The sequence below is a fragment of the Saccharopolyspora antibiotica genome (genome assembly GCF_047200635.1).
Taxonomy (GTDB): Bacteria; Actinomycetota; Actinomycetes; order Mycobacteriales; family Pseudonocardiaceae; genus Saccharopolyspora_C.
On sequence record NZ_JBJZOI010000003.1, the window covers coordinates 1 to 115,343 of the forward strand.

General features: G+C 72.1%; 87 protein-coding genes, 1 tRNA gene and 1 CRISPR repeat array (1 of these 89 running past the window's edge). Of the genes, 42 read left to right on the forward strand and 46 right to left on the reverse strand.

Annotation, left to right across the window (positions count from 1 at the left end; translation table 11 throughout):
* Nucleotides 1-48 precede the first annotated feature (48 nt).
* Entirely contained in the window at nucleotides 49-549 is a 501-nt protein-coding gene (locus tag ACL03H_RS02265) for an SRPBCC family protein (protein WP_412809347.1), read from the reverse strand.
* Between the two features lie 84 nt (nucleotides 550-633).
* Nucleotides 634-1,185: a hypothetical protein gene (locus ACL03H_RS02270; RefSeq protein WP_412809348.1), complete on the reverse strand. Its 552-nt coding sequence runs from the start codon at nucleotides 1,183-1,185 to the stop codon at nucleotides 634-636.
* A 127-nt stretch (nucleotides 1,186-1,312) separates the two neighbouring features.
* Between ACL03H_RS02270 and ACL03H_RS02275 the strand changes: the two genes are divergently transcribed.
* Complete coding sequence (locus ACL03H_RS02275; protein ID WP_412809349.1) at nucleotides 1,313-1,867, forward strand: peptidylprolyl isomerase; 555 nt, start codon at nucleotides 1,313-1,315, stop codon at nucleotides 1,865-1,867.
* A gap of 1 nt (nucleotide 1,868) precedes the next feature.
* A complete protein-coding gene (locus ACL03H_RS02280; RefSeq protein ID WP_412809350.1) occupies nucleotides 1,869-2,780 on the forward strand; it encodes a rhomboid family intramembrane serine protease in 912 nt (303 codons plus the stop codon).
* Nucleotides 2,781-2,785: 5 nt separating this feature from the next.
* Here the strand turns inward: ACL03H_RS02280 and ACL03H_RS02285 are convergent, their stop codons facing one another.
* A complete protein-coding gene (locus ACL03H_RS02285) occupies nucleotides 2,786-3,190 on the reverse strand; it encodes a PH domain-containing protein (protein WP_412809351.1) in 405 nt (134 codons plus the stop codon).
* Between the two features lie 155 nt (nucleotides 3,191-3,345).
* Entirely contained in the window at nucleotides 3,346-3,615 is a 270-nt protein-coding gene (crgA, locus tag ACL03H_RS02290; RefSeq protein ID WP_412809352.1) for a cell division protein CrgA, read from the reverse strand.
* A 238-nt stretch (nucleotides 3,616-3,853) separates the two neighbouring features.
* Here crgA and ACL03H_RS02295 point away from each other — a divergent pair, with 238 nt between their 5' ends.
* Genes ACL03H_RS02295 through ACL03H_RS02305 form a run of 3 tightly spaced genes read left to right on the forward strand, consistent with a single transcriptional unit; the run spans nucleotide 3,854 to nucleotide 5,501 of the window.
* Nucleotides 3,854-4,681, forward strand: coding sequence for a class E sortase (locus ACL03H_RS02295; RefSeq protein WP_412809353.1), 828 nt, complete (start codon nucleotides 3,854-3,856; stop codon nucleotides 4,679-4,681).
* On the forward strand, nucleotides 4,681-4,836 hold the full coding sequence (locus tag ACL03H_RS02300; RefSeq protein ID WP_412809354.1) for a hypothetical protein: 156 nt from the start codon (nucleotides 4,681-4,683) through the stop codon (nucleotides 4,834-4,836). Before ACL03H_RS02295 ends, ACL03H_RS02300 begins: the two co-directional genes overlap by 1 nt.
* Nucleotides 4,837-4,859: 23 nt before the next feature.
* Nucleotides 4,860-5,501, forward strand: a complete 642-nt coding sequence (locus tag ACL03H_RS02305) for an aminodeoxychorismate/anthranilate synthase component II (protein ID WP_412809355.1) — start codon at nucleotides 4,860-4,862, stop codon at nucleotides 5,499-5,501.
* 112 nt (nucleotides 5,502-5,613) lie between these two features.
* Here ACL03H_RS02305 and pknB read toward each other — a convergent pair whose 3' ends face one another.
* The 7 genes from pknB to ACL03H_RS02340 are packed head-to-tail and all read right to left on the reverse strand — an operon-like array spanning nucleotide 5,614 to nucleotide 15,351.
* The gene (gene pknB, locus ACL03H_RS02310; protein ID WP_412809356.1) at nucleotides 5,614-7,596 is read right to left on the reverse strand and encodes a Stk1 family PASTA domain-containing Ser/Thr kinase; all 1,983 of its coding nucleotides are present in this window, start codon (nucleotides 7,594-7,596) and stop codon (nucleotides 5,614-5,616) included.
* Nucleotides 7,593-9,275, reverse strand: a complete 1,683-nt coding sequence (locus ACL03H_RS02315; RefSeq protein WP_412809357.1) for a serine/threonine-protein kinase — start codon at nucleotides 9,273-9,275, stop codon at nucleotides 7,593-7,595. The genes pknB and ACL03H_RS02315 overlap by 4 nt, the downstream gene beginning before the upstream one ends.
* 3 nt (nucleotides 9,276-9,278) lie before the next feature.
* Nucleotides 9,279-10,730 (reverse strand): peptidoglycan D,D-transpeptidase FtsI family protein, encoded by a 1,452-nt coding sequence (locus ACL03H_RS02320; RefSeq protein ID WP_412809358.1) that lies wholly within the window; start codon nucleotides 10,728-10,730, stop codon nucleotides 9,279-9,281.
* Entirely contained in the window at nucleotides 10,727-12,136 is a 1,410-nt protein-coding gene (locus ACL03H_RS02325) for an FtsW/RodA/SpoVE family cell cycle protein (RefSeq protein ID WP_412809359.1), read from the reverse strand. The genes ACL03H_RS02320 and ACL03H_RS02325 overlap by 4 nt, the downstream gene beginning before the upstream one ends.
* On the reverse strand, nucleotides 12,136-13,554 hold the full coding sequence (locus ACL03H_RS02330) for a PP2C family protein-serine/threonine phosphatase (RefSeq protein WP_412809360.1): 1,419 nt from the start codon (nucleotides 13,552-13,554) through the stop codon (nucleotides 12,136-12,138). Before ACL03H_RS02330 ends, ACL03H_RS02325 begins: the two co-directional genes overlap by 1 nt.
* Nucleotides 13,551-14,015, reverse strand: coding sequence for an FHA domain-containing protein FhaB/FipA (locus tag ACL03H_RS02335; protein WP_412809361.1), 465 nt, complete (start codon nucleotides 14,013-14,015; stop codon nucleotides 13,551-13,553). Before ACL03H_RS02335 ends, ACL03H_RS02330 begins: the two co-directional genes overlap by 4 nt.
* Before the next feature lie 40 nt (nucleotides 14,016-14,055).
* Complete coding sequence (locus tag ACL03H_RS02340; RefSeq protein WP_412809578.1) at nucleotides 14,056-15,351, reverse strand: FhaA domain-containing protein; 1,296 nt, start codon at nucleotides 15,349-15,351, stop codon at nucleotides 14,056-14,058.
* Nucleotides 15,352-15,574: 223 nt separating this feature from the next.
* Between ACL03H_RS02340 and ACL03H_RS02345 the strand changes: the two genes are divergently transcribed.
* Together ACL03H_RS02345 and ACL03H_RS02350 are read left to right on the forward strand one after the other, a co-directional pair.
* A tRNA-Leu gene (locus ACL03H_RS02345) sits at nucleotides 15,575-15,657 on the forward strand.
* A gap of 207 nt (nucleotides 15,658-15,864) precedes the next feature.
* On the forward strand, nucleotides 15,865-16,308 hold the full coding sequence (locus tag ACL03H_RS02350; protein ID WP_412809362.1) for an HD domain-containing protein: 444 nt from the start codon (nucleotides 15,865-15,867) through the stop codon (nucleotides 16,306-16,308).
* A 144-nt stretch (nucleotides 16,309-16,452) separates the two neighbouring features.
* Here the strand turns inward: ACL03H_RS02350 and ACL03H_RS02355 are convergent, their stop codons facing one another.
* The gene (locus ACL03H_RS02355) at nucleotides 16,453-16,686 is read right to left on the reverse strand and encodes a hypothetical protein (RefSeq protein ID WP_412809363.1); all 234 of its coding nucleotides are present in this window, start codon (nucleotides 16,684-16,686) and stop codon (nucleotides 16,453-16,455) included.
* Nucleotides 16,687-16,844: 158 nt separating this feature from the next.
* On the opposite strand from ACL03H_RS02355, the gene pcaD reads away from it, so the two are divergent.
* The 4 genes from pcaD (at nucleotide 16,845) to ACL03H_RS02375 (ending at nucleotide 20,207) form a co-directional block, all read left to right on the forward strand.
* A complete protein-coding gene (gene pcaD, locus ACL03H_RS02360; protein ID WP_412809364.1) occupies nucleotides 16,845-17,627 on the forward strand; it encodes a 3-oxoadipate enol-lactonase in 783 nt (260 codons plus the stop codon).
* A gap of 219 nt (nucleotides 17,628-17,846) precedes the next feature.
* A complete protein-coding gene (locus tag ACL03H_RS02365; protein ID WP_412809365.1) occupies nucleotides 17,847-18,629 on the forward strand; it encodes an IclR family transcriptional regulator in 783 nt (260 codons plus the stop codon).
* 355 nt (nucleotides 18,630-18,984) lie between these two features.
* Nucleotides 18,985-19,515 (forward strand): hypothetical protein, encoded by a 531-nt coding sequence (locus ACL03H_RS02370; protein WP_412809366.1) that lies wholly within the window; start codon nucleotides 18,985-18,987, stop codon nucleotides 19,513-19,515.
* A 35-nt stretch (nucleotides 19,516-19,550) separates the two neighbouring features.
* Nucleotides 19,551-20,207, forward strand: coding sequence for an SDR family oxidoreductase (locus ACL03H_RS02375; protein WP_412809367.1), 657 nt, complete (start codon nucleotides 19,551-19,553; stop codon nucleotides 20,205-20,207).
* Between the two features lie 47 nt (nucleotides 20,208-20,254).
* Here ACL03H_RS02375 and ACL03H_RS02380 read toward each other — a convergent pair whose 3' ends face one another.
* Nucleotides 20,255-21,559 (reverse strand): D-arabinono-1,4-lactone oxidase, encoded by a 1,305-nt coding sequence (locus ACL03H_RS02380; RefSeq protein WP_412809368.1) that lies wholly within the window; start codon nucleotides 21,557-21,559, stop codon nucleotides 20,255-20,257.
* A 246-nt stretch (nucleotides 21,560-21,805) separates the two neighbouring features.
* Between ACL03H_RS02380 and ACL03H_RS02385 the strand changes: the two genes are divergently transcribed.
* Nucleotides 21,806-22,984: an amino acid deaminase/aldolase gene (locus ACL03H_RS02385; RefSeq protein ID WP_412809579.1), complete on the forward strand. Its 1,179-nt coding sequence runs from the start codon at nucleotides 21,806-21,808 to the stop codon at nucleotides 22,982-22,984.
* Here ACL03H_RS02385 and ACL03H_RS02390 read toward each other — a convergent pair.
* On the reverse strand, nucleotides 22,954-23,601 hold the full coding sequence (locus ACL03H_RS02390; protein ID WP_412809369.1) for a TetR family transcriptional regulator: 648 nt from the start codon (nucleotides 23,599-23,601) through the stop codon (nucleotides 22,954-22,956). The two genes, ACL03H_RS02385 and ACL03H_RS02390, sit on opposite strands and share 31 nt — an antisense overlap.
* Before the next feature lie 723 nt (nucleotides 23,602-24,324).
* Between ACL03H_RS02390 and ACL03H_RS02395 the strand changes: the two genes are divergently transcribed.
* Nucleotides 24,325-27,435 (forward strand): L-tyrosine/L-tryptophan isonitrile synthase family protein, encoded by a 3,111-nt coding sequence (locus ACL03H_RS02395; protein WP_412809370.1) that lies wholly within the window; start codon nucleotides 24,325-24,327, stop codon nucleotides 27,433-27,435.
* A 389-nt stretch (nucleotides 27,436-27,824) separates the two neighbouring features.
* On the opposite strand, the gene ACL03H_RS02400 is transcribed toward ACL03H_RS02395, so the two are convergent.
* Together ACL03H_RS02400 and ACL03H_RS02405 are read right to left on the reverse strand one after the other, a co-directional pair.
* On the reverse strand, nucleotides 27,825-28,163 hold the full coding sequence (locus ACL03H_RS02400) for a hypothetical protein (RefSeq protein WP_412809371.1): 339 nt from the start codon (nucleotides 28,161-28,163) through the stop codon (nucleotides 27,825-27,827).
* Between the two features lie 13 nt (nucleotides 28,164-28,176).
* Nucleotides 28,177-28,464, reverse strand: coding sequence for a hypothetical protein (locus ACL03H_RS02405; protein WP_412809372.1), 288 nt, complete (start codon nucleotides 28,462-28,464; stop codon nucleotides 28,177-28,179).
* 221 nt (nucleotides 28,465-28,685) lie between these two features.
* Between ACL03H_RS02405 and ACL03H_RS02410 the strand changes: the two genes are divergently transcribed.
* From ACL03H_RS02410 to ACL03H_RS02420, 3 genes are all read left to right on the forward strand, one after another.
* A complete protein-coding gene (locus ACL03H_RS02410; RefSeq protein WP_412809373.1) occupies nucleotides 28,686-30,056 on the forward strand; it encodes a helix-turn-helix domain-containing protein in 1,371 nt (456 codons plus the stop codon).
* Between the two features lie 67 nt (nucleotides 30,057-30,123).
* Complete coding sequence (locus ACL03H_RS02415; RefSeq protein ID WP_412809374.1) at nucleotides 30,124-31,032, forward strand: phosphotransferase enzyme family protein; 909 nt, start codon at nucleotides 30,124-30,126, stop codon at nucleotides 31,030-31,032.
* A 132-nt stretch (nucleotides 31,033-31,164) separates the two neighbouring features.
* Complete coding sequence (locus tag ACL03H_RS02420) at nucleotides 31,165-31,470, forward strand: hypothetical protein (protein WP_412809375.1); 306 nt, start codon at nucleotides 31,165-31,167, stop codon at nucleotides 31,468-31,470.
* Between the two features lie 185 nt (nucleotides 31,471-31,655).
* Here ACL03H_RS02420 and ACL03H_RS02425 read toward each other — a convergent pair whose 3' ends face one another.
* Together ACL03H_RS02425 and ACL03H_RS02430 are read right to left on the reverse strand one after the other, a co-directional pair.
* Nucleotides 31,656-32,177, reverse strand: coding sequence for a copper resistance CopC family protein (locus ACL03H_RS02425; protein ID WP_412809376.1), 522 nt, complete (start codon nucleotides 32,175-32,177; stop codon nucleotides 31,656-31,658).
* On the reverse strand, nucleotides 32,174-32,923 hold the full coding sequence (locus ACL03H_RS02430; RefSeq protein WP_412809377.1) for a YcnI family copper-binding membrane protein: 750 nt from the start codon (nucleotides 32,921-32,923) through the stop codon (nucleotides 32,174-32,176). Before ACL03H_RS02430 ends, ACL03H_RS02425 begins: the two co-directional genes overlap by 4 nt.
* A gap of 1,017 nt (nucleotides 32,924-33,940) precedes the next feature.
* Between ACL03H_RS02430 and ACL03H_RS02435 the strand changes: the two genes are divergently transcribed.
* From ACL03H_RS02435 to ACL03H_RS02455, 5 genes are read left to right on the forward strand one after another with little or no spacing between them, the layout of a single operon-like run.
* Nucleotides 33,941-35,551, forward strand: coding sequence for a BCCT family transporter (locus ACL03H_RS02435; protein WP_412809580.1), 1,611 nt, complete (start codon nucleotides 33,941-33,943; stop codon nucleotides 35,549-35,551).
* Entirely contained in the window at nucleotides 35,548-36,195 is a 648-nt protein-coding gene (locus tag ACL03H_RS02440) for an ABC transporter permease (protein WP_412809378.1), read from the forward strand. Before ACL03H_RS02435 ends, ACL03H_RS02440 begins: the two co-directional genes overlap by 4 nt.
* Entirely contained in the window at nucleotides 36,188-37,399 is a 1,212-nt protein-coding gene (locus ACL03H_RS02445; protein WP_412809379.1) for an ABC transporter ATP-binding protein, read from the forward strand. Before ACL03H_RS02440 ends, ACL03H_RS02445 begins: the two co-directional genes overlap by 8 nt.
* Nucleotides 37,396-38,163 (forward strand): ABC transporter permease, encoded by a 768-nt coding sequence (locus ACL03H_RS02450; protein ID WP_412809380.1) that lies wholly within the window; start codon nucleotides 37,396-37,398, stop codon nucleotides 38,161-38,163. The genes ACL03H_RS02445 and ACL03H_RS02450 overlap by 4 nt, the downstream gene beginning before the upstream one ends.
* The gene (locus tag ACL03H_RS02455) at nucleotides 38,160-39,167 is read left to right on the forward strand and encodes a glycine betaine ABC transporter substrate-binding protein (RefSeq protein WP_412809381.1); all 1,008 of its coding nucleotides are present in this window, start codon (nucleotides 38,160-38,162) and stop codon (nucleotides 39,165-39,167) included. The genes ACL03H_RS02450 and ACL03H_RS02455 overlap by 4 nt, the downstream gene beginning before the upstream one ends.
* Before the next feature lie 64 nt (nucleotides 39,168-39,231).
* Here the strand turns inward: ACL03H_RS02455 and ACL03H_RS02460 are convergent, their stop codons facing one another.
* Nucleotides 39,232-39,960, reverse strand: coding sequence for a DUF6474 family protein (locus ACL03H_RS02460; protein ID WP_412809382.1), 729 nt, complete (start codon nucleotides 39,958-39,960; stop codon nucleotides 39,232-39,234).
* A 185-nt stretch (nucleotides 39,961-40,145) separates the two neighbouring features.
* Here ACL03H_RS02460 and ACL03H_RS02465 point away from each other — a divergent pair, with 185 nt between their 5' ends.
* Complete coding sequence (locus tag ACL03H_RS02465; RefSeq protein WP_412809383.1) at nucleotides 40,146-41,783, forward strand: TM0106 family RecB-like putative nuclease; 1,638 nt, start codon at nucleotides 40,146-40,148, stop codon at nucleotides 41,781-41,783.
* 182 nt (nucleotides 41,784-41,965) lie between these two features.
* Here the strand turns inward: ACL03H_RS02465 and ACL03H_RS02470 are convergent, their stop codons facing one another.
* On the reverse strand, nucleotides 41,966-42,724 hold the full coding sequence (locus tag ACL03H_RS02470) for an SDR family NAD(P)-dependent oxidoreductase (RefSeq protein WP_412809384.1): 759 nt from the start codon (nucleotides 42,722-42,724) through the stop codon (nucleotides 41,966-41,968).
* A 244-nt stretch (nucleotides 42,725-42,968) separates the two neighbouring features.
* Here ACL03H_RS02470 and ACL03H_RS02475 point away from each other — a divergent pair, with 244 nt between their 5' ends.
* On the forward strand, nucleotides 42,969-44,279 hold the full coding sequence (locus ACL03H_RS02475) for a UDP-glucose dehydrogenase family protein (RefSeq protein ID WP_412809385.1): 1,311 nt from the start codon (nucleotides 42,969-42,971) through the stop codon (nucleotides 44,277-44,279).
* 461 nt (nucleotides 44,280-44,740) lie between these two features.
* Here the strand turns inward: ACL03H_RS02475 and ACL03H_RS02480 are convergent, their stop codons facing one another.
* A complete protein-coding gene (locus ACL03H_RS02480; RefSeq protein ID WP_412809386.1) occupies nucleotides 44,741-45,610 on the reverse strand; it encodes a helix-turn-helix transcriptional regulator in 870 nt (289 codons plus the stop codon).
* A 152-nt stretch (nucleotides 45,611-45,762) separates the two neighbouring features.
* On the opposite strand from ACL03H_RS02480, the gene ACL03H_RS02485 reads away from it, so the two are divergent.
* On the forward strand, nucleotides 45,763-46,728 hold the full coding sequence (locus tag ACL03H_RS02485) for an SDR family oxidoreductase (protein ID WP_412809387.1): 966 nt from the start codon (nucleotides 45,763-45,765) through the stop codon (nucleotides 46,726-46,728).
* On the opposite strand, the gene ACL03H_RS02490 is transcribed toward ACL03H_RS02485, so the two are convergent.
* The 3 genes from ACL03H_RS02490 to ACL03H_RS02500 are packed head-to-tail and all read right to left on the reverse strand — an operon-like array spanning nucleotide 46,725 to nucleotide 49,037.
* On the reverse strand, nucleotides 46,725-47,387 hold the full coding sequence (locus ACL03H_RS02490; protein WP_412809388.1) for a response regulator transcription factor: 663 nt from the start codon (nucleotides 47,385-47,387) through the stop codon (nucleotides 46,725-46,727). The genes ACL03H_RS02485 and ACL03H_RS02490 overlap by 4 nt on opposite strands.
* Nucleotides 47,384-48,826, reverse strand: coding sequence for a sensor histidine kinase (locus ACL03H_RS02495; protein ID WP_412809389.1), 1,443 nt, complete (start codon nucleotides 48,824-48,826; stop codon nucleotides 47,384-47,386). Before ACL03H_RS02495 ends, ACL03H_RS02490 begins: the two co-directional genes overlap by 4 nt.
* On the reverse strand, nucleotides 48,816-49,037 hold the full coding sequence (locus ACL03H_RS02500; RefSeq protein ID WP_412809390.1) for a hypothetical protein: 222 nt from the start codon (nucleotides 49,035-49,037) through the stop codon (nucleotides 48,816-48,818). Before ACL03H_RS02500 ends, ACL03H_RS02495 begins: the two co-directional genes overlap by 11 nt.
* Nucleotides 49,038-49,254: 217 nt before the next feature.
* Here ACL03H_RS02500 and ACL03H_RS02505 point away from each other — a divergent pair, with 217 nt between their 5' ends.
* Nucleotides 49,255-52,500: a glycosyltransferase gene (locus ACL03H_RS02505; RefSeq protein WP_412809391.1), complete on the forward strand. Its 3,246-nt coding sequence runs from the start codon at nucleotides 49,255-49,257 to the stop codon at nucleotides 52,498-52,500.
* A 285-nt stretch (nucleotides 52,501-52,785) separates the two neighbouring features.
* On the opposite strand, the gene ACL03H_RS02510 is transcribed toward ACL03H_RS02505, so the two are convergent.
* A complete protein-coding gene (locus ACL03H_RS02510) occupies nucleotides 52,786-54,030 on the reverse strand; it encodes a flagellar basal body-associated FliL family protein (protein WP_412809392.1) in 1,245 nt (414 codons plus the stop codon).
* A gap of 224 nt (nucleotides 54,031-54,254) precedes the next feature.
* Here ACL03H_RS02510 and ACL03H_RS02515 point away from each other — a divergent pair, with 224 nt between their 5' ends.
* Both ACL03H_RS02515 and msrA read left to right on the forward strand, forming a co-directional pair.
* Nucleotides 54,255-55,949 carry an acyltransferase family protein gene (locus tag ACL03H_RS02515; protein ID WP_412809393.1) on the forward strand — a complete coding sequence of 565 codons (1,695 nt, stop codon included), beginning with the start codon at nucleotides 54,255-54,257 and terminating at the stop codon, nucleotides 55,947-55,949.
* Between the two features lie 21 nt (nucleotides 55,950-55,970).
* Nucleotides 55,971-56,630 carry a peptide-methionine (S)-S-oxide reductase MsrA gene (gene msrA, locus ACL03H_RS02520; RefSeq protein ID WP_412809394.1) on the forward strand — a complete coding sequence of 220 codons (660 nt, stop codon included), beginning with the start codon at nucleotides 55,971-55,973 and terminating at the stop codon, nucleotides 56,628-56,630.
* A 103-nt stretch (nucleotides 56,631-56,733) separates the two neighbouring features.
* Here the strand turns inward: msrA and ACL03H_RS02525 are convergent, their stop codons facing one another.
* Nucleotides 56,734-57,837 (reverse strand): phosphopantetheine-binding protein, encoded by a 1,104-nt coding sequence (locus tag ACL03H_RS02525; protein ID WP_412809395.1) that lies wholly within the window; start codon nucleotides 57,835-57,837, stop codon nucleotides 56,734-56,736.
* Nucleotides 57,838-57,955: 118 nt separating this feature from the next.
* On the opposite strand from ACL03H_RS02525, the gene ACL03H_RS02530 reads away from it, so the two are divergent.
* The 7 genes from ACL03H_RS02530 (at nucleotide 57,956) to ACL03H_RS02560 (ending at nucleotide 75,973) form a co-directional block, all read left to right on the forward strand.
* The gene (locus ACL03H_RS02530; protein ID WP_412809396.1) at nucleotides 57,956-61,963 is read left to right on the forward strand and encodes an amino acid adenylation domain-containing protein; all 4,008 of its coding nucleotides are present in this window, start codon (nucleotides 57,956-57,958) and stop codon (nucleotides 61,961-61,963) included.
* Nucleotides 61,960-68,187 (forward strand): SDR family NAD(P)-dependent oxidoreductase, encoded by a 6,228-nt coding sequence (locus tag ACL03H_RS02535; RefSeq protein WP_412809397.1) that lies wholly within the window; start codon nucleotides 61,960-61,962, stop codon nucleotides 68,185-68,187. The genes ACL03H_RS02530 and ACL03H_RS02535 overlap by 4 nt, the downstream gene beginning before the upstream one ends.
* Nucleotides 68,184-69,674: an ABC transporter substrate-binding protein gene (locus ACL03H_RS02540; protein ID WP_412809398.1), complete on the forward strand. Its 1,491-nt coding sequence runs from the start codon at nucleotides 68,184-68,186 to the stop codon at nucleotides 69,672-69,674. The genes ACL03H_RS02535 and ACL03H_RS02540 overlap by 4 nt, the downstream gene beginning before the upstream one ends.
* Nucleotides 69,674-70,597 (forward strand): ABC transporter permease, encoded by a 924-nt coding sequence (locus ACL03H_RS02545; RefSeq protein WP_412809399.1) that lies wholly within the window; start codon nucleotides 69,674-69,676, stop codon nucleotides 70,595-70,597. The genes ACL03H_RS02540 and ACL03H_RS02545 overlap by 1 nt, the downstream gene beginning before the upstream one ends.
* Complete coding sequence (locus tag ACL03H_RS02550; RefSeq protein ID WP_412809400.1) at nucleotides 70,594-72,774, forward strand: ATP-binding cassette domain-containing protein; 2,181 nt, start codon at nucleotides 70,594-70,596, stop codon at nucleotides 72,772-72,774. The genes ACL03H_RS02545 and ACL03H_RS02550 overlap by 4 nt, the downstream gene beginning before the upstream one ends.
* On the forward strand, nucleotides 72,747-74,990 hold the full coding sequence (locus tag ACL03H_RS02555) for a methyltransferase (RefSeq protein WP_412809401.1): 2,244 nt from the start codon (nucleotides 72,747-72,749) through the stop codon (nucleotides 74,988-74,990). The genes ACL03H_RS02550 and ACL03H_RS02555 overlap by 28 nt, the downstream gene beginning before the upstream one ends.
* Before the next feature lie 71 nt (nucleotides 74,991-75,061).
* The gene (locus ACL03H_RS02560) at nucleotides 75,062-75,973 is read left to right on the forward strand and encodes an NAD(P)/FAD-dependent oxidoreductase (RefSeq protein ID WP_412809402.1); all 912 of its coding nucleotides are present in this window, start codon (nucleotides 75,062-75,064) and stop codon (nucleotides 75,971-75,973) included.
* Nucleotides 75,974-76,223: 250 nt separating this feature from the next.
* Here ACL03H_RS02560 and ACL03H_RS02565 read toward each other — a convergent pair whose 3' ends face one another.
* The 15 genes from ACL03H_RS02565 to ACL03H_RS02635 form a co-directional block, all read right to left on the reverse strand.
* A complete protein-coding gene (locus ACL03H_RS02565; protein ID WP_412809581.1) occupies nucleotides 76,224-76,883 on the reverse strand; it encodes a response regulator in 660 nt (219 codons plus the stop codon).
* A 56-nt stretch (nucleotides 76,884-76,939) separates the two neighbouring features.
* A complete protein-coding gene (locus tag ACL03H_RS02570; protein WP_412809403.1) occupies nucleotides 76,940-78,115 on the reverse strand; it encodes a sensor histidine kinase in 1,176 nt (391 codons plus the stop codon).
* A gap of 341 nt (nucleotides 78,116-78,456) precedes the next feature.
* On the reverse strand, nucleotides 78,457-80,085 hold the full coding sequence (locus ACL03H_RS02575; RefSeq protein ID WP_412809404.1) for an alpha/beta hydrolase: 1,629 nt from the start codon (nucleotides 80,083-80,085) through the stop codon (nucleotides 78,457-78,459).
* Nucleotides 80,086-80,421: 336 nt separating this feature from the next.
* On the reverse strand, nucleotides 80,422-81,186 hold the full coding sequence (locus ACL03H_RS02580; RefSeq protein ID WP_412809405.1) for a glycosyltransferase family 2 protein: 765 nt from the start codon (nucleotides 81,184-81,186) through the stop codon (nucleotides 80,422-80,424).
* Nucleotides 81,183-82,379 carry a PIG-L family deacetylase gene (locus ACL03H_RS02585; protein ID WP_412809406.1) on the reverse strand — a complete coding sequence of 399 codons (1,197 nt, stop codon included), beginning with the start codon at nucleotides 82,377-82,379 and terminating at the stop codon, nucleotides 81,183-81,185. Before ACL03H_RS02585 ends, ACL03H_RS02580 begins: the two co-directional genes overlap by 4 nt.
* A gap of 83 nt (nucleotides 82,380-82,462) precedes the next feature.
* A complete protein-coding gene (locus ACL03H_RS02590) occupies nucleotides 82,463-83,473 on the reverse strand; it encodes an acyl-CoA dehydrogenase family protein (protein ID WP_412809407.1) in 1,011 nt (336 codons plus the stop codon).
* A gap of 374 nt (nucleotides 83,474-83,847) precedes the next feature.
* Complete coding sequence (locus tag ACL03H_RS02595; RefSeq protein WP_412809408.1) at nucleotides 83,848-84,318, reverse strand: STAS domain-containing protein; 471 nt, start codon at nucleotides 84,316-84,318, stop codon at nucleotides 83,848-83,850.
* Between the two features lie 872 nt (nucleotides 84,319-85,190).
* On the reverse strand, nucleotides 85,191-85,592 hold the full coding sequence (locus ACL03H_RS02600) for a DoxX family protein (protein WP_412809409.1): 402 nt from the start codon (nucleotides 85,590-85,592) through the stop codon (nucleotides 85,191-85,193).
* A gap of 50 nt (nucleotides 85,593-85,642) precedes the next feature.
* Nucleotides 85,643-86,080, reverse strand: a complete 438-nt coding sequence (locus ACL03H_RS02605) for an HIT family protein (RefSeq protein ID WP_412809410.1) — start codon at nucleotides 86,078-86,080, stop codon at nucleotides 85,643-85,645.
* A gap of 687 nt (nucleotides 86,081-86,767) precedes the next feature.
* Nucleotides 86,768-87,528: a CRISPR direct-repeat array (repeat unit 29 nt; unit sequence GTGCTCTCCACGCACGTGGAGGTGTTCCG).
* Between the two features lie 58 nt (nucleotides 87,529-87,586).
* On the reverse strand, nucleotides 87,587-88,726 hold the full coding sequence (locus ACL03H_RS02610; RefSeq protein WP_412809411.1) for a M20 family metallopeptidase: 1,140 nt from the start codon (nucleotides 88,724-88,726) through the stop codon (nucleotides 87,587-87,589).
* On the reverse strand, nucleotides 88,723-89,748 hold the full coding sequence (locus ACL03H_RS02615; RefSeq protein ID WP_412809412.1) for a ketopantoate reductase family protein: 1,026 nt from the start codon (nucleotides 89,746-89,748) through the stop codon (nucleotides 88,723-88,725). The genes ACL03H_RS02610 and ACL03H_RS02615 overlap by 4 nt, the downstream gene beginning before the upstream one ends.
* Nucleotides 89,745-90,515, reverse strand: coding sequence for an SDR family NAD(P)-dependent oxidoreductase (locus ACL03H_RS02620; protein ID WP_412809413.1), 771 nt, complete (start codon nucleotides 90,513-90,515; stop codon nucleotides 89,745-89,747). The genes ACL03H_RS02615 and ACL03H_RS02620 overlap by 4 nt, the downstream gene beginning before the upstream one ends.
* Entirely contained in the window at nucleotides 90,512-91,804 is a 1,293-nt protein-coding gene (locus ACL03H_RS02625) for an MFS transporter (protein WP_412809414.1), read from the reverse strand. Before ACL03H_RS02625 ends, ACL03H_RS02620 begins: the two co-directional genes overlap by 4 nt.
* Nucleotides 91,801-92,727, reverse strand: a complete 927-nt coding sequence (locus tag ACL03H_RS02630) for a polysaccharide deacetylase family protein (RefSeq protein ID WP_412809415.1) — start codon at nucleotides 92,725-92,727, stop codon at nucleotides 91,801-91,803. The genes ACL03H_RS02625 and ACL03H_RS02630 overlap by 4 nt, the downstream gene beginning before the upstream one ends.
* 10 nt (nucleotides 92,728-92,737) lie before the next feature.
* A complete protein-coding gene (locus ACL03H_RS02635; protein WP_412809416.1) occupies nucleotides 92,738-93,754 on the reverse strand; it encodes an Lrp/AsnC family transcriptional regulator in 1,017 nt (338 codons plus the stop codon).
* Between the two features lie 554 nt (nucleotides 93,755-94,308).
* Here ACL03H_RS02635 and ACL03H_RS02640 point away from each other — a divergent pair.
* Nucleotides 94,309-95,322, forward strand: coding sequence for a hypothetical protein (locus ACL03H_RS02640; protein WP_412809417.1), 1,014 nt, complete (start codon nucleotides 94,309-94,311; stop codon nucleotides 95,320-95,322).
* 192 nt (nucleotides 95,323-95,514) lie between these two features.
* Here the strand turns inward: ACL03H_RS02640 and ACL03H_RS02645 are convergent, their stop codons facing one another.
* Both ACL03H_RS02645 and ACL03H_RS02650 read right to left on the reverse strand, forming a co-directional pair.
* On the reverse strand, nucleotides 95,515-95,841 hold the full coding sequence (locus tag ACL03H_RS02645) for a hypothetical protein (protein WP_412809418.1): 327 nt from the start codon (nucleotides 95,839-95,841) through the stop codon (nucleotides 95,515-95,517).
* A 584-nt stretch (nucleotides 95,842-96,425) separates the two neighbouring features.
* Nucleotides 96,426-97,805 carry a hypothetical protein gene (locus tag ACL03H_RS02650; protein ID WP_412809582.1) on the reverse strand — a complete coding sequence of 460 codons (1,380 nt, stop codon included), beginning with the start codon at nucleotides 97,803-97,805 and terminating at the stop codon, nucleotides 96,426-96,428.
* 1,300 nt (nucleotides 97,806-99,105) lie between these two features.
* Here ACL03H_RS02650 and ACL03H_RS02655 point away from each other — a divergent pair.
* The 4 genes from ACL03H_RS02655 to ACL03H_RS02670 all read left to right on the forward strand — a co-directional run bounded on the left by ACL03H_RS02655 (nucleotide 99,106) and on the right by ACL03H_RS02670 (nucleotide 107,114).
* Nucleotides 99,106-100,638 (forward strand): TIGR02677 family protein, encoded by a 1,533-nt coding sequence (locus ACL03H_RS02655; protein WP_412809419.1) that lies wholly within the window; start codon nucleotides 99,106-99,108, stop codon nucleotides 100,636-100,638.
* Nucleotides 100,635-101,819, forward strand: coding sequence for a TIGR02678 family protein (locus ACL03H_RS02660; RefSeq protein ID WP_412809420.1), 1,185 nt, complete (start codon nucleotides 100,635-100,637; stop codon nucleotides 101,817-101,819). The genes ACL03H_RS02655 and ACL03H_RS02660 overlap by 4 nt, the downstream gene beginning before the upstream one ends.
* Nucleotides 101,816-105,907, forward strand: a complete 4,092-nt coding sequence (locus ACL03H_RS02665) for a TIGR02680 family protein (RefSeq protein WP_412809421.1) — start codon at nucleotides 101,816-101,818, stop codon at nucleotides 105,905-105,907. Before ACL03H_RS02660 ends, ACL03H_RS02665 begins: the two co-directional genes overlap by 4 nt.
* 64 nt (nucleotides 105,908-105,971) lie before the next feature.
* Nucleotides 105,972-107,114, forward strand: coding sequence for a TIGR02679 family protein (locus tag ACL03H_RS02670; protein WP_412809422.1), 1,143 nt, complete (start codon nucleotides 105,972-105,974; stop codon nucleotides 107,112-107,114).
* Between the two features lie 2,011 nt (nucleotides 107,115-109,125).
* On the opposite strand, the gene ACL03H_RS02675 is transcribed toward ACL03H_RS02670, so the two are convergent.
* Entirely contained in the window at nucleotides 109,126-111,276 is a 2,151-nt protein-coding gene (locus ACL03H_RS02675) for a hypothetical protein (protein ID WP_412809423.1), read from the reverse strand.
* A gap of 449 nt (nucleotides 111,277-111,725) precedes the next feature.
* Between ACL03H_RS02675 and ACL03H_RS02680 the strand changes: the two genes are divergently transcribed.
* Nucleotides 111,726-112,199, forward strand: a complete 474-nt coding sequence (locus tag ACL03H_RS02680; RefSeq protein ID WP_412809424.1) for a very short patch repair endonuclease — start codon at nucleotides 111,726-111,728, stop codon at nucleotides 112,197-112,199.
* On the opposite strand, the gene ACL03H_RS02685 is transcribed toward ACL03H_RS02680, so the two are convergent.
* The gene (locus ACL03H_RS02685; RefSeq protein WP_412809425.1) at nucleotides 112,177-112,449 is read right to left on the reverse strand and encodes a hypothetical protein; all 273 of its coding nucleotides are present in this window, start codon (nucleotides 112,447-112,449) and stop codon (nucleotides 112,177-112,179) included. The two genes, ACL03H_RS02680 and ACL03H_RS02685, sit on opposite strands and share 23 nt — an antisense overlap.
* A 443-nt stretch (nucleotides 112,450-112,892) precedes the next feature.
* Here ACL03H_RS02685 and ACL03H_RS02690 point away from each other — a divergent pair, with 443 nt between their 5' ends.
* Entirely contained in the window at nucleotides 112,893-113,171 is a 279-nt protein-coding gene (locus ACL03H_RS02690) for a hypothetical protein (protein WP_412809426.1), read from the forward strand.
* Here ACL03H_RS02690 and ACL03H_RS02695 read toward each other — a convergent pair.
* On the reverse strand, nucleotides 113,165-113,443 hold the full coding sequence (locus tag ACL03H_RS02695; RefSeq protein WP_412809427.1) for a MazG-like family protein: 279 nt from the start codon (nucleotides 113,441-113,443) through the stop codon (nucleotides 113,165-113,167). The two genes, ACL03H_RS02690 and ACL03H_RS02695, sit on opposite strands and share 7 nt — an antisense overlap.
* An 821-nt stretch (nucleotides 113,444-114,264) precedes the next feature.
* Here ACL03H_RS02695 and ACL03H_RS02700 point away from each other — a divergent pair.
* Nucleotides 114,265-115,343, forward strand: the 5' portion of a protein-coding gene (locus tag ACL03H_RS02700; RefSeq protein ID WP_412809428.1) for an AIPR family protein. The gene runs 697 nt beyond the window's last position; only the first 1,079 of its 1,776 coding nucleotides appear in the window; it begins with the start codon at nucleotides 114,265-114,267; the stop codon falls past the right edge of the window.

Here is a 115,343-nt window from a genome sequence, read left to right on the forward strand (position 1 = left end):
GCTGGACTGGGGGGGGGGCCCCCCCCCCCCCCCCCGCCACCGGGCGGATCAGCCCTGCTCGGCGGTCTTCTTGATGCCCTCGACGGTCTGGCGCAGCGCGTCTTCCAGCATCGCGGTGCGCGCCGCGATGAACTGCGCCCCGCCGTCCTCCTGCTGCGCGAGGTATTCCTTGATCGGGTTGGTCATCTCCCGCAGCACGTAGCGCTGCGTGAGCCGCGAACCGGTGCCCTCCGGCTCGACCTCGAAGGACCACACGGAGTTGTCGACGGTCTCCGAACCGCTCACCACGCCGAAGGCGAAGCGTCGGCCCGGCTCGGCGGCGACCACCTCGCACTCGCTCGACCAGGTGCGTTCGCCGTTGCTGTTGTCCCCGCGGAACCGGGAACCCACCTCGCCCGGTGTTCCCTCGAGCCACTCGCCGCCGGTGTTCTCCGGGCTCCACTCGCCGTAGCGCGTGATGTCGCTGGCCAACTGGTAGACCCGCTCGGGCGGGGCCTCGACGAAGGTCGAGCGGTCCATGCTCACCTTGGGTGCGTCATCCTGTGTCACTAGATCGACAGTACCCCCGGCCGGGCCCGCGCGGTCGCGCCGACGGGACGGCGCCCCGGAGGGCACCGCCACGTCGGCGGACGCTCAGCGGTCCCCGTCGGGACGCGCGTCCGAGTTGCGGGACAGGCCGTCCTCGTGGGTCGGGAAGTCCTCGGCCTCGGCGATCGGCAGCTCCTCCGGGCGGCGCGACAGCGCCACCACGGCCACCCCGCCCAGCGCCGCGAGCACCAGCAGCACCCACGGCCACTTGCGCCGCGGCTTCGGCGCCGGGTCGATCCTGGCCGCGAGCTCCTTGCGGGCCAGCTCCGCGTTCTTGGCCAGCCGCTTGCGCGACTTCGCCGTCTTCTTGTCCCAGTCCTTGCGGGTCTTCTCCCACTGCTTGCGGGCCTTCCGGCCCCGCTCGGCGAGGTCGTCGCGGGAGAGCCCGGTGGCCTTCTGAGCGAGCAGTTCCGGCAGGTGCTCCGGGGACAGGCCCCGTTCGGTGAGCTCCTGCTCCGCGCGGGCGATGGCCTGCTTGGTCGCCGTGCGACCTGCCTTGCCAGCGCGAACGGCACCTTCGCGAGCGCTGCGCACGCCCGTGCCGACCGCCCTGCCCACGTTCTCACCAGTTCGGGCCATCGCCTCCACCTCGTCCATCGTGTGCCTCCTTGGCCGGCTTCGCACCGGTCGTCTTGCGGTGCCGGACGGCGCCCGGCACGCGACGATCACCCTCAATACTGCACCCAGGCACGTGGTTCGCGCTTTCCGATGGCAGGATGGGAGTGTGGCTGAAGACAACGGATCGCTCGTCGGGAAGACCGTGACCGCGACCCTGCACACCTCGCAGGGCGACATCCGGGTCAACCTCTTCCCGAACCAGGCGCCGAAGACGGTGGGCAACTTCGTGGGGCTCGCCGAAGGAACCAAGGAGTACACGACCCCGAACGCTCGTGGGGAGCGTTCCGGTCCGTTCTACGACGGTGTGATCTTCCACCGGGTCATCGACGGTTTCATGATCCAGACCGGCGACCCGACCGGTACCGGTCGCGGTGGCCCCGGTTACGAGTTCGTCGACGAGTTCCACCCCGAGCTCCAGTTCGACAAGCCCTACGTGCTGGGCATGGCGAACCCGGGCCGCCCGAACATGAACGGCTCGCAGTTCTTCATCACGGTGGCGCGCACGCCGCACCTGAACTACAAGCACACCATCTTCGGTGAGGTCGCGGACCAGGAGTCCCGCGAGGTCGTGGACGCCATCGCGCACACCGCGACGGGTGCGCAGGACCGTCCGCTGACCGACGTCGTCATCGAGAAGGTCTCCGTCGAGCTCGGCGAATGACATGAGCATTCCCCCCGGTCAACCGGCCGGTCCGGACCAGGCCTCGCCGCAACCCGCGTGCGCTCGGCACCCGGACCGGCCGACCGGTCTGCGCTGCACCCGCTGCGACCGCCCGGCGTGCCCGGACTGCCTCCGCGAGGCCTCCGTCGGCTATCACTGCGTGGACTGCCTGGCGCAGAGCGGCCGGGCGGGACGAGAAGCGGTGACCGTCGCGGGCGCCCGCCTCGGCGGCAAGCCGATCGTGGTGCCAGTGCTCATCGCGCTGAACGTGCTGGCCTACGCCGCGACGGCGATCCAGGCCGGCAGCTTCCTGGACAACGCGCGCTCCGCGCTGTTCGCCCAGTTCTCGCTGTTCCCGGTGGGGGTCGCGGGCGGGCAGTGGATCCGCCTGCTCAGCTCGGGGTTCCTGCACATCGGGATGATCCACCTGCTGATGAACATGGTGGCCCTGTGGGTCATCGGCCGGGACCTGGAGCTGGTGCTGGGGCGGCTGCGGTTCATCGCCGTCTACCTGCTGGCGCTGCTCGGCGGCAGCGCCTCGGTCTTCCTGTTCGGCGCGCTGGACACCCCGGTCGCCGGTGCCTCGGGCGCGGTGTACGGGCTGATGGGCGGCATCGCCGTCGCCGCGCTGCGGCTGAAGGTCAGCCTGCGGCCGGTGCTGGTCGTGATCGCGCTGAACATCGTGCTGAGCGTGTCCATCCCGGGCATCTCGCTGCTCGGGCACCTCGGCGGTCTCGTGTTCGGGGCCGCGGCCACGGCCGCGCTGGTGTACGCGCCGCGCGAGCGCAGGAACCTGGTGCAGGGGTCGGCGCTGGCCGGGTTGCTGGTGCTCCTGCTGGTCGCCCTGGTGGTCCGCGACGTGCAGCTCGGCCCCATCACCTGCATCGGCGGCTCCTGCTACTACCTGGGCTGAGGCCCTCAGGGCCGGAGTTCGTCCAGGGCGTCCGCGACGTCCTCCGGGTCCTCGCCCAGATCGAGCCTGCCCAGCACGACCAGCTCACCGGAGTCGAGCTCCAGCTCCAGGGTCGACGAGCTGAGCCCGAGCCGCTGCCGGGTGCGCACCCGCACCTCGACTCCCCGCCACGAGTGGCGCCGGGTTCCCGTGAAACCGCGCAGCGCGATGCCCGAGGTGTCCGCGCGCAGCCGCGGCCGCAGCAGGCTCCCAGCCCCGGCGGCGACGGCCAGCACCACCGCCAGCACGGCGACGAACAGCCGGTCGGCGGCCGAGTCGGTCAGCCACCACCAGACGGCGCTGCACCCGGCGAGCGCCCAACCGCAGCTGACCAGGCCGAGCGGAGGAGACCACTCGCGGACCGCGTTCACCGGCACCTCCGCACCCCCTCGCACCTGCACGGGACGGAGTTGTCCACAGGAGTTGTCCACAGTGGGGATGAGTTACACGAGTGTGTTTCGATGACCCAGGGTCGAGGCGCGCCGGAGACCGCGCCGCTCGGACGGGCGATGAGCACCGGAACGGGTCAACGCCACCGCATCGTCATGAGCAGGCCGACGATGATGAACGCGAAGCCGACCGCGAAGTTCCAGGGGCCGAGCTCCGCCATGAACGGGATCTGCTCACCGGCCAGGTAGTTCACCACCAGCCACAGCAGCCCGATCAGCATCACACCGAGCATCACGACCACGTAGATCGGGTGCGACGGACCGACGGACTTCGCCTTCACCGGCGTGCGGCGGTCCGCGACCGGGGTGGAGGAGGAGTCCTTCTTGCGGACCTTTGACTTCGGCATGATGTCCTCGCCAGGTGGTGCGGGCCGGCAGCGCCGAGCCTGCTCGGTTCGGTGGGGCGCGCGCCGAGGACGGTCGCTCGACGGCCATCCGGTTCGCCGCTCCGGGACGGCCCGGCCGACGTACCGGAGCGGACCTGGCCGCAGCGGAACCGATCACGACGCGTCTCGTTGTCCACTTACACGTTAACGTAATCGGGCCTCCGACCGAACACCCCTTCGCCGGTGCCGACCGGTCGTGATGAGAGGGAGACCGTTGGACACGTCCAGGGAAGCGACGGCTCCACCTCCGGACCACCGGGGCGAGCGGCTGCGCGGGGCCGTGCGCGTGACCGGCGAGGTGCTGATCACCGCCGGGCTGGTGCTGCTGCTGTTCGTGTTCTACGCCGTCTACGTCACCGACTGGTCCAGCGCCCGCCGCCAGGCCGAGGCCGGGGACCGGCTCCGCGCCCGCTGGGAGCAGCCCGCACCCGCGCCGGCCGCCGAGGGGGAGGGGTTCGCGGAGCTCTACATCCCGCGGCTCGGCGGTGACTACCGGTTCACCGTGCTGGAGGGGACCGACGCCCGCACCCTGGCCGCCGGCCCCGGGCACTACCTGGGCACCGCGCTGCCGGGGGAGCAGGGCAACCTGGCGATCGCGGGCCACCGCATCGGCAAGGGCGCCCCCTTCGGCGACCTCGATCAGCTGGAGGCCTGCGACGCGCTGGTCGTGGAGACCGCCTCGGAGTGGTTCGTGTACCGGGTGCTGCCGATGCGGGAACAGGTCGCGGGCTGGAACCCCGGGACCGATCCGCGCTGCGCGGGCGTGGCGCCGATCGGCGGTCCCTACCGGGACGTGGCCGGGCGGCAGATCGTGCGCCCGGAGCAGGGCGAGGTGATCTACCCGGTCCCCGGCCTCCCGCGCGAGGCGCTGCCGCGCGAGCAGCAGACCCGGTTGATCACGCTCACCACCTGCCATCCGAGGTTCTCCGCGGAGCAGCGGCTCATCGTGCACGGCGTGCTGGTCAAGCAGTACCCGAAGGACGCCGCGCACCGCGAGCTGCGCCCGCCCGAGCTGGAGGAGTCCTGATGTACGCCTGGATCTGGCGGCGGCTGCCCGGCTCGACCCCGGTGAAGGCGGTGCAGGCCGTGCTGCTGGTGGTCGCCGCGGTGGCGCTGCTGCTGTTCGCCGTGTTCCCGTGGCTGGAGCCGATGTTGCCGTTCAACGACGTCACCACGGTGTGAGCGGCCGCCGGTAGGCTGGCGGTGTGCGCGTACTCGTCGTCGACAACTACGACAGCTTCGTCTACAACCTCGTGCAGTACCTCGCCCAGCTCGGCGCGGACTGCGTGGTGCGGCGCAACGACGCCGTCACCGACGAGGACGTGGCCGCCTCCGACGGGATCCTGCTGAGCCCAGGACCGGGCACGCCGGACCGGGCGGGGCGGTCGATGGAGCTCGTCGAGACCTGCGCCCGCGACCGGCGCCCCCTGTTCGGCGTGTGCCTGGGGCACCAGGCGATCGGCGCCGCCTGGGGCGGGGTGGTCGAGCGCGCGCCGGAGCTGCTGCACGGCAAGACCTCGTTGATCGAGCATTCCGGCGCGGGCGTGTTCGCCGGGCTGCCGCGGCCGTTCGTCGCCACCCGCTACCACTCGCTGATCGTGCGGGAGGTGAGCGTGCCCGCCGAGTTCGAGATCACCGCGCGCACCGGCGGCATCGTGATGGGGATGCGGCACCGCGAGCTGCCGATCGAGGGCGTGCAGTTCCACCCCGAATCGGTGCTCACCGACGGCGGGCACCGGATGCTGGCGAACTGGATGACCACCGCGGGGCACCCGCCGCGCCCGGACCTGGTCGACGAGCTGGAGGGCGGGATGCGCGCCCTGGCCGCCACCGCGCAACTCCCTTGATCTTTCATGAGGCGCTGACCGGCTGAAACGCCGGTTCCACGTGAAACCATCCGGACGAGACGATGCCCGGAGGCCCACCTGGGCCTCCGGGCATCGTCGTCAGGTCGAACGCTCAGCCGAACGGCGGGAAGAAGCTGTCGTCCGAAGTGGGCGGGCTCGAGCTCGGGTTCGAGTCGTACTTGCCGACTTGGAGGGTGATCGTCTGGTTCTTGCCGATCTTCTGCCCGGCTGAGGGGGAGCTGCCGACGATCTTGTCGTCCTTGTCGCGGTCGCCGGTCTCGACCTCTTCCTCCTGAATGCTGCCGTTCCAGCCCATCTTCTTGAGCTCCTGCTCGGCCTCGCTCTTGGACTTGCCGTTGAGCGAGGGCATGGTGAGCTGAGCGCCGTTGGAGACCACCAGGGTGATCTCGGAGCCCTTCCGCACGCTCGTGCCCGAGCCGGGGTTCTGGTCCAGCACCGTCCCCGCGTCCTGGTCGGAGTCGCGCTCCTCGCGCTGCACCTTGAAGCCGGCGGACTCCAGCGTGGCCTTGGCCTGGTCGTAGCTGAGCGTGCGGACGTCGGGAACCTGCGTCTTCGGGATCTCCTTGCCCACGGTCACGTTGATCGTGGTGCCCCGAGGAGCCGAGCCGTCCTTGTTGTCCCAGTCGACGATCTTGCCCACGAGGCTGGAGTCCTCGACCTCGACCTCCTGGTCGTCCAGGCCGAGCACCAGGCCCTGCTCGCGCAGCAGCGTGGAGGCCTCGCTCTTCTCCTTGCCGTACAGGTCGGGCACGTTGACGATCGCGGGCCCGCCGCCCTCGCAGAGCATGAGCCGCTGGTTCGCCTTGACCACGCGGGTGCCCGCGGCCGGGGTGACCTTGACGACGGTGCCGACCTGCTCGGCGGTGGACTCGCACGGGGTGGGGCTGACGTCGAAGAGCCAGTTCGCGGCGTTGAGCTCGGTGCGCGCCGCGCTCATCGTCTTGCCCTCCAGCGGCGGGACGGCGACCTGCTCCGGCTGGTCCGGCTCGGCGAAGAACGCCGTCGCCAGCCAGGCGACCAGGATGAAGACGCCGACGCAGGCCAGCGTCACTAAGGCGATCAGCCAGTTCCGGCGGCTCTTGCCGTCCTCGGCGTACCCGGCCACCGCCGCGGTGGTGCCGGTCGGGCGGTCGGGGGAGCGGTGCCTGCCGGGGCTGAACACCTCGGTCGCCGCGGGCGGCGCCATCATCGAGGTGCGGTCCTCCTCCGACATGATCATCGGAGCCTTCGGCCGCTGTCCGGACAGCACGCGCACCAGGTCGGCGCGCATCTCCGCCGCCGACTGGTAGCGGTTCGCCGGGTTCTTGCTCAGCGCCTTGAGCACCACCGCGTCCAGCGAGGCGGGCACGCCGGAGTTCACGTCGGAGGGCTTGCGCGGGTCTTCCCGCACGTGCTGGTAGGCGACCGCCACCGGCGAGTCACCGGTGAACGGCGGCTCGGAGGTCAGCAGCTCGAACAGCACGCAGCCGGCGGCGTACACGTCGGAGCGGGCGTCCACGGACTCGCCGCGCGCCTGCTCCGGGGAGAGGTACTGGGCGGTGCCGATCACCGCGGCGGTCTGGGTGACGGCGGCCTGGCCGTCGGCGAGGGCGCGGGCGATGCCGAAGTCCATCACCTTCACCGCGCCGGAGCGGGTGATCATGATGTTGGCGGGCTTCACGTCGCGGTGCACGATGCCGTGCCGATGGCTGAAGTCCAGCGCCGCCGAGGCGTCCGCCATGACCTCCATCGCGCGGCGAGGCGGCAGCGGGCCCTCGGACTTGACGATGTCCCGCAGGGTCCGGCCGTCCACGTACTCCATGACGATGTACGGGAGCTGGTCGTCCTCGGTGTCCGTCTCACCGGTGTCGTAGACGGCGACGATCGCCGGGTGGTTCAGCGCGGCCGCGTTCTGCGCTTCGCGGCGGAACCGGAGCTGGAACGTGGGGTCCCGGGCCAGGTCGGCACGCAGTACCTTGACAGCCACGTCCCGCCCCAGCCGGATGTCCCGGCCGCGGTGGACCTCCGACATACCGCCGTAACCGAGCGTGTCCCCGATCTCGTAGCGGTTGTTGAGAAGTCGCGGTGAGCTCATCGATGCGTCGTCCCGATCCTAGTCAATGATCGTCCCATCATGCCGACCCGCAGTGCGTTGCCGAAGGCCGCCGTTCGGTGGCGACGAGCTGCGTGGTGTTCGTCCGACCCCGGTGCACCGGAACCGCCGAACGCGGTCCCGGCACGCGCTTCGGCGGCGATCCACCCACCACCGGACCGCGCCCGGTGATGCGTGGGCCGACGCCGTCCCGGCCGCCGGAACGCGGCGCACCCGCGGCGCGCTCGACCCCGGCCGGATTGTCGTAGCGCAGTCTCTCGGATCTGTTCCGAAGAATCCAGGCGCGTCCGGCTCCCGGCGGACCGCCGGGAGGTCGCACGCGTCAGCCCTATGGTCGCAGAGCCCGTCGCGGCCCCGTCCGGTACTCCCCGCCCCGCGTCGTCCGCTCGTCGCGCGCGCAGCGGTGCGCCGATCCAGAGCGCGGCGACCGCGGTGGCACCGGCCATCCGGCCTCCCGGCAGGTCGTCGTCCGGCATCCCGGAGTCCGGCAACACCCACCACAGCACCACGCCGAGCAGCACCAGCAGCACGATGCCGACCACCGCGAGCGCGATCCACCAGCCCGCTCGCCCCCGCTTCACCGGCTCCTGGGCGTACCGCGGGCCGGGAACGTTCGAGGTGTGCGGACCGGACTGGTGCGGGATCCGCGGCATCCGGCCCTGCGGCGGGATCACGCCCGGCGGGTAGGTGTTGCTCATCGGGCCCGGGTGCGGTGGCTGCGGCGGCTGTCCGACGTGCGACGGGGGCACGCCGCCCGCGGGTGCCCCCACGTTCCTCGGTGCCTGCTGCTGGTGAACCAGCATCGCGGCGGGAGTCGGCAGCGGTAATCCGGCGCGGACCGCGGCGACCGCCTTGGCGAACTCACCACCGGCGCCGTAGCGCCGGCGCGGATCCTTCACCAGGGTCGCCTCGATCAGCGCGCGGGCGCCCGGCGGCACGTCCGGCGGGAGCGGCGGCGCCATCTCGCGGATGTGCATCATCGCGACGGTGACCGCGTTGTCCGACAGGAACGGGCGGTGGCCCTTGAGGCATTCGTAGCCCACCACGGCCAGCGAGTACACGTCGCTGGACGGGCTCGCCTCGCTGCCCAGCGCCTGCTCCGGCGCGATGTAGTGCGCGGTGCCCATCACCATCCCGGATCGGGTCACCGGCGCCGCGTCGGCGGCCTTGGCGATGCCGAAGTCGGTGAGCTTCACCGTCCCGGTCGGGGTGATCAGGATGTTGCCGGGCTTGACGTCGCGGTGCACCAGGCCGCGCTCGTGCGCCGCCTGCAACGCGTTGCCCGCCTGCTCCAGCATGTCGAGGGTGTGCTCGACGGCGATCCGGCCCTCGCGGGCCAGCACCGCGGCCAGCGGTTCGCCCTCGACCAGTTCCATCACCAGGTAAGCGGTGTCCTCCGGGCCGTCCGGCACGGCAGCGGTCTCGCCGTAGTCGTGCACGGCCGCGATCCCGGGGTGGTTCAGCGAGGCGGTGGTGCGGGCCTCGGTGCGGAAGCGGTGCAGGAACTCCGCGTCGCCGCACAGCTCCGGCTTGAGCACCTTCACCGCGACCGTCCGGTCCAGCCGGACGTCGACGGCCTCCCACACCTCGCCCATTCCGCCCACGGCGATGCGCCGACCAAGCCGGTACCGGTCGGCGAGCAACTGGCCGGAGGTCAGCACGGGTCAGCCACCTCCCTGGAGACCCGCCCGGATCACCTCGCGGCCGATGGGTGCGGCGATGGAGCCGCCCGTGGCCTCCGCGCCCTCGTCGCCGCCGTTCTCGACGAGCACCGCGACCGCGATCTTGGGGTCCTCGGCGGGGGCGAACGCCACGTACCAGCCGTGCGGCTTGTCCGCGACGTCGCCGTGCTGGGCGGTACCGGTCTTGGAGGCGATGTCGATCCCGGAGATCTTGCCGGAGCCCTTGGTGTTCTGCTCCGACTTCAGCATCATCTCGCTGATCTGGTTGGCCGCGTTCGCCGAGACGGCCTGGCTCATCTCCTCCGGCTTGAGCTCGTCGATGACCTCCATGTCGCGGGCCCGGGTGCTCTTGACCAGCTGGGGGCGCATGAGCTTGCCGTCGTTGGCGATGGCGGCGGCCATCATCGCGTTCTGCATCGGGGTGACGCGGACGTCGCGCTGGCCGATGCCGCTCTGGTACAGCGCGGCTCCGTCCGACATCGGGCCCAGGTCGGACTTGGCGACGGTCATCGGGATCTGCAGGTCCGCGCCGAAGCCGAACTTCGCGGCGGTGTCGCGCAGCTTGTCCGCACCGACCTCGCCCGCGATCTCCGCGAACGCGGTGTTGCAGGAGTGCGCCAGCGCCTCGGTGAGCGTGTTGCCCTTGCACGTCTTCCCGCCGTAGTTCGGCAGCGGGGTGCTGGAGTTCGGCAGCGTGATCGAGGCCGCGTCGTTGACCCGGCTGTTCGGCTGGTAGCCGCTGTCCAGCGCGGCCGCCGTGGTGATCAGCTTGAAGGTCGACCCGGGCGGGTAGATCTCGGACACCGAGCGGTTGCTCATCGGCGAGCCGTCGGCGTCCTCCATCGCCTGCCAGTGCTCGGCGGCGACGTTGTTGTCGTGCGAGGCCAGCGGGTTCGGGTCGTACGAAGGAGCGTTCACCATGCTCAGGATCTCGCCGGTCTTCGGGTTCAGCGCGACCACCGAGCCCTGGAACCCCTTGCTGGTGAGCTCGTCGTAGGCGACCTTCTGCATCGCCGGGTTGATCGTCAGCTCCACGTCGCCACCGGCCGGGGCCCGGCCGGTGATCATGTCGGAGAGCCGGTTGAACGCCAGGCTGTCGTCGGAACCGTTCAGGATGGTGTTCATCGCCCGCTCGACCCCGTTGGACCCGTAGGTCGGCGAGTCGAACCCGGTGACCGGCGCGTACAGCGGACCGTCCGGGTAGTTCCGCTGGAACTTGAGCACGTCCCCGGTTTCCACCGAGTTCGCCAGCGACTGCCCGCCGGCGATGATCTGACCGCGCTGCTTGGCGTACTCGGCGCGCTGCGTCCGGTTGTTCCCGGGACCCTCCCGCAGCTCGTCGGCCTGGATGACCTGCACGTAGGTCACGTTGCCCATGAGCAGCAGCACCATGGCCATCATGGCCAGGGCGACTCGGCGTAGCGGCTTGTTCATCGGGGACGTTCCACCAATTCGGTGTGGGCTTCGGCGATCGGGGCCTGCTGCGGCTTCGGCTTGGCCGGGGCCTGCGGCCGCCGGGCCGCGTCGGAGATCCGCAGCAGCATCGCGATCAGGATGTAGTTCGCCAGCAGCGACGAACCACCGTAGGCGAGGAACGGAGCGGTGAGGCCGGTCAGCGGGATCAGCCCGGTCACCCCGCCCGCCACCACGAACAGCTGCAGCGCGATCGTGAACGACAGGCCACCGCCGAACAGCTTGCCGAAGGAGTCCCGCACCGCCAGGGCGCTGCGCAGGCCGCGCATCATGAGCAGCAGGTACAGCATGAAGATGGCGATCAGGCCGATCAGCCCGAGCTCTTCGCCCATCGAGGTGATGATGAAGTCGCTGTTGGCGAACGGGACCGTGTCCGGGCTGCCGTTGCCCAGGCCGGAACCGCCGATGCCGCCGCTGCCGAGCCCGTACAGCGCCTGCTTGAGCTGGTAGCCGTCCTCGTGGTGCAGCGGGTCGAGCCACACGTTCACCCGGGACTGCACGCGCGTGACGGTCTGCCACGCGATGTAGGCGCCGACGGCGAACAGCGTCAGGCCGATCGCCACCCAGATCGCGCGCTCGGTGGCGATGTAGAGCATCACCAGCACGATGCCGAAGAACAGCAGCGAGGTGCCGAGGTCCTTCTCCAGCACGCCGATGCCGATCGCGGCGACCCAGGCCACCAGCATCGGCATCAGGTCCCGCGGTCGCGGCAGCTCCACGTTGAGGAACTTGCGGCCCGCCGTGGTGAACAGCTCGCGCTTGGACACCAGGAAGGACGCGAAGAAGATCATCAAGAGGATCTTGGCGAACTCGCTGGGCTGGACCTGCCCCAGCGGGCCGAACTTGATCCACAGCTTCGCGCCGTTGACCTCGGAGATCGCCGAGGGCAGCAGACCGGGCAGCGCCAGCAGCACCAGCCCGGCGAAGCCGCAGGTGAAGCTGTACTTCGCCAGGATCCGGTGGTCCTTGACGAAGGCCAGCACCAGCACGAACAGCACCAGGCTCAGCGTCAGCCAGGCGATCTGGCGGACCGCGTAACCGGTGTCCTCGGCGATGTCGATCCGGTGGATCATCACCAGCCCGAGCCCGTTCAGCAGCGCCACCAGCGGCAGCATCAGCGGGTCCGCGTACGGCGCCCACTTGCGCACCGCGAAGTGCGCCCCGCCGAACAGGGCGAGGTAGGCGGCGCCGTAGTAGAACAGCTGGCGCGTGATCGTGTTCTCCTGGCTGATCTCCACCAGCATGATCGCGAACGTCACGATCACGGCGGAGCCGACCAGCAGGATCAGCTCGGTGCCCCGGCGGGTGTTCACCTGCGGGGCCGAGCTCGTTCCGGTGCTGTCAGCGGACGTACCCGGCTGTGACATCAGCTCACCGTCCGGCAGGTGACCCCGGGGGTCTGCTCCGCCGACGCGAGCGGAGTGTCGGTCGGCGAGGGCGGCGGGTTCGGCGCGGGGGGCGCGCCGGGCGTGCTGGTCTGGCCCGGGGGCTGTCCCGGCGGCGGGTTCTGGTCCTGCGGCGTGTCGTTCACCGGCGGAGTCGGCTCCGGCTCCTCGCACCGCGGCAGCAGCGCCGTCATCCGCAACCTGCGCATCGCGTCGCGGGCCGAGTCCAGCCCGTCCACGTCGGTGATCCCGGAGCGCACGTCGGTGCGCCGGGCCTCCTGCAGATCGTTGATGCCGATCGGCTGGCAGTCCGGCGCGGAGCCCTGCGGGCAGGAGTCCTCCACCTGCCAGCGCAGCGAGACGCCGAGCACGCTGCCCTGGAGCCCCTGGAAGATGACGACGTCGTCGGCCTCGTTCACGCCGATGTAGTACTGCTGGAGCAGCCACCACCGGCCGACGAGGCCCGCTCCCACGAGCACGACGAGGACGGCGGCTACGACGAAGAGTGCACGCAGCCAGCCTCGCCGGTGCGTGCCCTGGTCAGGAGGGGGCGCTGTGTCGTACCGCTGCTGTTGGGGCTTCGGCATGGTGGCCGCGCTCGCGCGAGCCGCCGAGGAGTCCGGCTGCGGGTCCTCCTCTCCGTTTCCCGCGGCGCCCCCGACGATCGGGGCGTCCTCGCCGAATTCGACGTCCACGACGTCCGCGATGATCACGGTGACGTTGTCCGGCCCACCGCCGCGCAGCGCCATCTCGATCATGCGGTCGGCGCAGGCCTGCGGATCGGGGATCCGCAGCGCGTCGGCCATCGTCTCCTCGCTGACCGGACCGGTGAGGCCGTCGGAGCAGAGCAGGTAGCGGTCGCCCGCCCGGGCCTCGCGCACGGCGAGGCTGGGCTCGACCTCGTGGCCGGTCAACGCCTTCAGCAGCAGCGAGCGCTGCGGATGGTTGGCGGCCTCCTCCTCGGTGATCCGACCCTCGTCGATCAGCGACTGGACGAAGGTGTCGTCGTGGGTTATCTGGGAGAGCTCGCCATCGCGCACCATGTAGGCGCGGGAATCGCCGATGTGCACCAGCCCCAGCTTGCTTCCCGCGAACAGCACCGCGGTCAGCGTGGTCCCCATGCCGTCGAGGTCGGGGTCCTGGGACACGAGTTCGGAGATGGCCCCGTTCCCGGACAGCACCGCTTGACGCAGGTGTCCGAGCAGGTCGTCACCGGGCTCGTCGTCGTCGAGCGGCGCTAGGGCCGCGATGACGACCTTGCTGGCTACCTCACCGGCGGCATGGCCACCCATGCCGTCCGCGAGGGCGAGAAGTCGTGGGCCGGCGTAGACCGAGTCCTGGTTGTTCGAGCGCACCAGGCCGCGGTCGCTGCGGGCAGCGTAGTGAAGGACGAGGGTCATGAGCGCAGCTCGATCACCGTCTTGCCGATTTTGATCGGAACGCCGAGCGGGACCTTGGTGGCTCCCGTGACCTTCGCCCGATCGAGGTATGTGCCGTTAGTGGAGCCTAGATCCTCCACGTACCAGTCGTTGCCGCGGAGCGACAACCGAGCGTGCCGGGTCGACGCGAAGTCGTCGTCCAGCACCAGGGTGGAGTCATCGGCCCGGCCGATCATGATCGGCCGGCCTTCGAGCGAGATGCGGGTACCCGCGAGCGGACCGTGCGTCACGACCATCTGCCGCGGCGCCTTGATCTTCCCGCGGGCCTGCTTGCCCGACGTCCTGCCCGCCCCCGGCATCGACACCCTCATGCCGGAGGCGGAGTACAGATCGGAACGAACCACGCGAAGCGCGGCCAGCACGAACAACCAGAGCAGGGCGAGGAACCCTGCTCTGGTCAGCTGAATCACCAGCTCTGGCACTTGTTGTGAACGCTCCTACTCCGTCTTGTGAGCCGGGGGGTCAGCCCTGGCTGCGGAACACCAACGACGAATGACCGACGCGGATCACGTCCCCGTCCGCCAGCTGCCAAGTCTGCACCGGAGTGCCGTTGACCGTGGTGCCGTTCGTCGAACCGAGATCCGCCAGCATCGCCGACACCCCGTCCCAGGTGATCTCGATGTGCTTGCGGGACACACCGGTGTCGGGGAGCCGGAACTGACCCTCCTGGCCGCGACCGATCACGTTCGAACCGTGCTGCAGCGTGTACGAGCGGTTGGAGCCGTCGTCGAGCTGCAGCATCGCCGTCTGCTGGCGCGCTTCCGGATATCCGCCCGGAGCGCTCGGCGGGTAGGCCCCGCCGGGCTGTCCGAAGCCTTGATCGAAACCCGGCTGCGGCGGCTGAGCATAGCCCTGGTCGTAACCGGGCTGCGGCTGGCCGTATCCCTGGTCGTAGCCGGGCTGCTGGCCGTACCCGGGGTCGTAGCCCTGCGGCTGGCCGTAGCCCTGCGGCTGGTCGTACCCGGGCTGCTGCGGGAAACCGCCCGGAGTGCTCGGCGGGTAGCCACCACCGGGCTGCGGCTGGCCGTAACCCGGCTGCTGGCCGTAACCCTGGTCGTAGCCCTGCGGCTGGCCGTATCCCTGGTCGTAGCCGGGCTGCTGGCCGTACGCCGGCTGCTGCTGCCCGTAGCCCTGGTCGTAACCCGGCTGCGGTGGCGGCGGCTGCTGCCCGTAGCCCGGCTGCTGCTGCCCGTAGCCCTGGTCGTAACCGGGCTGCTGGCCGTAGCCGTAGTTGGGGTCCTGCCCGTACTGACCTTGGCCGTAGCCCTGGTCGTAGCCGTACTGCCCCTGCTGCTGGCCGTACGGATCTCCCTGGGGGTAGTGGCCGGGTGGCTGGCTCATGGGTCGGTCTCCTGCGGTACGAGGTGTTGCCGTCTGCCGGTTGATGTCGGGGTCGACGGACGACTTGATCCGAAACTGTCCCGTGTGCAGCGTCTCAGAGCGCTCCAGGGAGACTACGACGTCACCATATGTGTCCCACCCCTGCTCGGTGAGGTGCTCCTGAACGCAGTCGGTGAGGAGGTCGGTCACCCGGGCCTCATCACCGGAGAGCCGTTCGTGGTCGGACGGGCTCAGGAGCACAACGTAGTGGTTGCACGCCAGCAGGCGGCCCCCCGCGAGTTCGCGCAGCTGGACCTCAGCTTCTCGCTGCAGGTCCTGCGCGACCTCTTGCGGAACCACCTTCCCGCCGAAAACGCGCGCGAAGCCATTGCCGACCATGCCTTCGAGCTTGCGCTCGAAGCGCTGCACGAGGCCCACGACAATCCCCTCCACGCGTACGACTCCGGTGCCACATCGTATCTGGGGCAACGTCGCGGTACACCGACCAGTTCCCAACTCGTCCCACCCCCCGCCGCGGCGGCCTCCGGACGGGTGCTAATCTTTGCCAGCCAGCACGACGGGGGCCGAAACACCAGCCAGGTGGAACGGGACCCGGGTGCTACCGGCCGAAGCGGGCAAGATAGACTTCGACCGAAGCCACGGGCGAGTGGCGGAATGGCAGACGCGCACGGTTCAGGTCCGTGTGTCCGTAAGGACGTGAGGGTTCAACTCCCTCCTCGCCCACTCCCGAAGGGCCCCACCGGAATCCGGTGGGGCCCTTCGCTCGTTCATGGGCGCTCCCGCGTCGTGGCCGGGCGGGTTCGCCCAGAGCGAAGTCCGTCGGCCCGGGCGCGCCGCGCGGACGTGAGCGGGGACTCGGGGCGAGTTCGGCCGAACGGCGGCGCACGGCTGCGCCGAACACCGGTTCGCGCCGGGGACGGGGGAGGTGTGGTGTTGCTGACAGCGGCCGAGGTGGAGGCCTTCGCGCGGCAGGCGCACGCCGGTCAGGTGGACAAAGCGGGCAGGCCCTACGCCGAGCACCTGGCGGCGGTCGCGGCCGGGGTGGCCGCGCGCGGCGGGGACGAGGACCAGGTCGTCGCGGCCTGGTTGCACGACGCGGTCGAGGACGAGGCCGTCCCGGCGGGCTGGCTGGACACCGCGGCGATCTCCGAGCGCAGCAGGCTGATCGTGCTGGCGCTGACCAAGCGCGCGGGGGAGACCGCGGAGGACTACGCGGCCCGGGTGCTGGCGACCCCGGGCGCCAGGCTGGTCAAGGAGGCGGACCTGGCGCACAATGCGGATCCCGCCCGGCTCGCGGAGCTCGACGAGCCCACCGCGCGCCGCCTCACCGCCAAGTACGCCGCGATGCGCGAGCTCCTGGGCCTCGACCGCTGACCGCCCGTCCGGGCACCGGTCCTCGCCGGGACCGCGGCGGGCCGCCGGCGGCCCCCTCGCCGCCGGATCTCCGCTCAGCGGCGGCGCCGCTGACAACGCGGATCACGCGCGGGAGAACGGATTCCCGGACCGGCCCGTGCGCCCTCACGCGTTCCAGGTGACTTCGCAGGGCTGGTGGGGGCGGACCGACTCGGCGCAGTCGAGGCAGCGGTCGCTGATCGCGTTCACGGCCGCGTCCCGGCCGGCGAAGGGCACCTTGATCCAGCGGCGGCACACGGTGGGCAGCAGCTGCCCGCCCGGGAAGGTGCCCGGCGCGAACTCCACCGCGTGCCGCACCTTGGCCCCCGGCCCGACCAGCCAGTACACCGTCTCCCGCATGTTGACTCCCCCGATCGGCGGTGCGAGAACGCTATCCGCGATCAGGTGCGGACCAGTAGATATCGGTGGAGTGAACCGGCCGGTCTCGGATAGTGACCGCCCGCGTGAGCCGATGCCCGCCGGGGAACCCGAGCCGTGCGACGACGAAGGGAGCGCCCGTGTCCGGCTGGGAGGAACTGGGGCTGAACTGGACCGAGGACGGCGACCCGGCGGCACCGGTGCTGGTGCTGTCCAACGCCCTCGGCGGGAACTTGGAGATGTGGGCGCCGCAGCTGCCGGTGCTCGTCGAGCGGTGCCGGGTGCTGCGCTACGACCAGCGCGGGCACGGCGGCTCCCCGGTGCTCCCGGGCCCGTACCTGCTGGAGGACCTGGCCGGCGACGTGCTGGCGCTGCTGGACCACCTGGAGGTGAGCTCGGCCTCGTTCGCCGGTGCCTCGCTGGGCGGGCTGATCGGCCTGTGGCTCGGTGCGCACGTGCCGGAGCGGATCGACTCCCTGGTGGTGTGCGGTTCCTCGGCTCGCCTGGACGACCGGGAGGAGGAGCTGGCCAGGGCGGCCGCGGCCCGGTCGGGCGGGACCAGCGAGCTGGTCGCCTCGACGGTGGAGCGCTGGTTCACGCCGCACTTCCGGGAGCACCGCGCCGAGGAGGTCGCGGACTACGGCGCGATGATCGCGGGCACCGACGACGAGGCCTACGCGCGCTGCTGCGAGGTGCTGGCGCACGCGGACCTGCTCGGGGAGCTGCCCGCGATCACCGCGCCGACGCTGGTGATCTCCGGTGCGGAGGATCCGGTGACCCCGCCGGAGCACGGCGCCCTGATCGCCGAGGGCATCGCCGGCCGCGCCGACTTCGAGGTCGTCGAACGCGCCGCGCACCTGGTCGGCGTGGAGCGGGCGGACGTCGTCAACGACCTCCTCGCCGGCCACCTCCCCGCGGGCTGATCGACGCGCCGCCGGCCCGGGCCCGGGGCTCGCCGGACGAAGGGGGCGCGTTCCGGCCGCTCGCCGGGCACCGGGCGCGGGGTGATCCCGGCCGGTCCGGCCGGGGCCGTCGATCACCCGACGATCACGGGCCTTGGCCGGGCGGCGGGACTGTGCTGGGCTGGGCGTGCGCGGCGGGCGGCGCGGGGCCGTCGGACGGGCAGCTGCCGGGAGGACACGATGGCGGGCAACAGCCGGGACACCGGGCGTTCGGTGACGGGCAGGGCGTTGAGCGTGCTCACCGCGTTCGACGGCGAGCACACCAGGCTCACGCTGACGTCGATCGCCCGGCGCTCCGCGATCCCGCTCGCGACCGCGCACCGGCTGGTGGGGGAGCTGGAGGCGTGGGGGGCGCTGGAGCGCGACGACGACGGCCGCTACGCGATCGGGCTGCGGTTGTGGGAGATCGGGATGCTCACCCCGGTGCGCGCGGTGCTGCGCGAGGCGGCGTTGCCGCACATGCAGGAGCTGTGCGAGAGCACCCGGGAGAACGTGCACCTCGCGGTCCGCGACCGGTGGGAGGCGGTGTTCGTGGAGAAGTTGTCCCTCCCCCGATCGGTCTCGATCGTTTCCCGGACGGGTGGGCGATTACCGCTGCACCCCACCGGCGTGGGCCGGGTGCTGCTCGCGCACGCCCCCACGCGGGTCGTGCGGGAGTACTGCGAGCGCGGGCTGGCCAGGTACACCCCCTACACGATCACCGAACCCGGCCGCCTGGCGCGCGAGCTGCGGGCGGTGCGCAGCCGGGGGTTCGCGCGAACGTCCGAAGAGATGACACTGGGTAACTGCTCGGTGGCCGTGCCGGTGCGGGACGGGACCGGATCGGTCGTCGCCGCGCTGGGAGTCGTCGCGCGCAGCGTTCGGGTCGAGCACTCGAAGCTGGTCAAGCCGCTCCTCCCCGCGGCCGAAGCGATCGGCAGGCGACTCGCCGAACACGATCTGGCCAGGTCGGACGCGGGATGAGCCGCGTTCGCCGAACGCGGAACCATCCCCTTCTGAGCGTCACCTGATTGGCCGCACCGCCGGGCTGAAGTCGTCCAACCGCTCACCGACCGGTCACCGACCGCTCGCCGCCGCCGGTCGCAGGACCACCGCGTCACCGCAGAGGAATCCGCGCGGACCTGTTTTAGTCGGACTGCCTGGGAAGAACGAATGCCGGGCGAGTGATCGCTTGTTGTTGCAGCCAGTGCATCGAGGGAGGCGGGGAGCCGTGACCGGAATGCCGGGACGTGCCACGGTCGACGACGAGGTCCGGAAGAGCTCTGCCCACGCACGATCTCCGGTCGGTTTACCGGCCTCCGTCGGCAGGCTCACCGCGTTGGCGGCCGATGCCCTCGCCTGGTCGGGAACGGTGCTGCCACCCGTGAAGATGCTCGGCAGGCACGTGGTGCCCGTCGCCGAGCTCGTCCCGGACGCGCACGCGGAGCGGCTGTGCTTCGGCAGCGAGCCGGTGCTCGACCGCGCGGAGATATCCACCTGGGTCTGGCCCGAGATGGACGGCCGGGTGCCGCCGCCGAGCGCCCACCTCGTCGGGATGCTCGCGCCCGCGCGGCACTGGCGGACCGCGCTCACCGCGGCCGTGCCGTTCGCCCGCTTCACCAGCACCGCGATCATCGTGCCGAAGAGCGTCACCGACGCGAAGGACTTCATGTCCACCTGCCTGATCCGGGCGCGCCAGTTCGGCGTCGCGGTGCTCAGCGCGGAGGCCGACGACGTCGAGGTGGAGCTGCCCGGGCGGTCCTTCGCGGACGCCCCGCCGATCGAGCACACCGAGGTCTCCCGCTGGGTGAACGAGGTCGTGTACCAGCAGCTGCTGGCCGCCGAGGCGCCTGCGCCCTCCCGGAGCTGAGCCGAGGAGCGGGCACCGCGCCTAGGGTGGGGCTCATGCGAGTCGTGGTAGCCGGAGGACATGGGAAGATCGCGCGCCACTTCGGGCGGTTGCTGGCCGAGCGCGGGGACGTCGCGGCGGGGCTGGTCCGCGATCCCGGCCACGCCGAGGACCTGCGCGCGGATGGCGCCGAGCCGGTGGTGCTGGACCTGGAATCGGCGGACGTCGACGCGGTGGCCGCCGCGCTGTCCGGCGCCGATGCCGCGGTCTTCGCCGCGGGCGCCGGGCCGGGCAGCGGGGTGGCGCGCAAGGACAGCGTGGACCGCGCCGGTTCCGTGCTGCTGGCGCGGGCCGCGCAGCAGGCGGGCGTGCGGCGGTTCCTCCAGGTCAGCTCGATGGGCCTGGACGCGCCGAACCCGCCGGAGGTGGGCGAGGTGTTCGGCGCGTACCTGGACGCCAAGCGCGCCGCCGAGGAGGACCTCCGGGGCCGGGACCTGGACTGGACGATCCTCCGCCCGGGCGTCCTCACCGACGAGGCGCCCACCGGCCGGGTCGAGCTGGCCGAGCGGACCCGGCGGGACGAGGTCACCCGCGCTGACGTGGCGGCGGTGCTGGTGGCGCTGCTCGACGAGCCGCGCTCCGCGCACCGCACCCTCACCCTGATCAACGGCCCGACGCCGGTCGCCGAGGCCGTCCGCGCGGCCGTCGCCTGAGGATCGCCGCCCGGTCCCGGCGCGGGCGGGTTCGCGACGCGGGGGCGTCATCCCAGGACCCTGGCCAGGTAGGGGTTGTCGAACAGCCCCTCCGGGTCCAGTTCCGCCCGCAGGGCGCGGAAGTCGTCGAACCGCGGGTAGCGCTCGCGGAGCCGGTCGGCGGTGAGCCGGTGCATCTTGCCCCAGTGCGGACGGCCGCCGACCGCGTCCGCGATCGAGGAGAAGGCGTCGAACCAGGACCGGTGCGGCATCCCGGTGAACTGGTGCACCGCGATGTAGGCGGTTCGCCGCCGGTGCGCGGTGGACAGCCAGATGTCGTCGGCCGCCGCGACCCGCACCTCCACCGGGAACATCACCGGGTGGTCCAGCGTCGCGGCGGCCGCGCGCAGCTCGCCCAGCGCGGCGGGCAGCTCGGCGAGCGGGATCGCGTACTCGGACTCCAGGAACCGGACCCGCCGCCGGGTGACGAAAACCCGGTGCGCCCGGTCGCTGTAGTGCCGGGAGGACCAGGTCGCCGCGCAGAACCGGTTGAGCGGCCGCACCATCCGGGGGCTGGCCCGGCCGAGGCGGCAGAGCGCGCCGAAGGCCCGGTTCTCCACCACCTCGTACTCGAAGAACTCCCGCGCCCGGCTCAACGGGTGCGGGGCCTCGCCGGCGGGCAGCCGGTTGTTGCGCTTGACCAGGGTCCGGGCGCTGTGCGGGAACCAGTAGAACTCGAAGTGGTGGTTGGCCGCGGCGAGCTCCTCGAACCGGTCCAGCACCTCGTCGAGGGGTTCCGGGCGTTCGTCGGCGACCAGGTGGAACTCGGGCACGCAGCGCAGCGTGACGCGGGTCAGCACCCCCAGCGCGCCCAGGCCGATCCGGGCGGCGTCGAACAGCATCCGGTCCTCGGTCTCCGAGCAGCGGCGGGTGCTGCCGTCGGCGAGCAGCAGCTCCAGGGCGGTGACCTGGGTGGCGAGCCCGCCGAGTTCGGCGCCGGTGCCGTGGGTTCCGGTCGAGATCGCGCCCGCGATCGTCTGCTGGTCGATGTCGCCGAGGTTGGGCAGCGCGAGCCCGAACTCGGCCAGCTCCCGGTTCAGCCGGTGCAGCGGGGTGCCCGCCCGCACCGTGACCAGCGGACCGTCGACCCGCTCGATGCCGGTCCAGCGCGCCAGGTCCAGCGCCAGGGCGCCGTCGTCGGGGGCGCCGACGGCGGTGAACGAGTGCCCGCTGCCGAGCGGCCGGACGGTGCGCCCGCTCCGGGCGGCGGCGCGCAGCAGGGCGGCGGCTTCGGGAACGTCGCGGGGGTGCGCGGTGCTGCCGGGGGAACGGGTGACGGTGCCCGCCCAGTTGGTCCACTCCGGTCGAGGCATGATCACGAACCTCCTGGTCGTGCGCGCCGGCGTCCGGCGGGCGAGCACGGTGGGTGATCGGGTGCTGCTCTCGGTGCGCACGAAAGTAAGTGAATGAGATTCACATAACAACCCCCGGCGGCCTACCGTGGTGGGGTGCCGCACACCCCCGACGCCCCCGACAGCTCCGACGCCGAGCCGACGCCGCAGGCGGGCCCGGCACCGCAGGCAGGCGCGGAGCCCGATCCCGCCGCCGAGCAGGAGCGCCTGGACCGCGCGACCGCGGACCTGGACCCGCCGTTCGCCGTGGTCGACCTCGCCGCCTTCCGGCGCAACGCCGACGACCTGCTCCGCCGCGCCGCGGGCACCCCGATCCGGGTGGCCTCCAAGTCGGTGCGCTGCCGGGATCTGCTCGGCCGGGTGCTGGACGCGCCCGGTTTCCGGGGCGTGATGGCCTACAGCCTCCCCGAGGCGTTGTGGCTGCACCGGGAAGGGCTGGCCGAGGACGTCCTCGTCGCATACCCGACCGTCGACCGGCGGGCGCTGCGCGAGCTCGCCGCCGATCCGGCCGCCGCCGCCGCGATCTCGATCCTGGTCGACTCGGTGGCGCACCTCGACCACGTCGACGCCGTCCTCGGTGCGCAGCGGGCCGCCCCGCTGCGGGTCTGCCTGGAGGTCGACGCCGCCTGGCACCCGCTGCCCGGCGGGATCGCGCACGTCGGACCGCGGCGGTCCCCGGTGCACACCCCGTCCCAGGCCCGCAGGCTCGCCGAGCGCATCGCGGACCGGGACGGGTTCCGGCTGGTCGGAATCATGGCCTACGAGGGGCAGATCGCCGGTCTCGGGGACCAACCGCCCGGCAAGCCGTTGCTGGGCGCGGTGCTGCGCTGGATGCAGCGCCGCTCCGCCGCCGAGCTCGCCGAGCGCCGCGCCGCGGCGGTCGAGCAGGTGCGCGCGGTCGCCGACCTGGAGTTCGTCAACGGCGGCGGCACCGGCAGCATCGAGACCACCGGCGCGGAGGGCGGCGTCACGGAGATCGCCGCCGGGTCCGGGCTCATCGGCCCCACCCTGTTCGACGCCTACCGGGCGTTCCGCCCGCGCCCGGCGGTGCTCTACGCGCTGCCCGTCGTGCGCAGGCCCGGCGGTTCCTTCGCCACCCTGTTCACCGGCGGCTACATCGCCTCCGGCCCGACCGGCCCGAGCCGGGCTCCCGGCCTGCACCTGCCGCGCGGGCTGAAGCTGACCGCCGCCGAGGGCGCGGGCGAGGTGCAGACCCCGGTGACGGGATCGGCCGCGCGGAACCTGCGGCTCGGCGACCGGGTGTGGCTGCGGCACGCCAAGGCGGGCGAGCTCGCCGAGCGGTTCAGCCACTACCACCTGGTCGAGGGCGACCGGGTGGTCGGCACCGTGCCGACCTACCGGGGCGAGGGCGCGTCGTTCGGCTGATCCTCGGGCATCCGGTTGGCCAGGTAGCCCCGGACGAGTTCCTTGGTCTCGGCCACCAGCTGCTCGTCCCCGGCCGCATCGCGCCGGAACGCGAGGTTGAGCACCGCGTCGGCGGCCTCCACCGCCACCGACAGCGGCAGCGCCAGGTCCTCGTCGTCCAGCGGGAACCGCTCGCCGAGCAGCTCGATGAGCTTGTCGGCGATGACGGCGTTGTTGTCCTTGCTCTCGTCCAGCAGCCGCAGGTCCACCACGTCGCCGAAGTGCAGCCTGCTGAACGCGGGGACGTCCCGGTGCATGGTGATGTAGACGTCGATCACCGTGTCCACGGCGTCCCACCAGTGCGCGAGCTCGGCGGTGGCGAAGCGCTCGCCGATGGCGGTCACGAAGCGGTGCAGGTTCCGGCGGGTGAGCTCCTGGACGACGGCCCGCTTGTCGGGGAAGAACTGGTAGAGCGAGCCGACCGCGACGCCCGCGCGCTCGGCGATCAGCGTCGTGGTGACGCCCTCGTAGCCGAGTTCGTCGATGAGCTGGGCGCAGGACTCCAGCATCTTCTCGACGCGCTGGGTGCTGCGCTGCTGGACCGGCTTGCGGCGGAGGGGGGCTGCTTCGGCGGGCAAGACGACTCCTCGATCACTCGTGCGGACCGCCGCGGGCGGAGCGTTGCAGCGGGGTCCTCCTGCGCCCGCCGGGGGACGGTTCCGAATTCCCGGGCCGACCCCGCCGCGCGATGACCCCAGGTCGTTGCACCTGAGATCATCTCGACAGGCGAGATCACTTCCGTCGGTGCCCGGCGTGCGAATCGACGAACCGGTTCCGGGACCGGTGCCGCCGGACCGAACGCCGGACGGGCGCCGCGCCGTTCGGGTGGCGACCCGACGACGGTACGGCGCCTGGGGTCGACCGGCTCCAGTGTCCCGCTCGGCGCGTTCGCGCAGGCAGCGGACATGCCGGGGCCGACGTCCACCGAAGGGGTGCCGCGCGGCACCGGCGTCCCGCTCGGTGGAAGAGGTGGCTTGCTAATCCGGAGAACCACCATAGTGTCCCAGATCACGGACCCGGGGGTGGAGTTACAGCACGAGTGTATGCATTCGGTCACGTTGCCGACGCGGTTAGTCACTATCTAGCGTGAGGCGGATCAATTCGAGTTGTGACGGAAAGGTGATCGTGAGCTACTGCGTCGTCGCGCCTCGTACCCATCGCGTCCGCGATTCCCGCGACCTCGCCCCGAGGCGCGCCACCGAGCCGGACCGGCCGCCGGCCCCCTCCGGCGGGCTCCCGGTTCCCCCCGCTCCGCCCGGCCACCGGGCGAGCCCGGTCCCGGCAGCGCACCTGAACGCCCGGTGACCGCCCGCACGCCGGTGACCCGGCCGACCTCCGCGACCGTCGAACCGCCCGACCGACCCCGGCAGCCCCGACCCTCGCCGGACCTGCGCGGGCCGCTCCCGCTCCAGCAGGCCGACCGGTTCCTCCGCGACGGCGGCTACGAGCTGCGGGTGCGCCGCGACGCCGACGGCTGCCGCCTCGTCGGCGAGGGCGCCGGCCGCGGGGTGCCGCTGGGATCCGAGCCCACCTGGGCCGAGCTGTACCGGGTGCTGGTCCGGCTGCGCCGCAGGCGCCGCCGCCACGATCCGGAGTGGCTGCGCCGGTTCGCGACCTCGCTCGGCGCGGTGCCGCCGCGCGCGGGCGCGGGCGAGCCGCCGCCGGTGGACGACCCGCAGCTGCGGATGCACTGCGCCGCCCTGGAGCCCGCCCGAGGTCAGCACCTCGGCGATGTCGAGCCCGCCCCCAAGCACCCGGAGCACCCCGGTGGCACCGTCGCGGTCCGGCCGGAGGTGCTGCTGGCCCCGGGCCCGGACGGCAGGCCCGACCTGCTGCGGCTGGTGGTCGACAACCGCTTCGAGCACCGGGAGCACGAGCTCGCCCACTTCGCGGAGCACTTCGTGCGCCCGCCGGTGCGCGCGTTCCGGCACGCACTGGAGCAGCGGCGCACCGCGCTGTTCACCGGCAGCGCCCCGCTGCTCGCCTTCGAGCTGTCCACCGAGCTGGAGGCCACCGGCCGGGTCGTCACCACCGGCGCCGTCCGGGATCCCGACGAGCACGAGGTCCGCGCCGCGGCGCGGACCCTGCTCGCGGTGCTCGGCGAGCTCGCCGACGGGTTCCGGCGGATCGGTTATCCGCTGCCGCGCGGTGAAACGGTGCGGGGCGCGCTGGAGCGGGTGCTCGGCCAGGAGCTGCGCCACCTCGACCGGCCCACCGCGCGCCTGCTCGGCCGCACCGAGCTGCGCCCGCACGTGCACTCGGTGCACCCCGACCAGCACGAGATCCTGCGGCACGTGCTCGACACCGTGCAGACGCGGACCCGCCTCCGCCGCTGGGACCCGGAGCTGCCGCCGCCCACCGTGGTGATCGATCTCGACCTGTGCGGGATCGTCCCGCTGCGCCGCACCGTCGAGGCCGCCCGCGCCGTCTCCGGCCCCCGGCCCGGCGCCCCGCACGGCATCCCGGAGCTCGCCGACCCCGACGCGCTGCCGGTGCTGCCGACCTACTCCGAGACGACCTGGCCCGCGTTCCTCGACCGCTGCGGACTGCGCGAGAAGTACCCCGAGGTGGACTGGCAGGAGGTGCACGCCGAGTTCTTCCGCGCGTTCGCCCGGCCCTGGAACCGGTTGCGCACCGACGAGGTCAACGCGGGGCTCGCCCGCTTCGTCTGGGACGTGCGGGACGCGGGTGGGCAGGTCGTGTTCTGCACCGGTCGCCGGGAGCGGGTGCGCGAGCACACCGCCGCCGCGCTCCGGGCGGGTGGCGTGCCGGACGCCCCGCTGCTGTGCACGCCCGACGAGCGCACCCGGCCCATCCCGGAGCACAAGGTGGCGCGGCTGCGGGAGTTCGGCGAGCTCGACGTGGTCGCCGTCTTCGACGACATGCACGCCAACCGGATCGCGCTCACCGCGGCGTACCCCGGCGCGCTGGCGATCGCGGTGGAGGTGCCGGGCCTCGTCGCGGAGCGCGGCCCGGGGGAGCCGGTGCCGGACCGGGCCCCGGCGATCGCGACCTTCGAGACCGAGCCGCGGTTCCGCTCCGGCTCCCGGCAGGGCCTGCTCTCGCACACGCACTCCCTGGAGGAGTTGCAGATCGGCGCGCTGCGGGCGAACCGCTCGGCGCGGCGCTGGGCCGTGCGGCTGAGCCGGGACGCCGCGCTGGAGCTCGTCGAGTCGGTGCTCGCCGACGCCGACCGTGCCGCCGACAGGGCGGCCCGCGCCGCGCGGCAGCGCTTCCGCCTGGACGAGGCGGTGGCCGGGCCCGAACGGCTGGACCGGGTGGTGCACGCGCTGCACCACGTGCTCAGCCGCAAGCAGTTCCTCAAGGGGGCGCGGTCGAACTACCAGGTGGAGCACCTGCGCCGGGACGTGGAGCCGTTCCTGCGCGCGGGCCGACCGATCGACGTCGTGCTGCTCGGTTTCCCGATCAAGCAGTGCCTGAACGGGCTCAAGGCGGACGGACCGCTGCCGGACCTCGCCGAGTTCGGCGGTGTGGCCCGGTTGCGGGAGATGCAGCGCGCGGCCAGCGCGGTGCACCCGCCGGGACTGCGGTTCCGGATCCTCACCGACGGCAGGCACTTCCGCCCCCGGCCGCTGTCGATCACCGGCGCGTACAGCGCGGTGCTGCGGCAGTACGCCGAACTCGCGGGGCTCGGGGAATCGGCCGTCATCGAGGAGGTGGACGCGGTCGCGGCCCGGCGGCTCGACGTGGACCTGCCCGCCGAGCGGGCCGCGCGCGGCGCCCGGCACCGGCGGTTGCTCACCGAGGCGCTGCGCGGGCTCGACGTCGCCGCGGATCCGTTGCGCGCCCTCGACGAGGTGGACCGGCGGGCGGCGGTCGCCGACGAGGCGGTCGCGCCCTCGGTCGGGATGTTCCGCGAGATGCTGATGTCGGTCGTGTACTCCGTCCCGCTCTCCGTGCCGGAGGGCGTGGCCCGCTCCACCTGGTCGCGGGTGGTGTACGCCGACGTCTACGACGTGACCGGCGCGGGGGTTCCGGAGGCGGTGCGCCGCTCCCGGGTCGAGGTGCTGCGTCGCGCCTGGCACACCGTCGTCCGCTACCTGGCGACGATGCGGGTGGACGAGGAGCTGGGCTACGAGGAGCTGCTGTTCCCGAACAAGGTGCGGCTGACGGTGAGCGCCGCCCGGCCGGGCCGCTGCGGGTTCACCTACCTCGGCGGCTCCGGGCTGCTGCCGTGGCAGGGCACCGGCGCGCTGGACCGGCGCGGGCAGCTCGGCGCGGACTTCGCGGTTTCCCTGCAGGACAGGGGATTCGTGCCGGTGTACTCGCCGCTGCTCGGGCCGCGGCAGCCGTGGTTCATGGTTCCCGCCGAGCACACCCGGCCGGGCGCGGACGGCGGGATGCGGCTGGACCCGGACTTCGCGGCCAGCGCCCGGCTGCGCCGGAAGTGACGTCGCGGCGCGGAACGGGAAACCGGACCGGATCGCGGCGGACACGAGAAAGATCCCGGCGCTCATCCGGGGAAACGAGCGCCGGGATCCCTCGTCCACCCCGGCCCCCCTTCGGGGAGAAGGGGACCGGAGTCGTTGGAATCCGCGAACCGGTACCGGTCGGGGGAGGGGAGATCTGCAGCACCGGCCCGCGGAAGTCTGCGCGCGGCGGCGGTCTTCGGGGACTCGCCGCCAGCGCGGCCGCTGTGGAGTTGTGAGGTATGCGGTGGCCGGCGACCACTGCCGTGGTCGGGGGTGCACGGCGATGGTTCGCCGGCCACCGGGGCGGTGTCCCGGTCCGTCCGGTTCGGGGAGGGAGTTGCTGACCCGGAAGGACCGAGGCCGCCGGTCTACGGCACCGGCGCGGCCGGGCGCAGCTCGTGCGCCGGGCGCTGGTGCCGAGCGGGGCGGGGGGCGAGGGCGCCCGCGACCAGGTGCTCGTAGGCGGATCGCCACACGGAGCACGGCGCGCTCTTGGGTCGCCATCGGGAGGAGCACTCGACGCAGTTGCCCCTGTCGTCGGTGTCGTGCGCGGCCAGCAGCGTCCGCCACCCCTCGGTGAGCCGGGGAAGCTCGGAACGCGCCACGGACAGCAGGGACGGGGCGTCCGCGCGGTTCGCCAGCTCGCTCAGCACCTCGAGCCGCTCCCACACCGCGTTGCGCAGCACCTGACCCAGGATCTCGTCCACCGCAACCTCACCGTCACTCTCTCGCCTGCTCAGCGGCCCGCCGCAGTGCCTTGCTCAACTCGCCGACTCCATCGGTCGACAGCACCACGGTGCGGCCGGGCGGTCCGACGAGAACCACCCTGTCCCGGTTGACCAGCACGGTGAGGTAGCGGCGGATGTGCTGCACGTCCAGGCACAGCACGCGCCACCAACGGCGGGGGCCGGTCGACTCCGCCGTCGCCGGTCCGGTCTGGTCGGGCACCGCGACTCGCGCGATGGCCTCCCCGCCGGTCCGGGTTCCGGACTCCTCGATGCCGTCCACTGCCGATCGGGTTCCTCTCCGTGCTCGGTTGCTACCGATGACTAGATTGGAGCCCGTTGATCGCGGGCGGTAGCCGGTAGGCGATGACCGGCTCAACGGCGACGACGAACGGTCGGCGGACTTCACCCCCGCCGATCACCTCTGCCGATACGCACTTCACCGGCTCGTCGAAGTGCCCTTACTCTGCGACCGACGCCCGTGCAGAGTGTGAGGGGGTCCAAATGAACACCATCGGTTCGAACGGTTCACCCGTTACACGCGACGTGTGGGACCGCCCGGAGATGCGGGACGCGCTCGCTGAGCGGAACGTCAGCGAGATCTACAAGCAGCTGCGCCGGTTCGGCGTCTCGCAGCGCCAGATCGCCGCGTCCACGGGGCAGTCGCAGTCCGAGGTGTCGGAGATCCTGAAGGGGCGGCAGGTCATGGCCTATGACGTGCTGGCCCGAATCGCCGACGGTCTCGGGATTCCGAGGGGGTACATGGGCCTCGCCTACGACGGGGCGACGGCAATGAGGGTCGCGAAGACGAACAGCGGCCCCCAGGCTGAGGAGGACGAGTCGGTGAAGCGTCGGAAGTTCCTGTCCCACGCGGCGGCGGTGACCATGGGTGCCGCGGTCTTCGGGACGGAGGAGAGCACTTGGGTGCCGAGCAACGTGCAGACGCCTGCTCCGATGCGCATCGGCATGACCGACGTGCAGCAGATCCAGGCGGCCACGAAGGCCCTGCGCGACCTGGACTACCGCTACGGCGGCGGCACCTGCCGCGACGCCGTGGTCGCCCAGTTGTCCTGGGCCCAGCAGCTGCTCGACGCCAACGCGTCCGACCAGGTCAAGCGCAAGCTGTACGTCTCGTTGGCGGACATGCACAGCCTCGCGGGCTGGACCTCCTTCGACACGGGCCTGCTGGATCCGGCGCGCGGCCACTTCGGCAAGGCGCTGGAGTTCGCCAAGCAGGCCGAGGACGACAGCCTCGTGGCCAGCGTGCTGTACCGCATGGGGCGGGTCTACCTGCACTACCAGGAGCCGAACGAGGCGCTGAAGCTGTTCCAGCTGGGGCAGATCGCCGCGCAGGAGTCCGGTTCCTCGCTGACGGTCGCGGTGCTGTGCGCGAACGAGGCCTGGGCCTACGGGATGCTCAACAAGCCCGACCAGGTGCAGAAGATGGTGGGGCGCACCAAGGACGAGTTCGCCCGGGCGAACGTCGCGGAGGCGCCGGACTGGGTGCGGTTCTTCAACGAGAACGACCTGCACGGCATGATCGGCTCCGCGCACGACGCGCTCGCCGTGTTCGACCCGGACCGCTACGCGCCGCTGGCCGTCGCCGAGACGATCAAGTGCAACGAGGCCTACGGGGCGGACATGCAGCGCACCCACGTCTTCGGGCTGAGCCTGCAGGCCACCAACCACATCCGGGCCGGTGATCTGCAGGAGGGCATCAAGGTGGGGCGCTCGGCGCTCCAGATCGGCGAGAAGGTCAAGTCGGCGCGCGTCTCCGACCGGCTCAAGCCGCTGGAGATCGAGGCCGGGCGGCACCGGATGAACTCCGACGCGCGGGACCTGTCCGAAGAGATCCGACGCTTCCGCGAGGCATGAGCCGCGTGCGCGAGCAGCGTCCCCGTCGTTCCGGTGCGGTGCACCGGCGCGACCGGGCAGGCCCCCGATGACCTCGCGGACCCGCTCCGCGGAGGGCCGCTACACGCGGCCGAAGCTGGCTCTGGCGCTGGCCGAGGTGTGCGCCGCCGCGGGACTGGACTCGCGCGGTGCCCGGCTGGTGCGGTTCGTCAACAACGGGGTCTTCCTGCTGCGGGAGCACCCGGTGATCGTCCGGATCGTGCTGGCGCCCTCGTTCGCGTACCGAGCGGAGAACGTGGTGGAGGCGGGGCGGCTGCTTGCCGAGCACGACGTGCCCGCGGTCCGGCTGCTGCCGGGCGTCCCGCAGCCGGTGCGCACCGGCGGGCACCTGGCGACCTTGTGGGAGGCGGTCCCGGAGGTCGGACCGCCCCCGGACGGCGCTGACCTCGGCCGGTTGTTGCGCCGGGTGCACGAGCTGCCGGTGACCTCGGCGCTGCCGACCTGGCAGCCCATGTCCGACGTGCGCAGGCGGCTGGCCGACGCTGAGGAGCTGGACGCGGGGGACCGCGCGTTCCTGGAGCGGCGCTGCGACGACGTGGAAGGTCGGCTCGCGGCGCTGGACCACCCGCTGCCGCCCTCGGTGGTGCACGGGGACGCGCACCTCGGGAACCTGATCTCCGGGCCGGCCGGGCCGCTGCTGTGCGACCTGGACTCGCTGTGCGTGGGGCCGCCGGAGTGGGACCTGACGCCGATGGCGGTGGGGATGCTCCGGCTGGGCGCGCCGGAGGAGCGGTACCGGCGACTGGCCGAGGTCTACGGCTTCGACGTCACGCGGTGGCCGGGTTTCCAGGTGCTGCGCGACCTGCGGGAGTTGAAGATCACGGTGAGCGTGCTGCCGATCCTGCGCAGCAACCCCGGGGTCCGCGACCAGCTGCGGAGCCGGTTGCGCTCGATGCGCGAGGGTGACGGAACGGCTCAATGGGAGCCGTACAAGTGACCGGTTTATGCGTACGATCGGGCGAAGTCCATCGACGTGCGGGGGCGGCGTCGGTGATTCTTGGTGACGAGCGAGCCCTGTAGTAGTTCCTAAGTGTGAGAGTCTGCGGCACGGGGGGCCCGGATGGACGTGATGACCAGGAACGTCGCGCGGATGCGGCGCAAGCTCACCCGGCGCGGGCGGAAGGCCCTGCACTCGGCGCACGTGCTCGACGAGGTCGTCGACAGCGAGGTCCGGCTCGTCCCGGGACTCGCGGGCGACGCCCGCCGCCGCGCCGTGGACCACCTCGCGGAACTGGTGCTGCTGAGCCAGGCCTACCGGCACTACTCCTACGGCTGGATCAGCCGACGCGAGCTGGAGCGCCGGGGCAAGGGCGCGCTGGGCCGGCTGGAGTCGTTGTCCGCTTCCGGGCTGGAGCAGCTCACCGAGCGCGAGTGACCGCTCGGCGACAGGTCCTCGATTCCGCTCAGCGGAAGATCGCGCCCGGAGCTCGTCCCGGCTGAGCAGGAGCGCGGCATCGCCCGACTCCGATTCGCGGCCCGGCCCGCGCCGCACCGCCGAACGAGGCACGCCCGGGGCGGACCGTCCGGGGACGACCCGCCCGAGGGCGTTGCCCGGGGCGGCTACCCGGCCGACCTGCCGAGCCGGAGCGCCAGCAGCAGGCCGAGCCCGACCAGCACCACCGCACCCGCGATCCACGGCCACACCGGCATCCCGCCGCCGGTCCCCGCCTCGTCCCGATCCGCCGCGGGCGGGGGTGCCGGGGTGCCGGTGCCCGGTGCGGTCAGCTCGAACGTGACCTTGCCGGGCACCGGGTGCCCGTCGTCGGACAGCACTCGGTAACCCACGGTGTAGGTCCCGGCGGGCCCGAGCGGGCGCACCGGCGCGACCACCGAGGTGCCTTCCACCCGGACCTGCCCGTCGGTCCAGTAGCTGCCGTCCGGGCCGACCACGGTGACGGTGTTGTAGCCCTCGCCCGCGCGGACCGGCTGGTCGAAGGTGAGCCGCACCTCCGCCGGTCCCGTCGCGAGCCGGGCGCCCTCGGCGGGATCGCTGCCGACGAGCGTGTTGTGCGCGAGCGCGGGCCCGGCACCGCCGAGCAGCGCGGCCGCGGTGAGCGCGGCGATCGCGAGCAGCCGCTTCACGCCTTCCCCCTCCCGCCGCGGCGGGCCAGCACCAGCGCGCCGGCGCCGATCCCGAGGCCGAGGGCGCCCACGGCCAGCCCGGCGCCGCCGAGCAGCCGGGCGGTGTCGTCCGGTCCCGCTGCCGCCTCCGCGGCGTGCTCCCCGGCCTCGCCGGAGTGGTGGCCGCCCGCGCCGGTGGTGCCGTGGCCGTGGCCGCCTTCGCCGGGGACCAGGGCCAGCACCGGGGCGGGGTGCTCCGGCTCGGACCCGTCCGGCGCCGGGGCCTGGTCCCAGCGCACCACCTCGCCGCTGTCGTAGGACTGCTCGGTCGGCAGCACCAGCTGTTCGGCGTCCGAGGGCAGGGTGCCGAGGGTGGCCTCGAACTCCTGGTACTGGTCCGGCCCGATGGCGGTGCCGGGCCGGGCGGTCCAGGTGATGCTCGTGGCCGCCTCGGTGACCTGCGCGCCCGCGACGTCCACGGGCCGCTCCAGCCGCACCTTCTCGACCTGGGCGGTCCAGCCGGGCAGCGGCCTGGTGCGCACCGAGCTCAGCGGGTGCTCCAGCGGGAGGGTGACGCGCACCCGGACGGTGCTCGCGTCGGGTCGCTCGTTCGGCACCCGGAAGGCGATCCGGGCGTGGCCGCCCTGCTCGGCCTGCTCGGGCTCGGCGCTGACGTGCGCGGCCGCGGTGCCGGTTCCGGCGAGCAGGCCGAATGCGAGCGCGGCGGTGCAGCAGACGGCACCGCGGACTGATCGAGTTGTCGACATGGAGATCAATGGCTTCCTGATCTGCGCGACCGCGAACATCATTTCGCACAGAATTGCGAAATGATGTGCAGCACTGTCGCGGATACGGATGAACAACGATCCGGGTGTCAATTCGGTGTCACCCGGGTGATCGCCCGGGCGGGTCGGGGGGCCGCGCAGCCCGTGGATCCGGCGCTGGATCAGCTGTTCGATCAGGAGCGGGCATTCGGCGGGCAGGCAGACTGGGCCGCTCGTGGTCACTGGCTGTGACGGCTCTGGGGTCTTCCTGCCGAGCGTCAGCCGTAGGGTTGAAACGATTACAAAGAGTGCACCATCGGCTCGATGCAGCAGGAGTGCTATGAGCAGCCCGGCCAGCGCGTGACCCGCGGTCATCCACACCGGGTCCACGGGCAACCCCTGCTGCCCCTCCGTTCCAGAGTGTGAGGCAGCTAGCTGCAGAAACAGGTGAAGGGACACCTGGCCCGCGGCGACTGCCCCTACAATGCTCCACAACCCTCGCCTGCGATCGGCGAGTGCTACCCCGGCTCCTGACAGCAAAGCGGTGATCAAAATGGTGGTTCCGAGTTCAGGTGTGGAACCACCAGTGGCCGCATGTGCTGCTACGGAAAGTGACGACGAGGTGGCGGTCAGGACCAGGCCGCGCCACGCGCGACCGGTACCTCCTGCCAGAGCCGAACGGTTCGCCACGGAGGTCCAGTCTAGATGTCGGTTCGGCCACGCTGAGCGCAGGCGAGCTTGCCTTGATCCGCCGAATGGGTCACGGTTTATGGGGTTGCAGACGGTTGGAAATACCCCCTGCGCTCGCAGATGGTGACAGGTGAATAGGTGTTCCAACCGTCGTGACGTGAAGGTACGGAGAGGAGGGGGCGTCGCGAGTTGTGGGCGCCGTAACCTGTGTCGACTGAAGCAGATCAACGAAAAGAAGGCTCACCGAGCCACGGTGAACTAGCGGGACAACCCGAGTTCATCGGCAAGCCCCGGACCGACTGGGTCGTGTTCGGGGTCACCGCCGCGATCATGTTCCTCCTGGTGGCTTGGGGCACCCTGAGCACCGAGACGCTGAGCGGTTTCGCCAGCGACGCGCTGGACTGGCTGGTCACCAACACCGGCTGGGGCTTCGTGCTCGCCGCCACCGGGTTCGTCGTCTTCGCGCTGTTCCTGGCGTTCAGCCGGTACGGCCGCATCCCGCTCGGCGAGGACGGTGAGGAGCCGGAGTTCAGGACGGTCTCCTGGATCGCCATGATGTTCAGCGCCGGCATGGGCATCGGGCTGATGTTCTACGGCGTCAGCGAGCCGATGTCCCACTTCACCTCGCCCCCGCCGGGCACCGTGGAGGCCGGGTCGGAGGCCGCGGTGGGCACCGCGATGGCGACCTCGCTGTTCCACTGGACCCTGCACCCGTGGGCGATCTACGCGGTGGTCGGTCTCGCGATCGCGTACAGCAGCTTCCGGCGCGGCCGCAAGCAGCTGATCAGCGCCGTGTTCCTGCCGCTGATCGGCAAGCGCAACGCCGAGGGGCCGATCGGCAAGCTGATCGACATCCTGGCGCTGTTCGCCACCCTGTTCGGGTCCGCCGCCTCCCTGGGCGTCGGCACCCTGCAGATCCAGTCGGGCATGCAGGCCGCGGGCTGGATCGGCCAGACCAGCACCGTGGTGCTGGTCGCGATCATCGTCGTGCTCACCGTGTGCTTCATCGCCTCGGCGGTCTCGGGCGTGTCCAAGGGCATCCAGTGGCTGTCGAACATCAACATGGTGCTCGCGGCCCTCCTGGCGGTCTTCGTGTTCGTGGCGGGGCCGACGATCCTGATCCTGAACCTGCTGCCGACCTCGCTGGGCGCCTACATGAGCGACTTCGGCGAGATGGCCTCCCGCTCGGGTGCCACCGGTGGCGACGAGATGCACAGCTGGCTGTCCAGCTGGACGGTCTTCTACTGGGCCTGGTGGATCTCCTGGACGCCCTTCGTGGGCATGTTCATCGCGCGGATCAGCCGCGGCCGCACGATCCGCCAGTTCATCGGCGGCGTGCTGCTGGTGCCCAGCGTGGTGAGCCTCGTCTGGTTCGCCATCTTCGGCGGTGCCGCGATCGACACCGCCAAGGCCGACCCCAGCGTCGTCGACGGTGGCGCCGAGGCGCAGACCTTCGCCGTGCTGGAGCACCTGCCGCTGGCGCTGATCACCTCCGTGCTGGTGATGATCCTGGTCGCGATCTTCTTCGTGTCCGGCGCCGACGCTGCCTCCGTGGTCATGGGCACCCTCTCGCAGGGCGGCTCCATCGAGCCGAGCCGCTGGGTGGTCATCTTCTGGGGTGCCGCCACCGGTGCGGTCGCCGCGATCATGTTGGTGATCGGGGGCGGGGAGGACGATGCCCTGTCCGGCATCCAGAACCTCACGTTCATCGGCGCACTGCCGTTCGCGATCGTGATGGTGCTGCTGTGCGTGGCCCTCACCAAGGACCTGCGCAGCGACCCCATGACCCTTCGCGACGAGAAGGGCGCGGAGGTCCTGGAGCAGGCCGTCATCGCCGGTACCGAGGAGCACGACGGCGAGTTCCAGCTCGTCACGACTCCCGCCGAGGCCGATGAAGACGGCGAGAGCACGACCGCGACTCCGGGAGCGACTTCTTCGTGAGCTTCCTGGATTACGTCGCCTCCCGGTGGCAGCAACTGCTGGTGGACTCCTACCAGCACGCCAGCATGGTGGTGCAGTGCATCGTGCTGGCGACCATCGTCGGCGTCCTCGTCGGGGTTGCGGTCTACCGCAGCCCCGCCGGGGCGGCGGTGGCCACCGCCCTGTCCAGCGCGGTGCTGACCATCCCCTCGTTCGCCCTGTTCGGCCTGCTCATCCCCTTCCTGGGGCTGGGCGTGGCGCCGTCGGTGCTGACGCTGGTGCTGTACGCGCTGCTGCCGATCGTCCGCAACACCATCGTCGGGTTGTCCACGGTGGACCAGCCGATCCTGGACGCCGCCCGCGGCATCGGGATGAACCGGTTCCGCGTGCTGACCAAGATCGAACTCGCCCTCGCGTGGCCCGGCATCCTCGCCGGGATGCGGGTGAGCACCCAGATGCTGATGGGCATCGCGGCCATCGCCGCGTACGCCAAGGGACCCGGACTGGGAAACCTGATCTTCAGCGGCCTGTCCGGCCTCGGCAGCGCCAACGCGCTGAACATGGCGCTCGCCGGCACCGTCGGCGTGATCGTCCTGGCGTTGCTGCTGGACGCGGTGTTCGTGCTGCTCGGGCGCCTGACGACTTCGAGAGGTATTCGTGGCTGAGAACAACGCCCCCGACACCGCCGACCGCGCAGGCGGGCACGGTGTCGAAATCCGCCTGGAGGAGGTCTCCAAGCGGTACCCCGGTCAGAAGCTGGCCGCGGTCGAGTCGGTCAGCATGACGATCCCCGCCGGGGAGACCGTCGTGCTGGTCGGCCCGTCCGGCAGCGGCAAGACGACCACCATGCGCATGATCAACCGGTTAATCGAGCCCACCTCGGGTCAGATCACCATCGGCGGCCAGGACGTGCTGAGCCTGGACCCGGACAAGCTGCGCCGCGAGATCGGCTACTCGATCCAGCAGGCCGGGCTGTTCCCCCACATGACGGTGGGCGAGAACGTGGGCATGGTGCCCGGCCTGGTCGGCTGGACCAAGCAGCGGACCGTGGAGCGGGTCGACGAGATGCTCGACCTCGTCGGCCTGGACCCCGCCGAGTACCGCGGCCGCTACCCGCGCCAGCTCTCCGGCGGGCAGCAGCAGCGGGTGGGCGTGGCCCGGGCGCTGGCCGCCGACCCGCCGGTGCTGCTCATGGACGAGCCGTTCGGCGCGGTGGACCCGATCACCCGCGGCGTGCTGCAGGACGAGCTGATGCGCCTGCAGGCCGACCTCGGCAAGACGATCGTGTTCGTCACGCACGACTTCGACGAGGCCGTCAAGCTCGGCGACCGGATCGCGGTGCTCGGCGAGCGCTCGGTGATCCTGCAGTACGACACGCCCGAGGCGATCCTGGCGAACCCGGCCGACGACACCGTGGCCGGCTTCGTCGGCGCCGGTGCCGCGCTCAAGCAGCTCACGCTGCGCCGGGTCCGCGAGATCGAACTCGGCCAGGTCCCCACCGCCGGGGTGGACGAGCAGCCGAGCGCGCTGCAGGAGCGGCTCGGCACCCGCCGGGGCGCGATCGGACTGGTGCTCGACGGCCGCAAGCGGCCGCTGCGCTGGACCACCGCCCGGGAGGCCGGGGCCGTGTCCTCGCTGTCCCGCGCGGGCCGCGCGGTGGAGGACAGCGTCTCGCCCGCCTCCACCCTGCAGGACGCGCTGGAAGCGATCCTCACCGACGACGACGGCGTCGCCGTGGTCACCGGCTCGCGCGGCGAGTACATCGGGGTCGTCGACATCGACACCGTCATGACGACGATCAAGGACCTGCGCGAGGAGCACGCCGACGACCACGCGGTCGAGCCGGTGGTCTCCGGTGATCCGTCATGAGCGGTTCCTACAGCGCCGCATCGGGTTCCCGTACCGCCGAGCGGCTGCGCCTGTTCGCGCAGCCGCTGGTAGCGCTGGCGCTGGTCGTGATCGTGCTCGGGGTCGCCTTCACGCGCGGTGACGACGTGGTCGTGAGCCGCAACGTCACCCCGTCGACGCTGCTCACGCTCACCTGGCAGCACGTGCTGATGAGCGTGGCCGTGGCGCTGATCGTGGTGCTGGTCGCGGTGCCGCTGGGCATGTTGCTGAGCCGGTCCTGGGCGCGGCGGGTGAGCCCGCTGGTCATCGGACTGGCCAACATGGGCCAGGCGGCGCCCTCGGTCGGGTTGCTGGTGCTGTTCTTCCTGCTCACCAACGGCACCACCGGCTTCTGGATCGCCACGTTGCCGATCGCGGTGTACGCGCTGCTCCCGGTGCTGCGCAACACGCTGGTGGGGCTGCAGCAGGTCGACCCCGCGCTGATCGACGCGGGACGCGGCATCGGCATGTCCGGATTCGCGGTGCTGCTGCGGATCGAACTGCCGCTGGCGGTCCCGTTCATCCTGGCCGGGCTGCGGACCGCGCTCGTGCTGGCGGTCGGCACCGCCACGCTCGCCTGGTTCGTCGGCGCGGGAGGGCTCGGTGAGCTGATCGACACCGGCTACAAGCTGAGCAACTGGACGGTGCTGTCCGTCGGCGCGGTGCTGGCGATGGCGCTCGCGCTGCTCGTCGACTGGGCCGGTGGACTGGCCGAGCGCTACCTGTCGCCGAGGGGGCTTCGATGATGCGAGGAACACCGCTGTCCCGGCGCGGGGCGCTCAAGCTGTTCTCGGCCGCCGCCGCCGGGGCCGCGCTCACCAGCTGCGGGCTCAGCTCGGGCTCGTCGGTCCCGCTGCGGGTGTCGCCGGGCTCGATCCAGCCCGTCCCGGAGCTGGAGGGCGTGCCGCTCACGGTCGGGTCGAAGGACTTCACCGAGCAGATCGTGCTGGCCTACATCGCGGAGTTCGCGCTCTCCGCGGCGGGGGCGGACGTGCGGGACCTGAGCAACATCACCGGTTCCGCCAGCGCCCGCAACGCGCTGAAGAGCGAGCAGATCGACGTGGTGTGGGAGTACACCGGCTCGTCCTGGATCAGCTACAACGGCAAGACCGACCCGATCCCGGACGCGCTCGCCCAGTACGAGGCGGTGCGCGAGCTCGACCTCGAGAAGAACGGGATCACCTGGTTCGCGCTGTCGCTGAACTCGGACAACACCTACGCGCTCGCGCTGAACCGGGAGAACGCGGACCGGCTCGGCGTGAACACGCTGTCCGACCTCAAGCGGCTCGGGCAGGAGAAGCCGGAAGAGCTGACCTTCTGCCTGGAGAGCGAGTTCGTCAGCCGCAACGACGGGATGCCCGGCGTCGCGGAGACCTACGGGTTCCAGGTCGATCCGGGCCGGGTGGAGACGCTGAACACGGGCACCATCTACACGGCCACCTCCACCGGCAGGGCGTGCAACTTCGGCGAGGTGTTCACCACCGACGGCCGGATCCGCGCGCTGGACCTGAAGGTGCTGGAGGACGACAAGAAGTTCTTCCCGCGCTACAACCTGGGCGTCACGGTGCGCACCGAGACGATGGAGCGCTACCCGCAGCTGGAGGGCGTGTTCAAGCCGATCTCGGACCGGCTGAACAACGAGCACCTGCTGGCGCTCAACGCCGGGGTGGACGTCGACGGCCGCGACCCGGCCGACGTCGCCCGGGACTGGATGGTGGAGCAGGGCTTCGTCACCGCGCCCGAGGTCTGATCGGGTACCGCACGAGGACGGGCCGGGTTCCCCGAGGGGGCCCGGCCCGTTGCGCTGTCCGAGGTCAGTCGGTGATGCGCCGCAGCAGGTCCTCCTCGATGCGGTCGAGCTCGCCGGCCACGGAGCGGTGGGCGGCTCGGCGGCGCGGGGTGGGCATCCGCTCGGCGGCGCGGACCACGCTGCCGAGCTGGGCGAGCCGCTGCTCGGACTGCTCGGCGAACTTCTCCAGCACCGAGACCTCGACCGCGCCGCGCCCCGACGTGCGGGTGCGCAGCTCCCGCAGCGCCTCGGCGTCGCCCGCGATGCGCGCGTGCAGCGCGGCGCCCCGGCCGGTGAAGCGGCCCAGGTCGTCCACCGCCACCCCGAGCCTGCGGGCGCGGACCCGGTCGCGGCCCTCCCGGGCGGCGGTGAAGGCCTGCCAGACGTAGGGGGCCAGCGCCGGGCCGAGGATTCCGGCGATGCCGACGACCTTGCGGGCCCCACCTGGGGTGAACCGGCCGTGCTCGCCCTTCGCCCGCTCCTTCGCCTCCCGCTTGGCGGCCCGCTCGGCGGCCTTGGCCTCCTGCTTGACCTTCTCGGTGTCGGCCTTGCTCTCCCGCTTGACGGCCTTGGTGCGCTCCCGGGCGATCCTGGTCTGCTCGTGGGCGGCCTTCGCCTCCAGCTTCGCCGCCTTCTTGATCTGCTTGGCCGCCGCGCGCACGTCCTCGTCGTGTCGGCGGATGCCGAGCGGCTCGCCCTCCCGGACCTCGCCGGTCTGCGCTGCGGTGGCCGGTCGGCCGCTGCGTCGCGTCATCGCCGCCTCCTGCGGTTGCCTGCGGCCCCGGCGATCCGCGTCCGGGGCGTTCACCCCGGATCACTGTAAGGAGTTCCGCCAGCGGGTGCCGGTCGACCGGAAGTGCTAGCGGGGTCACCGTCCGCTCTGCTCCGTCACCGGGGTGATGGGCGCGATCGTCAGGGGGACGGCTTACGCTGCGGGGCGTGGAGAACGAGGTGCTGCTGGACGCGGGTGTGGTGACGCGCTGCCGCAGGAGGGTGCACCTCGAACACGATCCGGGGGCCGGCGAGCTGCCGAAGGCGCCGCTGGACCCGGGCATCGAGCAGCGCATCGCCGACGCCGCCGACCACCGGCACGCCGTGGCCGACCGGTTCGAGGAGCTGCTGGGCGAGTCCTGGACGCGCATCCCCCGGGACGCGACCCGGCGCCGCCGCGAGCAGGCCACCCTGGAGGCGATGCGGGAGGGCGTGCGGTTCATCTCCGGCGCGCAGCTCCCCGCCGACCCCGAGGCCGGGCGCGTCGGCGGCATCGACCTGCTGGTGCGCGAGGAGACCGGCTACACCCCGGTGCTCGTGGTGCGGCACAAGACCACCGATCCCGGCAGCGGGGCCCGAACCTCGCCGCTGGAGAGCCCGCTGCCCGGCTCGGCCAAGGCCGACCCCCGCCGCAAGGTCCGCGCCCAGCCCCGCGACCAGCTTCGGCTGGCGCACCTGGTGCGGCTGCTGGCGGCCTGCGGCATGGCCGCCCCCGGCCGCCCCGTCGGCGGGGTGGTCGGCGTCGACGCGGAGACCGTGGTCTGGCACGACCTGCTGGCGCCGAACTGGCCCGGCGGCCGCACCGCGCTGGCCGAGTACGACGCGCGGTTCGCGGACCGGGTCGCCGTCGCCGGTGCCGCCGCGGCGGGGGCGGAGCCGCTCGCCGAGGCATCCCGGATCACCGAGTGCAAGGGCTGCCCCTGGTGGCCGACCTGCTCGGCGGAGCTGCGGGAGGCCCGCGACGTGAGCCTGGTGGTGCGCGGTGAGGACGCGACGGCGCTGCGCGCGATCGGGGTGCGCACCGTGGACGACCTGGCCGCGCTGGCTCCGGAGCGCGGCGCGGAGACGCCCCTGAGCTCCGCGCGCACCGCCGAGGCCGTGCTGCTGGCGAAGGCCTGGCTGCGCGACCTGCCGCTGGTCCGCCGCGTCCGCGAGCTGCGGGTGCCGCGCGGGGACGTCGAGATCGACGTGGACATGGAGAGCTACGCCGACTCCGGGGCCTACATGTGGGGCTGCTGGCTCTCCGGCGCGGACGTCGACGAGGAGCAGGGCTACCGGGCGTTCGTCACCTGGGACCCGCTGCCCTCCGACGACGAGGCGCGCTCCTTCGCCGAGTTCTGGTGCTGGTTCACCGAGATCCGCCGCCGGACCCGCGAGCGCGGGCTCACCTTCCGCGCCTACTGCTACAACGAGCTCGCCGAGAACCGCTGGATGCTGTCCTCGGCCGAGCGGTTCGCGGGCAAGCCCGGCATCCCCCCGGTGTCCGAGGTGCGCGCGTTCATCTCCTCCGGCGAGTGGGTGGACCTGTTCGCCGCCGTCCGCGACCAGTTCCTGTGCCCGCACGGCAAGGGGCTGAAGGTGATCGCGCCCAGCGCGGGGTTCGCGTGGCGGGACCCGGAGGCCAGCGGGGAGAACTCGATGCGCTGGTACCGGGACGCGGTGGGCCTGGACGGGCAGCGGCCGGAGCCCTCGCAGCGGCGCCGACTGCTGCGGTACAACGAGGACGACGTCCGGGCCACCTGGACCATCAGGCGCTGGATGAACTCCCCGGAGGCCGGGCGCATTCCCCTCACCGACGATCTTTGATCGCGGCCCGCGCGGAGGTGCCGGTGGCGGTACCTCAGCGGCCTCCTCGCCGCGGGACCCGTTTCCGACGCGGGCCCCGCCCGGAGAGGTGGCTGTCGCGAGGAAGCCGCTGAGAACCCGCCGCGGTGCCGGGCGATCGAGCTGCCGGCTTCGCCGCTGAGCGGATCAGAAGAGGGCGCTGGTCACTTCGGGGCCATGCGGAGGGCGCCGTCCATGCGGATGACCTCGCCGTTGAGGTAGTCGTGCTCGACGATGCTCACCGCCAGGCGGGCGTAGTCGCCGGGCACGCCCAGCCGCTTCGGGAAGGGCACGCCCGCGGCGAGCCCGGCGCGGTACTCCTCGCTGACGGTCGCCAGCATCGGGGTGTCCACGATGCCGGGGGCGATGGTCATCACCCGGATCCCGGCGGAGGACAGATCGCGGGCCGCGGGCAGCGTCAGGCTCGCCACCCCGCCCTTGGAGGCGGCGTAGGCGGCCTGGCCGATCTGGCCGTCGAAGGCCGCGACCGAGGCCGTGTTGATCACGACGCCGCGCTGGCCCTCCTGGTCCGGCTCGGTCTCCCGGATCGCGGGCGCGGCCAGCCGGAGCACGTTGAAGGTGCCCAGCAGGTTGATCTCCAGGACCTTGCGGAACAGGTCGAGGTCGTGCGGGCCCTGCTTGCCGCTGATCCGCGCGGACGGGCCGATGCCGGCGCAGTTGACGACGATCCGCAGCGGGACTCCCGCTCCCGCCGCCTGCTCGACGGCGGTGCGCACCTGGTCCTGGTCGGTCACGTCCGCGCCGCAGTAGGTCACGCCGTCGACCGGGGGCGCGTCGCGAACCGCGTCCGGCAGGTCGAGGCCGAACACGTGCGCGCCGCGCTCGACGAGGGCCTTCGCGGTGGCCGCGCCGAGCCCGGAGGCCGCTCCGGTGACGATGGCCGCGGTGCCGGTGATCTGCATGGGGCTCCTTCTCTGCGGATCTGGTTCTCCCGTAGTCAACCAGGGCCGGGCTCCGCTGTGCAGTGCTGATCGGCACGTGGCCGGAATCCGCTGAACGCGGCTCCACCGCCGCGCCACCGATCGAGCAGCGGCGCGTGAACACTTCCCGAAGCTCCGCTCGCGGCGGTGCTGGTGTGCCACGATTCAGCAGGTCAGCTTCCCGGGTGCTGCCGGGGCCGCGCGCTGGGTCGGAGGTCGGTGCACCGTGTTCGCTCGTCGGATCGTGGTCGTCGGGACGGGGTACGTCGGGTTGACGACGGGCGCCTGCCTCGCCTCGCTCGGGCACCGGGTGGTGTGCAGCGACGTGGACGCGGCGAAGGTGGCGCGGTTGTCCCGGGGCGAGGTGGGCATCCTCGAAGCCGGCCTCTCCGAGCTGGTCGCGGAGGGCATCGCGGCGGGACGCCTGGAGTTCGTGGTCGGTTCGGCCGGGGCGGTCGCCGACGCCGAGGTGGTCTTCCTGTGCGTGCCGACGCCGATGGGCTCCGGTGGGGCCGCCGACCTGGTCGCGGTGGAGTCGGTGGTCGCCGAGGTCGCGGCCGCGCTGCCGTCCGGCTGCGTGCTGGTGTGCAAGTCCACGGTGCCGGTGGGCACCTCGGCGCGGGTCGCGGAGCTGGTCGGGCGCGCCGACGTGCCGGTGGTGTCGAACCCGGAGTTCCTGCGCGAGGGCTCCGCGGTGCACGACTTCCTCAACCCGGACCGGATCGTGGTGGGCTCCACCTCGCAGGACGCCGCCGAGCGGGTCGCGGCGCTGTACGCGCGGCTGGGCGCGCCGACCGTGCTCACCGACGCGCCGAGCGCGGAGATGGTGAAGTACGCGGCCAACTGCTTCCTCGCCACGAAGCTGTCCTACGTGAACGCGGTGGCCGAGCTGTGCGAGCGGCTGGGGGCGAACATCTCCGACGTCACCGAGGGCATGGGCTACGACCGCCGGATCGGGCAGTCGTTCCTGCGGCCCGGCCCGGGCTGGGGCGGTTCCTGCCTGCCGAAGGACACCGCGGCGCTGCTCCAGGTGGCGCGGTCGGTGGGCTTCGACTTCGAGCTGCTGGGCGCCGCGATCGACTCGAACGCGCGGCAGCGCGAGCAGATGGTGGCCAAGGTCGCCGACGCCTGCGGCGCAGGGGTGCGCAGCTCGCTGGAGGGCGTGCGGCTCGGGTTGCTGGGGCTGACGTTCAAGGCGGGCACCGACGACCTGCGGGACTCCCCGGGGCTGGCGGTGGCGGAGCTGCTGGCCGCGCGGGGTGCGGATCTGGTGGCCTGCGATCCGGGGCTGCGCGGGGACGAGGCGCCGCTGCGGGGCGTGGTGACGCTGGTGGACGACCCGTACGAGGCGGCGAAGGGCGCGGCCGGGCTGGTGGTGCTCACCGAGTGGCAGCAGTTCCGGGCGCTGGACTGGCCCCGGGTGGCGGGCCTGCTGGCCGGGCCGGTCGTGGTGGACACCCGCAACCACCTGGACCCCGACGTGCTGCGCCGGGCCGGCATCTCCTGGCGCGGAGTCGGCCGCCTGCCCGTGGACTGAACGGGGAAACGCTTCCCGCACCGGCGGTCACCGCGGGGCGGGGGAGCGGGCTCGATCGGATGAGGCGCGGGCGGGGCCGGGAGCGCGCTCCCGGGCGGGCGCGGCCTGTGGACCGCGGGGGAGCGGGGTGGTCGTCCGAGGGCGGCCGGGTGCGGCCGGGGTGAGCGCCGGGTGGCGCTCCCCGCGCCGGGTGGCACGCGATCCCGGGCCGAACCGCTCGCGGGGCGGCCTGCGCAAACGGTTCTTCCACAGCCTGTGGACAACTCCGTTCGTCAAGGTGCGGGGAGGGTGCGGCGACCACTCGCGGGCGAGTTGTGCACAGGTGTGGACGGAGTTGTCCACAGGTGTGCACAACTTCCGTCCCGCGCCGGTGAGCCGGGCGCGTCGGCCGGTCGCGTCCGCGACCCGGGGTGACGGCGGACCACCGCATCCGGGACTGGCGCGACCACCCGCCGACGGACTCACGCCTCCGGGCCGGTGCCTCGCGGAGCCCCGGCGAGCCCTTGGGCACCGAGGACCGCGAGCAGCTGGAGCTTCTCGTAGCTCTCGCTGCCGGGGACGGCGGTGTAGACGAACAGGGAGTGCGACTGCCGCGGATCGAGCAGCGTCTGGCAGTTCAGCTCCAGCAGGCCCAGTTCCGGGTGGACCAGGCGCTTGACGTCGTGCGGGCGGACACCGATCTCGTGCCGATCCCACAGCCGACGGAACTCCGCGCACCGCTCCAGCAGCAGCTCCGCGAGGTGCGCCGCCCGCGAACCGGGCCCGCGCAGCGCGACCAGCTCGCGCAGCCCCGAGGCGTACATCCGGGACAGGAACTCGTGCTCCTCGGGCGGATGCGACCGCCGCGCGGCCGGATCGGTGAACCACCGGTAGCCGCGGCTGCGCGCCGGACCGGTGTACCCGGTCGCATCCCCGGTCAGGGCCACGCCCAGCGGGCTCTGCCGCAGCGTCTCGCCGAGCTCGGTGACGATCTCCGCCGGGGTGTCGGCGAGCCGGTCGAGCACGCGCAGCATCCCGGGGCTGATGTGCTCGCTGGTCGTCCCGCGCGCGGGCGGGTGGTGTCCGGCCAGCCGGAACAGGTGATCGCGTTCGTCGAGCGAGAGGTGCAGCCCCTGCGCGATCGACGCGAGCATCTGCTCGGAGGGCTGCGGCCCCCGCTCCCGCTCCAGCCGGGCGTAGTAGTCGGCGGACATGTGGCACAGGGCCGCGACCTCCTCGCGCCGCAGCCCGGCGGTGCGTCGCCGCTGCCCGCGCGGGACCCCGACGTCTTCCGGTTGCAGCGATTCCCGCCGACGGCGGAGGAACGCCGCCAGCCCCGCCCGGTCGATCATCCAGCACCGCCCTCCCGCAGATGTCCCATCTTCCTACCCCGGGGTGGCGCGGCGGAGCCACGGATCGTGAAGTCGTGGCTGGCACCCCGCGAGCGCGCCATCGTCGACGGCAGCACCCCGCGACCGGGGAACGCCCCGACCAGGAGGACGCCGTGGCACGCACGATCGACATCACCCTTCCCGACCTCACCGGCGAGCGCGCCGTCGTCACCGGCGCCAGCGACGGGGTCGGTCTCCGGATCGCCCGGCGGCTCGCCGCCGCGGGCGCGGAGGTGCTGCTGCCCGTCCGCAACCCGGCCAAGGGGGAGGCGGCGCTCGCCGAGATCCGCCGGGAGGTCCCCGGCGCCGCGGTGTCGCTGCGCGAGCTCGACCTGTCCTCCCTGCGGTCCGTGGCCGCGCTCGGTGCGGAGCTGCGCGCCGAGGGCGAACCGATCCACCTGCTCATCAACAACGCCGGGGTGATGACCCCGCCGGACCGCCGGGCCACGGCCGATGGCTTCGAGCTCCAGTTCGGCACCAACCACCTCGGACACTTCGCCCTGGTCGCCCACCTGCTCCCGCTGCTGCGCGCGGGCCGGGCGCGGGTGATCTCGCAGCTCAGCGTCGCGGCGGCGCGCGGCTCGATCAACTGGGACGACCCGAACTGGGAGAACTCCTACGACGCCCGGGCCGCCTACGGGCAGTCGAAGATCGCCAAGGGACTCTTCGGCCTGGAGCTCGACCGGCGCAGCCGGGCCGAGGGATGGGGCATCACGAGCACCCTGTCCCACCCCGGCATCGCCCCCACCAACCTGCTGGAGGCCCAGCCCCACCTCGGCCGCACCGAGCGGACCCCGGGACGGAAGGTGATCGGCTTCCTTGCCGCGCGCGGCCTGCTGGTCGGGACCCCGGAGAGCGCGGGCCTGCCCGCCCTGTTCGCGGCGACGTCCCCCGCGGCCGAGGGCGGCCGGTGCTACGGGCCGAGCGGCTTCGGCCACCTCGGGGGCCCGCCCGCCGAGCAACGGCTCTACGCGCCGCTGCGCGCCGGAGCCGAGGCGGCTCAGCGGATCTGGCTCCTCTCCGAGCAGCTGACCGGGCTGACCCTGCGCGACCCGGGGCCGCGCGCCGCGCGGAGCTAGGCGCCGAGGCGGTACCCCATGCCGCGAACCGTGCGGATGCGCTCGCTGCCGATCTTGCGGCGCAGCGCCCGCACGTACACGTCCACCACGTTCGAGCCGGGGTCGAAGTCGTAGCCCCACACGTGCGACAGGATCTGCTCCCGGGACAGCACCTGCCCGGCGTGGCGCAGGAACAGCTCCAGCATGGCGAACTCCCGGGCGGTGAGGTCCACCGCCGAGCCCGGCAGCTGCGCCCGCCTGCTCCGCAGGTCCAGCGAGAGGTCGCCCTCCCGCAGCACCGAGACCTCCGGTGTCCGGTCCGCGGAGCGCAGCCGCAGCCGGACCCGCGCCAGCAGTTCCTCGAACCGGAACGGTTTGGTCATGTAGTCGTCGGCGCCGCCCTCCAGCCCGGCGACGGTGTCGTGCACCGAGTCCCGCGCGGTCAGGATGATCACCGGCAGCCCGACCCGCTGGGCCCGCACCGCCTGCAGCACCGCGAAGCCGTCCTTGCCGGGCAACCCCAGGTCCAGCACGGCGAGGTCGTAGTCGCCGCCGAGCAGCAGCTCCTGGGCGGTGGCGCCGTCCCCGGCCACGGCGGTGCCGAAACCGTTGGCGCGCAATCCCTTCTCCAGGAACGCCGCGATGCGGGTCTCGTCCTCCACGATCAGGATCTTGCTCACGTCGACGCCTCCTCGGTGTGCGCGGTGGTGGCGGGCAGGTCCAGCGCGAAGGTGGCGCCCGCCCCGAGCTCGGAGAGCACGCGCACCCGCCCGTGGTGCGCCTCGGCGATCGCCGCGACGATCGCCAGCCCGAGCCCGGCGCCCCCGCGCCCGGGGCCGCTGCCGTGGGCGAACCGGGCGAAGATCTGCTCCACCTCGGCCGGATCCACGCCGGGCCCGCGGTCGGTGACCCACAGCGTCACCCGGCCCGCGCCCAGCGCCGAGCCGATGCGGATCTCCGCGCCGTCCTCGGTGTGCTGCACCGCGTTCTGCGCCAGCTGCACGACGGCCTGGGTGAGCCGCTGCGCGTCCACCACCACCTCGCCCTCGCCGATGCTCTCCAGCACCCAGCGCCGGTCCGCGATCGAGCGCACCTTCGCGTCGATGTCGCTGGTCAGCTCGGCCAGCGAGACCTCCGCCGGGTGCACGAAGTCCGGCCGGTCGGCCTTCGCGAGCATGAGCAGGTCCTCGACGATGCGGGTCATCCGGTCCAGCTCGTCGGTGCACAACCGCACGACCTCGTCGCGCTCCCGCGGATCGTCCCCGAGCAGTTCCAGGTTCCCGCGCACGATGGTGATCGGGGTGCGCAGCTCGTGGCTGGCGTCGTCGACGAACTGGCGCTGCGTGCGGAACGCCGCCTCCAGCCGGTTCAGCATCGCGTTGAACTGGTAGGCCAGCGCGGCGATGTCGTCCCGGCCGCGCACCGGGATGCGCCGGGTCAGGTCGTGCTCGCTGATCTCGGCGGCGGCCTGCCGCACGGTGCGCACCGGAGCCAGGATCGCCCCCGCCACCACCCAGGACGAGGCCGCCGCGAGCAGCACCGCGCACGCGCTGACCAGCGCCAGCACCCGCACCACCTCGTGCACCTCGGCGACGTCGGCGGCGGTGAAGTGGCCGGTGATGAACCAGGCGCGCGCGCCGTCGGCGGTGTGCGCCTGCACCTTCACCCAGCGCAGCGGGCCCGCGCTGGTCTCCGCCGTGCCGTACCGCTGCGGGTCGGCGGCGATCGCGGTCAGCAGTCCCGGGGTGTGCACCGCTTCGCGGGCGCCGTCGTCCTGCGCCTGCAGGTGCCACTTCAACCCGGCCGGCGTTTCCCAGGCGCCGATCATGGCCTCCCAGGCGTCCGGGTACTGCTGGCTCAGGTAGGTGTCGAACAGCGCGCCCGGTTCGACGATCAGCTTGCCGGTCGCGGGATCCCGGCCCACGTGGGCGAAGTTGACGAACTCGCGGCCCTCCTGCTCCAGCGAGGCCGTGACCTTGTTCATCGCGTCGTCGTGCAGGAACCGCCACACCAGCAGCACGATCCCGGCCAGCGCCACGACCAGGACCAGCAGCAGCCACCCCATGATCTGCGCGCGGGCCGGGACGCGGGTCCCGCGGTGCGGCGACTCAGCCCGCATCGCCGGTCGCGTCCTCGGGTTCGGGCGGCGGCAGCTCGGCGGGCGGCGAGGTGCGCAGGATCGGACCGGGGCCCGGCATGTCGCCGACGTGCACCTCCACCGGCACCTCCGGGTTCCGGGGTTCGTTCGTCGCGGCGTAGCCGATCAGCACCGCGGCGACGGGCAGCAGGAGCGCGGCGATGAGCAGCGGTAATCTGGGCACCGATCTCATGCACCACATCCTGTCGGCCGCGTCCGGCCCGGGGATGAAAGCGGCATGAGAACTTTCTCATGCGGATTCGCCGGGGTTGCGCGCATCCCGCGGCTCGGCGCGTCCGCCACGGGCTAGCCTGCACGCGGGTGGTCGCGGTACCGGCGCCCGGGGTTCCGCCCGGCCGCGCGTGCGCCGCTCACGAGTACTGGGAACACGTCTGGGGTCGAGGACAGCGATGGATGACGACGGCGACCGGCTGATCGACTGGACCGGGGAGCGCTGCGTGCCCTGGGCCGACGACGTGCAGGTGATCTACGAGCACTACCACCGCTACGCGCTGGCGGCCCGGTTCGCCCGCGGCAAGCGGGTGCTGGACCTCGCCTGCGGCGAGGGCTACGGCGCCGCGCTGCTGGCCGCCGAGGGCGCCGAGGTCGTCGGCCTCGACATCGACCCGGCGACCGTGGAGCACGCGACCCGCGCCTACGGCGGCCGCGACGTCTCCTTCCGCGTCGGCTCGATCACCGATCCCGAGGCGCTGGCCGACGAGAAGCCCTTCGACCTCGTCGTCTGCTTCGAGGCCATCGAGCACGTCACCGAGCACGACGCCGTGCTCGCGCTGATCCGCTCCCGGCTCGAACCGGGCGGGCTGCTGCTGATGAGCACTCCGGACACGGACGTCTACCAGCACGAGCACGGCAACGACAACCCGTTCCACGTCAAGGAGCTCACCGGCCCGCAGTTCGAGTCGATGCTGGAGGGCGCCTTCCGGCACGTGGCGGTGTACCACCAGAACGCGGCCGCCGGTTCGGTGCTCACCCCGTCCGACCCGGGCGACCCGGACACCGCGATCGAGGGCGTCCGGTTGCAGACCCTGCACCGCGAGGAGTCCGGTGCGTGGTCGGTGCGCCAGGGCCTGCCGCACACCTACCTGCTGGGCGTCGCCTCGGACCGGCGGCTGCCGAAGCTGCCCGCCACCGCGGTGCTGCTCGACGACGAGCTCACCCTGGGGCGCTGGGCCGGGCAGCAGGACCTCCGCCCGATCATCGAGCAGCGCGACGAGGCCGTGGCCGACGTGGCGAAGCTCCACGAGCACTACCAGCGCGGCCGCGCCGAGGCCGAGGAGCTCAAGGCGGCGTTGGGCCGGGTGGAGGAGCTGCGCGTCGCCGAGGAGCGGCGAGCGGACGAGCACGCGCGCGAAGCGGAGCGGCTGCGGGACGCGCTCGCCGAGCTCGGGTCCGAAGTGGACGAAGCGCGGCTGGCCGCCGAGCGGGACGCCGCGCGCATCGACTGGCTCCGCGACTCGGTCGGGCGCCTGGAGCAGCGGACCGCCGAGGCCGAGCAGCGCTCCGGCGAGCTGGCCGAGCGCAACGCCGAGCTCGCCGCGCAGAACTCGGCCCTGGTGCAGCGCGCCGTCCGCAAGTACCGCACCGTCGTCGAGCGGGTCGCGCCGCGCGGCACCGCCCGCCGCGACGTCTACGAGCTCGCCCTCGGCAGGCAGCCCGGCGCGGTGGCGGCCGAGGCGCCCCAGGAGACCGGACCGCTGGCGGTGCCGCGCAGCGCCGACCCCGTCGTCAGCGTCATCGTGCCGGTGCACGGCAAGTGGCCCTACACCCGGCAGTGCCTGCGATTCCTCGCCGGGCACCTGGTGTCCGTGCCGTTCGAGGTGATCGTCGTCGACGACGCCTCCCCGGACGACAGCGCGGTGCGACTCGCGGCCTGCGAAGGAGTCCGGCTGGTGCGCGCCGAGCGCAACCTCGGCTTCATCGGCGCCTGCAACCTCGGCGCCGAGCACGCGCGCGGGCGGCACCTGTTCTTCCTCAACAACGACGCCGAGGTCACCGAGTCCTGGCTGGACGTGCTCATGTCCACGATGGACTCCGATCCGAGGATCGGGCTGGTCGGCGCGAAGCTCGTCTACCCCGACGGCCGGCTGCAGGAGTGCGGCGGCATCGTCTGGGCCGACGGCACCGGCTGGAACCTGGGCCGCGACGGGGAACCGAACGCCGCCGAGCACACCGTGCTGCGCGACGTCGACTACTGCTCCGGGGCCGCGATCCTGGTGCGCGCCGAGGTGTTCCGCCAGGTCGGCGGCTTCGACACCCGCTTCGCGCCCGCCTACTACGAGGACACCGACCTGGCCTTCGCGGTCCGCGCCGCCGGGTACCGCACCGTGGTGCAGCCGAAGGCCGTCGTCGTGCACCACGAGGGCGTTTCCAACGGCACCGACCTGTCCACCGGCGTCAAGCGGCACCAGGAGCTCAACCGCCAGGTGTTCGTGGACAAGTGGCGCGACGCCCTCGCCGACCACCTGCCCGAGGCCTCCCCGCGCAACCTCTGGCTGGCCCGCCAGCGCGGCCAGCGCGGGCACCACGGCCCGATCGTGCTGGTCAAGGACCACCAGGTCCCCCGGCCCGACTTCGACTCCGGCTCGGTGCGGATCCGGCGCGTGCTGGAGCAGTTCGTCGAGCTCGGCGCGCGCGTGGTGTTCTTCCCCGGCAACCACGCCCGGCTGGAGCCCTACACCACCGAACTCCAGCAGGCCGGGGTGACCGTGCTGCCGGAACCGCAGCTCCAGCAGGCGTTCCTCGCCGAGGCGGGCACCGAGATCTCGCTCGCCGTGCTGTCCCGGCCGCAGGTCGCCTGGAGCCTCGTCGAGGAGCTGCGCACCTGCGCGCCGCAGGCCGTGATCGCCTACGACACGGTGGACGTGCACTTCCTGCGGCTCCAGCGGCAGGCCGCGCTCGTCGGCGAGCAGGGCGAACCGGAGGCGGAGCGGTCGCTGAGCCGCAAGGCCTTCGCCTCCCGGCAGATGGAGCTCGGCCTCGTGCGGTCCTGCGACGTCACCCTGGTCGTCTCGGAGGCCGAGCAGGAGCTGCTCGGCGAGCTGGTGCCGGAGGCCGACGTCCGCGTGCTGTCCAACGTGCACGACGTGCGGCCCGGCACCGCCGAACCGGCCGGGCGCGCCGACGTGCTCTTCGTCGGCAGCTTCGACCACCCGCCGAACCGGGACGCCGCGCTGTGGGCGGTGCGGGAGATCATGCCGCTGGTGCGGGAGCGCTGCCCGGAGGCGGTGCTGCACGTCGTCGGGTCGAACCCGACCGAGGAGGTGCTGGCGCTGGCCGGGGAGGGCGTGCGGGTGCACGGCTGGGTGCCCGACCTCGACGCGCTCTACGCGAGCAGCCGGGTCACGCTCGCGCCGCTGCGGTTCGGGGCCGGGGTGAAGGGCAAGGTCGGCGAGAGCCTCGGGCTCGGCGTGCCGGTGGTGGGCACCGGGCTCGCGATGGAGGGGATGCACCTCGAGGCCGGGCGGGACGTGCTCGTCGCCGACGACGCCACCGGGCTCGCGGCGGCCGTGGTGCGGCTGCTCACCGAGGACGACACCTGGTCGAGCCTCTCGGCGGCGGGCAAGGCGGGTATCGCCGCCCAGTTCGGCCCCGACGTCTCCAGCGCCGCCCTCCGCTCGCTGCTCGCGCTCGCCTGACGGGCCCGGGGTGGGCGCCCCCGCGACGCCCACCCCGCGGGGACCCGCGATTTCTCGCGAAATCTCGCTGCCACCGCTGCGCCCCCCCGCAACTTCCCGCGAAATCGCCCACCTCCGTGCGGTGCGCCCGCGATTTCTCGCGAAATCTCGCCCCGGTCCGGCCGGGTGAGCCCGATTTCTCGCGAAATCTCGGGAGGGGGCGTCGGCGGAGGCGCGCGGGTGGTCGACGCGACGAAGGCCCGCTCACCTCGAGGTGAGCGGGCCTTCGTCGTTGCCGGGAGAGGTTCAGTCGCGGATGGTCGGCGGGGTCTGGGCGAGCTGCTGGTCCAGCAGCTGCTGGAACGCGGTCTGCGCGGCAGCCTTGTCCGGCGCGCTCACGTCCACGATGACCGCCCAGCCGTGCGCCACGTAGGCGGTGCGGAACACCCCGCTGCCGGTCGTCATCACTTCGACGCCTCGGTACGAGAGGTCCTCGTCCGCGGCGAGGCCCTCCTGGTCGTCCAGGTAGGCCTTCGCCACCGCCTGCGCGCCGGCCGGGTCCGGCATCCGGACCGCGATGAGCACCGAGGTGGCCGGGCCGTCGCTGCGGCTGAAGAAGCCGTCGACGAGCCCTCCTCGCAGCGCGGCGTCGCGCACCGGCTCGCGCAGCACCCCGGACTTCGGGCTGTTCTCCAGCGCCGAGCGGTCCAGCGGGCCGTTGTACGGGTGCGGAGTGCCGGGCGGCGGGGCGACCAGGACCTCGGGCGTGGCGGCCGGGGCGGGCTTCGCCGCGGGCGGCTCGGGCAGCGGTTCGCTGGTGGGCACCGGCGGGGCCTGCTGCTCGGTGGGCTGCTGCGGCGCGGCTTCGTCGTCCCCGCCGGAGGTGAAGTAGACGATCCCGGCGACGATCACGCCGACGAGCAGCACCGCGCCGAGCGAGATCGCGGCGATGGTCTTGCCCTTCGAGGATCCCTCGCCGACCTCGAAGACCTCCGGGCCCTGCCGCATCCAGCTGGTGTCGCCGTGCTCGGGCACCGACGGCGTGTCCGGGTCGCCCCACGGGGAGGCGGAGGGGCCGTCACCGGTGTTCCACCCCTGCGGCGGGGACTGGTTCCACTGCTGCTGCGGCGGCTGGTTCCACTGCTGCTGCCCGACGTTGACCACCTGGGTGCTCTCGGCCTGCTGCTGCGGGGTCGGCTGCTGCTGCTGGGTGAGCGGGTTCGGCACGACCTGCGTGGACTCTGTCGAGGGCTGCGGCTGCGGCTGCTGGTGCTGCTGCGCGCCCTGCGCGGCGGCCGCGCCCCAGTTGAAGGCGGGCGGGAACGGGTTCGAGTGCGGGGCCTGCTGCCCCCCGTGCGGGGACCCCTGCTGGGGGAAGCCGCCGGACGGCGTGCCGGGCTGCTGCTGCGGGAAGTCGCCGGAGGCCGGGCCGGACTGCCCGCCCTGCGACCGACCGATCAAGGCGTCCCGCCGGGAGCGGTACTCCTCCGCTGAGATCCTGCCCGCCGCGAGTTCGGCATCGAGGTTGTGCAGCTCGTCTTGCCAGGTCACCGATGCGCCCTTTCCGGGTTTCACGAGTCGCTGCCGATGTGCGATCGACCGTCATTTTGCACCTGCGGGTGCGCGCGCGATGCACCGGCCGGATAACGATCGAGCCGGTGAGCGGCGGTGCGCGCCGCCCCGGTCGCCGAAACGCGCGCCGAGATCACGGTGGCACCGGATACGCTACTCGCCGTTGAGGGTGGGGTCGACGGCACGTCGTGGGGGTGAAGCGGATGGGCACGCTGCGTGTCGACCACGCCCATCCCGAGCGGTTCGCCGATCCCGCGCACGGCTTCGCCTGGATCCGCATGTTCGGCGCGCTGCTGGTCATCTACGGCCACAGCTCGCCGCTGGTGGGCACCGGTGAGCTCTTCCCGCCCCACTGGGCCTTGCAGCCCGACGAGGGCGTGCTCATGGGCTTCTTCGCGATGAGCGGCTTCCAGATCACCGAGAGCTGGCTGCGAGACCCGCACCCGGCGCGCTTCGCGGTGAAGCGGGTGCTGCGGCTGTGGCCGCCGATGCTCACCGTGACCCTGGGCATGGCGCTGGTCATCGGTCCGCTGGTGACGGCGCTGCCCGCCGGCGAGTACTTCGCCGCGCGGGAGACCTGGGGCTACGTCATCAACAACGCCGGGTTGCTGGGCCTGCAGCACGAGTTGCCGGGCGTGTTCAGCGGCAACCCGTGGCCGGACGCGGTGAACGGTTCGCTGTGGACGCTGCCGATGGAGCTGCTGGCCTACGCGGGCCTCTACGTCCTGCTGCTGCTCGGGGCCGCGAAGCAGCGGTGGCGCTGGCTGTCGGTGGCGGCGCTGGTGGTCCTCGTGGTGTGGGACCGCCACCTGGAGCAGCTGCCGGGAGCGGAGTCCGCGGGGTCGCTGCTGAGCGTGCCGGTGGAGTCGCTGGTGGCGTTCCTGGTGGCGTTCGCGTTCGGCGTGGTGCTGAACCTGTACCGCATCCCGCTGTCGGTGACGGCGGCCGTCGCCGGCGCGGTGGTGCTGGTGGCGATGCCGAACAGCATCGCGGCGTCCTTCCTGATGGTCTTCGTCGCCAGCTACGCGGTGGTGGTGGCCGGGCACTTCTGGCCCGCCCGGCTGACGGTCCCCGGGCTGTGGGTGAACGGCAGCTACGGCGTCTACGTGTGGGGGTTCCCGGTCCAGCAGCTGCTGGCGATGGCGGGGATCGCGAACCAGTACGTGATGCTGCTGTGCGCGGCGCCGATCGCCTACCTGCTGGGCACGGCGTCCTGGGTGTTCATCGAGGAGCCGACGATGAAGCTGCGGCACCTGGTGGCTCCGTCCAGCCCGCCGCGCCCGCTCCAGCGCGACGAGGGGCCCCGGGGACGGGACGAGGGCGCCGAGGACGAGTGGGACCAGGACTGGGAGGGCGAGGAGCCGGACCCGGACTGGGACGCCGACGAGTGGGAGCCCGCGGACGCCGCCGCGACCACGCGGCGGGCGATGCCCGCGGTCCCGGCTTCGGCGGCCGAGACCGAGCGCAACTTCCCGCCCGCTGTCCCGATCCGGGCGGAGCGGCCCCGGCCTCCGGCGCCCCCGCGCCCGGAGTCCCCCCGACCGGAGTCCCCCCGACCGGAACCCCGGCGGTTCGAGCCGCACCGCGCGGAGCCGCGCCGTCCCGAAGCGCCGCGGCCGCCGCGACGCGACGAGCCCGCGCGAGGCCCCCGGTTCAACGGTCACGCGCCGCCACCGGAGCCCCGACCGGACTCGTCGCCCCGCGGGTTCTCCGGCGACCTCGGCCCGCTGCCCGGCGACCCGCCGGGACCGGAGGCCAGGACCGAGACCGGCCTCGGAGCCCCGCCCGGTCCCGGGCGGCCTCGGGGCAGGCGCGCCGCCCCGCCCCCGGAGCCCCCGGCGCCCGCCGAGGAGACCCGCCCGCTGGGCAGGCCGTCCCGCTCGGCGGACCCCCGCTGATCCCCGGCGTAACATCGGGGCATGGCGCTCTTCGGTGGTAGGACCCGCATGATCGGCCCGGACGAGGCCCTGCCGGGCAGGTCGGAACCGATGCCCGTGCCGGAACGGCACGCGGTCTTCGGCGATCGCCCGATCGCCCCGCCGTTCCCCGCGACCACCGCGTCCCTGGTGGTCGGCATGGGCTGCTTCTGGGGCGCGGAGCGGACGTTCTGGCGGACCGAGGGCGTGTGGACCACGGCCGTCGGCTACGCGGGCGGCTACACGCCGAACCCCTCCTACGAGGAGGTGTGCAGCGGGCGGACCGGGCACACCGAGGCGGTGCTCGTCGTCTTCGACCCGGAGGTGCTCGACCTGACCGGGGTGCTCAAGGTCTTCTGGGAGGGCCACGACCCCACCCAAGGCCTGCGCCAGGGCAACGACGTCGGCAGCCAGTACCGCTCGGCGGTGTACTGGACCGACGAGGCGCAGCGCGCCGAGGTCGAGGCGAGCCGCGAGCGGTACCAGGCCGCGTTGTCCGCGTCGGGCCACGGCGAGATCACCACCGAGCTCGCTCCGCTGGGCGAGTTCTACTACGCCGAGGGCTACCACCAGCAGTACCTCTCGGAGGCGAAGAACCCGAACGGCTACTGCGGCATCGGCGGCACCGGGGTTTCCTGCCCGGTCGGCCTGATCGCGGACTGACCGGCCGCGGGTCGCCGCGGCCTGTGGAAAGATCGAGTTCTGGGTGTTCCGCCCGGGTGCGCTCCCGAGCGGAATTCCCAGAATTCTGTTCATTCAACAGAATTCACGGAAGTGCTTCCGAGTGCTTCCGGAAGCGTGGCCCTTCCGCGCTGCGGAATTGCGACGCACCGCGGCCCGGCGGGGGGGGGGGGGGGGGGAGGGGGGGGGGGAGAGGGGGGGGGGGGGGGGGGGGGGGGGGGGGGGGGGGGGGGGGGGGGGGGGAAAAAGGGGGGGGGGGGGGGGGGGGGGGGGGGACCCCCCCCCCCCCCCCCCACCACCAGTTCCGGTCGGCCTGCTGCCCGCGGCTGCCGCGCAGCGCGGCGACGGCCTCGACGTAGTCGCCCAGGTCGATCTCCAGCGGGTCGAGCACGGCGTTCCAGTCCTGCGCGAGCGCCAGCAGCTCGCGGGTCAGCACGCCGGCTGACCACCCGTCGAACAGCAGCAGGCTGAACGCGCCGTGCAGCAGGCCCGCGTTGCCGGGCAGCAGCGTGAGGCGGACGTCCAGGCCGGGTCCGGACGTCGGATCGGGGCCGTTGACGTTCATCCAGTCCCGCAGCTCGGCGAGCTGGCCGGTGATCTCCTCCGGTGTCGCGTCGCGCAGGTCCAGCACCGCGAGCGCGGGCAGGGCGCCCGGCGCGTCGACGGGGAGCACGTGCTGGCGGCCGTCGGAGTCGACCCGGGCCCGGAGACCGGGCTGCCGCCGGGCGAGCCGCTCCAGCGCGTCCGCGAGCGCTTCCGCGGCCTCGTCGCCGTCCAGGTCGTCGAGCGGGTAGTCGACGTAGTAGTGCGCCGAGGCGTAGGAGAGCTCCCAGCCGTCCTGCTGCCCGACGAAGTAGCCCTGCTGCAGCGGGAGCAGGGAGAACGGGGCGTGCGGGTCGGCGCGCCGTCGGGTGATCTCGGGCAGCGGCCCACCGGCCGCGTCGGCCGCGCGTTCCGCCACGAGCGCGGCGATCTCGTCGATCGTGGTGTCCACGCGCACCTCGGCGAGGCCCAGGGAGACCCCGAGCTTGCGCCGGATCATCGCCGACATGCGCACCGCCAGCACCGAGTCACCGCCGAGGTTGAGGAATCCCGCGTCGGCCGGGATCCGGGTGGTCGGCAGATCGAGCAGTTCGGCCCAGACCTCGGTGATCTCGGCCGCGTGGTCAGTGCTTGGGGGAGAAGTCATGGTCGTCACGCTAGACGACATTGACAATCGTTCTCAATACGGCAAGAGTCACTCAGGGTCGCACTCGTCACCCGATCGAGCGATTCGTTACGCCCCCGCTACTCCGGAGGAGCCCCGCATGACCGTCCGGCTAGATGACGTCCTCGAGTGCCTGTCCGAGGTGCTGGACTGGCCCGGCGCGGTCCCGCCGGACGTCTCCTTGACCGAGCTGGGGCTCGACTCGTTCACCGCCGTGCGGCTGCGGAAGCGGCTTCGCGAGGACACCGGGCTGGACCTGCCGCTGCCCGCGTTCCTCGGCGGAGCGACCGCGCGCACGATCACCGACGCCGACGCCCCCGAGGCCCCCGACGAGCCTTCCGCTCCCACCACCAACGGGACGCCCCCCGCGTCCGGCGGCGAGGACGGCCCGGTGGACGGAGAACCGTTCGCGCTCACCCCGGTGCAGAGCGCCTACCTGGCGGGACGCGATCCGGTCTTCCCCCTCGGCGGGGTCGCGACGTTCTGGTACCAGGAGTTCGACCGCGTGCCCGACGGCGATCCGCTCACCGACCTGAAGCGCCTCAGCACCGCGTGGGACGCGCTCGTGCGCCGCCACCCGATGCTGCGGATGGTCGTCCGCCCGGACGGGCGGCAGCACGTGCTGCCCGAGGTGCCGCACCGCGAGATCCCCGTCCTCGACCTGCGCGACGATCCCGCGCCGGAGACCCGGCTGGCCGAACTGCGCGACGAGTGCTCGCACCAGGTGCGCCCGCCCGAGGTGTGGCCGCTGCACGACCTGCGCGCTGCCCTCCTGCCGGACGGCCGCACCCGGCTGTGCATCGGCATCGACGTGCTCGCGCTCGACCTCACCAGCTGGATGGTGCTGATGGGGGAGTGGGGCGAGCTCGTCGCCGACCCCGACGCGACGCTGCCCCCGCTGCCGACCACGTTCGCCGCGCTCGCCGCCCGTGCCGACGCCGACCCCGCCGAACAGGCCCGCCGAGAACGCGACCGCGCCTACTGGGCGGACCGGGGTTCCCTGCCCGCCGGGCCCGAACTGCCCTGGACCGGGCTGCCCTGGACCGAACCGCCGGGTGAGCCCGCCCCCCGGATGACGCGGCACACCGCGCTGCTCGACCCCGACGCGTGGCAGCGGCTGCGCGCCGGCGCGGCCCGGCACGGGGTCAGCCCGACCGGCGCCCTGCTCGCGGCCTTCGCGTTCGTGCTGCACCGCCACGGCGCGGAGAACGCCTTCAGCCTCAACACCACCCTGTTCGATCGCGACGACGTCGCCCGCGGCGACGACACCCCCGGGCTCGACCGCGTGGTCGGCGACTTCACCAGCACCGTGCTCGTCGCCGTCGAACCTCCGGACCTGCGCGGCTGGAACGGGTTCGCCGAGTTCGCCGCCGCGGTCAACCACCGGTTCTGGGCAGACCTGGAACACCGGTCGGTGGCCGGAGTGGAGGTCACCACCCGGACCGGAGGCCCGCGGGATCCCCGCACCGGGCTGCCCGCGCCCGCGCACCCGGTGGTGTTCACCAGCGCGCTGGGGCTCACCGGGGAGGGGGCCGCACCGACGGAGTGGATCGGCGCCGAGGTCTTCGGCGTCTCGCAGACCCCGCAGGTGCTGCTCGACCACATCGTCCACGACGCGGGCGGTGCGCTCACCGTGCACTGGGATCTGCGCGAGGCCACCCTCCCCGCCGGATTCGTCGAGGGCCTGCGCGATGCGCACGCGACGCTGCTGCGCCGCCTCGCCGACGACCCCGCCGCCTGGACCGACCGGGCCCTGGGACTGGCGCCGTCGATGGCGGCCGACGAGCCGGTCGCCCCGAACCCGTTCACCGAACGCGGTCCGCTGCTCGACGAGCTGCCGCGAACCGCTGCGCGGGAGGGCCGGCCCGCCCTGGTCGACGCGCGCGGGTGCGTCACCGCGGACCTGCTCGCCGAGCGCGCCGACCGCACCGGTGCCGCGCTCGCCGGGCTCGGCGTCGGGCCCGGCGACCTGGTCGCCGTGTGCGCCGAGAAGGGGACCGCCCAGGTCACCGCGCTGCTCGGGGTGCTCGCCTCCGGCGCGGGCTACGTCCCGGTCGAACCGACGTGGCCGACGGCGCGGATCGAATCGGTGTGCGCCCGCGCCGGCCTGCGGCACGCGCTCGTCGCGCCGGGAAGCACCGTCGCGTGGCCCGAGCGGGTGCGGGCGCACGTCCTCGACGCCGACGGGGTGCTCGACGGCGAGCCCGGCGCGCCGACCCGGCCGGAGCCCGACGACCTCGCCTACGCGATCTTCACGTCCGGCTCGACCGGCGCTCCCAAGGGCGTCGGCATCACCCACCGCGCCGTGCGCACCACCCTCGACGACCTCGAAGGTCGCTATCCGCTGCGCGCCGACGACCGGGTGCTCGGCCTCTCCGCGTTCAGCTTCGACCTCTCGGTCTACGACGTGTTCTCCGTGCTGGGCGCGGGCGGCGCGGTCGTGCTGCCCGACGCCGATCGCCAGCGCGATCCCGGTCACTGGCTGGAGCTGATGGCCGCGCACCGCGTCACGGTGTGGAACACCGCCCCGGCTCTGCTGGAGATGCTCGTCGAGTACGCGGAGATCGAGCCCGAGAGCACCCGGCGCGCGCTGGCCCCGCTGCGGCAGGTCTTCCTGTCCGCGGACTGGATTCCCGTCACCCTGCCCGACCGGTTGCGCGCCCTCGCGCCGCAGGCGCGGGTCATCAGCCTGGGCGGTGCGACGGAGGCGTCGATCTGGTCGATCTCGCACCCGATCGGCGAGGTGGACCCGGCGTGGCCGAGCATCCCCTACGGGCACGCGCTGGGCGGGCAGAGCTTCCACGTCCTCGACGCCGACGGCCGCCCCTGCCCGGTGGGGCGCCCCGGTGAACTGTTCATCGGCGGTGACGGGCTCGCCCGCGGCTACGTCGGGGACCCGGACCAGACCGCGTCCCGCTTCGCCGTGCACCCCACCCTGGGCGCCCGCGCCTACCGCACCGGCGACCTCGGCAGGTGGCGCGCGGACGGCACCATCGAGTTCCTTGGCCGCACCGACCGGCAGGTCAAGATCCGGGGGCACCGCATCGAGCTCGGCGAGGTCGAGGCGACCCTGGCCCGGCTGCCCGGGGTGCGCCACGCCGTCGCCCAAGCCGTCCGCGGGCCCGACGACCGGCCGAGGCTGGTGGCCTTCGTGGTACCGGCGGACCCGGCCGCTCCGCTGGACGACGCCGAGCTGGCCGCCGGGCTGCGCGCGGCGCTGCCGCCGTACATGGTGCCCAACCGGTTCGTCCCGCTGCCGGAACTGCCGATCACCGCGAACGGCAAGGTCGACCACGCGGCGCTGCCCAGCCCCTTCCGGAGGAACGTCGCCGAGTCGCCGCGCCCGGTCGAACCGGTGATCTCCGCCGCGCCGAGCACTCCCGCCGCACCGGCGACCGAGGCCGCGTCGAGCGACCCGGCGGGGGCGGCGGCGCCGGAGACGGCACCCGCGGACGCGCTGCTGACCTCGCTGCTCGACGCGCCCCGGCGGGGACTGGAACTGCGGCTCACGATCGACTGCGGCGCGCTCGCGCCGATCGACGCCCTGGCGGCCGCCGCCCCGTGGGCCGCGCGGCTGCGCGCGGAACTCCCCGCGCACGGCATCAGCGTGACCGAGCGGCGCCCGGCCGACGGGCTCGTCGAGCTGGCCATCGCGGCAGCACCCGCCCTCGGGCAGAGCGCTTCCCCGGCCCCGGCCCCGGCACCGGCGCTGAACGCCGCGCCACCGCCGACAGCGCCGGTGGAGCCCGCGACGGTTGCGGTCTCCCCACCGGACGCCGAGCCGCACGGCCCCGATCCGCAGATCGAACGGGCGGTGGCACGGGTGTTCAGCGAACTGCTCAACGGCCCGGTCGAGGTCACCGCCCCGTTCTTCCAGCTCGGCGCGTCCTCGCTGACGCTGGTCCTGGCCCACCGCAGGCTCGTCGAGCTCGACCCGGCCCTCACCGTCGTCGACCTGTTCGCCCACCCGACCGTGCGAGACCTCGCCGCACGGCTCAGCCCGGCCGCGCCGCCGGAGCGGGAACCGGCGGAGGCGGCGCCTCCACCGCGAACCCGAGCGGAAAGCCGCCGGGCCGCCCGCGCCCGAGCCGCGGAGGTGGCCGGATGAGCAGCGGAACCCCGGAGCCCATCGCGGTGGTGGGCATGGCCTGCCGGTACCCCGGCGCCGACGACCTGGACGCCTACTGGCGGTTGCTCGTCGACGGCCGGGAAGGGCTGACCCGGATCGATCCGGATGCGGCGCCCCGGTCGCTGCGCCAGCGATCCGGTTACGTCCCCGTCGCCGGTCTGATCACCGATCAGGACCGGTTCGATCCCGCGCCGTTCGGGCTCACCGACTCCGAAGCGGACCTGATGGACCCCCAGCAGCGGCTGTTCCTGCAGACCGCGTGGCACGCCCTGGAGCACGCCGGGCACGCCGGGGCGCGCGATGCCGGAGCCGTGGGCGTGTTCGCCGGGTCGATGCAGTCGAGCTACCTGGCGTCCAACCTCGCCGACCGGTGGGACCCCACCGGCGCGGGCCCGGACCCGCTCGGCAGCCTCGCCACCGCGATGGCGACCCAGCCGGACTACCTGCCGCTGCAGACCGCGTTCCGGCTCGGCCTCGGCGGGCCGGCCCTGGCCGTGTCGACCAGCTGCTCGACCTCGCTGGTCGCCGTGCACCTGGCCGCGCAGTCGCTGCTGGCCGGTGAGTCGGACACCGCGCTCGCCGGCGGGGTGTCGCTGATCGTCCCGCAGGGCGGCGGTTACCTGCACGTACCCGGCGGGATCTTCTCCGCTGATGGGCGAGTCCGCCCCTTCGGCGCGGACGGCACCGGCATCGTCTACACCCAGGGGGTCGGCGTCGTGGCGCTGCGCCGCCTCAGCGACGCGATCGATTCCGGCGACGAGATCCACGCCGTCATCCACGGCACCGCCGTCAACAACGACGGCGCGGACAAGGCCGGGTTCACCGCTCCCTCGGTGCGCGGGCAGGCTCGGGTGATCGGCGAAGCGCTCGCGGTCGCGGACGTCGACCCCCGTGAGATCGGCCTGATCGAGGCGCACGGAACCGCGACTCCCCTCGGCGACCCGGTGGAGTTCACCGCGCTGCGGCGGGTGCTCGGCGACGCACCCGGCCGGTGCGCGCTGGGTTCGGTGAAGGGGAACATCGGGCACAGCAACTCGGCCGCGGGGGTCGCCTCGCTGATCAAGGCCGTGCTCGCCCTGCGGCACTCCGCCGTCCCCGCCACCCTGCACGCCGATCCCGCCAACCCGGCGTTGCGCATCGACGATTCCCCGTTCCACCTGCCGTCGGCGACGGAGCCGTGGTCCGGCCCCCGGTACGCGGGGGTGAGCTCGTTCGGCATCGGCGGCACCAACGCCCACGCGGTCCTCGGACCGGCACCTCGGCGGAGCACGCCCGAGGACGATCCCCGGCCGCAGCTGCTCTGCGTTTCCGCCGCGACCGCGGAGGCCGCCCGCGCCACCGCCTCCCGGGTGGCCGCCGCGGTGCCGCCGGGCCGGCACGCCGACGCCGCGCACACCCTCGCTCGCGGGCGGACCGCGCTGCCGCACCGCCTCACCGGCCTCGGGCCGGAGGGGCTGGCCGCGGCTGAGCCGGTGCTCGCCGGGACACCTCGGATCGTCTTCGCCTTCCCCGGTGCCGGGAGCCCCCACCCGGGCATGGCGGCGGACCTCTACCGGGACGAGCCGGTGTTCGCCGCCGCCGTCGACGAGTGCGCCCAGCTGCTGCTCCCGCGGCTGGACGCCGACGTGCGCGAGGCGCTCGATCCGGAGACGCCCGCGGAACGGGTCGCCGACCCGTCGTTCGGGCTGCCCGCGCTGTTCGCCGTGTCCGTCGGCCTGGCCCGGCTGCTGGAGAGCTGGGGAGCGCGCCCGGACGCGCTGATCGGGCACAGCCTCGGCGAGTGCGTCGCCGCCGCTGTCGGCGGGGCGCTGTCGCTGCCCGACGCCGCGCGACTCGTCGCGGAGCGCTGCACCGCCGCCGCCCGCGCCGCGGGCAGCGGCGCGATGCTCGCCGTCGGCCTGCCCGAAGCGGCGCTCGTGGCCCGGCTGCCCGAGGCGCTCGATCTCGCCGTGGTCAACGGGCCGGCCGCGTGCGTGGTGTCCGGGCCGGCCGAAGCGGTGACCGCGTTCGCCGAGGAGCTGGCGCGGGAGGACATCGCGCACTCACCGCTGGCGGTGGCGGCGGCCATGCACTCGCGGGCGATGGACCCGGAGCTGCCCGGGCTGCGAGCGGCACTGGCGGGACTCCGGGGCACCGCACCGCGCGTGCCCGTGGCGAGCACCCGCACCGGCGCGCTCGCCGGAGCCGAGCTCGGCTCGCCGTCGCACTGGACCGCGCAGCTGCGCGATCCCGTCCGGTTCGCCGACGCCCTCGCCGCCGCCGTCGGCGACGGTCCCGCCGTCGTCGCCGAGATCGGACCGGGCACCGCCCTGTCCCGCCTCGCCTCCGGCATCCCGGGAGTCGTGGCGACGGTGCCGCTGCTGGCGGAGGAGCACGGCACGGGTTCCGCGCGCGCTGCCCTCGGCAAGCTGTGGGCCCACGGCGCGGCGGTCGACCCGGCCGCGCCGGCCGGGCCGGGGCGTCGGCGGCTCGCGCTGCCCGGTTACGCCTTCACCCGCTCGCGGCACTGGATCGACCCGCCCGAGGGTTCCGCCGACGACGCCGCCGACGCGGCACTGCAAGTCCTGACCTGGGAACCGATGGCCCCGGTGGCGGGCCGCCCCGAGGGAGGGTGGACCGTGCTCGGCCGAGGGCCCCTCGCCGAGGCGCTCCGCGAGCGCGTCCTCCCCGGCGCGGACGTGATCGTCGTGGGCCCGGAGCCCGGCACCGACCCGGCAGCGGCGATCGCGGAGTTCGGCGCCCTCGCCGCCGAACTCCCCGACGGCCCGCTCCGGCTGCTGCTGGTCACCCGCGGCGGCGCCCGGGTCGCCGGAGACGGCCCGCCCGATCCCGCGGCGGCCGCGGTGCGGGCGCTGCCACGGGTGCTCGGGCAGGAACGGCCCGGACTCACCTGGGCGACCCTCGACATCGACGCGCGGGGCGACGGCACCGAGCACGGGGACGCCGTGCTCGCGGAGGCCGCCGCGCTGGCCGCCGGGGGATCGGCGGCGGTGCGAGCGCTGCGCGGCGGCACCCGGTGGGTGGCCGCGCTGCGCGGCTGGGACGCCGAACCGGGCGCACGACCCGAGCCGGGCACCGCCGTGGTGATCGGTGGCCGAGGAGCGGTCGGTCAGGTCCTCGCGAACCGGCTCACCGCGGCCGGGCACCGCGTCGTGGTCACCTCGCGCACCGGGGGACCGGGCACGCGGACCGTGGACGCCACCGATCCCGCCGCCACGGCCGCGCTGCTGTCCGAACTGGCCGAGGCGGGGCGGCTGTCGGTCGTGGTGCACGCGGCCGGCGTGCTGGCGGGTGCCGAACTCGACCCGGTGCGCGGCCTGGACGCCGACCGCGCGTCCGAGCACCTGGGCGCCAAGCTCGGCGGCGCGGTCGTCCTGCGGGACGCGATCGCGGAGCTTCCCGCCGATCGACGCCCGGAGCGCGTGCTGCTGATGTCCTCGGTGGCGACGCTGCTGGGTGGCGTCGGGACCGGCGCCTACGCGGCGGCCAACGCCGCGCTGTCCGCGGTGACCGGCCCGGGTTGGCAGGCGGTGCACTGGGACGGGTGGAGCGTCGGCACCACCGCGACCGCTTCGACCGCGCTGGACGCCCGCACGGGCGGCGACGCGTTCGACCGGCTGCTGGGGCTGCCCGCCGTGCCCGAGCTGGCGGTGGCCGCCTCGGCGCTGGCCCCGCGGATCTCGGCCGCCGGCCGGACCCGGGAGCTCGGCGGGGCTACCGGCGTCCCGGCCCTCGACGGCGTCGCCGGTGAGGTCGCTGAGCTGTGGGGCGACCTGTTCGGCACCACCGTCACCGACCCGGACGCCGACTTCTTCGCCCTCGGCGGCCACTCCCTGCTCGCCACCCGAATGCTCGCTGCCCTGCGAGAACGGCGCGGCGTCGCGCTGAGCCTGCGCGAGCTGCTGGAGGCGCCGACCGTCGCCGGGCTCGCGGCCCTGGTGGAGCGCGGGGACGCCGAGCAGGACGCGCCCGCCGGGCAGCGGGACGCCGAGCCGGGAACCGACGCCGACGGGACCTTCCCGATGACCCGCGTCCAGCACGCCTACTGGGTGGGTCGGGACGGCGGGTACGCGGAAGGCGGGGTCCCGTGCTACTTCTACCTCGAGTACGACGCCGCCGCGCTGGACGTCGCCCGGCTGGAGAACGCCTGGAACACCGTCGTCGCCCGGCACCCGATGCTGCGCGCGGTGACCACCGCCGAGGGGCGGTTCCGCGTCCTCGACGAGGTCCCGCACTACCGGATCCGGGTGCACGACCTCACCGCGGCCGGACCCGACCGGCGCCGGGACCGGCTCGCCGCGTTGCGCGAGCGCCTCTCCACCAGACCCGGCCCGTCCGACAGGTGGCCGCTGGTGACCATCCAGGCCGCGCTCCTGCCCGAAGACCGGGTCCGGGTCCACATCGGGGTGGACGTGCTGGTGTGCGACGCCGCGTCGTGGTGGATCGTCGAGGACGAGTGGCGGGCCGCCTACCTGAGCGCGGAGCGGCCGGAGGAGGCGCTGCCCCCGCCCCCACCGCGGCATCCCGCCCGGTGCACCGCCGAGCTGGCCGCCCGCGCCGCGTCGGCGGAGGGGCAGCGCGCCGCCGCCTGGTGGCGCGAGCAGCTCGACGCGCTGCCCGGCCCGCCCCCGCTGCCGGTCCGCACCTCGCCGGCGCAGGAGCCGCCCCGGTTCCGGCGCCGGGTCCAGCGGGTCGAACCGGCCGCTCGCGCGGCGCTGTTCGCCCGCGCGGCCCGGTACCGGGTCACTCCCACGGCGGTGCTGCTCACCGCGTTCACCGACGTGCTCGCCGAGTGGGCGGCCACCGCGCGGTTCAGCGTGCTGCTGACCCTGTTCGACCGTCCGCCGGGCACGGACGGAGTGGTCGGCGACTTCACCTCGCTGGTGCTGCACGAGACCCCCGCCGGGCCGGCCCCCACGTTCGCGGAGCGGGCCGCCGCGACCCAGGCGAGGTTGTTCGACGAGCTCGACCACCGGGCGCACTCCGCGCTCGACGTGCTCGCCGAGCAGTCCGCCCGCACCGGTGAGCGGCGACGGGTGCCGGTGGTGTTCACCAGCGCGCTCGGGTTGGACGAGGGGCGGTCGCTGGAGTGGCTCGGCGAACAGGTCGCGGCTCTCTCGTCCACCCCGCAGGTCTGGCTGGACCACCAGGTGCTCGAGGTCGGTGGCGAGCTGCGCTTGCAGTGGGACGGCCCGGAAGGCGTGCTCCCCGACGACGAGCTGGACGAGGTGGTGGCCCGGCACGCCGACCGGGTGCGGGAGCTCGCCGCCGACGAGGACGCGTGGGGGCCGTCAGCGGTCGCCGAGCAGCAGCTCGATCCCGCCGATGCGGTGATCCCGCTGCGCGGCGGCGACGACCCGGAACGGCCCGCGCTCGTGCTGCTGCACCCCTCCGGCGGGGACGTGCTGTGCTACGTCGAGTTGTCCGGGCTGCTCGACGAGCGGATCGATGTGCTCGCCGTCGCGGATCCGCAGCTGTCCGGCGCCTCCGGGGGCGGCCCGGACACCGTTCCCGGCATGGCATCGGCCTACCTGGCGGCGCTGCGCGCGTCCGGCCGGCGCGGGCCGTGGCTGCTGGGCGGCTGGTCGATGGGCGGCACGCTCGCGCAGGAGATGGCCGTCCAGCTCGCGGCCGAGGGCGAAGCGGTTCCGCTGCTGTTCATGCTCGACTCGAACGACCCGGAGCACATCCGGCCGGTGCCCGGCACCGAGGCGGAGCACGACCGGGGCGTCGCCGTGCGGCACCTGCGGGCTCTCGAGGCGTACCTGGGCATCGACCTGGACGCCGAGACCGTCCCCGAGGGGGCGGATCGGGCCAGCTCCGTGGCGGTTCGGTTGCGCGAGCGCGGGCTGCTCGGCCGGGCCGAGCCGGACGAGGCGGTCCTCGGCCGGCTGGACGTCCTGGCGCGGCACCTGCGGGCGCTGGCCGCACACGAGGCGTCCCGACTGGACGCGGCGGGCACCGCGACGCTCCTGGTGCGGGCCGACCGGAAGTCCCCGCGCAATTCCGGCATCGGGATGGGGGTCGATGACACCCCGCCCGACCGCGGACCGGATCTCGGCTGGTCGGCGCACCTCGCCGGACCGCTGGACGCCGTCGGTGCCGACACCCACCACTACGGGGTGCTGCACCGGCCCGCGCTCGACGACGTCGCGGCCGCGATGAACGCGGCACTGCTCACCCACCTGGAACGGAACGAATGAAGCGACTGCTCATCGCGGGCCTGCTGCTGTGCGGCGCGCTCGCCGGTTGCACCACCCCCGTCGAACCCGTCGACACCGTGCGCTACGTCGCGCCCGGTTCCGGCACCGCCGCCACGAACGATCCGCACGGGACGTTGCCCGCCGAAAGCGACATCGTGCGGATGGCCCTGACCTACGACGTGCTGACGGTGCCCGGTGAGGACGGAGCCCCGCTGCCGAGACTGGCGACGTCCTGGACCGCGGACGACCCCTCGCTGACCCGCTGGACGGTGCGGCTTCGCGAGGACGCCGTCTTCGCGGACGGGCGGCCGGTGCGGGCCGCGGACGCGCTGTTCTCCCTGCGCCGCATGGGGGAGAAGTCGGCCGAGAACTTCGGCCGGATGTCGATGTTCGATCTCGATGCCTCCAGCGCCCCCGACGCGTCCACCCTCTCGCTGGTCACGCGCGTGCCCTACGCGGAGGTGGGGACCGCGCTGATGGGCGCGACCTTCGTCGTGCCCGAGGGCAGCGAGGACTTCACCTCCAGGCTGGCCCCCGGTTCCGGTCCGTTCCGGCCGGTGCGAGCCGACGCCCAGACGACGGTCTTCGAGCGCAACGACTCGTGGTGGGGGCCGCGTCCCCCGAGCCGGGTGATCGAACTGCGCGCGGTGGCCGACCCGCAGGCCCGCGCCCAGGCGGTGCTTTCCGGGGAGGCCGACCTCGCGGGCAGCGTGCCGCCCACGGCCGCCGATCAGGGGGCGAGCGCCGGGATGACGGTCGTCCGGAAGCCGGGCGCCACCACGTATCCGCTCGTGATGCGAACCGACACCCCGCCGTTCTCGGACAAGCGGGTGCGCGAGGCGATTCGCCTCGCGGTCGACCGGCGGCAGCTGCTGGACGCCGTGTTCCTGGGCAAGGGCGAGCTGGGCAACGACGTCCTCACCCCCACCGATCCGAGCAGCCCGCGCGATCTGCCGCAGATCGAGCGGGACCTGCCTCGCGCCCGCGAGCTGATGGCGCAGGCCGGCCTGGCCGGCGGGATCGACGTCGTGCTGCACGCGACCACCGCCTATCCCGGCATGGACACCTCGGCGACCTTGCTCGCCCAGCAGCTCGCCGAGATCGGGGTGCGGGCGAGTATCGAGATCGAGCCGCCGGACACCTACTTCAGCGCCGTGTACGGCAACGAGCCGTTCTACGTCAGCTTCCTCGGCGGCATCCCGTTCCTCGACGTCGTCCGGGTCGCGCTCACCCCCGGATCGCCCACCAACGAGACCGCCTGGGCGGACCCGTCCTGGAACGCCGACCTGATGGCCGCGCTGGCCGAAGCCGACGACGACCGCCGTCGCGCCGAACTCGCCGCGTTGCAACTGCGGTTGCGGGACGAGGGCGGGTACCTGGTCTGGGGGGTCGGTGACCGGCTCGACCTGGCCGCACCGGGCGTGACCGGCGTGTCGTCCGCGATCGGGTTCGGCGCCGGCTTCATCGACCAGCTGAGGCGCGGCTGATGCTGACGGGATCGGGCGCACCGGCGCTGCGGGCCGTGGCGCGCGCCGTGGTGCGCGCGGCAGGGGTGCTCGCCGGGACCGCCGTGGTGGTGTTCGCCGCCACGGCGACCTTGCCCGCCGACGCGATCGCCGTCCGGGCCGGGGGCCGCGTGGACCCCGCGGAACTGGACGGGTTGCGGGCGGCAGCGGGTCTGGACCGGCCGCTGCCCGAGCGGTTCCTGCGCTGGGCGGGCGGACTGCTCACCGGGGACCCCGGCCGCTCGCTGGTCACCGGCCGGGAGGTCGCCGAGGTCGTCGCCGAGCGCGCTGGAACCACCACCGCGCTCGTGCTGGCGTCGCTGGCCGTGGCAGCACCCGTCGCCGCGGTGCTCGCGCACCGGCGCGGCGCCGCGCCGGCCGCCATCGGCTCCGCCGTGCCGCCGGTGGTGACCGCGATCGGACTCGCGACGCTGCTGGCCGGAGTGCTGCACTGGGTCCCGCCGGTGTCGTTGCTGCCCGTCGGGGCATCGGCGTGGACGAGACCCGACCTGCTGGTGCTCCCCGTGCTCGCCCTCGCCCTGCCCACCGGTGCGTACGCGGCCGGACAGCTCCGGGGCGCCGTCGAAGACGTCGCGGCCCGGCCCTTCGTGCACGACGCCGTGCTGCGCGGCGTGCCCCGCCACGTGGTCGCACTGCGCTACGTCGGGCCGTTCGTGGCGGCACCCGCGCTGCGGGTGCTGGCGGTGACAGCGGGCGGGCTGATCGCGGGCAGCACGATCGTGGAAACCCTGTTCGGGATCGCGGGGCTCGGTGAGCTGCTCGTCGGCGCGGTGGCCACCCGGGACGTGCCGGTGGTCTCCGCGGTGGCCCTGCTCGCCGCCGCCGTCGTCGTGGCCGGAACGCTGCTGGCGGACGTCGTCGCCGCGCTGGTGGCACGCCGATGAGCCGGGTGTCCGCCGTCGGCGCGCTGGTGCTCGCGCTCGTCGCCGCCGCGGCGCTCGCCGCGGGCGATCCGTTCCGGATCGTCGGGCCCCCGTGGTCGCCCGCGCGGCCCGGGGCACCGCTGGGGACCGATGTGCTCGGCCGGGACGTGCTCGCCAGGGTGCTCACCGGCGGGACCGAGCTCGTCACCACCGCGGTGGGGGCGGCGCTCCTGGCCACCGCGATCGGAACGGCCGGCGGCCTGTGGCTCGGCTGGAGCCGGGGCGAGGCGGCCCGGCTGCTCGTCGTCGTCACGGACCTGCTCGTGGCGGTGCCCGTGCTGCTGCTCGTGCTGATCGCCGCCGTGGCGCTGCCCGGGCCGGCCGCGGTGATCGCCGGCACCGTCGCGGGTGGGGCGCCGCTGACCGCGCGAGTCATCGGCGACGCGACCGCCCGGGCCCGCACCGCCGGTCATGTCGAAGCCGCCACCGTGCACGGCGAGCGCCCGGCGGCCGTGCTGCTGCACGAGGTGCTGCCTGCGCACGCCGCGCTCGTCGCCGCCGACCTGGCCGGACGCGCGGTGCTCGCGCTGCAGCTGGCCGCGGCGCTGTCCGTGCTGGGGTTCGGCCCGCCACCACCGGCTCCCGACTGGGCGGCGATGCTGCGGGAGAACCTCCCCGGGGTGGCCCTCAACCCGGCGGCGGTCTTGGCCCCGGCCGCCGCCCTCGGCGTCCTGGCGGCCGCGCTCGTGACGCTCGCGCTGCGGCTCGCGCCCCGCCCCGCCGGGACCGCCCGGACGCCGGGTGCTCGTGTGCCGGGGCAGCCGGGTCTGACCGTCCGCGGCCTGCGGATCCTCGCCCCGGACGGCCGTCCCGTGCTGGACGGGGTCGACCTCGACGCGGGCCCCGGGGAGATCGTCGCGATCACCGGCACGTCGGGCAGCGGCAAGACCACCCTGCTGCACGCGATCGTGGGCGCGCTGCCGCGCGAGCTGCGCGTGGCCGGTGGCGGCATCGGGTGGAACGGCGCCCCGGTACCCGGTGGACGCCGGTGGCGGAGGCGCGCGCTCGGGCTGCTCGGGCAGGACCCGGCGCTGCACCCGCTGCGCGACGTCCGGGCCCAGCTCGCCGAGACCGGCACCGACCCGGACGAGGGCCTGCGCGCTGTCGGCCTCGATCCCGAAGTCGTCGGGGGCCTGCGGCCCGCGCGGCTCTCCGGCGGCCAAGCCCGCCGGGTCGGACTCGCCCGGGCTCTCGCCCACGACCCCGACCTGCTCGTGCTCGACGAGCCCACCGCCGGGCTCGACCCGGCCGCGCTCGCCGCGGTGCTGACGGTGCTGCGCGCCCGGCGCGGCGTCACCCTGATCGTCACCCACGACGCCGACGTCGCGGACGGGATCGCCGACCGCGTCCTGAGCCTGGACACGACCGCCGTTCCGCACGCCCCCGCGACGAGGGTCGACCGGACCGCGGCTCCGCCCGTGCTGGAGGCGCGACAGCTCACCATCGGCGCACCCGCCCAGGAGCTCGTCACCGACCTGCGGGTGACCGTCCGGCCCGGGGAGCTCGTCGCGGTCACCGGCCCGTCCGGTTGCGGCAAGACCTCCCTGCTGCGCGCCCTCGCCGGGCTGCGCCCGGTCGAGGCGGGCACGCTCGTCCTGGCCGGGGCCGTCGCGCCCTGGCCGGCGCACCAGCGCACACCGGGTGTGCTCGCCCTCGTCGGGCAGCACGCCCTCCACGAGCTGAATCCGGCCCGGACCGCCCGGGCGGCGGTAGCGCGCCCGCTGCGGCGGCTGCACGGGCTCTCCGCGGCCTCGGCGCGCGCCGAGGCCGTTCGCCTGCTGACCGCCGTGGGGCTGTCGCAGCAGGCCGCCGGTCGCCGCCCCGCGGCGCTCTCGGGCGGGCAACGCCAGCGCGTCGCCCTCGCCAGGGCGTTGGCCGTGCGCCCCGCCGTCCTGCTCGCCGACGAGGTCACCGCCGCGCTCGACGGGGCCACCACTTCCGCCGTTCTGGACCTCCTCGACGCCGCCCGCGCCGACGGGCTCGCCGTGCTCGCCGCCACCCACGACCCCGCGCTCGTCGCCCGGGCGGACCAGGTGCTGAGCCTGCCCACCACATCGCCCCTCCCCACTCCGACACCCGCGCTCGCCGCCGACCCGAGAGGAACCACCGGATGCGCACCGACCCCGCCGACCAGCTGACCCATCCCTGGATTGCGCGCACGACCCGCGTCGGCGAGGTGACCCGGGTCGCCGTTGCCCCGGCGGCCCTCGTCCCCCCGGACGGCGGGCTCGTCGTGGAGCACCGGGAGCACTGGACCGAGGTCTACGACTGGACCTACCAGGACCCGTCGCCGCTGGCCGGGTGGCGGGCCTCCGGGACCGGGGAGCCGCTGCCCGCCGACCACATGGCGCAGTGGGCCGACCGCACCGCGGAGCTCGTCCTCGCCGACGGACCCCGCCGGGTGCTGGAGCTGGGCTGCGGCACCGGGATGCTGCTCGAACGGATCGCCCCGCACGTCACCGCGTACGTCGGCACCGACGTCGCGGCCGACGTGGTCGCCCGGCACCAGGCGACGACTCGCCCCGGGGTGACGGTCGTGCGGGGCGCCGCCCACGAGGCGCGCTCCCCGGAAGTGGACGCGGCGCTGGCCGGGCACGCGCCCGACTGCGTGCTGATCAATTCTGTGACGCAGTGCTTCCCCGACCTCGCCTACCTCGCCGAGGTCCTGCGCACCGCGATCAGCGTCGTCGCCCCGGGTGGGACCGTCGTCGTGGGGGACGTGCGGCACGCGGGTCTGCACCTGCGGCACTGGCAGGACCTCGACCCGGGCGGCGCGGCCGAGCGCGCCGCGTCCGACCGGGAACTGCTCGTCGACCCGGTGGCGCTCGCGTCCGCCGCGCTCGGGAGCGGCCGCCGCATCGGCATCGCGGTGCACGCCAAGACCTTGAGCGCGGACACCGAGCTCTCCCGCTACCGCTTCGACGCCGTCCTGCACGTCGACGCGGAACCCCCCGCCCCGCCGCGAACCCTGGAGTGGACCGGCGATCCCTTGGCCGGCACCGGACCGGTGCTGCTGCGCGGCATCCCGAACGCGCGGCTGCGCACCGGACCGCACGCGCGGACCGCGGCCCAGCTGCGGGAGGAGCTGGCCGGGTGCGACGCCGCCGTCCTCGTCGATCCCGCCGACCCGGAGCTGCTCGTCGTCGCCCGGCCCGCCGCGGCCGCCGTCCGGCCCGCCGCCGAGCTCGCCGGGCCCGGGCGCGCGCACGAGCCGCTCGCCGCGTTCGCCCGCGCCCGCGTCGGAGCGCTCAGCCGCCGCGCCATCGGGGCGGAGGTTCAGGTCGTCCTGCCCGCCGTCGACGAGGACGCGATCGCGGCAGCGCGCGGCGCGGGAACGGACGCGCTGCCCGAGGGCGCGAGCGCGGCAGCGGCCACGGCCGTCTCGCGGCTCGACGAGGTCGCGCTGCGCGCCATGGCCGACCTGCTCTCCGAGGGCGAACCGCGAGTCGATCCCCGGCACGCGTGGATCGTGCGCCGGTGGCGCGCCGAGCTGGCCGCGAACGAGGTCCCGGCGTCGTTGCCCGCCGAGGCGCTCCCGCGCGCTTGTGCCGCGCTGGGCTATCCGCCCGCGATGGCCGAGTTCTTCGCCGCCGCCATCGCACACCTGCCGCGACTGCTGCGCGACGAGGTGCCGCTGCAAGCCCTGCTGTTCCCCGACGGCGAGATCACCACGGCGCTGGGCAGCTATCAGGACAACCTGATCAACACCTACCTGAACCGCGCGCTCGCCGATCTCACCGCGTCCGTCGCGCGGACCCGGGCGGCTCCGCTGCGCGTGCTGGAGCTGGGCGGCGGCGTCGGGGGCAGCACTCGCACCGTGCTCGACGCGCTGGGGGAGGCGCCCACCGACTACCTGTTCACCGACGTCTCCCGCTTCTTCCTCGATCTGGCCGAGAGCGCTTTCCCCGAGGTGCGCACGGGGCTGCTCGACATCAACTCGGATCTCGCCGGGCACACCGAGAAGCACGACCTCGTCATCGCGGCGAACGTCCTGCACAACGCGGTCGACGTGCGGTCGGCGCTGGCCGCCGTCCGCTCCGTGCTGGCGCCCGGCGGCGTCTTCGCGCTCATCGAGTCGACCCGGGAGCACCTGCCGGCTCTCGTCTCGATGCAGTTCCTCATGTCGCCGCGCCCCGGGGAATCCCAGGCGGGCAGCGGGGATCTGCGCGCCGGGACCGACCGGATCTTCCTCACCGAGCAGCAGTGGTGGGCCGAGATCGCGGCCGCGGGCCTGCGCCCGGTGGCGGCGCTGCCGACCGAGGCGGATCCGCTCCTGCCGTTGGGCCAGCAACTCCTCGTCTCGTGCGCGGCGACGCCGGTGCGCGCCGGCTCAGCAGGAGAGCGGGCTCGCTGAACGGCCCGCACCGTTCCCCACAGGTAGATAATGATAATCATTGCCGAAGTGAAGTCAGAAGAGGGAGTTCCGTGTTCGACGTGATCGTGATCGGTGGGGGCCCGGCCGGGCTCAGCGCCGCACTGGTGCTCGGGCGGCAACGGCGCCGCGTGCTGGTCGCCGACGGCGGCGAGGTGCGCAACGCGCCCGCCGACGAGATGCACATGTACTTGAGCCGGGACGGTGCTTCCCCGCACCGGGTGCTGGAGGCCGGGCGCGCCGAGCTCGCCTCCTACCCGAGCGTCGAGCTGCGGCCGGGGCGGGTCGCGCGGGTGAGCGGAGCGATCGACGCCTTCACCGTGGAGTTCGCCGACGGCACCGTCGAGCGGGCCCGGCGGCTGGTGCTGGCCACCGGTCTGGTCGACGAGCCCTACGACATCCCGGGCCTGCCGGAGCGGTGGGGGAGCAGCGTGTTCCACTGCCCGTTCTGCCACGGCTGGGAAGCCAGCGGGAAAACCCTGGGCGTGATCGGGCGGGACGTGCCGCAGGTGATGCTCGGCCGCTACCTGGCCGACCGGTTCAGCGACGACGTCGTGGTGGCCACCGGCGGCCCGCACGAGTTGCCGGAGCCGGTGCTCGGCAAGCTCGCCGACGGTGGTCTCGTGGTGCGCACCGAGCCGCTGGTGGAGGTGACCGGCGAGCTCGGCGCGGTGGACCTGCACTTCGCCGACGGCACCACCTTGCGGCGGGAGGCGTTGTTCCACCGCGCGCCGACCAGGCAGCGAGCCACCTTCGCCGCCGATCTCGGCTGCGAGATCCTCGACGACGGCAGCGTGCGGGTCGACGCCCAGGCGGCGACGACGGTCGAGGGGGTGTGGGCCGCCGGGGACATGGCGCGCCAGCCCGCCGTCCCGGACGCCCTCACGCTGGTGAGCCAGGCAGCAGCGGACGGGGTGCGCGCCGCGGTGTGGCTGGACCAGGGCCTGTTCCGGGCCGCGTTGTGATCCAGGCGAGGCGGGGCGGGCGAGTCCGTCCCGCCTCGCCCGCGCTCACCCACCACCGGGGTGGTGGTGGCGGAGCGGCCCGGGGGCCGTCCGGTGCGCAACGGCCGTTCCACGCCGACCGGCGGTCAGCGGCGCTCGTGACCGGGGCCGGGAGCTGGTGCCGCCGCGTCGCGTCCGGCGGCGCCGGGCCGCGCGCTCCGCTCCGGGATCCTCCACCTCGGACCCCGCGCGGGATCGGCGCTTCGTCCGGTCACCGCGCGAGATCGCGCTCCGCTTCGTGCGCGAGCAGCGCCACCTGCACGCGGTTGTTGAGGTCCAGCTTGGTGAGGATCGCCGACACGTGGCTCTTCACCGTCGTCAGGCCGAGGTGGTGCCGGGCGGCGATCTCCGCGTTGGTGCGCCCGGCGCCGATCTCGGCCGCGATCGCCCGCTCCCGGTCGGAGAGCACGTCGAGACGACGCCGAGCGGCGGCCTGCTCGGTGTCCTGCCCCCGTTCCGCGACCCGCGCGATGAGCCGGCGCGTCACCTCGGGCGAGAGCACGGGGCGACCCTGCGCCGCGTGCCGGATCGCGACGACGAGTTCCTCCGGCGGGGTGTCCTTGAGGAGGAATCCCGCCGCGCCCGCCCGCAGGGCGCGGAGCACGTGGGCGTCGGCGTCGAAGGTCGTGAGCACCACGACCTGCGGTGCGGACGGCTTGCCGCGCAACGTCTCCGTGGCGGTGAGCCCCTCGGTGCCGGGCATCCGGATGTCCATCAGCACCACGTCGGGCCGGTGGCGCCCGGCCAGCTCCACCGCTTCCGCGCCGTCGCCGGCCTCGGCCACCACCCGCAGATCGGGAGCTCCGCCCAGCATCATCTTCAGCCCGAACCGGACCATCGGATCGTCGTCGGCCAGCAGCACGTCGATGATCGGCCGGTCGTCCGCCACGTCGGCGGCGGACCCGTCGTCGGCAGGCGCGGGGTGGGTCACGAAGGCCAGGGTAGCCGGAGCCGGATCCGCCATCCCCCCGCCTCGGTCGGCCCGTGATCGAGCCGTCCGGCCACCAGCCGGGCGCGCTCCGCCAACCCGCGCAGCCCCGCTCCGGAACCGTCCGATCGCGCTGGTGGCTGCGCGGGCGGCTCGTTCTCCACCTCGGCGGTCACGTGGTCGCCGGGCCGTCCGCTGATCCGGACCACCACCGGCGCCCCCGGCGCGTGCTTGCGCGCGTTCGTCAGACCTTCCTGCACGAGGCGGTAGAGCGTGCTGCCCTGCGTTCCCGGGAGGTGGTGGTCGTTCCCGGTCGTCAACCCGGCCTCGTCCCGCAGCTCGACCGGCGTGCGCGCCTGGCCGGCCTCGCGGATCAGATCCGGCAGGTCCTCGACGCCCGGCAGCGGCAGCTCGCCCACGGGGGCCCGGAGCACCCCGAGCACCTCGCGGAGGTCCTGCAGCGCGCGGTGCGCGCTCTCGCGGACGACCTCGGCCGCTCGCGTCCGGTCCGCTGCCGGCGCGTCGTGGTAGTAGGTGAGGGCGCCCGCGTGGACGCTGAGCAGCGAGAGCCGGTGCCCGAGGACGTCGTGCATCTCCCGGGCCAGGACCTCCCGCGCCTCCCGTTCGGCTCGTTCGGCCCGGAGCAGGGCCTCCACCTCGGCCGCGGCCGCGCGCTCGCGCAGCGACGCGACGAGCGCCCGTCGGCTGCGCACCGACATGCCCCACGCCACGGTGGCGATGTTTCCCAGCCCGAAGATGACGAACACGGTGACCGGCGGGGCCGCCGTCTCGGGCCACTGCAGCTGGTAGGCGCTGAGCGCCGCGAGGTTGATCGCGCACACCGCGACCGCCGTCCGGGTCGAGCGATGCACCGCGACGGTGAACAGCGCCACGATCGCAGCCGGGGCCGCCGCCTCCGAGAACGAGCTCGCCACCGCCAGGGCGACCCCGAGCACGACCGGAAACCGCTTCCGCCACCACACGGCCAGGCAACCGAGCAGCCCCGCGCCCCAATCCGCGGCGAGGATCCAGGCGGGCATCGGCGCCGGATCGTTCGCCTGGTGGTGCACCGTGAGGAGCCCCAACGCGGCCGCCAGCGCGATCAGGACGGCGTCGATCACCCGGTCCCGCGTCGTCCGGGGTGCCCGCGCCGGGGCTGTCGTCGCCGCGCTCATCGGCCCGAGCCTAGATCCGCCCGGCCGCCGCGCGGGTGCGAGGCGGCCGTCCCCGGGGAGACCGCCGGGCGCTCCAGCCGGGGGGACCGGTCGACGGGGGAGCGCGCGCGGACGGCGACGGCCCTGCTCGGACGGCGAGCCGAGCGTCGGCGGTGGAACGCGGTGCACGGGATCACCTGCCTCTCCATCCTGGTCTCGACGTGGAGCGCGGGGACGTCGGCGGGTGCCCGCGCGCGTCGTGCGCGGACACCCGCACTCGTCGACCTCACCGAGCCGGTGGGGTCAGGAGCTGCCGAGCCGGGTCAGGGCTTCGCGCCCGCCCGCACCGCTCCCGGCCCCGGCTACTGGCCGGGCGGCCGCGTGGTGCCCGGGGGTTCGGCGTCGCAGACCGCGCCGTCGGCCGGCAGCACACCGTCGATCAGCGCCGCGTCCACGGCGTCGTCGACGCACGGGCCGCTGGTGCGGTAGGAGGTGTGGGCGACGCCCTCGCGGGTGAGCAGGACGGCGCCCTCCAGCCGCTCCGCCACGGCCTCGGCCCAGTGGTGCGGGGAGACGTTGTCCAGCCGGCCTCCGACCACCAGGATCGGCGGGGCGCCGGCACCGGTGAGCTCCCGCGTGAAGCGGTCCTCGTTCTCGACGGGCCACAGGGCGCAGTTGAGCGCGCTGTAGGCGGCCCGGCTGCCGAGCCGTTCCCCGCGCTCGGCGATCTCCTCCGCCGCGGCGTGGTGCTCGGACAGGTCGCCCAGCTCGGGCCAGTCGGCGCACCGGACGCCGTTGTGCGGCTCCTGGAGGATCGCGAACGGTCCGCCGAACGGCGCGACCGTGATGAACGAGGCCAGGCCGTGCAGGGTCGTGCCGTTGCCCTGCTGCGCGGCCAGCAGGCCTCCGGTGAGCACGGGCCAGAGCGCGCGGTTGCCCGCGGCGCCCCGCACGGCCTCCAGGGCCATCGCCCCGTCGAGCGTGCCACCCGGTGTGAAGCCCTCCAGCGGCGGGACTCGCAGCGGCTGCGCCTCCAGATCGTCGATCAGGGCGTCGAACGCGGCTTCCGGGTCGCCGGCGCCGAAGGGGCAGACCGCCACGCCCTCGGCGCGGCAGGTCTCGAACCAGGCGTCGAGGACCTCCTCGTTGGACCGGGAGACGTCGTCCAGGAGCCGCAGCGGGTCGTTCAGCCACAGGTCGGTGTCGACCGGGGCGTCGATCACCATCTGGCGGACGCGGTCGGGGAACAGCGTGGCGTACATGGGACCCACCACGGTGCCGTAGGAGGCGCCGTAGAAGGTGATCTGCTCCTCGCCGAGCGCGGCGCGCACCTGGTCCAGGTCCCGGGCCACGTTGTCGGTGGACAAGCTCGCCAGGAACTCGGGGCTCTGGTGGTCCAGGCAGCCCTCCGCGAAGGTCCGGGCGTCGGTGAGCAGCGCGTCGAACGGCTTCCCGCCGGGGAGGTTCGGGTCGCGGTCCTCGGCCGCCTGCTCGGCCCGCTGCTCGTCGGTGAGGCAGCGCACGGCGCCGGATTCACCAACACCGCGCGGATCCACGCCGACGACGTCGAACTGGGCGACGACGTCGGGCGAGTAGGGGCCCGCGCCGGTGGCGGCGTCGATGGACGCGACCGTCTCGGTGGCCGAGACCCCCGGGCCACCCGGGTTGATGAACAGGCTGCCGATGCGCCGGTCCGGATCGGTGGCCCGGTGCCGGGTCACCGCGAGGGGGATCTGCTCGCCGTCGGGGTCCGCGTACTCCAGCGGCACCTCGACGGTGGCGCAGTCGAGTCCCTGCCCGCACTCGGCCCACTGGACCGGGTCCGGGGTCGGCGCGGGCGCGGCCGGGTCGGAGTTCCCGGTGAGGGGGGCCAGCGCGGCCGCGCCGGTCTTGTCGGTGCAGCCGGTGAGGGCGAGCGCGGCGACGGCCAGCGCCGCGGCGATCTTCGCGGGCACCGGTGGCACGCGGGAATGTCGGGATGAGAACGGCATGTGATCGACGCTAGGCAGGCCGATCGTCACCGGCCTCCGCCGAAGGGTCCGGACCGGCCGACCAAAGTAGGAACGTCTCCGGACCCCGTTGCCGCGAGCGGGATCACGGTGCCGTCCGCGCGAGACCGCTCGGGCCGGTGGGTGCCGCGACGCGCGGATCGCGCGCGCCCGGCGGTGCGACCCCGTCCGCGGCGGTCGCCGCGTCGCCCCGGCACCTCGCGGGGATCGGGCCCCGCGCGGTCGACCACGGCGGGACGGCGCGAGCGGGCCCCGCGCGGTCCGGTCGGCTCTCCGGCGACCGGTGCGGGGGCTGCGGCCGGCGCGGCCGAGCACTGCTCAGCGCGGCGCGCTGTCGGACCTCGGCGACGGGCGGGAGTCGTCGAGGGAGAGCGTCCGCAACAGGTCCGCCAGTCCGCCCGACGCCCGCCCGAGGGTGCGACCGCTGGTCCGCACGCGGACGTCGTTGGGCTGGCACACCGACGCGCCCGCCCCGACCAGCCGAGCCCACAAGCCGTGATCCTCCCCGTTGGCCACCCCGGGGAAGCCGCCGACGGCGCGGAAGAGGCTCGCGCGGACACCGAGGTTCGCCCCGTAGACGTGGCAGTGCGTGAGCCCGTGCTCGCCGCTGCGCACGTGCTCCTGGTAGCGGCGCTGGGCGCGGGCGGTGATGGCGCCGTAGTCCTGGACGTCGGCGCGGCCGGCCACCGCGTCGGCGCCGCGGTGGGCGTACCGCAGGTGGTCGTCGATCCACGTCTCGGGCACCGCCGTGTCGGCATCGGTGTGCAGCAGCCACGTCCGGTCGAGCGGTGTTCGCGGCAGCGACGCCAGGGCGCGCCGAGCGCCGAGGTTGCGCACGACGCCGAGCGGTCGCGGCCGGTGCTGGGGGAGCACCTCGACCCGGGCGATCTCATCGCTGACCAGGTGCCGCAGGCGCTGCTCCGTGCCGTCGGTGCAGCGATCCGCGACGACGCACACCGACACCGGCAGGCGCCAGCGGGAGCGGTGCGCGGCGTCGAGGACGCTTCCCACGCACGCCGCGATGGTCTCCTCCTCGTCATGGGCCGGAACGACCACGGCGACGGCCGCCACCACGTCGCTCATCGGCGCCGCAGCACCGACACGAGGAAGTCCCGGTCCGAACAGGACGCGACGAGCGACAGGCCGGGATGCTCCTCGAGCTTCCGGTGCACCTCCGCGCCGTCGCGCGGGGCGTCGTGGGCTCGATGCCGCCAGTGCACCGCCAGCACGTCGCCGCCCGGGCGCAGCGCGTCCAGTCCGTGCGCGATCGTCGCGCCGAGCGCGTCGTCACCGAGGTAGTACAGGATCTCGCTCCACACCAGGAGATCCGCCGAGTCGCGCTCGAAGCGCGCGGGCAACGAGCGTTGCGCCAGGGAGACGGAGCGCTCGTCCGCCAGCTTCTCGCGAGCGCGCTCCACCGCGACGGCGTTCGCGTCCGAGGCCAGGACGCGGTCGCAGCGGGACGCGAGCAGGAGGGTGAGCGCTCCGGTCCCGCACGCGGGTTCGAGCGCCGTGCCGTACCGGGGCTCCGGCAGGCACGCGAGCGCCAGCGCGCGCTTGCGCCGTTCGTACCAGGAACGCACGTCCCACGGTTCGGCACGGGCGTCGTAGAGCTCGGCGAAGCGCTCCGGCGGCGTGCCGCCGGTGAGCGGCTGCGCGAACAGCACCTCGTGGTCTCGCTGGAAGTGCACCATCATCTCCGGGGGCAGAACGGGTTCCTCCGCGTTCGGCCCCGCGGACGTCTGGGACTCGAACGCGGCCAACGCGGCCGACTTCCGCCGCCGCTGCTCCTCGCTGAGCGGGTGGACGGCCGCGCTGGTCCAGGGGAGGGCGGGGTCCTCGTGGTCCAGCCAGTGCCAAGCCCAGACCGGGTAGGTCCACACCCGGGCCCCGGGCTGCGCCGCCCGGACGACGGCGCGTCCGATCGCCTGGTGATCGGGATGCGGATCCCCCGGCCACGGGGCCAGGCACACGTCGGCCCCGGCCAGGACCGGCCGGAGTCGCTCGACCAGTTCCTCCTCCCGTTCCGCCAGGCCCGAGTCGGGGAATTCGAGCCAGCGGACCCGCGGCTCGGCGATGCCCTGCGCCGCGGTCGCCGCCCGCAGCTCCCGCCGCCGGGTGCTGCGGAGCTCTCGGCGTCCCGCCTCGTCGAGCGAGGGGAAGGCCGCTTCGCCATCGGTGGCGATGACGAATTCCACCTGCGTTCCTCGCGCGTGCAGCTCCTGCACGAGACCACCGATGCCGAGGCTCTCGTCGTCCGGATGCGCTGAGATCACCGCGACCCGGTGCCACGCACCGGTGTCGAGACGGGGCAGGGCTCGCCTCGCCACGTCGACGCGCCAGCGTTGTTCGCGTGCGGTCAGCTCGATCCCCTCCCTTCCCCGTCTCCTTCGAGAGCCTGGCGCCCCCAGTCGGCGAGCTCGCGCTCCGTGGCGTGCTGGCGAACGTATATCTGCAGGTCAGCGAGGCGCTGGGACAGCAGCGCGTCCCGCGAGAGCGCGACGGGACCGGCGAGCCGGGGTGCGAGGTCCAGGGCCTGCCGCGCGGCGCTCTCCGCCGCGCACCTGCACCGCCACGCGGCGGCTCGCGGCGTGGGACCGGAACCGGCGTCGATGCCGTCGGCCGTGCGCGTCAGCACGGAATCAGCCTGCTCCACCGCCAACCGCAGGGCGCCGAGCCGCGCCAGCTTGTGCTGGTCCGCGGCCGAGGTCCGCAGGTTCGCCACGACGGAGTCCCACAGGCCGAGAACACCCCCGAACCACACCGCCGCCACCCCGGCACCGCCGAGGAAGAAGCCGGGCCGCCCGGTGTAGAAGCCGGGCTCGCCGACCACGGATCCCGCTGCCAGCGGAAGGTCGCGCAGCACGACGTCGAGCGTGTCGGAACCGGCCATGCCCGCCGCGCGCCAACTCCCGGGGACCGGGTGCGCGGTGCCGGGTTCCACCGCGATGTCGAACAGCACATCGCGGGTGGAATCCTCCGCCGAGGCGGGTCGGGCGACGAGCAGCGCGCGGTCCACCAAAGTGGCACCCGAGCACATCGGCACCGTCCCGGTGAGCACACCGCCCGCGTCGTCGAGCACGGCGCCGGCGCCTCCCGCGCGCGACGCCCACACCCCGTAGGCCGCGCCCGGTACCGGCTTCCGGCCCGCCTCGCGGAGGATGGCCACCGCATCGGTGTGGCCTTCCACCAGCCTGGCCAACGACAGGTCCTCGCGGCCGTACGAGGCCAGCGAGGACCACCTCCCCCGCGTGTTCCCCTCACCGGGCATCGGGAGGTCGAGAGCGTCGCGCTCGATCAGTTCACGCAGCGCACGACCGGGCGAGGTCCCGGCAACGCGTTCTCGACCCGTCGTGCCGAGCTCCGTCATGCCCGTCCTTCCCGTCCTCGTGCGACTGCTGTTCAGCGGTGTTCACCCGCGCGGTGCTCGATGTGGCGTGCTGCGCACCGTCGCCTGGCGGGAGGAATGCGAACCCGGTCGGATCGAGACGCGGCCGAGCTCGGCCACGAGCGCGCCAGCCGCGCGCGAGATCAGCGGGAGAGGACGCGCGTTCCGGTGCGACCACCGCGCCCGGCGGATCCCGACCTCCGACCGCGATCCGCTGGGTCGGCCTCGCCCGGGAGCGACGCCGACCTAGTCGAGGGATTGCCCAGTTCGCTCCGCGCGCACACCTGAGCGGCCGGACCGCGCCGGAAGCCGCGGGCCGGCCGGGGCCGGGACGCCCCGCCCGGCACGGTGAGCGGTCACGAAGTGGCCGAAGCCGCCGTCGCGCCGACCAGGTCGTCGTGCAGCGCGAAGTGATCGGTGAGCCCGCCCGCGAGCAGCGCCCGGCGCAGGCAGCGCGGCCGGCCCACGAGCCGCAGCTGCCGGCCCGTCATCCGGGTGCGGTGTTGGACCTCGGTGAGCAGGGCCAGCGCGGCGCACCCCACGAAGGTGGTCCGCGACAGGTCGAGCACCAGCACGGTCGCGGTCGCGGTCAGGCGGGGCAGCACCAGCTCGCGCAGGCGAACCGTCCCCACCTCGTCGAGGTCCCCGCTCACCTGGACGACGATGACGTTGCGCGTGCCGCGGTTCAGCCGCAGCCGCAGCGCGCTCGATCCAGGGGTGGGTGCCTCGCTGCCAGCGAGTTCGATCGTGTGCCGGAGGGCCGAGTCCTGGGTGACGGTGCTCGGGCGCTCGGTCGGATTGGTGTCGGGTTCGGTGGTCACGGTCATGGCTGTCTCCTGACTCCACAACCAGCGCAAGACCCTCGGGCACTCGATGCCGTCGCCGCGGACGTTCATGTCGAACCGGGCCGGGAGATCGAGGCGGAAGAAGAAGCTCCGCGTTCGGGAGAGTTACGCGCGTGGTCGGGTGGTACTGCGAACCAGCTGTGCTCTCAACCGGACTTGACCCGACGCTACATGCCACCACGGGCTCGTGGCTATGCCGCACATCACCCGTCCGGGAGACGCCGCGCGCGGGTGCGGTCGCCGAGGTCAGGCAGATGATCTCCCCCGACTCCTTCCCGGGGTTCCAGGGCGAGTGGCGGTGGCGCCGCGGAAGACCTCGTCGACGGCCGGGCCCGACGGCACGAGCCCGCGCCCGGGCTTCAGCCCGGAGAGCCCGCGGCCGAAGCTCGGTCGCGGCCCGCGCCGCCGCCCTCATCGCCCCCGGTGACCGGGCCGATGCCGTCGGATCGGTGCCGCGGCTGAAGACCTCGACCGTGGTGCCACGCCTGGCTCGACGCCGATCCCGTCGTGTTCGGCGAGGCCGCCACACCGGAGTTCGGCGTCCGCAGGGCGTTCGGACCGGTCACCAGCGGACCACTCCGCCGGAGAGTGACCGCGCTGCGCTGCCGGTCGGCACCCCGGCGAGGTGCTGGGCCAGGTCCCCGATGGGAAAGGGGGAGCACCGGCGAACGGTCCGGGCAGCGCGCCCGAACCCGGATCCGGGCGCTGAGCCGACAGCGGATCGCGCTGTGCGACGGCCACCGGTCCAGGGCGTGGCGGCCCACGCCAGCTCGGACGCGCTCACCCGCGCGGACCCACCGACCCGGCCACCCCGACGGCATCGCGGTGGCGTTGCTCCCCCTGAACGGTGCCCGTCAACGCGCCATCCGGACGAGCGCGATGAGGTCGTGGCGGCGGAACCAGGCAGCGACGAGCACCAGTGCCAGCGTGACTGCCGGGATGCCGACCAGCTCCGGGTTCTGGATGGCGGTCAGTCCCGTCGCTCCGACCATCAGCGGGATCTGGCAGGCCAGGGCGAGGGCGCACAAACGGGGGACGAGCAGCGCGATCGCCCCGGCGAGCTCGAGCCAGCCGACGGCGATCATGCCGGGCATCCCCAGCCCGACCAGGTCGAACGGCGGCTGGGCGATCGGGTTCCCCAGCATCTTCGGCAACGCGATGAACGCGAAGACGACGGCCAGCAGGACCTGCAGCGCCCAGAGGGCGACGGTGCCGGCGGCGGAGCGGTGTCGGACGGGAGAAGAGGCCGTGCTCATGGCTGTTCCGTTCGTCGGCGGCGACCACGGGGCGGGTCGCGGTGGGGAGTTCATCGGGTGGCGGCGAGGCGGCGGTGGATCCGCTCGCGCAGCTCGCCGAGCTGCGCAGCGCTCCCGGGTGCACCGGCGCGGGTGTGCTGCGCCGGGTCGGCGTAGCGGGGTATCACGTGGAAGTGCAGGTGGAACACGGTCTGTCCGGCGGCGGCCTCGTTGAACTGGACGACCTGAACGCCGGCCGGGGCCAGCTCGTCGGTCAGCGCGCGGGCGATCCGCTGCACGACCCGCACGAGCGAGCCGAGCTGCGCGGGGCTCGCGTCCAGCAGGGTCCGCGGAGCCCCGCTCTTCGGGACCACCAGCGTGTGCCCGGGTGACTGGGGGAAGGCATCGAGGAAGGCCATGACCTCGTCGTCCTCGTGGACGGTGTGCGCGGGCGCCTCCCCGCGGATGATCTTCGCGAAGACGTTGTCGGGATCGTAGGACGTGCTCATCGGGTCTCCTGGCATCGTGCGGTGGTGCCATTGACGGCCATGCCGCCGCGGCACGCTCAAGTCCGTCCGTCCGAGAAGTGACGGTGCTCATGCCCCGCGGGGCCCAGGTTGATCGTGACGTCCGTCCGATGTCACCCTGCCCCGGCCGGTGGCGGGACATCGTCGATTTCCGCGCACGGCTCGGGAATCGCGCTGATGGCCCGGGTTGGTACGCCACCGAGCAGGATCGCGCGGAAGCGGTCCTCGTTGGGTTTCCGGAGAAAGCTGTCGGTGTGCGGGGAAATCCAGCCCAGGCGGCACTGCTCGGCGTCTTCGGCGGCGATCGTGTCTTGACCGAACGAGGAGTTTTCTCGAGCGTCGGCGCCGATCGTGGCCTGCGCGATCCCGGACGGTCCTGGCCCCGGACCTCGCCACGCGAACGACGTTCCTCACCCGCATTCAGCGAGGCGCCTTGGCCGGTTAGCTGCCCAGCCGACTTCGGCCGGACCGCCCGGCTGGCCGTGAAAACCGGTGCTCGATGAGATCACCTTGCGGCCCGAGGACGGGCGAAGTCGATTGGCGTCGGTCAACGGACTAATCGATGCCATGTTGTTGACCACGGAGCTGCCGAGGGGGATGCGCTACCGTCCCACCATGAGGAGCTTCCAAAACGCGCGGCACCGCTTCTAAAGCCCCAGCTCGCGAAGGGTGCTCTCCACGCACGTGGAGGTGTTCCGGTGTTCGGCACCGCCTTCACCAACGAGCTGATGTGCTCTCCACGCACGTGGAGGTGTTCCGCCGTGGTCGACGGTGCGAACCCCGATCGTGAAGTGCTCTCCACGCACGTGGAGGTGTTCCGTCCTCGGCCCAACCACCGCCCGGATAGAACTCGTGCTCTCCACGCACGTGGAGGTGTTCCGTGCCTGGACTGCCACGAGTCCTGCGCCACGACGTGCTCTCCACGCACGTGGAGGTGTTCCGCTCCTTGAGCCGTCGGGTCAGGCGATCATGCAGTGCTCTCCACGCACGTGGAGGTGTTCCGTGCTCGGCCTCAGCCAGTCCCAGCAGCGAGCTGTGCTCTCCACGCACGTGGAGGTGTTCCGACACCTTGCATGACATGTGCGACTGGCTTGACGTGCTCTCCACGCACGTGGAGGTGTTCCGCCCGGTGTGGAGATTGCACGCGAGCTCGGCATGTGCTCTCCACGCACGTGGAGGTGTTCCGGCGCGGCCCTGGGTGAGCAGGAGGCCAAGGTCGTGCTCTCCACGCACGTGGAGGTGTTCCGCCCGACGACGTGTTGTCGATGCCGGTGCCCGCGTGCTCTCCACGCACGTGGAGGTGTTCCGGTTGCCATGCGCGCGAGCCGTCGCGACGTGCTGTGCTCTCCACGCACGTGGAGGTGTTCCGCCATGACGGAGGAGAGGCTGCCGCCGCAGTCGGTGCTCTCCACGCACGTGGAGGTGTTCCGGCCCGCCCCGCTTGATCGCGGCCCCACCGGACCGGCCGCGGGCGACCTCGATCGGTGGTCAGCGGTCGGTGAGCGCGGTCAGCAAGGCGGCGGTGAGGGCGGAGCGTTCGAGCAGGCCGCTGATCGTGGCGTGTTCGGTGCGGGCGTGCGCGCCGCCGCCGACGGCACCGAGGCCGTCGAGCACCGGGATTCCGGCGGCCATCACGAAGTTGCCGTCGCTGGCACCACCGACCGAGACCTCCCGCAGATCCACGCCCAGCGGTTCCGCGCAGGAGCGGGCCAGCGCGAACAGCTCGCTCACTTCGGGCGTGCGCGCGAACACCGGGCGGTTCCAGCCGCCGGTCACCGCCAGGTCCACCTTCGGGTTCACGGGCCGGAGGTCCGCCAGCAGCGCGGCGATGCGGCCGCGTTCCGCTTCGCTGCTGACCCGGACGTCGATGCGGGCGACGGCTCGGCCGGCGGTCACGTTGGCACCCGTCCCGCCCTCGATCAGCCCGACGTTCACCGAGGTTCCGACGTCGAGGTCGGTCCAGCCGTGCAGGCGCAGCACCTGGTGGGCCAGTTCCCGGATCGCGCTGGCGCCCGCGGTCGGGTCGAGTCCGGCGTGCGCTTCCTCGCCGGTGGCGGTCACGGTGAACAGGCCGACGCCTTTGCGCGCGGTCTTGAGCGCGCCGTCCGCGCTGGCCTCGAAGACCAGGGCGGGTCGGGCCCGCCCTGCTTCGGCGACGATGACGTCGGAGGACGCGAGGCTGCCGGTCTCCTCGTCCCCGTTGAGCACCAGCGTGAACGCCGGTCGCGGCAACCCCAGCTCGTCGAGGGCGCGCACCGCCCACACCGCCTGCACCAGCCCGGCCTTCATGTCGAACACCCCGGGGCCGGTCATCCGGTCGCCGTCGACCTGGAACGGCCAGCCGGCGAGGGTGCCGGTGGGCCACACGGTGTCGTAGTGCGCGAGCAGCAGCACCGGTGCACCGGTACCCGCGTAGTGCCGGACGAGGACGTCGCCGGTGGTGTCCCTGGTTAACCACTCGTCCGAAGCGGGCGGTCCCAGCCTGTGATCGAGCCAGTCGCGCACCCAGCGCAGGCAGGTGTCCAGGGCGGCGAGGTCGTCGCTGGAGCTCTCGTGTCCGACGTATTCGGCGAGGTCGGCGATCATCTCGTCCCGGTGCGCGGCCAGCCAGGCCGCCACCCCGGTCACGCCTGGCTCCGCACGAGTCCGCCGAGTTCCGCGATGCGGTGCTCGGACATCGAGTCCGGGTCCGCTTCGAGTTCGCGGAGCATGTCCAGCAGCGCCCGCAGCACCGGTACGCCCACACCGACGCGATCGGCTTCCTCGAGGACGGTGGCGTAGTGCGTGGTGACCTCGACGGCGCGGCGCCGCACCGCGAGGTCCCGCCAGATGCCGCTGCGGTTCTTCGGCTGGGTCCGCAGCCACCCGGTGAGCCCTGCGATGGCCGCCGCCCGTTCCGCCGGATCGGCGCCGCGGGCGAAGGCGTTCGGCGCGAACGCGTCGAACGGTTCGAGCCGCACGTCCAGCGCCTCCGCCACGTCGAACACCTCCTCGGTCAACGCGCACATCGTCGCCGGGTGCCGGTCGATCAGGTCCGCCATCGCGTCGTCGGCGAGCGCGGTCGCGGCGAGCATCGCGCCGAAACCGGCCTTGGCCCACAGGAATCCTTCGACGTTGTCGCTGACCCGCGCGGGACCCCAGGCGTTGAGGTCCCGGGCGAGCTCCCGCACCCGTTCGGACACCGGACCGCCGCCGGGCTCGCCCACGACTAGCGCGCCCGCACCGCCGTCCGCGATCACTCCGGGCGCGGTCCGGTCGGCGAAGATGTTGACGAAGGCGGCGACGGTGCGCGGCCAGCCGATCCGCTCGGCCAGCACCGGCTCGTTGAACCCGTTCTGCACCGAGACCACGTAGCCGTCCGCGGCGAGGCGCGGGGCGATCCAGTCGGCGGCCGCTGCGGTGGCCTGCGCCTTGACCGCCAGCAGTACGCGGTCGAGCGGCCCGGTGAAACCCTCGGGGGTGGTGGCGTGCACGGGCACCGCGTCGCTCCCGCCGGGGCGGTCGAGGCGGAGGCCGTGTTCCTGGATGGCGGCCACGTGCTCGGCATCGGCGTCGATCACGGTCACCGGGTGTCCGGCGCGCACCAGGTGGTAGGCGAGAGTCCCGCCGATCGCACCTCCGCCGAGCACCGCGTATGCGGCGTGGGTCATTCCCCGCGTCCTTCCTGTTCGTGGTCCCGCGGCGGCCACAGCCGCGGGAGGTGTGCCGCCCCGGCGTTGGAGCCGCCGTCGACGCGCACGATCTCGCCGGTGATCCACGACGATTCGGGCCCGGCCAGCCAGCGCACCGCGCGCGCGACGTCCGCCGGCTCACCGGGCCGCCCGAGCGGGTTCACCGACACGGCCGCCGCGTACTCGTCGGCGACCGGGTTGCACTCGCTGTCGACCGCGACGAAGCCGGGGCTGACGGCGTTGACCCGGATGCCGTGCGGACCGAGTTCCAGGGCCGCGGCGCGGGTGGCCATCTCCAAGGCCGCCTTCGACGCGGCGTAGGGGCCGCCACCCGGCCGCGGCCGCAGGGCCGCGCCGGAGGAGATGTTCACGACCGCGCCGCCGCGGCCCTCCGCGATCGCCAGCCCGCCGAACGCCGTGGTGGCCAGCACCGGGGCCCGCGCGTTGAGCGCGAACACCCGGTCCCACCGCTCGGCGTCCACGTCCAGCATGTCCAGCGAGGGGTAGATCCCGGCCGCGTTGACCAGCACGTCCACCGGTGCCCGGCGCCACGCTTGTTCCAGGATCCGTTGGGGCGTCCCCGGGTCGGTGAGGTCGGCGGGCACCGGGACCCCCGGCGCGGCCGCCAGCCGTTCCCGGTCGATGTCGACGGAGGTGACGACGCAGTCCGCGCGGGCGGCGAAGTCGGCCGCGACCGCACGCCCGATCCCGCTCGCGGCGCCCGTCACGAGCACGTGGGTCGTCACTCGAACTCCTGGTCCTTGGTCTCCGGCATGGTCAGGTAGATGACGAGGGAGATCAGCGCCGCCCCGGACACGTACAGCCATAGCAGGTCGTGGTGGCCGATGTCGTTGAGCCAGGTCGTGATGTACGGCGCGGTCCCGCCGAACAGGGCCACCGACAGGGCGTAGGGCAGTGCGATTCCCGTCGCCCGGACCTCCGGTGGGAACTGCTCGGCCATGATCACCGCGCAGTTCGCCGAATAGCCCAGCACCAGCAGCATTCCGGCGAGCTGCACCGCGAACACGCTCCAGAAGTTGTTCTGCAGCAGGTGCAGCAGCGGCCAGGACAGCAGCACGAACCCGCCGGCGAACGCGGCCAGGGTGGGCTTGCGCCCGACCTTGTCCGACAGCAGGCCGACGAACGGCAGCAGCACCACGAACACGACGAGGCTCAACGTCTGCGACAGCAGGGCCTGCGAGAGCGGGATCCCGGTGACCAGGTTCGCGTAGGTCGGCAGGTAGTTGACCCAGATGTAGTAGGTCAGCGTTCCCGCGATGGTGATGCCCGCGACGCGCAGCGCGGCGATGGGGTGGTCGACGAACATCGTGCGCAGCGGGTTCGTCTTCGTGCGCCCGCTGGAGGCGGCCGTGGTGAACGATGCGGTGTCCTCCACCGAGGTCCGCAGCCACAGCCCCACCAGGCCGAGCAGCCCGCCGAGGACGAACGCGACGCGCCAGCCCCAGCTGTGCAGGGCCGCGTCGCTGAGGGTCGAGGTGGCCACGGTGCCGATCAGGGAGGCGATCAGCACGCCCCCGGCGACCGAGACCTGCTGCCAGGAACCGGCGAACGCGCGGCGCCCGGCGCCGGCGGATTCCACCAGGAACGCCGCGGAGGAGCCGAATTCCCCGCCCGCCGCGAACCCTTGGAGCAGCCGGGCGAGCAGCAGCACCACCGGCGCCAGCAGACCGACGGCCGCGTAAGTCGGGGTGAGCGCGATCAGGAACGACGCCCCGGCCATCAGCCCGATGGTGAGGGCCAGGCCCTTCTTGCGCCCCTGCCGGTCGGCGTAGGCGCCGAGCACCGCGGCCCCGATCGGCCGCATCACGAAGCCGATCGCGAACACCGCCAGCGTCGACAGCAGAGCCGCGGTCTCGTCACCGGCGGGGAAGAACTCCACCGCGATGATCTTCGCGAACACCGAGTACAGCGCCCAGTCGACCCATTCGACGGTGTTGCCGATGGTGCCCGCGACGATCGCCTTGCGCTGTGCGGGGGTGGTCTTCGAGGTGGAGACCTCTGGTGCACCGATCATGGCGTCACTCCGGGGGAATCGAGCCGCCGGGCCTCGGCGCGAGCGGTGGAGGCGAGTTCGGCGTGCGTGACGAACCGGACGTCCCGGTGCGCCTTGATGTGGTCGAGCAGTTCCCGAAGCACCACCAGCCGCGAGCGGTGGCCGATGACGTGCGGGTGCATCGTGAGCTGGAAGACACCGCCCGCGCGGTAGGCCGCGTCGAACTCGTCGATCCAGATCTCCAGGACGTCCCGCGGGCGCGAGTGCGGGCGCACCGAGCCGTAGCGGTCCATGGTGAAGTAGGGGGCGTCGTCCCGGATCCAGTCGACCGGGATCTCGACGAGTCCGGTCGCCGCGCCGTTCGCGACGATCTCGTACGGTTCGTCGTCGGCCATCAGCGACGAGTCGTACTCGAACCCGAGCTCGAGCACGACGTCCAGCGTGGACTCGCTGAAGTCCCAGGACGGGGTGCGGATCCCGACGGGCCGGACGCCGGTGAGCTCGGTGAGCGCGTCCAGCGCCCGGACGGTCAGCGCCCGCTCGTCCTGCTTGCCCAGCAGGGTGTTGCGCTCGTGTATCCAGCCGTGCACCCCGATCTCGTGCCCTGCCGCCACGTAGTCCTTCGGCTCATCGGGGTGCAGCAGCGCGGACACGCCGGGCATGAAGAACGTCGCCGGAGCCCCGGCGTCGGCCAGCAGTTCCAGGACGCGGGCAGCGCCCACCCGAGATCCGTACTCGCCTTGCGCGAGCCGGCCCGGGCTGGTTTCCGCGTCCCGCAACGGGATCGTCTCGTGGTCGGAGTCGAAGGACAGCGCCACCGCGGCGCGCGCCCCGCCGGGCCACTCCTGCGGGACGAGCCGCCGTCCGGCGCGCACCGCCTCGACGTGGCCGCGCCACGTCTGCTCCGGCCACTGCCACGCAGCGGCAGGTTCGGTCGAGGACACGGTTCCTCCCTCACGGTCGGGTTGGTTCGAAGCCGCTCACCGGGGTCCAGGCGCGTTTGAGCGTGGCCAGGTGCAGCGTGATGTCCGAGGCGTGCAAGCCGGGCAGGGTGCCGATGACCTCGGTGGTGTAGTCGAACAGGTCCGCCTTGGTGGGCAGCACCATCTGCCCCACCAGGTTGAACCGGCCGGTGGCCGCGGCGAGGAACTTCGTGCCGGGGTGCGCGGCGAGCCGCCGCCCGGCGGCGTCGAGGTTTCCGGGGTGGATCGAGAGCCACAGCATGAACTCCACGCCGTAGCCGAGGACTTCGGGTTCGACCAGCGTGCGGAACTGGACGCTGTACGAGCTCAGCAACCGGTCCAGGGCTCGTGCCGCGCTGGATTCGCTGCAACCGAGGTGTCGCGCGAGCACGCTCACCGGCAACCGCCCGTCGGCGGCGAGCTGCTCGGCGACCGCGCGCTCGAGGTCGCTCAGCTCCCGCGCCGGTTTCCCCCACTCCGCGCGCTCGTAGACGGGCGTCCGCGAATGCCGGAGATCGTCCACCGCCTCGTCCGGCAGCAAGCCGGTGTCCCAGGCGGGGGCGGTGGTGAAGGTGCGGATCACCGCGACGCTCTCGGTGCCCGCGATGAGTCCCGCACCGGGGAGGTTGGTGAACAGCAGCCGCAGCAGCTCGTCGTTGTCGTGCGCGACGAAGTCGACGATCAGGTCGGCGGTGCCGGTGACCACCGCGAGGAACCGGGCGTCCGGATGGGTGGCCAGCTGCTCCGCCAGCTCCCACCCCTTGCCCGGCTTCGCCTGGATGCGCACCAGCATGGAGGAACCCGCGGCGGTGCGGTCCAGGTCGACGACGCCGACGACCCGCACCAGCCCGCGTTCGTGCAGGGCGGTGAACCGGCGTTGCACGGTGGTCTCGCTGGCTCCGGCCCAGCGCGCGATGGCGCTCCACGACGCGCGGCCGTTGAGCTGCAGCGCCGCGATGATGCGGCGATCCATCTCGTCGACCTGTTCGGCGTGCTGCCCGGAATTCATGCGGCGGACGCTAGACAGCGAGTCGCACCCGGTCAATGCGGGAATCCTGCATCGACATCGTCAGCAGCGGACCATGTTCCCGAAATTCGTCGCCGATCCATCGAAAACCCGCACTCCTGTGGCATCCGGGGGAACGTCACGCCCGCGCCGGATCCCACCGCAAGATCAGCAAATTCGTGCGGATCCGGCCGGGCTCAGCCTCGGCGTTGGGCCGGAAGCCGCCGATTCACGCCTGGAGGAATGCGCAGGCCGTCGAGGAGCACGTCCTGCCGCCTAGCGTGGGCGACGAGGTCCTCGGTAGGTACGTCGTCACGCAGTGTGCCCACACGAGCGCCTCCTCACCCCCAACGCGGCACGGCCGCTGATCCGGCCTCGGCGATCCCAGGCGGCCGGCGCTTCGATGGGGCGGCAGATGCGCACCGTGGACGATGGTGACGTCGTCCGATTCGTGGTCGGGTGATCGCGATGGGTGACCCGTTGCTGAACCTGATCCTGATGTCCAAGGGGCCGTTCGGGCCCAACCGGGCAGCCCCAGCTCTGGTCCGCTGGGCGAGTTGAGCGCGCTGCTGTTGCAGCGCAACGGCTTTGCCTTGTTCAACGCGGCTGTTCAGGTGTTCCGTGGTGGTGCGGGCGGCATTGGTCCCGAGCTGGCGGAGTGGAATTCGCCGCACTCGCGCGTGGAAGGACACCTAGGGGTTCTCGCCGATGATCTCTTCTGCTTCGGCCAAGACCTCTTCGATCTCCAGTTCGCGATCACCAGTAACCGGACCGTAGTCACGTTCGCCCCGGAGAACGGGCAGCGCGCCAGTATCGGCTCGTCCTTGCAGGATTGGGCGGAGTGGCTGCTCGCCGACCCCAACGTTCGCGGCGCGCACGGCTTCGCAACCTCGTGGCAGGACGAGTTCGGCGCGTTGACGATGCAACAGCGACTCATCCCTCGCCGGTTCTTCGTGCTCGGCGGAACGTACGATCGCAACAACGTCACCAGCATCGACGCCGTGGAGGCCATGCGGATCCGCGGTCCACTCGCGCGACATGTCCACGACCTTCCCAAAGGAGCGAACGTGCAGCTAGGCGGAGAGCAGAAGCCGACCCGCGCGGAACTCCAGCTCGTTGCCGACTACGGGCAGATCTACCTGTTTGATCAGGCCGACGCGACGTTCGACGTGTCCGAGGAGTGGACCGATCAGCTGCTGGATCTGCGTATCGGCTCCGACCTCGACGAGCCGACGCTGATCGGCTTGGGCACCGCACGCAGCGCGAAGGTGTCCTTCGTCCTGGAGCTGCTCGCCCAGGAGCCGGATCAGTACGTGCAGCAGGGATGGGACCACGTCGTGGAAGCGAGCATCGAATCTCCTAGCGGAGTCCTTGTCCTGAACGGGCCTACCGCGGCGGAGAGCAAGGCCATCGAAATCCAGGTGCGCCCTGGGAGCTACCGGGTGCGCCACCACTTGGGGGGCCTGGACACCCTCTCCGACGACGGCCTCGACGGCGACGACCACTACGAACTCTTGCTCTGGCCCGAGCCCTGCCACGACCCCGAGGTCCTCAAGGCCGTGGCTGAGTGATTTCCGAGGCACATCGCCGCCGCTGGCCTGGGCACCGTCAGAGCAATGGGCAGGCACGCAGGTTTCGGTAATCCGGCTCCGTGATCTCCCGCTACCACCTCGGGTGTCCCGAGTGCGAGGAAATGTGTTGGGCCCGCTCGGGGTGGAGCCGGTGTGGCGGAGCCGGTGGGTGCTGATTCGTTGAGTGGCGGCTCAGGGCAGGTGGCGTCCGATGCGGGTCCAGAGGTGGTCGTAGCGACGGGTGGTGATGGGGTCGTCGTTGCGGTAGCGCAGGAGTGGCCCGCCGGACGCGGCGGCACTGCGGTGTTCGGCGTGTTCTTGGAGTCCGCGCATCAACGTCGGTGAGACCGGTTGCCAACGAGCCGTGTCGCCCTTCTCTTTCAACAGCACCAGGCACTGCTGTGGATCCAGATCTCGTGCCGTGAGAGCCAGCGCTCCGCCCCGGCGGCAGGCGGTCTCGGTGCGCAGCCGGATCAGGAGCGCGTCGAGCAGTGGGTCGTTTCCAGTGGTGCTTGCCACGTGGTTGCTCTCGGTGAGTCCGGAGTCGGGTAGGTCGCGTCGTGTGATGGGCAACCTTCTCGCCTTGGGTACCCGTTTGGCGGGGTTGTGCGAGTTCCGGCAGCGGTAGCTCGCGGCGAACACGCCCGTTCGCGTGGGGCCGACCGGATGCCGAACTCCTCGGCGGGACCACCCCGGTCATCGGCCGCTCACTCACGACGACCACCACCACAGGCGGCCGAACAACACAGCAAGGCGGCAGCGCCCGAAGCGCTCACCGCCATGGCGACTACATCGTAGGATCCATATTGCGGTAGCGAATCCGCTACGCGTGCGTATCCGAGGCCGGAGCCGAACCAAAGCCCCAGCCGTTCGTAGTCACTGGCATGATCGGTGTCTCACGGCTATGAACAGCGCCTTCGTTCCTCCGGCGGAGATCAGATGGTGCTTCGGACCTGTTTTGCCTGGTCGACCGGGTCGAGATCGGTCCTCAAGCACCTTGTGGGGTGGAATTCGACCTATCCACTAGAGCCGACTGTTTCGGGAAGTATTGCTGTGCTTGCAGTCAGTGGCCCGGCCTTGCGGCCTCGTGCCGGATCGTCACGTCAGGGGAGCAGGCGCATGGCGAGCACAGTTCCGTCCGGATGGATTGACACCGGGCCGCCCCACGATTCGTCCCAGGAGTCGCTGGGCCAGACGGAGCGGTGTGCGTAGATCTCGCGGCGGTGTTGTTCCACTCGTCCGTGAGTAAGATGACCGAACAGGTCGGTCTCTACGCCAGAGAAGGCCTCGACGCGGATCCCGTTCAGCCGGAAGACATGGTCGGTGCCGACGAAGTGAATACCGAGGAGTGTGTGTTTCGCATCCTGAACGCTACCGGCGGCAGCGTGGGCGAAGCCGGTGAAGTGCTTCCTTCCTTGGCGTTCGGTCAAGTATTGGACGGTCGCTTTGCTGTGGCCGGCGAAGGCCGTCAGGCCAGCGGCGGCTGTGCGCGCGAGGACCTGCCCGAACCACTCGTACCGCTCTCGCGTGACGTGGAAGCCGGGGATCGAGGCAGGGGGCTCATCGCCGGTAGCGGGCAGTGCGATTTGAGGGTAGTGGTTCGTGTCGCTGAGCTCGACGTCCAGGTCACCACTCGCAGCGTTTGGACTGCTGAGCCAGCCGCCGCTTCCCTCGGCGCAGAGGGCGTGCACGGTGACGGGCCCGTCCACGGGTAGTTGGGTGCTGAAGACCAGGGCAGGGGTCTCGTTCCAGGTTCCGATGTGAACGGCCTCGACGTGAGCCGATGCGGAGGCGAGTTGGCCGTGGGAGTACGCGGCGTTGCTGTGGTTGCCCTTGCACGCGATCGGAAGCACCAGCGAAGGGGATCCGGGTTTCCACAGCTCGGCGAAGAACTGCGGGCGGTACCGATATTTCTGTCGGTGTCCCCTTTCCCGGCTGCTCAGGGCCCACCCGGCACGCAGCGCCGTGTCTGCGGGCACGATGGAGACGACGCGGTCCGGATGGTGCTGTTCTAGAATGCGGCGGGCCAGTGCCAGAGCGAAGCCGACGCCGAGCTCACTCGATTGGGTGTGCTTGTAGTAGTCCGCCGTCTCTTTGCCCTCAGTGGACAGCTTCATGAAGGAACCGGTGTCGCCAGTCAGTGCCTGGCTGTACTTCAGCGCGCCCCAGTGCTCGGCGAGTCCGCGCGCGGCACCTCGTCTTGCCAGCGCGATGGCTCGGCCGAACATGTGCAGCACGTTCCACGGAGTCAGCTGAGCGGATTCGTCTCCCCGCACATGTATCGGCTTGAGTTCAGGTTTCCGCCGAAGGACGGCGACCTCGTCCTTCGCGCTGTTCTCCTCAGCTTGCTTCTTCGAGCGTCTCTCATCGTCGTCCGCTGCGGCGGCGGCCACAGCGTCAACCAGCCCGGAATCCGAGTGGAGGGATACGTTCGAGCGTTTCGCCAGATCCCTTAGCACGTTGTCTGTGGACTTTAACACTATTCCCCTTATCGTGCCCTCGGCCGACTGGAGTCAGCGCCGCGTGATCAACACCGACACACAACGATACGTTGTAGATCGCACGTGCGCTTCCGCTCAACGAGTGAGGAGTTTCGGAAATCTGAGACAGGCCCTCCTTGGGTAGTTCTCGGCGGTGAACGTTCAAAACGGCCGTGTGGGTCTCGGTACTGGGTCCGTCCGTTCAAGGATTTCGACCTGTTCGAACGAAGCTTCATCGCGAAGGAGTTGTGCACTACCGGGTCTGGCTGTGTCCCCGCAGCAAGCCGGACCGCGTAGTGGCCGACAGGGCTCATCGCACCTGTCAAACCGCACTGTCCTGCGGCGACGCGGGATCGCGTTCACCAGCCCGGAACGCGCCGATTAGTCCCCCATCGCGGCAGCAGGACCCGCGGGGTGGCAGGCCTCCGGCGTCGGTCACACCTCCTGTGCACTGATCTGGCGGGGATGATGTGGATCTGGCGGTGCTTCGCATCGAGCTCGAGATATTCTTTCGAGAAGAGTCGGCTACCTGATAGCTGCCCGGCGGTGGATAAAACGGACTTCCTGCGATGATCGCAAACGGGTGCAACTTCATGTTCGGTTCGGTTACTGTAGGGTGCTTAGCTGGACGCTGGCAGTGTCTGTGGAGGGCTTTTCTGGTGAACAAGCAGGTCACGTCCGATGATGACGAGGATGGTGCGGACACGACGGTTGCGGGAGTCGCGCGTGACCGTTGGGGCGTCCAGATCAGTCCTGGGCTGCGCCGATTCCGGGAACCTGGGTGGAAGTACGACCGCGAGATCATCAGGCAATGCCCGAACTGCCGGGGCGTTCTCCATACGCTGCTGCGGCCCTACGTGAGCAGAGGGAAGCACCTGAACTTCGTCGCTATCGTGTGTCCGCGATGCCCGGAGTCGTTCGACATGGCTGCTCTAGGGGTCCGGCGAGTTCGTGAACTTCGGGCCACGCGCACGGCAGCCCGTAGTTCCTGGGTGTCATCAGGTATGACCGTTCTGGCCGTGCTCACCGGAGACTCGTGCGGCCGCCGATCCGCATCTCTGAAAACGATGAGCAGAAGGGGAAACAGCGAGGCTCGGCAAGTTCGGATGGTGGGGAGCCCGGCCGCAGGACCTGCGTTCGGGACACAAGGTCGTGCGGCCGGGCTGTTGAGGACGCCGCCCGCGTATAGCCGGGGCCGTCCCGCAACGGATGCGACGGGGATGACGGGTACCTGCGGTAGCCTCGTTGTGATGGGTTGGTGGTGGTCGGTAATCGGCAAGCGCGTGTGGCGGGAGGCTGCGGTGTGAGCGAGGTCGATTTCACTCCTTTCGCCCATGTCACAGCGCCCAACGCGGAGCTCTACCGTCAGATCATGGGCGCGTTCGTCCAGGCCAAACGCAGGTTCATCGTGCACCTGCGGCCGGAGGACGTGCACGAGAACCTCCCCGGCGAACTGCAGCCGATCGTCGACGCACTCTCCCGGTTGGTGGATTGGGGGAATTTGCGCGCGGACCCGGATACCAGCCGGGTCACCACGGTCGAGGACTTCCACCGTGCCCGGTTCCTCTACCAGCTGACCCGCGAGGGCGAGGCCGCCGAGCAGGCACTGGCCAGCTACGACGACGCCCTGGGCAGGCGCGGAGCGCTGCAGGCCGTGGCGCTCACCGATATCGCGACCCAGCTCCGCGCGCTGCTGGAACTGGCGCGGCAGGACGATCCCGACCCGGCGAAACTGCACCTGTCGTCGCGTTCCCTCGTTGACCGATTCACCGATCTCGCCGACAACGCCCAGGCGTTCATGAGTTCGTTGCAGCGCACCATCGATCTGCACGACGCCGACCCCGAGGCCTTCCGCGCCTACAAGGACCGGTTGATCGACTACCTGGAGCGCTTCATCAAGGATCTTGTCGCCACCGGCGGTGAGATCGCCGCGCTGGTTCAGGACATCGAGCGGGTCGGCGTCAACTGCGTGCTGGACCTGGTCGCCGAGCGGGAGGCCTCGGACGCGGCGCCCGGAGTGGGCGAAGACGGTGACGATCCGCGACAGGTCGCGTTCGAGCACGGACAGCGACGCTGGCGGGAGCGCTGGCGCGGGTTCCGGGGTTGGTTCATCAGCGAGCGACAGCACCCCAGCCAGGCGAAACTGCTCCGCGAGCGCGCCCGTGCGGCCATTCCGCAGTTGCTGCAGGTGGTGGCGACGCTCAACGAACGCCGCGCCGGCCATTCCGACCGGTCAGCAGACTTCCGGACCCTGGCGCGATGGTTCGCCCAAGCACCCGCGCAGGCCGACATGCACCGGCTCTGGCGAGCCACCTTCGGCCTCTCGCCATCCCGGCATCTGGTCGGCGAGGCCGACGACACGCAGCGGGTCGCGGTGAACACGCCCTGGGCGCAGGCACAGCCGTTGGAGATCAGCCCGCGACTGCGCAAGACCGGCAGTTACGAGCGCCGCGGCCGACCGAACCGAGTGGTGGACCGCTCAGCGCAGCGGCGGCAACTGGCCCTCTACGCTGAGCAGGAAGCCGCTGAAACCGCGGCGGCCCGCAGTGCCCTGGCCACCGATTATCCGACGCTGCTCGGCGATATCGGGGAACTGGACCCGGCGGCGTTCCGACTGTTCCTGCAGTTGCTCGGCGACGCCCTGTCCGCGCGAGTCCCGGGACAGCGCAGCGTCACGACTACGACCAACGATGGCACCATGCTGATCCGGCTCACCGGGCTCGGTGCGGATCGGGAGGCCGAGATCCGCACGCCGCAGGGGATCTTCCGCGGGCCCGACCACCTGGTGGAGATCGTTGACCTCACCGACGAGAAGCCCGTGGAGCGCAGCGCATGAGCGCCTTGGGCGACGCTCTCTCGGCCAGCCGCGCTGACGAGCAGCGTCGCGCGGCCCGTGCGCTGCTGCGCCGCCCGTTGCTGCGCGCCACCGACCCCGCCTTCGTCTACGTCCGCCGCTATGCCCCCGAACTACGGCAATGGTTCGACCGCAACACCGGATGGCGGCTGCACGTCGACAGTGAGGTCGCCCGGCTGGTCAAACAACCCGCCGACGTCGGCGACGCGACCCACCCGGCGCGCGAGGTGCGAACCAGGCAGGCATTCGGTCGTCGGCGCTACGTGCTGGCTTGCCTGGCGCTGGCCGCGCTGGAACGAGCCGACCGGCAGATCACCCTCGGTCGTCTCGCCGAACACGTCAGGCTCGGCGCCGCCGATCCCGAGCTCCTCGCCGCAGGGGTCGAGTTCACCCTCGCGGGCCGGGAAGAGCGCTCAGACCTCGCGGCGGTGGTGCGGTTGCTGCTCGACCTCGGTGTGCTGGTCCGGGTCGCCGGCGAGGAAGAGGCATTCGTCAGGGACACCGGCGACGCGCTCTACGATGTGCACCGCCGGGTGCTGTCCGAGTTGCTCGCCGCACCGCGCGGGCCCTCCACCGTGGATGCCGACGGCTTCGAGGACCGGCTGGCGGTGTTGCTCTACGAACTCCCGCCGACGACTGATGACTTGCGGAATCGGCGGCTGCGGCACCGGCTCACCAGGCGGTTGCTGGACGACCCGGTTCTGTATTTCGACGATATCGACGAAGCCGAGCGCGCGTACTTCACCAGTCAGCGTGCCGCGATCGTCGCCCGGATCAGTGCGCTGACCGGCCTGGTCGCGGAGATTCGCGCCGAGGGCGTCGCGATGGTCGACCCCTACGACGACCTCACCGATGTGCGGATGCCGGAAAGCGGCACCGAAGGACACGCGACGCTGCTGCTCGCCGAATACCTCGCTGAGCACGCCGACCGGGCCGTTCCGCTGGCCGAACTGCACGACTACCTCCGGAGCCAGGCCGAACAGCACCGCACCTACTGGCGGAAGAACGCCACCGACACTGGTGCTGAGGTGGAACTGACCGAGGTCACGCTGGAACGACTGGCGGCGCTGCGACTGGTGCACCGCGCGGACGGAGCTGTCACCGCGCTGCCCGCCATCGCCCGCTACGCACTGGCCGCACCGACCATCCAGGAACCGAAATGACCTCAGAACTCCCGGAACCAGGGCTGTCGCGATGGCAACCGCTGCGTGCGGGCCTGATCGACGTCTTCTACTACGACTCGGAGGAGTTCTGGTTCCGCGACGGCCGGTTGCTGTTGCGTGGCAACAACGGGACCGGCAAGTCCAAGGTCCTCGCACTGACCCTGCCGTTCCTGCTCGACGGTGACCTCTCGCCACACCGGATCGAACCGGACGCCGATCCGAAGAAGCGGATGGACTGGAACCTGCTGCTCGGCGGCGAACACCCGCATCCGGAGCGGCTCGGCTACACCTGGCTGGAGTTCGGGCGCGTCGACGACAACGGTGAGCCGGTGTTCCGCACCATCGGCTGTGGCCTGAAAGCCGTGTCGGGCAAGGGAATCGCGCGACACTGGTATTTCATCACCGGTCAGCGAGTCGGAGACGGCCTGGAGTTGGTGGATGCGACCGGTGTGGCGTTGCCCCAGGACCGTCTGAACGAGGCGATCGGCGAGCGGGGCGCGGTCTACGCCCGCGCGCGGGATTACCGGCGCGCGGTCGACGAAACCCTGTTCGGCTTCGGCGAGCAGCGTTACAGCGCACTCGTCGACCTGCTCATCCAGCTCCGCCAGCCGCAGCTGTCCAAGCGGCCCAGCGAGCAGGCCCTGTCGAAGGCACTCACCGAGGCGCTGCCCACTGTGGACCAGGCCGTGGTCGCCGACGTCGCCGAGGCCTTTCGCAGCCTGGAGGAGGACCGTGCCGCGCTGTCGGCGATGGTGGAGGCTAGGGACGCCGCGCAGTCCTTCCTCCTGCACTACCGGCGGTATGCGCGGATAGCGGCACGGCGCCGGGCCGCACTGCCCCGGCAGGCTCAGCGCAGATATGAGGGCATCAGCCGTGATCTGTCCCAGGCGCAGGAGGAATTCACCCAGGCAGAGCGAGATCTCGTCGACATCGACGCGAAGTTGTCCGGGCTCGTCACGGCGCGCGAGCGGCTCAAAGCCAGAGACGAAGCGCTGCGCCGGAGCCCGGAGATGCGCAGTGCCCGCGACTTGGAGCAGGCCCGGGAGAAGACGCGAGAGCTCGCGCAGGCGCAGGACCGGGTGATCCGCGACCGCGACCGGGCGGCGGGAACTCTGGCCACCCGGCGCGAGCGGCACGAGACCGCAGCACGGCAGCAGGAGGAGGCCGGGGGCAAAGTCACCGGAATCCGGCGCGACGCTCTCGCGTCCGCGAAGAAGGCCGGGATCGTCGCCGAGTACGCCGCGACCATCGATGACCGTATCGAGCAGCATCCGGACCAGTCGGCACTGCGCCGCGGCGCCAATCAGCTCGCGCAACGCCAGCAACGAGCCATCAGACATGTGAGTGGCCTCTTGGAAGCCGTCGAAAGCGCCGTGCAGGCGTTGACGAACGCCCGGCGGCGCGTGTCCGAAATGGAGGCCGAGGCCGAAGACCTGGCGGGACGGCGTGTCGAAGCCGATGATGATCTCCGGGCCGTCTGCGCGGAACTGGTCGGCTCGGTGCGGTTGCACCTGGAGAACGCGACGGAACTGCGCATCGCCGACCTTGCCGGGACCTTTGCCGAACTGGAGTTGTGGGTGGAGACCTTAGCCGGTCCGAACCCCGCCGCGGCGGCGGTCAGCGTCGCGGGCCATGCCGCCACGGGAGAGCTCGCCGCGGCCGGGGCCGAACTGGACGCGCAGGACCGCGCCGTCCGGCAGCGCATCGCCGAACTCACTGAGGAACGGCAACGCCTGGAACGCGGTGAGGACAGCGCACCACCCGTTCCGCACACCCGCAGCGAGCTGGCCAGGCAAGACCACCCGGGAGCACCGCTGTGGCGGCTGGTGGACTTCGTCGATGACATCGGCGACCCGGCCAGGGCCGGGTTGGAGGCCGCGCTGGAAGCCGCCGGTATCCTCGACGCCTGGGTGACTCCGAGCGGCGAACTCCTGGCGACCGACACCGACGATGTCGTGCTGACACCCGGCGATCCCGTCTCGGTGAACCTGTCCGCGGTGCTCGTGCCGGCTGTCGACCGAGCCGATCCGCAGGCCGGCACGATCAGTGACGCGACAGTGCGCGAGGTGCTCGCCTCGATCGGGCTCGGCGAGAGCGGGACGACCTGGGTTGCTGAAGACGGGCGCTTCCGGATCGGAGCCCTGGAAGGCACCTGGCGGAAACCGGTCGCCGTGTACATCGGAAGCGGTGCCCGCGAGGCCGCGCGGCGCGTGCGTTTGGCTGAATTGCACGACGAACTCGCCTCCATGCGGGCCGAGCTCGCCCAGGTCGAGCGCTCGCGGCAGCGACTGGGGGAGCGGAACGCGACCTTGAGCGCGGAGATCGAATCTCTGCCCGGTGACGCTCGGCTGCGGCAGGCACACGCCCACGTCGCCAGCCTCGACCAGGAACACCAGCGGCTCACCGCCCGGAAGGCGAGAGCCGAAGCGGAGGTGGTGACCGCCACCAACGCCGAGGACGACGCCCGCAGCGCGTTGAACGAGGGCGCCGCCGACGCTTCGCTCCCCGCCGATCGGACCGGTTTGTCCAAAGTGGATGAATCGGTGGGGGAGTTTCGGATCACGGTGGCCGGTCTCTGGCCCGCCGTTGAGGCCCTGCACCGGGCCGCTCAGAACCTGATGCAGATCAGGGACGATCTGACACAAGCAGAGTCCACACTGGATGAACTCATCGAGCGCGCGGACTCCGCCGAGCGTGACGCGGCGGCGGCCGACGAGCACCACCGAACCCTCCTTAGCACGGTCGGGGCCGCAGTCGCCGAGCTGGAGCGTCAGCTCGCCGACGTCGAGGGACAAGCGCGCGGCAACGAGGCGGAACAGGACGGGGCGCGCCGGGAGCGGGATCGGGTGATCGAGCGGCGCGGCGCCGCCAGCGGGCGCCGAACCGAGCTCGAAGGAGAGCTCGCGGACGCGACACAGGAGCGCACGGTGGCGGCCGAGTCGTTCTGCCGGTTCGCGGGAACAGGCCTGCTCGCGGTCGCCCTGCCGGAGCTTCCGTTCCCGGACCCGTCGGAGAGCTGGGCGCCCGACCCGACCGTCCGGCTGGCGCGCAAGGTCAACGACGAACTCAGCGGCGTCGCCGACGACGACAACAGCTGGGAACGCGCGCAGCACCGGGTCAACAGCGAACACAAGACGCTGCACGACACCCTGTCCCGGCACGGCAACCGAGCCTCGGCGGATCTGCGCGAGGACGGCGTGGTGGTGGAGATCGAGTTCCACGGCCGCCCCGCCACCGTGCCGGAATTGACCGAAGCGCTCAACACCGAGGTCGCCGACCGGGAACAGCTGCTCAACGAGCGCGAACGGGAGACCCTGGAGAACCACCTGGTCAACGAGGTGGCGAGCACGCTGCAGGAACTCATCTCGGACGCCGAGGCGCAGGTGGCCCTGATGAACGACGAGCTGCAGGCCAGACCGACCAGCACCGGGATGCAGCTGCGGCTGTTGTGGCAGCCGCGTGAGGATGGTCCGCCCGGAGTGGCCGAGGCCAGGCAGCGGCTGCTGCGCCAGACCTCGGACGCGTGGTCGGAGGAGGACCGGGCCGCGGTCGGCGGGTTCCTGCAGGCGCGGATCGCCGATGTCCGGGCCCGTGACACCGCCGGGACCTGGCTGGAACACCTGACCGAGGCTCTGGACTACCGTGCCTGGAACAGGTTCGTCATCCAGCGGCACCAGAACGGCCAGTGGCGTTCGGCGAGCGGGCCGGCCTCGGGTGGTGAACGAGTGCTCGCGGCGAGCGTGCCCCTGTTCGCGGCGGCTTCGTCGCACTACGCCTCGGCAGGCAATCCGCACGCGCCGCGCCTGGTGACCCTCGACGAGGCCTTCGCCGGCGTCGACGACAACGCACGGGCGAAGTACCTCGGTCTGCTGGCCGCCTTCGATCTGGACGTGGTGATGACCAGCGAACGGGAGTGGGGCTGCTATCCGGAAGTGCCGGGCCTGCGGATCTCACAACTGTCCAGAGTTGACGGAGTCCCGGCGGTTCTGGTGACGAACTGGGACTGGGACGGCACCGCGCGAACCCGTGCGACCGAGCGAGATTCCGGGGCGGAGCTCGATCTGTGGGGGCAGCCGGGTGGATCGTGAGCGTCTGCGCAGGCTGCTCGGCGATCCGGAGCTGGCATGGCTGGTCAGCAGGGTTCGCACCCGGATGGAACGGGGCAGGCCGCTGCACGGCACGGTCACGCTCGCCGATGCCACCACGGCGCAGCGCGCGGCGGCGCAGCGGCTGCTGGGTCGCCGGCCCCGTGCGGGTGGTGCCCTGGCGGTGTCGCTGGCGGCCGTGGACGAGGTTCTGCGGCGGTCCGGTGCCTGCCCGAAAGGTCTGGCCGCCGCGGTCGAAGAGATCACCGGGCCGGTGGCCGACAAATCCGTGCGGGAAGCACGGGTTCGGCGAGAGTGGGAGGAAGCGTTCGCCCCGCTCGAATCGGTGATCGGTGATCGGCTCGCGGACTGGTACGCGATGATCCAGGACACCGGGCTGGTGCGCAGGCTCACCGGCGACCCGCACGCGGCGGGACCGATGCTGCGGAACCTCGCCGAGATCATCCGGAACCTTCCCGCCGAAGGCGAGCCGATGGGGCACTTCGCCGCGAGGGTGACCGGCAGTGCACACGCCCTCGACGAAGGCCCGCTCTCAACGCTCGCGTTCAGCTCAGCCCGCGCGCTCGCCGGGATGCCCGCGGGCAGTGGCGCCGAATGGCGCTACGAGGTCTGGGCGGCGGTCGGGCTGCTCCGCGATGACGTGTCCAGCACCGTGCTGACCTTGGGGCTGACCGGCGACGGCCGCACCTCCACCGGCCGTGCGCTGGCGGCATGGCGCGAGGTGGGGCAGCCAGTGGTGCTCACCTTGCGGCAATTGGTGCGGGCCCCTCCGGTGTTTAGCGACGAGCTCGTGTCGATCTGCGAGAACCCCGTGGTGGTCGCGGCGGCCGCGGACCGTCTCGGCAACGAGTGCCTACCGCTGATCTGTACCAACGGCCAGCCGGTCGCGGCCGTGACGCATCTGTTGCGGTTGCTGAGCGCAGCGGGCGCCGAGCTTCGCTATCACGGGGACTTCGACTGGGGTGGGCTGCGCATCGCGGGTTCGGTCGTGGACCGCTTCCAGGCCCGGCCGTGGCGATTCGACACGAGCTCCTACCTGGAGGTCGCGGACCGCGGCCACACCCTGACCGGAGCCCCGGTATCCGCAAGCTGGGATCCTGGCCTCACAGCGGCGCTCCGCGCGAACGGCAAGGCCGTTGAGGAAGAACTCGTGCTGGACACCCTCGTCGCCGACTTGCGACGACGATGAGGCCATGCCGGCCTCGATTGCGTCGTCGATCGGCGTGAAGGCTGTTCGCTCGGGTTGATTCCCGGGCGCACGAGCGAGGACGCGCGGCGGATCGCGGAGTTGGATCGTGAAGAATCGTGCATTGCGGCGGTCCAACGACATCCTCGAGACGGCGTAGGCGTTTTCGCCGCGGCGGAGCTCGTCGGTGAGTGTGTCGTCGTTGGCGGCCATGTCGACGATCTCGTCAACGAGATCGGAAGCGCTGTGGTGGTGCGGCCTTTCATGCATGGTGACTTCGGTGGGAGTCGGTCGGGTGGAGGAGACGGGCGGCCGGCGGGAAGGGAATGGGATCGTTCCCGCCGGTCCGGTCGCGAAGTTGCGCGTCAGCAGCCGCGGATCTTGCGGCCAAAGCCGGTGTCCGGGTGCAGGAGCGCGTCGGCGACGCGGCCGCCGGCGTCCTTGGCGCCGCCCCGGAAGTTGAGCACTCCGGCTTGGTTGGCGCTGGCAGCGACACCGTCCCAGTAGCGTGCGTCGCGTTCTCAGTGCACAGAAGCCAACAGTTGGAACGGACGACACGGGGCGGTCTCTTCGGGGAGGGGTCTGCGGTGTGGAGTTATCGGATGGTGCTCGAACAGCGGATACGCGAGCGGCGGCAGCCGTTGGAGGAGTTCGCGGAGTACGCGGAGGCGTTCGCGCGGGAGCACGGTGAGGTGGGCACGCTCGGGGTGCGGCACTTGCAACGACTCGTCGCCGGGCGTGGGCTCGTGGGAAGCCGCTTGGGCCGGTGCGGCCTGCTACGGCACGGCCGCTGGAACGGATCTTGGGGGACAGCGTCGAGGCGCTGCTCAGCAAGCCGGCCCCGTGTCCAGCCACTGCGGAGGCCGGTTCGGCGGCAGACCGTGGCGAAGGACGTCCGACCGGTCCGCGCCGGGCACTGGCGGAGTCGGGCGCAGGGACAGAGCCGCCGCGCATAGCCGGGACGGAACCGCAGACGACCAAGGCCGAGCTGTCCGGGGATCTGCTCTCAGCCGTCGACTGGCTCGATCAGCACTCCGGGCGGGGCCGGGACCGCCAAGGGGAGGTGCGATCCCGGCTGAGCGGGCAGATCTAGACGGCATGCCCGAAGCATGGACGCTGGAAGGCGGGGAGATCTACGCCATGATCGATTCGCTTGGTGACGTAGGGGCAGCCCTGGCGGACGGCAAGCCGGAGAGCCTGAGTCAGCTCTACGACAGCCTGCAACTCTGCCTCAAATACGAACCACACGCGCGAGTCGTAGAAGCTACGATCTCACCGCGTGTGGTTACCGTGCGTGTCCGAGGGGCGAGTTGCGCACTATCCACACGGCTTCTGCTTCCCGACGTCGGTTGAGGTAGGGGTTGTCCGCTGTCTCGCTTGTCCGCTCACAGTTGGCCCTGGGACACCTTGGTGGGACAGGTGGAATTGCACCGTGAACTGGTATGTCGTCCTGTTCTGGTGCGTTGGGACGGCGTGCGGTGCGTGTCCCGTCGAGCACGTGGCCGGCCCTGTGGCGGCTTGCGCGTGGAGTCATTTGACGGGACACGCCTGCTGCCCATGATCCTGTCTCCTGGGCTGCATCACGACACCCGTTGGGTTTTGGAACTGGACGTGGAGGACCTTTTCGGGACTGATCCGGGCGTGCTGCGGACGTCTGGGGAGCACTGGGCGCTCCGTGGGAAGACCGCCGTTGTGACGCTCCGCCATGTCTGGGCCCAATCCGCACAGCGCCCGCTTAGGTCTGTGCGGATGTCGTCCTGCTCGGATCAGTCGGAGCTCGTTCGTGGCCTCTCTTCGTGGCGCAGAGACCGCACTTGCTCGCGGTGGCGACGGCGATCGGACCACCATGCGAGGCGGTCGCGTGAGTTCTGCGGGAACACCACCCACAGTGCTGCGACTGCCAGCATACCCGCGATGAGCAGGGACAGGGCGACTGGTGGCAAGGAGGTTCCAGCAGTGCCCAGCACGGCAGCAACTGATCCGGCGATCGTGGCCACCTGCGACCGCGTTGCTCTCATCGCCGATCACCGCCGTCGCGGTCCGCAGCGGCGCGTGACGATGGCCAGTCCACGCGTTGTGTCCGGCTTTCGCGTGTCGTCATGAGGTCCGCTCTCGGCTGTTGGCGGTCTTCGTTCCAAGAAGGCAGTGCTCGGAGAATCAGCGCGGGTGTGGGGTGCGTGTTCCGGAGATCTCCGATGAACCGGTCAGCTGTTGGGAGAAGGTCACGCATCTGGGCGTGTCGATCGTCGGCCGTGTCCAGGACCTCCGCGTGCGCCGTTACCCCTGCGATCGGATGGCGAAGTGCTTCGACGAGGGTGCCGATCGGTGGCCCGTCATCGGTTTCCACGTGGATCTCGGTGCTGCCTCGGCTCGACCACACATCCAGAGCCTTGGTGGGGGTCAGCAGGCCGATCCTGCGGAGCATCGCGCTGCCCAGGCCTACGGGACCGCAGAGTTGCCGCTGATCGTCCACATCCGCGCGCTCACCCGCGCTAAGTTCCGGAGATCGGTCCAGGACGGGGTCGACGCGTCGGTAGTCGCGATCGGTGGTGCGGTTGATCTCGGCCCAGACCTGCTCCGCGTCGTGAAAGGTGATGTTCTTGAGTTCGACGTGGGCATCGGTGAGCTCGCCGCTAGCCCCCAGCAGGCAGAGAACCACGGCTCCGTTCTGCCCAGCTGCCAGACGCAAACCGGGCACCCCACCCCCGCCCGAACTCGGATTCACGTCGGCGAGCACGCTGCGGAAGAATCGTTCCGCGACGGCCGGGTTCAGCTCCGCGACGAGCCGGTTCTCGCGAGGACTGACCGCTAGGAACGGCTGGTGAAAGCCACGTCGCAGCGATGATGAGACGAGCACCGTGCAATCGCGGATGGCCAACAGCAGACTGGTCTCGAGGATTCGCTGCGAGAGCGAGTGGGCTTCTGGGATGAGGCTGGCGTTGACCACGGTTGAGTCGGTCTCACCGTCGAGTCGCTCGATGCAGCGATGTGCGCTGTCCTCGGTCTCTCCGGTGTAGTCGCAGCGCAACGTGATCAGGTCGTTGAAGCGCAGCGACGAGCGGCGCGGGCGTGTTCGGTATGCGGACTCCCAACGGTGCCAGACCTGGGCCATGTCGTCCGAATGCGAGCCCAACCAATGCGGGTGATCTTTCGGGCGTCGCTTCAGAACGAGTTGGCCGCCCCCGCCCTTCCTTGCTCGCATCATGTCGTTGCGTGTGTCGAGGTCGTTGATGATCCCTTGCCCGTCGCCGAGGGGCGATGCCGCCGCCGCGAAGGTGTCGTGTGCGACCTGGGTCGCGGGATGGCAGAGGATCCTGAGCGCATCTTCGACGGACAGGCCACCGTCCCAGGCGAAATCGACTGAGTCAGGGCCCTTGTCGTTGACGGTGATCGTCCAGGAATTGCCAAAGAGCTTGACTCGGCGCAACAAGGCGCTGGCTAGGCGAACTGGGAGGTAGAACCGCAGACGTCCGGGCCGCAGCCGTGCTGCTTCGCTCGGGGAGAGCGCGTGCGGGAACCGGTTGTTGAGATTGAGAACTGCAGGTCGCTCAGCGTGGAGGTACTCCTTCGCCGCGTTCCACTCGCGTGCCCGGACGCCGGTCACGACGACTCGGGCAGCCGCGTCCTGATCTGCGAGTGAGAGCTCCAAGCGGCCTGACTTCCGCGTTTCCTCCCACCGCGCTCGGGCGCCCGCGGTCCCGTAGACTTCCGGATTTGGTTGGTATCCGTCCTCGTTCAGCGGCAGCAGCTCCGCCAGCAGTGGGCCCAACGCTCGCGGGTCGAGTTGTACGCGGAGCGAGTCCGGTTCCGGATGGATGCTCGTGATCATCTGGTCGAGACGATAAGTCCATGCGCGCGGGTGGTGCGCGAGGTGATTGCCGACCCGCGCTAGAGCGTGCAGGACACCTGTTTCCAGCTCGCGCTGCGCCTGAGTCTGCGCGTCCGGGAACACCCGCTGGCGCAGATCACGCGGCAGCAGGGGTGACTTCGGTGTTTCGTCGAGCGTGGGAGAGGGGTGCCGAACAGCCTCGAGAAGTGCTGTCGTCTCGTCAGTGGTCAAGGTGTGATCGAGGTCCTGGGCCCAGCGACGAAGGGCATGGCTGGACTCGCCGGTCAGCCGTGCTCGGTGCTCGATCAGCTTGCTGGTGAGGGCGCTCGTGCGCATCGCAATCATCCCCGTCAGTCGCCGCCCGGCCGGTCGACAAGGACAAAAGGCACACAGCACTACAAGGAAGTGGTGAACTTCTGCGCGGTGGGCACAGCCCTCGGAGGTACCTGTGTCACTTCTGCCGGGAGGTGACTTACCTAAGCATGCGGACCGCGCCCGCAGGACCGAGCCTACCGCAGGGCTCGGAGGCGTCGATCTGGGGCAGCTCTTGAAGCGAATCTTCGCGGCAGCTGAGCATCCGCGTTGCGGAGCTGTGGGTGGAGAGCAGCGACCGGCCGTCAAAGGGGTGTCGGCGAGTCGTGCACTGGCGGTGCCCTCTGCTGGAGCAAGGTGGTTCAACGCGGCGCGGAGGTGCGTCGTGTGGTGGTGCGACGAGATCGGTGGGGTACGAGTACGTCGATCCGGGTCCAACTCCGCGGGCGAGTTCACCGGCGACGGTCAAGGTGATGCGCTCGACCGGTCGTCGGGACACCCAGCCCGAGCTCTGCTTGCGCCGCGCGCTGCACCGGCGCGGGATGCGGTTCTTGGTCGACACGTCCCCGCCTGGCACCAATCGGCGCCGGCGGGTTGATGTTCTGCTCCGCGGCGCGAGGATCGCGGTTTTCGTCGACGGCTGCTTCTGGCACTCGTGCCCGCAGCACGGTCAGGTGCCGAAGACCAAAAGCGACTGGTGGCGGCGCAAGCTGGAGGGCGTGATGCGGCGCGATCGGGACACCGACGCCGAGCTGACCTCCGCCGGCTGGCTGGTGATCAGGGTGTGGGGGCACGAGGACCCGGAGGTCGCGGCCGATCGAATCGCCGAACTGGCCCGCGACCGCCGACGACGAAGGACGGCGGATCCCGCTTGGGCCGGCTTTCCCCACGTCGGTTCGTTGGCGTGGGCCGGTGAGGTGCTCGCTAGGCGCCGTCGTGGGGTTTGATGAAGGTGTGCTGGCGGTGCCAGGCGAAGTAGGTTTCGCGCTGCGGGGTCCACCAGGTGGTGGTGCGGCCGTCGAGGCGGTCCTTGACGAACTGCTCGACGTCCGGGGTGGCGTTGATGGCGGCGCTGGTCAGGATGGTGCCGCCGCGGTCGATCGCGATGAATCCGTGCTCGAAGAGGCTGTCGCAGCCGAGGACGTAGGCGAGCATGCCGACGTTGTCGAAGTCCTTGCGCTCGTCCTCGCTGCACATGGCGCGTTTCTTGATGTGGGCTCCGACGAGGAACGCGGGCGGTAGGTGGTTGCCGCAGAGCGCGCAGCTGCCGTCGGACAGTTCGACGAGGCGTTTTTGAAGGCGGTGTGTTCGCGGCGCCAGCTGCTGGTTCGGGTTCCGTCGGTCGGCCCGCCGGGGACGGTGTGCGACCCCGTGGTCTCGGCGTTCTCCGCGGCCGGGGTGGTCAGTGCGTCGAGGTTGACCAGTTCAGCGAGCCTGTCGGCTTTGTCGCCGTCGTAGACGGTGAAGCCCTGGACGAAGGCCTTGTCGCTCGTCCAGCCGAGTGCGCTGCGGACTTCTTCGATGGGGACGGAGATGTCGCGGAAGTTGGTGAGGGCGAAAATGAGCTCCCAGGTCAGCCCGTCCTGGTTCCGTCCCCAGCGGCGGTCGGCCAAGGACGCGTTGCGGAAGGTGAGGGCGATGTGGCCTGCGAGGTAGAGGCGTTTCTCGCCGTAGAAGAAGACGGCGTCGCCGGGCTCGAGGCGCTGCCACTTAGAGACGTTCACGTCGTTGCGGCCGGGTGTCGCTCCCCAGAACTGCGCCGTGTGCAGGGGGAACTGGGATTCCAGGGTGGTGAGAACCCGCGTGGAGACGACGTCGACGTGCTGGGACAAGGAGACCCTGTTGTCGATGGTGTCGCGGTAGTGCTGGGCGACGTCGCGATCGTTGAGCGCTGTCGGCTGGAGCGCGATCCTCACTGATCCTCCTGTCCGAGCTGGTCGTACTTGAGCGCTGTGCCCTTGGCCAGCTCCACCGGGTACTTGGCCGCGTTCAAGGTCATCTTCTCATCGAGCGCGGCCATGAGGTCGATTTCGGGCACATCGGCCAACCGGAGCAGGTAGGCGAGGACGTCGGCCAGCTCGTGGCGCACGTTCTCGCCGGAGGAAGGATCGCGTGTGACGTGGGCTGACTGCTCGGGGGTGAGCCATTGGAAGAACTCGACGAGCTCACCCGCCTCGCCGGCCATGGCCATGGCGAGGTTCTAGGGGGTGTGGAACTGCTGCCAGTCGCGTTCGTCAGCGAGGTCCCGCAGGCGTCGCTGGAAGTCCTCGAGCGTCACGTCGACCAACCTTACGAGGATCTCCCGACTCACGGGTGCAGCTGCGTCTTCACGGCGGTGATGAAGCAGCTGGAGAGAAGATGGCGGCGAGGTCGTTGTCTGAGCAACCTTGAGCTTTCGGTGTGCAGGGGTTCCAGGAAGGGGCCAGTCCGGAACCTTCCTGGGCTTGATGGCGCGGCTCGAAGGTTGGCCGCGCTGACGTCCGAATGGGTGATGCTCTCCGAATTGATCTCGGAGACTCTCATCCTTGTTTAAGGTCGTTGGGACTAGGTGAGGCGTGCAGACGCGTCGGGGTCACACAAGACCGGCTTTCGGGTGGCCATGAGTGTGTCGACCATGACCTCAGATGGCGTGCGGGCGGCTGTTGAGGTGGGTGACTGGAAGAGAAGGTCGCTGAGCTCGATAGCTACGTGTACGACGAGCTGAACGGGTGTGCCTCGGAGTTGAGTAACCGCCGGGAAGCGGACCATGACCAACTTGAACTGCGACATGGATACCAGATTGAAAACAGTTGACTACTTGGATAGTTTGGAACAGCCTTGATCAGCTGAATGACGTCACCGGTGAGGTCTCGTTGTTGAGCTGCTATGGTTGGTCGACGGCCGTGGGGAACTTCCCCTAGAGCCGGTTAGGGCCCACTCGGTCAGCATCATTCAATCCCTCCCTGGTGTGCGATTTCCGGATTTTCTGCCCAAATAAAAAACCGTTCAGAGTGAAATCATGGAAGAGGGCGTATGCATACCCTTACGCGCAAGCGCGTTGCAAAATTCTCGCGCGACTTCGGGTTCAACGGAACAGAAGCGGAGCAATTTGAAAGGTATGTCGCGGCCAATTACCTTTTTCAGTACGTTGGCGATAACGTGGAGCTGATTGAGCATGCTGTGCTTGGTGGCGGAAGCGATGAGGGCATTGATATCGCCGCAGTGGTGGTCAACGGAAAGCTGGTGACCGAGCCACAAGAGATTGACGAACTTATTGCTGAACAGGGAGTGAACACGGCAAAGGTCGTATTCATTCAAGCGAAAACGAGCGAATCTTACGACTCGAAGCTTATCGCTAAATTCCTGCATGGGGTCGAGTCTGTTACAACGTACGCAATGAAGCCCGGAAGTTCCCCGCTTCCTCCGCGGTTGGTTGATTTGGCGAACCTGATCGATAAAATTGCGGAATGCAGTGATAAGTTTCAGGATAGTCGAATTCCTTGCGACCTGTACTATGTGACAACTAGCGCGAATGATGGTCGAAGTGCGCAGGCTGAGCTTCAAGTGACGCAGGCGATGGGGCGGATACGGGATTTTGGAGTTTACTCAGAAGGATTTAATCTTCGAACCCATGGCCATGAGGAGCTTGCTGCTAAGCAGAAGGATCGGCACGGTCCCCAAAATGTGCAGTTCAACTTCGAGAAGCGACAGACTATACCTGCAACGAAAAGTGTAAATGAAGCGTACATTGGACTAGTTCCTGCGAGCGAACTGCTGAAACTTCTTGCCGATGAATCAGGCGAGATTCGGGCCGGAATATTCGACGACAATGTCAGGCTAGATCTCGGATCACAGAATCCGGTTAACGCTAGGATCATGGGCACCCTTCAATCGGTGGAGCGTGAACACTTTCCGTTTTTGAACAATGGATTGACCATTATTGCAACCGATCTCCGTGGCCTCGGGGATCGGTTCTTCATTTCTGGTTATCAGATCGTAAACGGAGGCCAGACAAGCCATCAGCTTGTACGCTGGGCTCAGTCGCCAGATGTTAATCGTTCACCTGAATTGCTGGCGCAAGTGTGGGTGCCGGTAAAGATCGTAAGCTCGAA

Bases quoted from the DNA above. Each gene is read 5' to 3' on its own strand.
- ACL03H_RS02270 (WP_412809348.1), bottom strand. From the start codon at position 1,185: ATGGACGAGGTGGAGGCGATGGCCCGAACTGGTGAGAACGTGGGCAGG.
- ACL03H_RS02280 (WP_412809350.1), top strand. From the start codon at position 1,869: ATGAGCATTCCCCCCGGTCAACCGGCCGGTCCGGACCAGGCCTCGCCG.
- crgA (WP_412809352.1), bottom strand. From the start codon at position 3,615: ATGCCGAAGTCAAAGGTCCGCAAGAAGGACTCCTCCTCCACCCCGGTC.
- ACL03H_RS02295 (WP_412809353.1), top strand. From the start codon at position 3,854: ATGAGAGGGAGACCGTTGGACACGTCCAGGGAAGCGACGGCTCCACCT.
- ACL03H_RS02300 (WP_412809354.1), top strand. From the start codon at position 4,681: ATGTACGCCTGGATCTGGCGGCGGCTGCCCGGCTCGACCCCGGTGAAG.
- pknB (WP_412809356.1), bottom strand. From the start codon at position 7,596: ATGAGCTCACCGCGACTTCTCAACAACCGCTACGAGATCGGGGACACG.
- ACL03H_RS02320 (WP_412809358.1), bottom strand. From the start codon at position 10,730: ATGAACAAGCCGCTACGCCGAGTCGCCCTGGCCATGATGGCCATGGTG.
- ACL03H_RS02325 (WP_412809359.1), bottom strand. From the start codon at position 12,136: ATGTCACAGCCGGGTACGTCCGCTGACAGCACCGGAACGAGCTCGGCC.
- ACL03H_RS02330 (WP_412809360.1), bottom strand. From the start codon at position 13,554: ATGACCCTCGTCCTTCACTACGCTGCCCGCAGCGACCGCGGCCTGGTG.
- ACL03H_RS02355 (WP_412809363.1), bottom strand. From the start codon at position 16,686: ATGCGGGAGACGGTGTACTGGCTGGTCGGGCCGGGGGCCAAGGTGCGG.
- ACL03H_RS02365 (WP_412809365.1), top strand. From the start codon at position 17,847: ATGGCGGGCAACAGCCGGGACACCGGGCGTTCGGTGACGGGCAGGGCG.
- ACL03H_RS02375 (WP_412809367.1), top strand. From the start codon at position 19,551: ATGCGAGTCGTGGTAGCCGGAGGACATGGGAAGATCGCGCGCCACTTC.
- ACL03H_RS02380 (WP_412809368.1), bottom strand. From the start codon at position 21,559: ATGCCTCGACCGGAGTGGACCAACTGGGCGGGCACCGTCACCCGTTCC.
- ACL03H_RS02410 (WP_412809373.1), top strand. From the start codon at position 28,686: ATGAACACCATCGGTTCGAACGGTTCACCCGTTACACGCGACGTGTGG.
- ACL03H_RS02415 (WP_412809374.1), top strand. From the start codon at position 30,124: ATGACCTCGCGGACCCGCTCCGCGGAGGGCCGCTACACGCGGCCGAAG.
- ACL03H_RS02420 (WP_412809375.1), top strand. From the start codon at position 31,165: ATGACCAGGAACGTCGCGCGGATGCGGCGCAAGCTCACCCGGCGCGGG.
- ACL03H_RS02430 (WP_412809377.1), bottom strand. From the start codon at position 32,923: ATGTCGACAACTCGATCAGTCCGCGGTGCCGTCTGCTGCACCGCCGCG.
- ACL03H_RS02435 (WP_412809580.1), top strand. From the start codon at position 33,941: ATGTTCCTCCTGGTGGCTTGGGGCACCCTGAGCACCGAGACGCTGAGC.
- ACL03H_RS02450 (WP_412809380.1), top strand. From the start codon at position 37,396: ATGAGCGGTTCCTACAGCGCCGCATCGGGTTCCCGTACCGCCGAGCGG.
- ACL03H_RS02455 (WP_412809381.1), top strand. From the start codon at position 38,160: ATGATGCGAGGAACACCGCTGTCCCGGCGCGGGGCGCTCAAGCTGTTC.
- ACL03H_RS02460 (WP_412809382.1), bottom strand. From the start codon at position 39,960: ATGACGCGACGCAGCGGCCGACCGGCCACCGCAGCGCAGACCGGCGAG.
- ACL03H_RS02470 (WP_412809384.1), bottom strand. From the start codon at position 42,724: ATGCAGATCACCGGCACCGCGGCCATCGTCACCGGAGCGGCCTCCGGG.
- ACL03H_RS02480 (WP_412809386.1), bottom strand. From the start codon at position 45,610: ATGATCGACCGGGCGGGGCTGGCGGCGTTCCTCCGCCGTCGGCGGGAA.
- ACL03H_RS02495 (WP_412809389.1), bottom strand. From the start codon at position 48,826: ATGCGGGCTGAGTCGCCGCACCGCGGGACCCGCGTCCCGGCCCGCGCG.
- ACL03H_RS02500 (WP_412809390.1), bottom strand. From the start codon at position 49,037: ATGAGATCGGTGCCCAGATTACCGCTGCTCATCGCCGCGCTCCTGCTG.
- ACL03H_RS02505 (WP_412809391.1), top strand. From the start codon at position 49,255: ATGGATGACGACGGCGACCGGCTGATCGACTGGACCGGGGAGCGCTGC.
- ACL03H_RS02515 (WP_412809393.1), top strand. From the start codon at position 54,255: ATGGGCACGCTGCGTGTCGACCACGCCCATCCCGAGCGGTTCGCCGAT.
- msrA (WP_412809394.1), top strand. From the start codon at position 55,971: ATGGCGCTCTTCGGTGGTAGGACCCGCATGATCGGCCCGGACGAGGCC.
- ACL03H_RS02525 (WP_412809395.1), bottom strand. From the start codon at position 57,837: ATGACTTCTCCCCCAAGCACTGACCACGCGGCCGAGATCACCGAGGTC.
- ACL03H_RS02530 (WP_412809396.1), top strand. From the start codon at position 57,956: ATGACCGTCCGGCTAGATGACGTCCTCGAGTGCCTGTCCGAGGTGCTG.
- ACL03H_RS02535 (WP_412809397.1), top strand. From the start codon at position 61,960: ATGAGCAGCGGAACCCCGGAGCCCATCGCGGTGGTGGGCATGGCCTGC.
- ACL03H_RS02540 (WP_412809398.1), top strand. From the start codon at position 68,184: ATGAAGCGACTGCTCATCGCGGGCCTGCTGCTGTGCGGCGCGCTCGCC.
- ACL03H_RS02545 (WP_412809399.1), top strand. From the start codon at position 69,674: ATGCTGACGGGATCGGGCGCACCGGCGCTGCGGGCCGTGGCGCGCGCC.
- ACL03H_RS02550 (WP_412809400.1), top strand. From the start codon at position 70,594: ATGAGCCGGGTGTCCGCCGTCGGCGCGCTGGTGCTCGCGCTCGTCGCC.
- ACL03H_RS02555 (WP_412809401.1), top strand. From the start codon at position 72,747: ATGCGCACCGACCCCGCCGACCAGCTGACCCATCCCTGGATTGCGCGC.
- ACL03H_RS02570 (WP_412809403.1), bottom strand. From the start codon at position 78,115: ATGAGCGCGGCGACGACAGCCCCGGCGCGGGCACCCCGGACGACGCGG.
- ACL03H_RS02575 (WP_412809404.1), bottom strand. From the start codon at position 80,085: ATGCCGTTCTCATCCCGACATTCCCGCGTGCCACCGGTGCCCGCGAAG.
- ACL03H_RS02580 (WP_412809405.1), bottom strand. From the start codon at position 81,186: ATGAGCGACGTGGTGGCGGCCGTCGCCGTGGTCGTTCCGGCCCATGAC.
- ACL03H_RS02590 (WP_412809407.1), bottom strand. From the start codon at position 83,473: ATGACGGAGCTCGGCACGACGGGTCGAGAACGCGTTGCCGGGACCTCG.
- ACL03H_RS02595 (WP_412809408.1), bottom strand. From the start codon at position 84,318: ATGACCGTGACCACCGAACCCGACACCAATCCGACCGAGCGCCCGAGC.
- ACL03H_RS02600 (WP_412809409.1), bottom strand. From the start codon at position 85,592: ATGAGCACGGCCTCTTCTCCCGTCCGACACCGCTCCGCCGCCGGCACC.
- ACL03H_RS02605 (WP_412809410.1), bottom strand. From the start codon at position 86,080: ATGAGCACGTCCTACGATCCCGACAACGTCTTCGCGAAGATCATCCGC.
- ACL03H_RS02615 (WP_412809412.1), bottom strand. From the start codon at position 89,748: ATGACCCACGCCGCATACGCGGTGCTCGGCGGAGGTGCGATCGGCGGG.
- ACL03H_RS02625 (WP_412809414.1), bottom strand. From the start codon at position 91,804: ATGATCGGTGCACCAGAGGTCTCCACCTCGAAGACCACCCCCGCACAG.
- ACL03H_RS02635 (WP_412809416.1), bottom strand. From the start codon at position 93,754: ATGAATTCCGGGCAGCACGCCGAACAGGTCGACGAGATGGATCGCCGC.
- ACL03H_RS02660 (WP_412809420.1), top strand. From the start codon at position 100,635: ATGAGCGCCTTGGGCGACGCTCTCTCGGCCAGCCGCGCTGACGAGCAG.
- ACL03H_RS02665 (WP_412809421.1), top strand. From the start codon at position 101,816: ATGACCTCAGAACTCCCGGAACCAGGGCTGTCGCGATGGCAACCGCTG.
- ACL03H_RS02670 (WP_412809422.1), top strand. From the start codon at position 105,972: ATGGAACGGGGCAGGCCGCTGCACGGCACGGTCACGCTCGCCGATGCC.
- ACL03H_RS02675 (WP_412809423.1), bottom strand. From the start codon at position 111,276: ATGCGCACGAGCGCCCTCACCAGCAAGCTGATCGAGCACCGAGCACGG.
- ACL03H_RS02680 (WP_412809424.1), top strand. From the start codon at position 111,726: ATGCGCTCGACCGGTCGTCGGGACACCCAGCCCGAGCTCTGCTTGCGC.
- ACL03H_RS02685 (WP_412809425.1), bottom strand. From the start codon at position 112,449: ATGTGCAGCGAGGACGAGCGCAAGGACTTCGACAACGTCGGCATGCTC.
- ACL03H_RS02695 (WP_412809427.1), bottom strand. From the start codon at position 113,443: ATGGCCATGGCCGGCGAGGCGGGTGAGCTCGTCGAGTTCTTCCAATGG.